The sequence below is a fragment of the Mesorhizobium sp. M0659 genome, from assembly GCF_040320605.1.
Classification (GTDB): Bacteria; Pseudomonadota; Alphaproteobacteria; order Rhizobiales; family Rhizobiaceae; genus Mesorhizobium.
Map to the genome: position 1 here is coordinate 343,970 of NZ_JAMYPY010000002.1, position 111,866 is coordinate 455,835.

General features: G+C 63.0%; 113 protein-coding genes and 1 tRNA gene (2 of these 114 running past the window's edge). 49 read left to right on the top strand and 65 right to left on the bottom strand.

Annotation, left to right across the window (positions count from 1 at the left end; all coding sequences use genetic code 11):
* From NKI31_RS04770 to NKI31_RS04780, 3 genes are all read left to right on the top strand, one after another.
* On the top strand, positions 1–379 hold the 3' portion of the coding sequence (locus NKI31_RS04770; RefSeq protein WP_352650637.1) for a heparinase II/III family protein. The gene continues 1,529 nt to the left of window position 1, outside the view; only the last 379 of its 1,908 coding nucleotides appear in the window; the start codon falls outside the window, past its left edge; the stop codon is at positions 377–379.
* 203 nt (positions 380–582) lie between these two features.
* On the top strand, positions 583–1,575 hold the full coding sequence (locus NKI31_RS04775) for a sterol desaturase family protein (protein WP_023691685.1): 993 nt from the start codon (positions 583–585) through the stop codon (positions 1,573–1,575).
* Positions 1,572–2,726 (top strand): GNAT family N-acetyltransferase, encoded by a 1,155-nt coding sequence (locus NKI31_RS04780; protein ID WP_023820701.1) that lies wholly within the window; start codon positions 1,572–1,574, stop codon positions 2,724–2,726. The genes NKI31_RS04775 and NKI31_RS04780 overlap by 4 nt, the downstream gene beginning before the upstream one ends.
* Before the next feature lie 292 nt (positions 2,727–3,018).
* On the opposite strand, the gene NKI31_RS04785 is transcribed toward NKI31_RS04780, so the two are convergent.
* Positions 3,019–3,095, bottom strand: a tRNA-Met gene (locus NKI31_RS04785).
* Positions 3,096–3,330: 235 nt separating this feature from the next.
* Between NKI31_RS04785 and NKI31_RS04790 the strand changes: the two genes are divergently transcribed.
* The gene (locus NKI31_RS04790; RefSeq protein WP_023683623.1) at positions 3,331–4,290 is read left to right on the top strand and encodes a Gfo/Idh/MocA family protein; all 960 of its coding nucleotides are present in this window, start codon (positions 3,331–3,333) and stop codon (positions 4,288–4,290) included.
* 64 nt (positions 4,291–4,354) lie between these two features.
* Here the strand turns inward: NKI31_RS04790 and mnmA are convergent, their stop codons facing one another.
* Positions 4,355–5,545 (bottom strand): tRNA 2-thiouridine(34) synthase MnmA, encoded by a 1,191-nt coding sequence (gene mnmA, locus NKI31_RS04795; RefSeq protein WP_027049863.1) that lies wholly within the window; start codon positions 5,543–5,545, stop codon positions 4,355–4,357.
* Between the two features lie 257 nt (positions 5,546–5,802).
* On the opposite strand from mnmA, the gene sciP reads away from it, so the two are divergent.
* Entirely contained in the window at positions 5,803–6,078 is a 276-nt protein-coding gene (gene sciP, locus NKI31_RS04800) for a CtrA inhibitor SciP (protein WP_013529904.1), read from the top strand.
* A 66-nt stretch (positions 6,079–6,144) separates the two neighbouring features.
* Here the strand turns inward: sciP and NKI31_RS04805 are convergent, their stop codons facing one another.
* The gene (locus NKI31_RS04805) at positions 6,145–7,074 is read right to left on the bottom strand and encodes an NADP-dependent oxidoreductase (RefSeq protein ID WP_352650640.1); all 930 of its coding nucleotides are present in this window, start codon (positions 7,072–7,074) and stop codon (positions 6,145–6,147) included.
* A gap of 92 nt (positions 7,075–7,166) precedes the next feature.
* Between NKI31_RS04805 and NKI31_RS04810 the strand changes: the two genes are divergently transcribed.
* Positions 7,167–7,568 (top strand): winged helix-turn-helix transcriptional regulator, encoded by a 402-nt coding sequence (locus NKI31_RS04810; RefSeq protein ID WP_352650642.1) that lies wholly within the window; start codon positions 7,167–7,169, stop codon positions 7,566–7,568.
* Between the two features lie 108 nt (positions 7,569–7,676).
* Here the strand turns inward: NKI31_RS04810 and NKI31_RS04815 are convergent, their stop codons facing one another.
* Entirely contained in the window at positions 7,677–8,054 is a 378-nt protein-coding gene (locus NKI31_RS04815) for a flagellar export protein FliJ (RefSeq protein WP_352650738.1), read from the bottom strand.
* A 449-nt stretch (positions 8,055–8,503) separates the two neighbouring features.
* Between NKI31_RS04815 and ctrA the strand changes: the two genes are divergently transcribed.
* Complete coding sequence (gene ctrA / locus NKI31_RS04820) at positions 8,504–9,199, top strand: response regulator transcription factor CtrA (protein WP_006203583.1); 696 nt, start codon at positions 8,504–8,506, stop codon at positions 9,197–9,199.
* Between the two features lie 85 nt (positions 9,200–9,284).
* Here the strand turns inward: ctrA and NKI31_RS04825 are convergent, their stop codons facing one another.
* Entirely contained in the window at positions 9,285–9,653 is a 369-nt protein-coding gene (locus tag NKI31_RS04825; RefSeq protein WP_023669946.1) for a response regulator transcription factor, read from the bottom strand.
* Positions 9,654–9,896: 243 nt separating this feature from the next.
* Entirely contained in the window at positions 9,897–10,526 is a 630-nt protein-coding gene (gene chpT / locus NKI31_RS04830; protein WP_023669947.1) for a histidine phosphotransferase ChpT, read from the bottom strand.
* Positions 10,527–10,918: 392 nt separating this feature from the next.
* Here chpT and NKI31_RS04835 point away from each other — a divergent pair, with 392 nt between their 5' ends.
* Entirely contained in the window at positions 10,919–11,455 is a 537-nt protein-coding gene (locus NKI31_RS04835) for a DUF1134 domain-containing protein (RefSeq protein WP_245275028.1), read from the top strand.
* A 154-nt stretch (positions 11,456–11,609) separates the two neighbouring features.
* Positions 11,610–12,770: a coiled-coil domain-containing protein gene (locus tag NKI31_RS04840; RefSeq protein ID WP_352499770.1), complete on the top strand. Its 1,161-nt coding sequence runs from the start codon at positions 11,610–11,612 to the stop codon at positions 12,768–12,770.
* Positions 12,771–12,808: 38 nt separating this feature from the next.
* Here NKI31_RS04840 and NKI31_RS04845 read toward each other — a convergent pair whose 3' ends face one another.
* The 6 genes from NKI31_RS04845 to NKI31_RS04870 form a co-directional block, all read right to left on the bottom strand.
* Complete coding sequence (locus tag NKI31_RS04845) at positions 12,809–13,603, bottom strand: TrmH family RNA methyltransferase (protein WP_023691642.1); 795 nt, start codon at positions 13,601–13,603, stop codon at positions 12,809–12,811.
* Positions 13,604–13,674: 71 nt separating this feature from the next.
* A complete protein-coding gene (locus NKI31_RS04850) occupies positions 13,675–14,013 on the bottom strand; it encodes an ArsR/SmtB family transcription factor (RefSeq protein WP_023669951.1) in 339 nt (112 codons plus the stop codon).
* A gap of 153 nt (positions 14,014–14,166) precedes the next feature.
* Positions 14,167–14,937, bottom strand: a complete 771-nt coding sequence (locus tag NKI31_RS04855) for a HugZ family pyridoxamine 5'-phosphate oxidase (RefSeq protein WP_023823373.1) — start codon at positions 14,935–14,937, stop codon at positions 14,167–14,169.
* Between the two features lie 35 nt (positions 14,938–14,972).
* A complete protein-coding gene (locus NKI31_RS04860; protein ID WP_352650645.1) occupies positions 14,973–16,139 on the bottom strand; it encodes a CaiB/BaiF CoA transferase family protein in 1,167 nt (388 codons plus the stop codon).
* 6 nt (positions 16,140–16,145) lie between these two features.
* Entirely contained in the window at positions 16,146–16,907 is a 762-nt protein-coding gene (locus tag NKI31_RS04865; protein WP_023686192.1) for a 3-hydroxyacyl-CoA dehydrogenase, read from the bottom strand.
* A 106-nt stretch (positions 16,908–17,013) separates the two neighbouring features.
* A complete protein-coding gene (locus NKI31_RS04870) occupies positions 17,014–17,550 on the bottom strand; it encodes a GNAT family N-acetyltransferase (protein ID WP_352650647.1) in 537 nt (178 codons plus the stop codon).
* 271 nt (positions 17,551–17,821) lie between these two features.
* On the opposite strand from NKI31_RS04870, the gene NKI31_RS04875 reads away from it, so the two are divergent.
* Entirely contained in the window at positions 17,822–18,808 is a 987-nt protein-coding gene (locus NKI31_RS04875) for a glutathione S-transferase family protein (protein WP_023699707.1), read from the top strand.
* A gap of 16 nt (positions 18,809–18,824) precedes the next feature.
* Here the strand turns inward: NKI31_RS04875 and NKI31_RS04880 are convergent, their stop codons facing one another.
* A complete protein-coding gene (locus NKI31_RS04880) occupies positions 18,825–19,325 on the bottom strand; it encodes an NUDIX domain-containing protein (RefSeq protein WP_031195394.1) in 501 nt (166 codons plus the stop codon).
* Positions 19,326–19,396: 71 nt separating this feature from the next.
* Between NKI31_RS04880 and NKI31_RS04885 the strand changes: the two genes are divergently transcribed.
* On the top strand, positions 19,397–20,323 hold the full coding sequence (locus tag NKI31_RS04885) for a metallophosphoesterase family protein (RefSeq protein WP_023683636.1): 927 nt from the start codon (positions 19,397–19,399) through the stop codon (positions 20,321–20,323).
* On the opposite strand, the gene NKI31_RS04890 is transcribed toward NKI31_RS04885, so the two are convergent.
* The 4 genes from NKI31_RS04890 to leuA all read right to left on the bottom strand — a co-directional run bounded on the left by NKI31_RS04890 (position 20,324) and on the right by leuA (position 25,635).
* Positions 20,324–20,941, bottom strand: a complete 618-nt coding sequence (locus NKI31_RS04890; protein WP_023683637.1) for a hypothetical protein — start codon at positions 20,939–20,941, stop codon at positions 20,324–20,326.
* Positions 20,942–21,025: 84 nt separating this feature from the next.
* Positions 21,026–21,829, bottom strand: a complete 804-nt coding sequence (locus tag NKI31_RS04895) for an alpha/beta fold hydrolase (RefSeq protein ID WP_023686188.1) — start codon at positions 21,827–21,829, stop codon at positions 21,026–21,028.
* A gap of 103 nt (positions 21,830–21,932) precedes the next feature.
* A complete protein-coding gene (locus tag NKI31_RS04900; protein WP_023669961.1) occupies positions 21,933–23,702 on the bottom strand; it encodes a tetratricopeptide repeat protein in 1,770 nt (589 codons plus the stop codon).
* A 193-nt stretch (positions 23,703–23,895) separates the two neighbouring features.
* A complete protein-coding gene (gene leuA, locus NKI31_RS04905) occupies positions 23,896–25,635 on the bottom strand; it encodes a 2-isopropylmalate synthase (protein WP_027049872.1) in 1,740 nt (579 codons plus the stop codon).
* Positions 25,636–26,051: 416 nt separating this feature from the next.
* Between leuA and NKI31_RS04910 the strand changes: the two genes are divergently transcribed.
* From NKI31_RS04910 to NKI31_RS04920, 3 genes are read left to right on the top strand one after another with little or no spacing between them, the layout of a single operon-like run.
* The gene (locus NKI31_RS04910) at positions 26,052–27,218 is read left to right on the top strand and encodes an ATP-grasp domain-containing protein (protein WP_352650650.1); all 1,167 of its coding nucleotides are present in this window, start codon (positions 26,052–26,054) and stop codon (positions 27,216–27,218) included.
* Between the two features lie 5 nt (positions 27,219–27,223).
* On the top strand, positions 27,224–28,000 hold the full coding sequence (locus NKI31_RS04915) for an esterase family protein (protein ID WP_352650741.1): 777 nt from the start codon (positions 27,224–27,226) through the stop codon (positions 27,998–28,000).
* Complete coding sequence (locus tag NKI31_RS04920) at positions 28,000–28,314, top strand: nuclear transport factor 2 family protein (protein WP_352650652.1); 315 nt, start codon at positions 28,000–28,002, stop codon at positions 28,312–28,314. The genes NKI31_RS04915 and NKI31_RS04920 overlap by 1 nt, the downstream gene beginning before the upstream one ends.
* Positions 28,315–28,324: 10 nt before the next feature.
* Here the strand turns inward: NKI31_RS04920 and NKI31_RS04925 are convergent, their stop codons facing one another.
* Positions 28,325–29,860, bottom strand: coding sequence for an MFS transporter (locus NKI31_RS04925; RefSeq protein ID WP_352650654.1), 1,536 nt, complete (start codon positions 29,858–29,860; stop codon positions 28,325–28,327).
* A gap of 146 nt (positions 29,861–30,006) precedes the next feature.
* Between NKI31_RS04925 and NKI31_RS04930 the strand changes: the two genes are divergently transcribed.
* A complete protein-coding gene (locus NKI31_RS04930; protein WP_023695836.1) occupies positions 30,007–30,903 on the top strand; it encodes a LysR family transcriptional regulator in 897 nt (298 codons plus the stop codon).
* A gap of 56 nt (positions 30,904–30,959) precedes the next feature.
* On the opposite strand, the gene NKI31_RS04935 is transcribed toward NKI31_RS04930, so the two are convergent.
* The 5 genes from NKI31_RS04935 to NKI31_RS04955 form a co-directional block, all read right to left on the bottom strand.
* The gene (locus NKI31_RS04935) at positions 30,960–31,712 is read right to left on the bottom strand and encodes an SDR family NAD(P)-dependent oxidoreductase (RefSeq protein ID WP_023669968.1); all 753 of its coding nucleotides are present in this window, start codon (positions 31,710–31,712) and stop codon (positions 30,960–30,962) included.
* 45 nt (positions 31,713–31,757) lie between these two features.
* Positions 31,758–32,846: an AbrB family transcriptional regulator gene (locus tag NKI31_RS04940; RefSeq protein WP_023751272.1), complete on the bottom strand. Its 1,089-nt coding sequence runs from the start codon at positions 32,844–32,846 to the stop codon at positions 31,758–31,760.
* A gap of 80 nt (positions 32,847–32,926) precedes the next feature.
* Entirely contained in the window at positions 32,927–33,235 is a 309-nt protein-coding gene (locus tag NKI31_RS04945; protein ID WP_023686181.1) for a putative quinol monooxygenase, read from the bottom strand.
* Positions 33,236–33,313: 78 nt separating this feature from the next.
* Positions 33,314–34,093, bottom strand: coding sequence for an SDR family NAD(P)-dependent oxidoreductase (locus NKI31_RS04950; RefSeq protein ID WP_023686180.1), 780 nt, complete (start codon positions 34,091–34,093; stop codon positions 33,314–33,316).
* Between the two features lie 73 nt (positions 34,094–34,166).
* The gene (locus tag NKI31_RS04955) at positions 34,167–34,595 is read right to left on the bottom strand and encodes a DsrE family protein (protein WP_023686179.1); all 429 of its coding nucleotides are present in this window, start codon (positions 34,593–34,595) and stop codon (positions 34,167–34,169) included.
* Between the two features lie 100 nt (positions 34,596–34,695).
* Between NKI31_RS04955 and NKI31_RS04960 the strand changes: the two genes are divergently transcribed.
* The 3 genes from NKI31_RS04960 to NKI31_RS04970 all read left to right on the top strand — a co-directional run bounded on the left by NKI31_RS04960 (position 34,696) and on the right by NKI31_RS04970 (position 36,481).
* Positions 34,696–35,787 carry a hypothetical protein gene (locus NKI31_RS04960; RefSeq protein WP_352650658.1) on the top strand — a complete coding sequence of 364 codons (1,092 nt, stop codon included), beginning with the start codon at positions 34,696–34,698 and terminating at the stop codon, positions 35,785–35,787.
* A 65-nt stretch (positions 35,788–35,852) separates the two neighbouring features.
* Entirely contained in the window at positions 35,853–36,098 is a 246-nt protein-coding gene (locus NKI31_RS04965) for an antitoxin (RefSeq protein ID WP_023724992.1), read from the top strand.
* Positions 36,095–36,481 (top strand): type II toxin-antitoxin system VapC family toxin, encoded by a 387-nt coding sequence (locus NKI31_RS04970; RefSeq protein ID WP_023724991.1) that lies wholly within the window; start codon positions 36,095–36,097, stop codon positions 36,479–36,481. The genes NKI31_RS04965 and NKI31_RS04970 overlap by 4 nt, the downstream gene beginning before the upstream one ends.
* A 6-nt stretch (positions 36,482–36,487) precedes the next feature.
* Here NKI31_RS04970 and NKI31_RS04975 read toward each other — a convergent pair whose 3' ends face one another.
* Both NKI31_RS04975 and NKI31_RS04980 read right to left on the bottom strand, forming a co-directional pair.
* Entirely contained in the window at positions 36,488–37,435 is a 948-nt protein-coding gene (locus tag NKI31_RS04975) for a cation diffusion facilitator family transporter (RefSeq protein WP_023683651.1), read from the bottom strand.
* Positions 37,436–37,440: 5 nt separating this feature from the next.
* Positions 37,441–39,630 carry an anthranilate synthase gene (locus NKI31_RS04980; protein WP_352650660.1) on the bottom strand — a complete coding sequence of 730 codons (2,190 nt, stop codon included), beginning with the start codon at positions 39,628–39,630 and terminating at the stop codon, positions 37,441–37,443.
* A 321-nt stretch (positions 39,631–39,951) separates the two neighbouring features.
* Between NKI31_RS04980 and NKI31_RS04985 the strand changes: the two genes are divergently transcribed.
* A complete protein-coding gene (locus NKI31_RS04985) occupies positions 39,952–40,722 on the top strand; it encodes an isocitrate lyase/PEP mutase family protein (RefSeq protein WP_352650662.1) in 771 nt (256 codons plus the stop codon).
* A 1-nt stretch (position 40,723) separates the two neighbouring features.
* On the opposite strand, the gene NKI31_RS04990 is transcribed toward NKI31_RS04985, so the two are convergent.
* From NKI31_RS04990 to NKI31_RS05005, 4 genes are all read right to left on the bottom strand, one after another.
* Positions 40,724–41,779: a succinylglutamate desuccinylase/aspartoacylase family protein gene (locus NKI31_RS04990; protein ID WP_352594743.1), complete on the bottom strand. Its 1,056-nt coding sequence runs from the start codon at positions 41,777–41,779 to the stop codon at positions 40,724–40,726.
* Between the two features lie 91 nt (positions 41,780–41,870).
* A complete protein-coding gene (locus NKI31_RS04995; protein WP_023831445.1) occupies positions 41,871–43,049 on the bottom strand; it encodes an MFS transporter in 1,179 nt (392 codons plus the stop codon).
* 115 nt (positions 43,050–43,164) lie between these two features.
* Positions 43,165–44,556, bottom strand: a complete 1,392-nt coding sequence (locus NKI31_RS05000) for an FAD-containing oxidoreductase (RefSeq protein ID WP_352650665.1) — start codon at positions 44,554–44,556, stop codon at positions 43,165–43,167.
* A complete protein-coding gene (locus NKI31_RS05005; RefSeq protein WP_352650667.1) occupies positions 44,553–45,014 on the bottom strand; it encodes a DUF4126 domain-containing protein in 462 nt (153 codons plus the stop codon). Before NKI31_RS05005 ends, NKI31_RS05000 begins: the two co-directional genes overlap by 4 nt.
* A gap of 154 nt (positions 45,015–45,168) precedes the next feature.
* Between NKI31_RS05005 and NKI31_RS05010 the strand changes: the two genes are divergently transcribed.
* Positions 45,169–45,726, top strand: a complete 558-nt coding sequence (locus tag NKI31_RS05010) for a sugar O-acetyltransferase (RefSeq protein WP_352650669.1) — start codon at positions 45,169–45,171, stop codon at positions 45,724–45,726.
* A 14-nt stretch (positions 45,727–45,740) separates the two neighbouring features.
* Here the strand turns inward: NKI31_RS05010 and NKI31_RS05015 are convergent, their stop codons facing one another.
* On the bottom strand, positions 45,741–46,736 hold the full coding sequence (locus tag NKI31_RS05015) for a helix-turn-helix domain-containing protein (protein ID WP_352650671.1): 996 nt from the start codon (positions 46,734–46,736) through the stop codon (positions 45,741–45,743).
* Positions 46,737–46,864: 128 nt separating this feature from the next.
* On the opposite strand from NKI31_RS05015, the gene NKI31_RS05020 reads away from it, so the two are divergent.
* On the top strand, positions 46,865–47,500 hold the full coding sequence (locus NKI31_RS05020; RefSeq protein WP_023683661.1) for a cysteine hydrolase family protein: 636 nt from the start codon (positions 46,865–46,867) through the stop codon (positions 47,498–47,500).
* A gap of 73 nt (positions 47,501–47,573) precedes the next feature.
* Here NKI31_RS05020 and NKI31_RS05025 read toward each other — a convergent pair whose 3' ends face one another.
* From NKI31_RS05025 to NKI31_RS05065, 9 genes are all read right to left on the bottom strand, one after another.
* A complete protein-coding gene (locus NKI31_RS05025; RefSeq protein ID WP_023683662.1) occupies positions 47,574–49,253 on the bottom strand; it encodes a formate--tetrahydrofolate ligase in 1,680 nt (559 codons plus the stop codon).
* 312 nt (positions 49,254–49,565) lie between these two features.
* Positions 49,566–50,690 (bottom strand): DUF2333 family protein, encoded by a 1,125-nt coding sequence (locus NKI31_RS05030; protein ID WP_023705931.1) that lies wholly within the window; start codon positions 50,688–50,690, stop codon positions 49,566–49,568.
* Between the two features lie 16 nt (positions 50,691–50,706).
* A complete protein-coding gene (locus NKI31_RS05035; protein WP_023683664.1) occupies positions 50,707–52,011 on the bottom strand; it encodes a DUF6638 family protein in 1,305 nt (434 codons plus the stop codon).
* Positions 52,012–52,344: 333 nt separating this feature from the next.
* Complete coding sequence (locus NKI31_RS05040) at positions 52,345–54,255, bottom strand: ATP-binding protein (protein ID WP_023695821.1); 1,911 nt, start codon at positions 54,253–54,255, stop codon at positions 52,345–52,347.
* Positions 54,256–54,279: 24 nt separating this feature from the next.
* Positions 54,280–55,425 carry a hypothetical protein gene (locus NKI31_RS05045; protein ID WP_023751264.1) on the bottom strand — a complete coding sequence of 382 codons (1,146 nt, stop codon included), beginning with the start codon at positions 55,423–55,425 and terminating at the stop codon, positions 54,280–54,282.
* A 27-nt stretch (positions 55,426–55,452) separates the two neighbouring features.
* The gene (locus NKI31_RS05050; RefSeq protein ID WP_023669990.1) at positions 55,453–56,541 is read right to left on the bottom strand and encodes a hypothetical protein; all 1,089 of its coding nucleotides are present in this window, start codon (positions 56,539–56,541) and stop codon (positions 55,453–55,455) included.
* A 299-nt stretch (positions 56,542–56,840) separates the two neighbouring features.
* Positions 56,841–57,224 (bottom strand): c-type cytochrome, encoded by a 384-nt coding sequence (locus NKI31_RS05055; RefSeq protein WP_023737794.1) that lies wholly within the window; start codon positions 57,222–57,224, stop codon positions 56,841–56,843.
* 85 nt (positions 57,225–57,309) lie between these two features.
* Complete coding sequence (locus NKI31_RS05060) at positions 57,310–58,467, bottom strand: glycosyltransferase (RefSeq protein ID WP_352650675.1); 1,158 nt, start codon at positions 58,465–58,467, stop codon at positions 57,310–57,312.
* A 14-nt stretch (positions 58,468–58,481) separates the two neighbouring features.
* Complete coding sequence (locus NKI31_RS05065; protein WP_023669993.1) at positions 58,482–59,093, bottom strand: thymidine kinase; 612 nt, start codon at positions 59,091–59,093, stop codon at positions 58,482–58,484.
* A gap of 237 nt (positions 59,094–59,330) precedes the next feature.
* On the opposite strand from NKI31_RS05065, the gene NKI31_RS05070 reads away from it, so the two are divergent.
* The 3 genes from NKI31_RS05070 (at position 59,331) to choV (ending at position 62,436) form a co-directional block, all read left to right on the top strand.
* Positions 59,331–60,266 carry a choline ABC transporter substrate-binding protein gene (locus tag NKI31_RS05070; RefSeq protein ID WP_352650676.1) on the top strand — a complete coding sequence of 312 codons (936 nt, stop codon included), beginning with the start codon at positions 59,331–59,333 and terminating at the stop codon, positions 60,264–60,266.
* A gap of 137 nt (positions 60,267–60,403) precedes the next feature.
* Entirely contained in the window at positions 60,404–61,258 is an 855-nt protein-coding gene (gene choW, locus NKI31_RS05075; protein ID WP_023669995.1) for a choline ABC transporter permease subunit, read from the top strand.
* Entirely contained in the window at positions 61,255–62,436 is a 1,182-nt protein-coding gene (gene choV, locus NKI31_RS05080; RefSeq protein WP_023669996.1) for a choline ABC transporter ATP-binding protein, read from the top strand. Before choW ends, choV begins: the two co-directional genes overlap by 4 nt.
* A gap of 97 nt (positions 62,437–62,533) precedes the next feature.
* Here choV and NKI31_RS05085 read toward each other — a convergent pair whose 3' ends face one another.
* Entirely contained in the window at positions 62,534–64,564 is a 2,031-nt protein-coding gene (locus tag NKI31_RS05085) for a transcriptional regulator (RefSeq protein WP_352650678.1), read from the bottom strand.
* A 202-nt stretch (positions 64,565–64,766) separates the two neighbouring features.
* Between NKI31_RS05085 and NKI31_RS05090 the strand changes: the two genes are divergently transcribed.
* Both NKI31_RS05090 and NKI31_RS05095 read left to right on the top strand, forming a co-directional pair.
* The gene (locus NKI31_RS05090) at positions 64,767–65,852 is read left to right on the top strand and encodes a PLP-dependent cysteine synthase family protein (protein ID WP_352650680.1); all 1,086 of its coding nucleotides are present in this window, start codon (positions 64,767–64,769) and stop codon (positions 65,850–65,852) included.
* A gap of 19 nt (positions 65,853–65,871) precedes the next feature.
* Positions 65,872–67,347, top strand: coding sequence for a pyridoxal phosphate-dependent decarboxylase family protein (locus tag NKI31_RS05095; protein ID WP_352650682.1), 1,476 nt, complete (start codon positions 65,872–65,874; stop codon positions 67,345–67,347).
* 18 nt (positions 67,348–67,365) lie between these two features.
* Here NKI31_RS05095 and NKI31_RS05100 read toward each other — a convergent pair whose 3' ends face one another.
* The 3 genes from NKI31_RS05100 to NKI31_RS05110 form a co-directional block, all read right to left on the bottom strand.
* Positions 67,366–67,770, bottom strand: coding sequence for a YciI family protein (locus NKI31_RS05100; RefSeq protein ID WP_352650683.1), 405 nt, complete (start codon positions 67,768–67,770; stop codon positions 67,366–67,368).
* A gap of 93 nt (positions 67,771–67,863) precedes the next feature.
* A complete protein-coding gene (locus tag NKI31_RS05105) occupies positions 67,864–69,273 on the bottom strand; it encodes an ATP-binding protein (RefSeq protein WP_023817412.1) in 1,410 nt (469 codons plus the stop codon).
* The gene (locus tag NKI31_RS05110) at positions 69,270–69,986 is read right to left on the bottom strand and encodes a response regulator (RefSeq protein ID WP_023670002.1); all 717 of its coding nucleotides are present in this window, start codon (positions 69,984–69,986) and stop codon (positions 69,270–69,272) included. Before NKI31_RS05110 ends, NKI31_RS05105 begins: the two co-directional genes overlap by 4 nt.
* Positions 69,987–70,244: 258 nt before the next feature.
* Between NKI31_RS05110 and NKI31_RS05115 the strand changes: the two genes are divergently transcribed.
* The 4 genes from NKI31_RS05115 (at position 70,245) to clpS (ending at position 71,757) form a co-directional block, all read left to right on the top strand.
* Positions 70,245–70,547: a hypothetical protein gene (locus NKI31_RS05115; RefSeq protein ID WP_023817415.1), complete on the top strand. Its 303-nt coding sequence runs from the start codon at positions 70,245–70,247 to the stop codon at positions 70,545–70,547.
* 39 nt (positions 70,548–70,586) lie between these two features.
* Positions 70,587–70,817 carry a hypothetical protein gene (locus tag NKI31_RS05120; protein WP_023670004.1) on the top strand — a complete coding sequence of 77 codons (231 nt, stop codon included), beginning with the start codon at positions 70,587–70,589 and terminating at the stop codon, positions 70,815–70,817.
* Between the two features lie 154 nt (positions 70,818–70,971).
* Positions 70,972–71,421, top strand: a complete 450-nt coding sequence (locus NKI31_RS05125; RefSeq protein ID WP_352650686.1) for a hypothetical protein — start codon at positions 70,972–70,974, stop codon at positions 71,419–71,421.
* Positions 71,422–71,451: 30 nt separating this feature from the next.
* The gene (clpS, locus tag NKI31_RS05130) at positions 71,452–71,757 is read left to right on the top strand and encodes an ATP-dependent Clp protease adapter ClpS (RefSeq protein WP_023670006.1); all 306 of its coding nucleotides are present in this window, start codon (positions 71,452–71,454) and stop codon (positions 71,755–71,757) included.
* 42 nt (positions 71,758–71,799) lie between these two features.
* Here the strand turns inward: clpS and NKI31_RS05135 are convergent, their stop codons facing one another.
* Genes NKI31_RS05135 through NKI31_RS05150 form a run of 4 tightly spaced genes read right to left on the bottom strand, consistent with a single transcriptional unit; the run spans position 71,800 to position 78,629 of the window.
* The gene (locus tag NKI31_RS05135; RefSeq protein WP_023806015.1) at positions 71,800–73,884 is read right to left on the bottom strand and encodes a membrane protein; all 2,085 of its coding nucleotides are present in this window, start codon (positions 73,882–73,884) and stop codon (positions 71,800–71,802) included.
* Between the two features lie 4 nt (positions 73,885–73,888).
* Positions 73,889–76,714, bottom strand: coding sequence for a DUF4159 domain-containing protein (locus NKI31_RS05140; protein WP_352650688.1), 2,826 nt, complete (start codon positions 76,712–76,714; stop codon positions 73,889–73,891).
* Positions 76,711–77,625, bottom strand: a complete 915-nt coding sequence (locus NKI31_RS05145) for a DUF58 domain-containing protein (protein ID WP_352650690.1) — start codon at positions 77,623–77,625, stop codon at positions 76,711–76,713. Before NKI31_RS05145 ends, NKI31_RS05140 begins: the two co-directional genes overlap by 4 nt.
* The gene (locus tag NKI31_RS05150) at positions 77,625–78,629 is read right to left on the bottom strand and encodes an AAA family ATPase (protein ID WP_352459844.1); all 1,005 of its coding nucleotides are present in this window, start codon (positions 78,627–78,629) and stop codon (positions 77,625–77,627) included. Before NKI31_RS05150 ends, NKI31_RS05145 begins: the two co-directional genes overlap by 1 nt.
* A 144-nt stretch (positions 78,630–78,773) precedes the next feature.
* On the opposite strand from NKI31_RS05150, the gene NKI31_RS05155 reads away from it, so the two are divergent.
* From NKI31_RS05155 to NKI31_RS05165, 3 genes are read left to right on the top strand one after another with little or no spacing between them, the layout of a single operon-like run.
* Positions 78,774–79,403, top strand: coding sequence for a DUF1285 domain-containing protein (locus NKI31_RS05155; RefSeq protein ID WP_352650743.1), 630 nt, complete (start codon positions 78,774–78,776; stop codon positions 79,401–79,403).
* The gene (locus NKI31_RS05160) at positions 79,403–80,035 is read left to right on the top strand and encodes a CoA pyrophosphatase (protein WP_023683684.1); all 633 of its coding nucleotides are present in this window, start codon (positions 79,403–79,405) and stop codon (positions 80,033–80,035) included. Before NKI31_RS05155 ends, NKI31_RS05160 begins: the two co-directional genes overlap by 1 nt.
* Positions 80,032–81,303, top strand: coding sequence for a CCA tRNA nucleotidyltransferase (locus NKI31_RS05165; protein ID WP_352459845.1), 1,272 nt, complete (start codon positions 80,032–80,034; stop codon positions 81,301–81,303). Before NKI31_RS05160 ends, NKI31_RS05165 begins: the two co-directional genes overlap by 4 nt.
* Before the next feature lie 6 nt (positions 81,304–81,309).
* Here NKI31_RS05165 and NKI31_RS05170 read toward each other — a convergent pair whose 3' ends face one another.
* The 3 genes from NKI31_RS05170 to hemF all read right to left on the bottom strand — a co-directional run bounded on the left by NKI31_RS05170 (position 81,310) and on the right by hemF (position 83,157).
* Positions 81,310–81,495: a DUF1059 domain-containing protein gene (locus NKI31_RS05170; protein WP_023670013.1), complete on the bottom strand. Its 186-nt coding sequence runs from the start codon at positions 81,493–81,495 to the stop codon at positions 81,310–81,312.
* A 231-nt stretch (positions 81,496–81,726) separates the two neighbouring features.
* Entirely contained in the window at positions 81,727–81,987 is a 261-nt protein-coding gene (locus NKI31_RS05175) for a DUF1344 domain-containing protein (RefSeq protein ID WP_023683686.1), read from the bottom strand.
* Between the two features lie 255 nt (positions 81,988–82,242).
* Positions 82,243–83,157, bottom strand: a complete 915-nt coding sequence (gene hemF, locus NKI31_RS05180; protein ID WP_352650692.1) for an oxygen-dependent coproporphyrinogen oxidase — start codon at positions 83,155–83,157, stop codon at positions 82,243–82,245.
* A 275-nt stretch (positions 83,158–83,432) separates the two neighbouring features.
* On the opposite strand from hemF, the gene NKI31_RS05185 reads away from it, so the two are divergent.
* The gene (locus NKI31_RS05185; protein ID WP_023683688.1) at positions 83,433–83,690 is read left to right on the top strand and encodes a hypothetical protein; all 258 of its coding nucleotides are present in this window, start codon (positions 83,433–83,435) and stop codon (positions 83,688–83,690) included.
* On the opposite strand, the gene soxR is transcribed toward NKI31_RS05185, so the two are convergent.
* The gene (soxR, locus tag NKI31_RS05190; protein ID WP_352650694.1) at positions 83,687–84,133 is read right to left on the bottom strand and encodes a redox-sensitive transcriptional activator SoxR; all 447 of its coding nucleotides are present in this window, start codon (positions 84,131–84,133) and stop codon (positions 83,687–83,689) included. The two genes, NKI31_RS05185 and soxR, sit on opposite strands and share 4 nt — an antisense overlap.
* Before the next feature lie 146 nt (positions 84,134–84,279).
* Positions 84,280–84,738, bottom strand: coding sequence for a tRNA (cytidine(34)-2'-O)-methyltransferase (locus tag NKI31_RS05195; protein ID WP_352650696.1), 459 nt, complete (start codon positions 84,736–84,738; stop codon positions 84,280–84,282).
* A gap of 444 nt (positions 84,739–85,182) precedes the next feature.
* Between NKI31_RS05195 and NKI31_RS05200 the strand changes: the two genes are divergently transcribed.
* From NKI31_RS05200 to NKI31_RS05220, 5 genes are read left to right on the top strand one after another with little or no spacing between them, the layout of a single operon-like run.
* Positions 85,183–85,590 carry a hypothetical protein gene (locus NKI31_RS05200; protein ID WP_352650698.1) on the top strand — a complete coding sequence of 136 codons (408 nt, stop codon included), beginning with the start codon at positions 85,183–85,185 and terminating at the stop codon, positions 85,588–85,590.
* Between the two features lie 27 nt (positions 85,591–85,617).
* Complete coding sequence (locus tag NKI31_RS05205) at positions 85,618–87,513, top strand: ABC transporter ATP-binding protein (RefSeq protein ID WP_023713950.1); 1,896 nt, start codon at positions 85,618–85,620, stop codon at positions 87,511–87,513.
* Positions 87,514–87,523: 10 nt separating this feature from the next.
* Complete coding sequence (locus tag NKI31_RS05210) at positions 87,524–89,407, top strand: ABC transporter ATP-binding protein (protein ID WP_023683693.1); 1,884 nt, start codon at positions 87,524–87,526, stop codon at positions 89,405–89,407.
* Positions 89,408–89,410: 3 nt separating this feature from the next.
* Positions 89,411–89,887: a GNAT family N-acetyltransferase gene (locus NKI31_RS05215; RefSeq protein WP_023683694.1), complete on the top strand. Its 477-nt coding sequence runs from the start codon at positions 89,411–89,413 to the stop codon at positions 89,885–89,887.
* A 1-nt stretch (position 89,888) separates the two neighbouring features.
* On the top strand, positions 89,889–90,197 hold the full coding sequence (locus NKI31_RS05220; RefSeq protein WP_023683695.1) for a DUF6665 family protein: 309 nt from the start codon (positions 89,889–89,891) through the stop codon (positions 90,195–90,197).
* A gap of 20 nt (positions 90,198–90,217) precedes the next feature.
* On the opposite strand, the gene NKI31_RS05225 is transcribed toward NKI31_RS05220, so the two are convergent.
* The 3 genes from NKI31_RS05225 to NKI31_RS05235 are packed head-to-tail and all read right to left on the bottom strand — an operon-like array spanning position 90,218 to position 91,266.
* Positions 90,218–90,562, bottom strand: a complete 345-nt coding sequence (locus NKI31_RS05225; RefSeq protein WP_023683696.1) for a cupin domain-containing protein — start codon at positions 90,560–90,562, stop codon at positions 90,218–90,220.
* Between the two features lie 5 nt (positions 90,563–90,567).
* The gene (locus tag NKI31_RS05230; protein WP_023670025.1) at positions 90,568–90,990 is read right to left on the bottom strand and encodes a type II toxin-antitoxin system VapC family toxin; all 423 of its coding nucleotides are present in this window, start codon (positions 90,988–90,990) and stop codon (positions 90,568–90,570) included.
* Positions 90,991–91,266 (bottom strand): type II toxin-antitoxin system Phd/YefM family antitoxin, encoded by a 276-nt coding sequence (locus tag NKI31_RS05235; RefSeq protein ID WP_023701566.1) that lies wholly within the window; start codon positions 91,264–91,266, stop codon positions 90,991–90,993.
* A 259-nt stretch (positions 91,267–91,525) separates the two neighbouring features.
* Here NKI31_RS05235 and petA point away from each other — a divergent pair, with 259 nt between their 5' ends.
* The 5 genes from petA to NKI31_RS05260 all read left to right on the top strand — a co-directional run bounded on the left by petA (position 91,526) and on the right by NKI31_RS05260 (position 96,229).
* Positions 91,526–92,086: a ubiquinol-cytochrome c reductase iron-sulfur subunit gene (petA, locus tag NKI31_RS05240; RefSeq protein ID WP_023670027.1), complete on the top strand. Its 561-nt coding sequence runs from the start codon at positions 91,526–91,528 to the stop codon at positions 92,084–92,086.
* Between the two features lie 16 nt (positions 92,087–92,102).
* The gene (locus NKI31_RS05245) at positions 92,103–93,446 is read left to right on the top strand and encodes a cytochrome b (protein ID WP_023683697.1); all 1,344 of its coding nucleotides are present in this window, start codon (positions 92,103–92,105) and stop codon (positions 93,444–93,446) included.
* 23 nt (positions 93,447–93,469) lie between these two features.
* Positions 93,470–94,342: a cytochrome c1 gene (locus NKI31_RS05250; RefSeq protein WP_023670029.1), complete on the top strand. Its 873-nt coding sequence runs from the start codon at positions 93,470–93,472 to the stop codon at positions 94,340–94,342.
* 186 nt (positions 94,343–94,528) lie between these two features.
* Entirely contained in the window at positions 94,529–95,674 is a 1,146-nt protein-coding gene (locus tag NKI31_RS05255; RefSeq protein ID WP_023670030.1) for an alpha-hydroxy acid oxidase, read from the top strand.
* A gap of 9 nt (positions 95,675–95,683) precedes the next feature.
* Positions 95,684–96,229, top strand: coding sequence for an adenine phosphoribosyltransferase (locus NKI31_RS05260; RefSeq protein ID WP_013529989.1), 546 nt, complete (start codon positions 95,684–95,686; stop codon positions 96,227–96,229).
* 111 nt (positions 96,230–96,340) lie between these two features.
* Here the strand turns inward: NKI31_RS05260 and NKI31_RS05265 are convergent, their stop codons facing one another.
* The 7 genes from NKI31_RS05265 to NKI31_RS05295 all read right to left on the bottom strand — a co-directional run bounded on the left by NKI31_RS05265 (position 96,341) and on the right by NKI31_RS05295 (position 102,629).
* Positions 96,341–96,805: a MaoC family dehydratase gene (locus tag NKI31_RS05265; protein ID WP_023683698.1), complete on the bottom strand. Its 465-nt coding sequence runs from the start codon at positions 96,803–96,805 to the stop codon at positions 96,341–96,343.
* Positions 96,802–97,263 carry a MaoC family dehydratase gene (locus tag NKI31_RS05270; RefSeq protein ID WP_023683699.1) on the bottom strand — a complete coding sequence of 154 codons (462 nt, stop codon included), beginning with the start codon at positions 97,261–97,263 and terminating at the stop codon, positions 96,802–96,804. Before NKI31_RS05270 ends, NKI31_RS05265 begins: the two co-directional genes overlap by 4 nt.
* Positions 97,264–97,341: 78 nt before the next feature.
* Positions 97,342–98,316 carry a magnesium/cobalt transporter CorA gene (gene corA, locus NKI31_RS05275; RefSeq protein ID WP_023695808.1) on the bottom strand — a complete coding sequence of 325 codons (975 nt, stop codon included), beginning with the start codon at positions 98,314–98,316 and terminating at the stop codon, positions 97,342–97,344.
* Positions 98,317–98,527: 211 nt separating this feature from the next.
* Positions 98,528–99,631 carry a redox-regulated ATPase YchF gene (gene ychF, locus NKI31_RS05280; RefSeq protein ID WP_023701570.1) on the bottom strand — a complete coding sequence of 368 codons (1,104 nt, stop codon included), beginning with the start codon at positions 99,629–99,631 and terminating at the stop codon, positions 98,528–98,530.
* 95 nt (positions 99,632–99,726) lie between these two features.
* Positions 99,727–100,467, bottom strand: a complete 741-nt coding sequence (pth, locus tag NKI31_RS05285; protein ID WP_352650703.1) for an aminoacyl-tRNA hydrolase — start codon at positions 100,465–100,467, stop codon at positions 99,727–99,729.
* 21 nt (positions 100,468–100,488) lie between these two features.
* Positions 100,489–101,133 carry a 50S ribosomal protein L25/general stress protein Ctc gene (locus NKI31_RS05290; RefSeq protein WP_023686131.1) on the bottom strand — a complete coding sequence of 215 codons (645 nt, stop codon included), beginning with the start codon at positions 101,131–101,133 and terminating at the stop codon, positions 100,489–100,491.
* Between the two features lie 263 nt (positions 101,134–101,396).
* Positions 101,397–102,629 (bottom strand): ROK family transcriptional regulator, encoded by a 1,233-nt coding sequence (locus tag NKI31_RS05295; protein ID WP_352650705.1) that lies wholly within the window; start codon positions 102,627–102,629, stop codon positions 101,397–101,399.
* 242 nt (positions 102,630–102,871) lie between these two features.
* Here NKI31_RS05295 and NKI31_RS05300 point away from each other — a divergent pair, with 242 nt between their 5' ends.
* The 4 genes from NKI31_RS05300 (at position 102,872) to NKI31_RS05315 (ending at position 108,308) form a co-directional block, all read left to right on the top strand.
* Positions 102,872–105,433, top strand: a complete 2,562-nt coding sequence (locus tag NKI31_RS05300; RefSeq protein ID WP_352650707.1) for an ATP-binding cassette domain-containing protein — start codon at positions 102,872–102,874, stop codon at positions 105,431–105,433.
* Positions 105,430–106,419, top strand: a complete 990-nt coding sequence (locus tag NKI31_RS05305; protein WP_352650709.1) for an ABC transporter permease — start codon at positions 105,430–105,432, stop codon at positions 106,417–106,419. The genes NKI31_RS05300 and NKI31_RS05305 overlap by 4 nt, the downstream gene beginning before the upstream one ends.
* 46 nt (positions 106,420–106,465) lie before the next feature.
* Positions 106,466–107,467: a rhamnose ABC transporter substrate-binding protein gene (locus NKI31_RS05310; RefSeq protein ID WP_023695802.1), complete on the top strand. Its 1,002-nt coding sequence runs from the start codon at positions 106,466–106,468 to the stop codon at positions 107,465–107,467.
* Between the two features lie 79 nt (positions 107,468–107,546).
* Positions 107,547–108,308, top strand: coding sequence for a glutamine amidotransferase (locus tag NKI31_RS05315; RefSeq protein ID WP_023695801.1), 762 nt, complete (start codon positions 107,547–107,549; stop codon positions 108,306–108,308).
* A gap of 22 nt (positions 108,309–108,330) precedes the next feature.
* Here the strand turns inward: NKI31_RS05315 and NKI31_RS05320 are convergent, their stop codons facing one another.
* On the bottom strand, positions 108,331–108,762 hold the full coding sequence (locus tag NKI31_RS05320; protein ID WP_023670043.1) for a MarR family winged helix-turn-helix transcriptional regulator: 432 nt from the start codon (positions 108,760–108,762) through the stop codon (positions 108,331–108,333).
* Between the two features lie 150 nt (positions 108,763–108,912).
* Here NKI31_RS05320 and NKI31_RS05325 point away from each other — a divergent pair, with 150 nt between their 5' ends.
* The gene (locus tag NKI31_RS05325) at positions 108,913–109,755 is read left to right on the top strand and encodes an alpha/beta fold hydrolase (protein ID WP_155924133.1); all 843 of its coding nucleotides are present in this window, start codon (positions 108,913–108,915) and stop codon (positions 109,753–109,755) included.
* Between the two features lie 98 nt (positions 109,756–109,853).
* Here NKI31_RS05325 and NKI31_RS05330 read toward each other — a convergent pair whose 3' ends face one another.
* Complete coding sequence (locus NKI31_RS05330) at positions 109,854–110,768, bottom strand: alpha/beta fold hydrolase (RefSeq protein ID WP_023683711.1); 915 nt, start codon at positions 110,766–110,768, stop codon at positions 109,854–109,856.
* A gap of 141 nt (positions 110,769–110,909) precedes the next feature.
* Positions 110,910–111,866 carry the 3' portion of an MFS transporter gene (locus NKI31_RS05335; RefSeq protein ID WP_023683712.1) on the bottom strand. The gene runs 288 nt beyond the window's last position, so the window shows 957 of its 1,245 coding nt (coding positions 289–1,245); its start codon lies off the right edge, out of view; the stop codon is at positions 110,910–110,912.

The following is a 111,866-nucleotide window of genomic DNA, read 5'->3' on the forward strand; positions in this document are numbered from 1 at the left end:
ACATGACGGGTACAAAGGCCGCTTCGGCGTTGTGCATCAACGCGCCGTGACACGCGATGGCGACGGCATCCTCGTGACCGACCAACTGCTCGGCGGCAGCCGCGTCGCTGAGATCGTCTTCCAACTCGCCGCCGACCTCCACGCCAACAGGGATGGAAACATTGTCACGGTATTGCGCGGCGCTGAACCTTTGATGACTATCCACTTTCCAGACGCAGCGATCCACATCCGTTCCGGCGGCGACACACCGGGCCAGGGCGGCTGGGTTTCGCCGCGTTTTGGTGCAAGGCAGCCAGCCGAACGCCTCGCATGGCGTGGCCAAGTAGGCGAAAAGGGAGTAGTCATCCGGCTCGCGCCAAGTCCGCCGCAGACCCGATAACGGGCAGGTTGCAGGCGCAGCGTTCGACATTAATTACGTTCAGATATTTAGCGGTTTTGACACCGTTGATCTGCTAATTTGGCCATGATTGTTCTGCCAGTCGCATCCCGATACACAGTTGCGGGCAGCATATGATGGGCCTGGCAATATGTGCTTCGCGACGAGCCGGATCACCATTTCACCACCTAGGAGCCACTGCATCGATGTTTTCGGAATTCGCCAGAGTGATCGTGGAAAAACTCTCACACATCAATCTGCTGACACTCGGTCTCCTGTTGCTCACGGCGCTGGGGAGCGCGGTGGTCGCCTACTGGCGAACGGTCGAACAGAAATCCTTCCGGGACTTTTTCGACTTCGCCTTTCCCGCGGAAGTCATCATGCACCCATCGGCGCGAGCGGACGCATTGTTCTGGATCACGAAAAGGCTGGTGATGCCCTTCCTGCTCATTCCCGCCGGTGTCACCTTCGTTGCCGCCACGGGATATGCAACAAACCAGGCAGTCGGCTGGCTCTTCAGCATCTCGCAACCGCTGATACCCGGCCCCGCCGGCCCAGTGACGATCATCCTCTTCACCGCAACCATGCTCGTTGCTTACGATATCTCCTACTACCTATATCACGTTGCCCAGCACCGTTTTCCGTTCCTGTGGGAATTGCACAAGGTGCATCATTCGGCCGAAGTGATGGTTGGGATCACCAAGGACCGGGTTCACCCCCTGGACGATCTGATGAACCGGATCTGGGACGGCGTCATACCGGGGATCAGTTTCGGCTTGTGGAGCCTGATTGCGCTTAATCCGGTCGAGATCGCCATATTTGGCATCAACGTCTATGTCATTCGCAACATTCTCATGATGGACTTTGTTCGCCACACGCATCTGAAGATTTCCTTCGGCCGGTTGAACGGCGTCATCTTGTGTCCGCACTGGCACCAGGTGCATCACAGCGTCGACCCTCGCCACTACGACAAGAATTTCGGGCTGCTTTTTTCATTCTGGGATCGCATATTCGGAACGCAGTTCATCCCGGATCCGGACGAAGACCTCAAGTTTGGACTGATAGATCGCGACGTACGCGACTATCAGTCGCTTTTTGGACTTTACGTGCTGCCGCTCAAGAAAATGGCAAACCATATCGTGCGACTGTTTCAAAAGCGCATCGATGTCGCGCGGCCGCAGGACCGTCTCCAACCATGAACAAAATGGCTTCGATTGACGCTGTTGGTGCGGAGCGACTGGAAATCGTCAGTTCGACGGATCGCCTGGCCGCCATCGAAGCCGAATGGGTAGACCTATGGCATCGTACCGATGCACTGATCTTTCAGAGCCATGCCTGGGTTTCGGCATGGTGGAGCACCGTGCGTGACCGCGCCCGGCGCTCGCTGCGGATCGGCCTGGTATGGAGCGATGACAGGCTGGTCGCTGTCATTCCCCTGGCGATCGGCAGACGAAAAGGACTTCGGCTCCTCGAATGGGCCGCCAATAGCTATACGGACTATGGTGATATTCTTGTCGCGCCGGAATGCTCCCTATCGGCCCTCCAGGACCTCTGGAACCGGATCTGTTCGGCGGGTGGCTTCGATCTTGCTTTTATCAATCGTCTGTCGCCGGATGCGGGAGCCCGCAGGATTTTTACACCGGGCTCTTCCAGCGGCGTCAAGCTTCGCGCCAATCACCGGGAGGAAGTCAGTTATCGCGTCGCTGGACAGTGGGCCAGCGGAGCAGCGTGGCTGGCGGACCAGCCGAAAAAGATGCGCCAGAACTATCGGCGCGGCATCAAGATACTGGAGGAAACAGGCGAAGCGAAATTCCGCCTCCTGTCGGCCGACGAGCCGCTGCAGCCATTGCTGGAGCGACTGTCGGCGCTGAAGCGCAGATGGCTGGAAAAGCACACGCGTGAATCCGACCTTTTCGAAGAGGGCGAGCCGGTTCTTGCCGCCCTGGTGGACGCGCTGTCACGCGCCGGTGTGCTGCGCATTTTCGTACTTGAATGCAATGGTGCGATGGTCGCGGTTTCCATCAACATCGTCCAGCACAACGTCATGATGGCATTCGTTACGACCTACGACCCTGATTTTAGCCGAGCGTCGCCGGGTGCGGTCCTGATTACGGAGTATATACAGTGGTCGTTTGATCACGGCTTGGGATTGGTCGATTTCCTCTGTGGCGGAGAGGCCTTCAAACATAGGTTTGCAACACAGGCCGTTACCCTCCAATCCGTTCTTGGGGCACGCACTGTGCAGGGCGCGCTCGCTTCTCTCGCTGATCGTATCTGTCAGACGATCCGCGTACGCACACGCGGATTGGCGTCGGCGAATCCAGAGCGCCCGCCCGATGAGACTGCTTAATTTAGCTGGATAACTCGGGCAGAAGCCGCCGAGCGACACGGGCGCGCCATTCGAAAATCCGCGTCGATTGCGCCTCGGAATCGAGACCGAATGGGTCCGCAGGTCGAGATTTCAGCCAATTCTCGAAATCAAGTCTCTCGAGGCGCAGTTTGTTGTCTGCGAAGCGTCGCAACACGTTCGTTGGCGTCACAATGGCAGCAGGCTAGGTCCTAAAATCATTGAAGATTTTTTCGGACAGGGCGCCTACCATAGGTCCGCGTCTTTGCTATGATTTCAATAGCTTAAGGTAGGCTGGTAGCGGGAGAGGGACTTGAACCCCCGACCCCAGGATTATGATTCCCGTGCTCTAACCAACTGAGCTACCCCGCCAGGGCGGCGAAAGGCCCGAAATCGCCTTAAATCGAAAGGCATTTCGAGGCGTTCGCCAAGGTCGCGCGGATATAAGGTTGGGAGGGCGAGCCTGTCAAGCATCGATGCGCGAGGGGCGCCGGCATATTGTCGCCGGTAAAAGCTTTGCCGGGCTGGCATCTCCGGTAAGCCACCGGGGTTGAGTTCGACGGGGCACGCCGCTATGTCTCGGCCAAGAAATTAGAGTTTGAAGCTGATGAAGCCGCGCATTGCAGTCCTCGGTTGCGGATACTGGGGCAGCAACCACATCCGCACCCTCAAGGCGCTCGGCGCGCTGCATGCGGTTTCCGATGCCAATCGGGCGCGGGCCGAAGGCTTTGCCAGCGAGCAGGACTGCCTGGCGATCGAGCCCGACCAGCTGTTCGTGCGTGACGATATCGACGCCATCGTCATGGCGCTGCCGCCGCAATTCCATGCCGATCTTGCCGTGCGCGCCGCTGAGGCCGGCAAGGACGTGCTGGTGGAAAAGCCGATTGCGTTGACCGTGCCCGACGCCGAGCGCGCCGTGCAGGCGGCCAAGGACAATGGCCGCGTGTTCATGGTCGGCCATGTCTTGCGCTTCCATCCCGCCTTCGAGACGCTGAAGGCGCTGATCGACAATGGCGAGCTCGGCGAGGTCCGCTACATCCACTCGCACCGGCTCGGCCTCGGCAAATTCCACACCGAGAACGACGCACTGTGGGATCTGGCGCCGCACGATCTGTCGATGATCCTGGCCATCACCGGCACCGAGCCGATCGAGGTCAGGGGCGAGGGGGCGGCACTCCTCGACAATCTCAGCGATTTCGCGCATCTGCACATGCGTTTTCCCAACGGGCTGCGCAGCCATCTCTTCACCTCGCGGCTCAATCCCTATCGCGAGCGGCGGCTGACCGTGGTCGGCACCAAGGCAATGGCGGTGTTCGACGATGTCGAGCCATGGGAGCGCAAGCTGGCCGTCTACCGCCACGCGGTGTGGCAGGACAGCGGCCAGTGGGCCTTCACCACCAACGAGCCGTCCTATGTCGCGGTCGGCCAGGGCATGCCGCTGACACGCGAGCTCGAGCACTTTATCCAGTGTATCGAGACGCGGGCCGAGCCGCGCACCAGCGGCGAGGAAGCCATCAGGGTGCTGCGCATCCTGACGGCGGGCACGGTCACGCACACAAAGTCCTGAGACCGTTTCGAAACTCTGCTCTTAAGGCAGATCGAAACTAAAACTGTCTCCGAGAGGGTAGTGTTTACTCAGCGGGAATCTGCGCCGGCCTGGCTGCGAGCCGGCTGAGCATGGCTTCGGCCTCGGCGCCGCGCTCGGAGCGCTCGATGAAGCCGCCGCCGAAAACGCGGGCTTCGTTGCCGTCGTCGGAATAGAGCACGCAGGCCTGTCCCGGCGCGATGCCGGACTCGCCGTCGACCAGTTCGACAAAGGTGCTGCCGGCGCGGTGATGCAGCACGGCCGGGCGCGGCGGCCGCGTCGAGCGGACCTTGGCGAACAGCTCCATGCCGGCGGCCGGAATGTCGGACAGCGCGCGATCGCCCAGCCAGTTCATGTTGCGCAGATAGATCTTGTGGGTCTCCAGCGCCTCGCGCGGGCCGACGATGACACGGGCCCGGTCGGCGTCGAGATGGACGACGTAAAGCGGCTCGCCCGAGGCGATGCCGATGCCGCGGCGCTGGCCGATCGTATAGCGCAGGATGCCGTCATGGCGACCGAGCACGCGGCCGTCGATATGGACGATGTCGCCTGGGTTGGCGGCAGCTGGCTTCAGCTTGGCGATGATGTCGGAATATTTGCCCTGCGGCACGAAGCAGATGTCCTGACTGTCCTGCTTGGCGGCAACGGTCAGCCCCATTTCTTCGGCGATGGCCCGCACCGCAGGCTTGGACAGCCCACCCAGCGGAAAGCGCAGATAGTCGATCTGCGCCTGCGTGGTGGCAAACAGGAAATAGCTCTGGTCGCGGTCGGCATCGACGGGCCGGAATAGCGCGCGGTGGGCGCCATTGGCCCCGGAGCGGATATAATGGCCGGTGGCGAGCGCATCGGCGCCAAGGTCCTTGGCGGTGGCCAAAAGGTCGGCGAACTTCACCGTCTGATTGCAAGAGACGCACGGAATGGGCGTTTCGCCGGCAACGTAGCTCTCGGCAAACGGGTCGATGACCGCCTTGCGGAAGCGCTCCTCATAGTCGAGCACGTAATGCGGAATGCCCAATGTCTCGGAAACGCGGCGGGCATCGTCAATGTCCTGGCCGGCGCAGCACGACCCGGCCCGGTGCGTTGCGGCGCCATGATCGTAGAGCTGCAGCGTGACGCCGACGACATCATAGCCTTCGCGCTTCAGCAGACCGGCGACGACGGACGAGTCGACACCGCCCGACATGGCGACGACGACGCGGGTGTTTTGCGGGCTGGCGGGAAGGTCGAGGCTGTTCATGGTTCTTTCGTTCTGCGCGGCGCTTCAATGGCAGTGGCGCGAATATAGGTCAACCACACCAGCGGCGCCAGCTTTGCGGCGGTGCCGATTTTGCGGGAAAATTGCGCGTCTGCCCGCCGTTGCCTCAAATGCCGACGAAAAGACTAACGCGGCGTTCATGATCCTTACCTACTCATTAGGGTTCGCTTAGGCAATTTTTAAAGCTGTGGCGGTAATGTGGTGGGGATTGGGTCTTTGAGTTTTTAGTAGAGAGTACGATGACCGATCTTGTTAGACCGCGAGTCAAATATGTTATTGGGCCTGACGGCAGCCCTCTTACGATTGCCGATCTTCCGCCGACGAATACACGTCGCTGGGTTATCCGGCGCAAGGCGGAAGTGGTTGCTGCGGTCCGCGGCGGGCTTTTGAGCCTCGACGAGGCATGCCAGCGCTACAAGCTGACCACCGAGGAATTCCTGTCCTGGCAAGCGTCGATCGACGAATACGGCCTTGCCGGGCTGCGCACGACGCGCATCCAGCAATACCGGCACTAGAGCCAGGACCACAATAGAAAAGGGCGCGGTAACCGCGCCCTTTTGCCTGTCGGTAATGCCTGCTGCTCAGACCGTCAGCACCACCTTGCCGATCGGCCTGGTGGCGAGAAAAGCGTGCGCGGCGCCCGCCTGTTCGAGCGGAAAGCTCTTTGCCACATGGACCGCAAGCTTTCCCGCATCGACCAGCTTGCCAAGTTCGACGAGGCCTTCACGGTCGGGCACGACGGACATGCGCTCGACGCGGATCCCACGCGCAGCAGCCTTGGCTCGGGTGGTGTCGTGGACATTGAGCAGCGACACCAGGACCCCACCGTCCTTCAGGACTGTCAGCGATTGGTCGGCATGGTCGCCGCCCATCGGCTCCAGCACCAGGTCGATGTCGCTGACCTCGGCGGCGAAATCTCCCTTGGTGTAGTCGACCACTTCATCGGCGCCGAGCGAGCGGACGAAATCGAGTTTCTTCGGGCTGGCGGTGGCGATGACATAAGCGCCGTGCGCCTTGGCGATCTGCACCGCCAGATGCCCGACGCCGCCGGCCGCAGCATGGATCAACACGCGCTGGCCGCGCTTCAGGCCGCCATGGCGGACAAGGCCTTGCCAGGCGGTCAGACCGGCCAGCGGCAGCGCGCCGGCATGATTGTGGTCAATGCCTTGCGGCTTCGGTGCGATTTCATCGGCCGGGGCCACAGCGAGCTCCGCATAGGCCGCGGCCTGCTTGGGAAAACGCGGCATGCCGAACACGGCGTCACCGACCCTGAGGCCGCCATCGACGCCTGGGCCTACCGCCTCGACCGTACCTGAAATATCCCAGCCCAAAGTGAAGGGCGGTTCGCCCAGCAATGGATAGTAGCCGGCGCGCACCGAGCCATCGACCGGATTGATGCCGGCAGCATGCACGCGCACGAGCACTTCGCCGGACTTGGGCGAGGGCGCGGGGCGATCGGCGATGACGAGGACGTCGGGCCCGCCGACGGAATTCTGGATAACGGCACGCATGGGAGGCTCCTGCTGGGGTTTTCTGAGCCACTATCATTTGGATAGTAACATTCCCTTGTCCAGTATGTACCTTTTCCATATATAGGCACCTCATGGATAGTGATAATGATTGCGGCTCCTGCTATGACGCCTTCCAGCGGACGTGTCCTTCGCACGCCGTGCTCGAGATGCTGGCCAGCAAATGGGTCTATCTGACGGTTTGTGCGCTGCGCCGTGGCCGGATGCGCAATGGGGAACTGGCGCGTAAGCTCGAAGGCATCACACCCAAAATGCTGACGCAGACCCTGCGCGTCCTCGAGCGCGACGGGCTGGTGCGGCGCGAAATCTTTCCAGTGATCCCGCCGCGGGTCGAATATGAATTGACCGAACTTGGCCAGAACCTGGCGGGGCTGCTCACCCAGATACGCTCCTGGTCGGAAGAGCATGTGCCTGACATCAAGCAAGCGCGGGCGAGGGCGGCGGCGAACCAGGACGGGGATTTGACACGGGCCTGAAGCTGCGGCCGCCTTGCGGCCAGGTCAGCAGCGCCGGAGCCTTTTGGCGCGCTACACGCAAAGCAAAGCGCGGCGTCAGGCGGCGCCGGTCGGGTTACAACCCTGCCGTCAGCCGATCATGACGCTGCGACCGCCGAGTTCCGCGTCGCGGATCTTGGTGTCGCGCGATTCCAGCATCTCGGCCTTGGAAAGCTCCGCTTCAGCTTCGCCGAGTAATGATTCGGCAGCGCTTCGCTGCTGGGCGAGGTCGCTTTGAGAGTTTCTGAGGTTATCACGGCGCAGACGCGCCGCCTTGGCGAAGGTCGGATAGGCAAAATGATTGATGTCGGTGATGCCGGCCTTCTTCTCCTCGGCGGTGATCTGAAGCTCCAGTTCAACGGCCATGCGCTCGAACTCGGCGATCATCATGTCGAGCTGCAGCAGCTGCCGCCGCTTCTCATTCACCTGAAATTGCTTCAGCCGAACGAGGTTTTCACGTGACTTCATGATTCGGTACTCCCGGAAACGCACACCTGCACATATCGTCCAATCCGCCCGCCAGGGCCTGGCGTCACCCGTATCCACCGGCATTCCCCGAACTATGGGAAACAAATCCCTAAAGTTTTTTGCCGGCGGTAACCATTCGTTTACGCGCATTGTTAATCATAAGGGCGAGGACTTAAGGCCGGGTAAAAATTCCGGCTCCCGATACGGAAGCCGGTCAGCGAGTCCCTTGAGTCACTTAGTCCGACTTATTAATGTGTTGCATTAGCGATTTGGTTCTGTGATTCATCATTAGATTCAAGAGGGTGTAGAAAGGGGTTAAAAAATCTGGTACCGTCCTTGGTGCGGAATTAGGTTTTGTTAACCATTCGATGGCAGCCTCTGTTCAGGCAATCACTGCTCCGGTCCCGGATGGGTCGTGACATGGTCCGGCGGCAGAAAAGGGGAATGAAATGCGCGTTCTGCTGATAGAAGACGACAGTGCAACCGCTCAGAGCATCGAGCTGATGCTCAAATCTGAAAGTTTTAATGTTTACACGACCGACCTCGGCGAAGAAGGTGTCGATCTCGGTAAACTTTATGATTACGATATCATTCTTCTCGACCTCAACCTTCCCGATATGTCCGGCTACGAAGTCTTGCGGACACTTCGCCTGTCCAAGGTGAAGACGCCGATCCTGATCCTGTCCGGCATGGCCGGCATAGAGGACAAGGTGCGCGGCCTGGGCTTCGGCGCCGACGACTATATGACCAAGCCGTTCCACAAGGACGAGCTGGTCGCCCGCATTCATGCCATCGTGCGCCGTTCCAAGGGCCATGCCCAGTCGGTCATCACCACCGGCGACCTGGTGGTCAATCTCGACGCCAAGACCGTCGAAGTCGGCGGCCAGCGCGTGCATCTGACCGGCAAGGAATACCAGATGCTGGAGTTGCTCTCGCTGCGCAAGGGCACCACGCTGACCAAGGAAATGTTCCTCAACCACCTTTATGGCGGCATGGACGAACCGGAACTGAAGATCATCGACGTCTTCATTTGCAAGCTGCGCAAGAAGCTCGACGCAGCATCCGGTGGCCAGAACTACATCGAGACGGTCTGGGGTCGCGGCTATGTGCTGCGCGAGCCGGAAGACATCCGCGTCAGCGCCTGAGCGAACACCATCCGAATGAACCATTGCAAAAAACCCGGCTCAGGCCGGGTTTTTTGCTGTCCTTTTTGGCCGAAAACGAGCCGAATCAGGCGGCAACCTTCAAGGTACGAAAACGTTCGAGCAGTTGCGGCCGGTTGAACGGCTTCAACAGATAACCCTGGGCACCGGCGCGCTTTGCCTTCATGATCGAGGCAACATCGACCTCGACCAGTGAGATCAGAATCTGCGGTTTGATCGTGCTCTCCATGGCGCGAACCTGGCGAATGACGTCGACCGCTTGCATGTCCGGCAGGGCGCCGTCGACGACAATCACATCAGGCATCTCGGCAGCGCACATCTCGACAGCATCAAGTCCAGTTGCCGCTTCGATCACCACCATGTCGGAGCCGCCAAGAATCCGTTTTGCAACCTTTCTGATGACGCTCGAATCGTCGACAAACATGCAGCGCTTCATTTCCGGGTCCTCTTTGCCATGGGGCGAACCGGCGGCATCCGGGTATCGGGATGCACACTAGGCCGATCTGGTAAAGAAGCAGAAAAGCCGTTAGGTAAAGTTTTTACAAACATGTCGTTTGCAGCCCCATTCGGCAGGGGCGTTGCCGGCGGTGAAACTTGCCTGTTCTGAATTGCCGCAAATATCAGCGGGAAAAGATACTTGATTGTTCTTGATGCTCGGCGTCCTGCCGAACGGCTTCGCTCAAGCCGCGGACAGCACGATCTCTTCGGCGGTCGCATGAATCGAGATCGTCATGTTGGCCTCACGCGCCAGCAGCAGCGTGTAGTAGGGCTGGACGGTATGGGCGTCGATAGGCTCCTCGGGCTTGTTGCCGGAATGGAGCTCGAGGAATTTCGGCGGCACGCGCAGCATCGGGCCGCTTGCGGCAAGCGCAAAGCGCGGCTCGGTGTCGAGGTTTTCCAGCGTGACCACCAATCTGCCACCGCGCGGGATGGCAGCATTGGCGACGAGCAGCAAATTGAGCAGCAGCTTGACCTTGTTCTTGGGCAGCAGGGCGCGAACCCCGTTCCAGATCAATTCCGGCTTCTCGTTCTTCAGGAAGGCGATGGCGACGGACTCGGCATCGCCGGTGTCGATCATCATGCCGGCCGAACCGGCGGCGCCGAAGGCGATGCGGGCGAATTGCAGGCGGGCCGAAGCGTTTCTGGCGCTCTGCCGGATCAGTTTCATGGCGTCTTCGTCGGCGCCGCCCTCGTCCAGGAGTTCAAGGCCGTTGTTGATGGCGCCGACCGGCGAAATGATGTCGTGGCAGACTCGGCTGCACAACAAGGCTGCGAGATCGGGTGCGGAGAGAGAGAAAAGCTCAGCCATCGGCGAAAAATCCCTGCTAAAATTCACTTCCTGGTGGCCGCGCGGCCGACAGCCACGCTCACCACCCGAATCACGCTCTCTCCCCCCAGGCATTCTGAATACACAGCGCCCGAGCGTGCAGCAACAATCCACAATTCTCGTGAGAAAAAACGGCATCTTTGCACAGGATGGGAGCCCGCGCAGACAGTCAGAAACAGCCTTCGAACCGCCATGTTCATGTGGGAGGTTAATGGTTGAAAAAGGATTACGGCATAGTTTGCCCGTAACAGTCATCCTTAACGGCCGCCTAAAGAGCCGGACGGGGTGCGAGGCGTCGGCGAAAGTGCTCCCTGACGGAGATTGGAAGCATGGTTTCCCGATTCTACGACCGGACGTTTGTCCGCGTCTTCTTCATGGCGATTGCCCTCATGGGCGCTCTCGCTTTCTCAGCCTCTGCGTCGCGGGCACAGGAATACACCGCTCAGGAGATCGTCGATTCCGGTCACAAGTTCTTCGGCGCGACGTCGGGCGGTCTCGCAACCGTCGTCGAGAAGATTTTTGCCTCCTACGGCCTGCCCAATGGCTATCTGCTCGGCGAAGAGGGATCCGGCGCGCTGATCGGGGGCCTGACCTATGGCGAAGGTACGCTCTACACCAAGAATGCCGGCGACCATAAGGTGTTCTGGCAAGGGCCTTCGCTCGGTTGGGATTTCGGCGGCGAGGGATCGCGGGTGATGATGCTCGTCTATAACCTCGACGACGTCAGCAATCTCTACAATCGGTTCGGCGGCGTTGCCGGTTCGGCCTATGTCGTGGCCGGCGTCGGCTTCAACGTGCTGCAGAACAACAGGGTGCTGCTGGTGCCGATCCGCACCGGCGTCGGCGCGCGACTTGGCGTCAATCTCGGCTATCTGAAGCTGACGCAGAGGCCGACCTGGAATCCTTTCTGAGCGATTCCGACCACACTTCGACCCGATCAACAGATTCTGACCCGATGCAGCTGCGGCAAACCCTTGCCGCAGCGCTGGATTTGCGTCATGCGAACATGGCAAAGTCCAGAGTGGCGGTTGCCGGATAGCGGCCCGCCCGTAACGGGTAGTCACCTTGGTTCAGTCGATCCTGTTCTTCGCCCTCGGCTTTCTGTGCGCAGGCTTTCTGGCGCTGCTGGTCGCGCCGGCCATCTGGCGGCGGGCGGTTGTGCTGACACGCAAGCGTGTCGAGGCGTCGGTGCCGCGAACGCTGGCCGAGATCCAGGCCGACAAGGACAGCTTGCGGGCCGAGTTCGCCATGACGACGCGCCGGCTCGAAATCAGCATCAAGACGCTGCGTGAGCAGGCGAATGAGCAACTCGTCGAAATCAATCGCGGCCGCGAGGCGCTGAAGGGCCTGGCGGTCGAGCGCAAGGACAAAAAGCAGGCGCTTTCGGAGCTCGGGGAAAAAAACGAATTGCTCCTGCATCGCGAGCAGCAGATACAACAGCTGTCTGACAGGCTTGCACAAACAGAGCGCATGATGGAAAAGCGCGCGCTCGAGCTGGAAAAGCTCGAACATATGTACGACGACGCGTCCTTCTCCTCCAGCAATCGTCAGATCGAACTGGTGGCGCGCGAATCCGAGCTGGAAAAACTCGCCAACGACATTTCAGTGCTGCGCGGCCAGCGCAAGGAGGCCGACAGGCGCCATCAGGAAGTCGTCACCGAGGCCAAGGCCACGCGCGATGCCTTGAAGGCCGAAAAGAAAAGAACCGCCGACCTCGACAGAAAGCTCGAGCGTCTGCTCGCCACGCTTGCCGATCGCGAGGACAAGCTCGATCGCCGCGAAAAGGAACTGGCCCGGCTTCGCGAACGGGTGAAGGGCGAGGCTGCGGGAGGCGCCGCGGCTGCTGGCCTGGTTGGTGCGCAAGACAGTGCCCGCGCCAGGAACGAGGACATCGACAAGACGCTCGCCAAGCTCGAAGGCGACCGAGAGCGGCTCGAAGCCAGGCTGACGACGCTGGCCCGCGAAAACAAGCGGATGAAGGCGGAGCTTGGCGGTTCTGGATCCGCGAAGCCCCGGAATGGCCCCGGCAATGGCAATGATGCCGGTTCTGCCTTGCGCGAACAGATGAACAATCTGGCGGCTGAGGTCGTCCATTTGACGGCCAAGCTCGAAGGACCGGATTCACCGATCGCCAAGGCGCTGGCGGCGCCGCAGGAAACGCGGTCAGGAACCACCAGCCTCGCCGATCGCGTCCGGGCGTTGCAGAAGGCGGACTCGCCGAGCTGAGTTTCGAGCCTCGGCTTGGAATTGCCCGACTACCCCTATCAGCGCGAAAAATGATGCAGCGCGATGGCTGAGGCGGCCGCAACATTCAGGCTGTCGAACCCTTCCGACATCGCGATCCGCACCGTCCGCAGGCGAGTGAGCAGCCTCTCCGGGAGGCCCTCGCCTTCGGTGCCGAGATAGAGCGCCAGTCGTTTCGGTCGCGCGGCATCGCGAATGTCAGCCTCACCACGCGGCGACAAAGCGACCTGGCCGAAGTCCAACTCGCCGAGCTTCGCGATGAAAGCTTCAGTGTCGCCGAACGACGCAAAGGGCACCTTCAACGCGGCGCCGACGGAGACGCGGATCGCCTTGCGATACAGTGGGTCGCAACAGGTGGCGTCGACGAAGACGGCATCGGCGCCGAAGGCGGCGGCATTGCGGAAGATCGATCCGATATTGTCATGGTTGGCGATGCCGATGAGAACGACGATCAACGCTTCGGCAGGCAAGGTGTCGAGCAAGGCCTCGGCGGGCTGTGGCGTGCCCTTGCTGCAGATCGCCAATATACCGCGATGCATGTGGAAGCCGGCGATCCTGTCCATGACGGCGCTTGCCGCAACGTAGACCGGCAGGTCGGCAGGGGCCTTGCGCAGTATGTCGTGGAGCCCGGCCAGGCGGTTTTCGAGAACCAGGACCGACTCCGCAGCAAAGCGTCCGGCTGACAGCAGGACGTCCAGCACCACCTTGCCTTCGGCAACGAACCGGCCATGGCGGCCGGTGAGATCGCGCTCGCGGATGTCGAGATAGGCGGCGACCCGCGGATCGCGCGCGTCGTCGATCTGGATCGGATCCATCAATACCTCGGCCGGCGAAAAATCGTCAGCGAGGTAAGGAGCGATCGGAGCCGCCAGTCAAGCCCTGCAGGTCAAGTCCCGGCGCGGCGCAGACGCGTTGCCATCTGGGACAAGTCGCCTATCCCGAAAATGCCGTCCAGCATGCGCAACAGTTCGCGCACCGCTTCGGACTTGCAGGAATAGTAGATCATCTGCCGGTCGCGGCGGGTCTCGACAAGATCGAGCGCCCTGAGCTTGGCCAGATGTTGCGACAAAGCGGACTGGCTGAGCATCACCTTTTCGGCGATGGCGCCGACCGACATTTCACCGTCGGCCAGATAGCTCATGATCAAGAGCCGCTTTTCGTTGCCCATAAGGGTCAGAAATGTCGCCGCCGATTCGGCATTGGCGATTAGTTTGGTCGAGACCATCGATGCCCCATGTTTTCCTGCTCATCCAAACGCTATGGGGGCAAATAGCGTTGGCTGCTATAATTCAGCTATGGATCACGCTGCTGATTCAGCGTCGCCTGAATCGTAGATCATTTCGCCCAAATCTCAAGACGTGCTTTTGATTCATGACGATTATCCTTGCGTAGCTGGCGCACGACCGGCTTTGGCCATGTCGACCAGAACCGGCCGCAGGTCGCGCGCGGTCTTCAATGGCTGTGGAAAATAGACCCTGCAAACGGTGTCGCCCGATGCCAGGTCGATGCCATCGGCATCGAAGCCGGTCATGGTCCAACCATCACCTTCAACCCTGGCGAAATGATGGGCATAGACGGCGATGGCGTCGAGATGGTCGGCATTCATGTGGTCGAGAGCGGATTGTTCGCTGGCGGCCAGCTCGTCGACGATCAACCCCTCGGTGATGAGATCGGCACGGTCGAGCAGGTAGGCCTTACCGAAGCCGCCATTCAGGCTGGCGCGCTCCGGCTCGAGGCGAAAGATCGAGAAATCGCCGAGCCCGGCATAGAGCTTTGCCTTGGGATTGCGGTTGAGATAGCGCCGCTCGGCGCGGGCATGCGCGCTCGACCCGCGTTCCAGCGGCTGCGCCCGGCAGACCAGCGTTATCCTGGGATGCGCCAGCGGATCGCCCTTGCCGGGTTCGCCGACAAGCAGCGAGCAGCGCGGCTCGGCAAGGATGGCGCCGGTATGGGCTGACAGCGCCGAGACAAGGATCAGAGGCGTGCCATCGATGTCGGTGGCGACTCCGACCCTGGAGGCCAGCGGTGCGCCGGTCGAAGGCTCGATCACCGCGAGGGCGCCGAAACGGGCGCTGCGGATCAGCGTTGCGGCCAGCCTGATCGCCTCGGCGTCCGTCGCGCGAATGACGTCCTTCTTCGGCTGGTCCAAAATGCCCACCAGGTAAGTTGATTTTCTAAATCCAGTTACTGGCCAATCATGCCGGCTTTGACAAGCGCTTTGATCTCGGCTGTCGAAAAGCCGAAGCGCGCCAGCACGGTCTGAGGTCGCTGATCGTCATCTTCAGGCATGCCGGCAAGCGCCGGCTGCGAGGTCGAGAAGCGTGGCGCGGGTGCGGGCCGCTCGAGCGCACCGGCTTTCACAAATGCGTGACGCGCCCGGTTGTGCGGATGATCCCTGGCTTCGGCCAGCGACAGAACCGGCGCCACGCAGGCATCGCTTGCGGCAAACAGCGCGTCCCAGCCGTCGCGTGTCTTCTGCCGGAACCGGTCGGCAATGGCCGCGCGCATGTCCGGCCACAACGCCTTGTCGTATTGGCCGCGGACAAAATCCTCGCCGAGCGGCAGCAGCCTTGCGAATGCGGCGAAGAAGCACGGCTCAAGGCAGCCGACCGCAACGTGGCGTGCGTCCGCCGTCTCATAGGTGTCGTAGAAGGGCGCACCGGAATCGAGCAGGTTGGCGCCGCGCCGGTCGCTCCACAGACCTGCCGACATGAAGGCGTGTATGGGGGCCGCCAGCATCGAAGCGCCCTCGACCATCGCCGCGTCGATCACCTGGCCTTTGCCGGAGCGCGAGCGCTCGAACAGCGCTGCAAGCACCCCGGCGATCAGCATCATGGCGCCGCCGCCATTGTCGGCGATCAGATTCAGCGGCGGCACCGGCCGACCTTCCTCCCGGCCGATGGCATGCAACACACCCGAATAGGCGAGGTAGGTGATGTCGTGGCCGGCACGGCCTGCGAGCGGCCCGTCCTGGCCGAAGCCGGTCATGCGGCCGTAAATCAGCGCCGGATTGCGCGCCAATGCAGCATCCGGGCCGAGACCAAGCCGCTCCATCACACCGGGGCGAAAGCCTTCGACAAACAGATCGGCCTTTTCGGCAAGGCGCAGCAGCAGTTCCGTTCCTTTGGCCTGCTTGAGGTCGACGCGCAGGATGGAGCGGCCGTGACGGTCGAGATTGTACGCATCGGAGAGCGGCAGCAGGGGTTGGTCCGAACCGGTGCGCTCGATGCGCAGCACCTCGGCGCCCATCTCCGACAGCATCAGCCCGGCCAGAGGCACCGGGCCGAGCCCAGCCATCTCGATGACTTTCAGGCCGGCCAGCGGACCGGTCTTCACTGCGCCGGCCGCCATGGCCGTCTATTTCGGCGCCATGCGGATTGCCCCATCGAGGCGGATGGTTTCGCCGTTCAGCATCTGGTTTTCGACGATATGCAGGGCGAGCGCGGCATATTCGGACGGCTCGCCGAGGCGGGACGGGAAGGGCACGGCCGCGCCGAGCGAATCCTGCACCTCCTGCGGCATGCCGGCCATCATTGGCGTCTTGAAGATGCCGGGCGCGATGGTGCAGACGCGAATGCCGGAGCGCGCCAGGTCGCGGGCAACCGGCAGCGTCATGCCGACGACGCCGCCCTTGGATGCGGCATAGGCGGCCTGGCCGATCTGGCCATCATAAGCGGCCACCGACGCGGTGTTGACGATGACGCCGCGCTCGCCGCCCTGCAGCGGTTCGAGTTGGGCGGCACGGTCGGCGACGAGGCGGATCATGTTGAAGGTGCCGATCAAATTGATCTCGATCACCTTGCGGTACTGGTCGAGCGGATGTGGACCATCCTTGCCGATCGTCTTCACGCCGATGGCAATGCCCGCGCAATTGACCAGGATGCGCGCTGGCCCAAGTCTCTTTTCCACCTCGGCGACCGCGGCCGCACCGCTGTCGGCGCTGCTCACATCGCACTGGATGGCGGCGCCGCCAATGTCGCCCGCCACCTTCGATGCCCGGTCGATGCCGATATCGAAAATGGCGACGCGCGCGCCCTTGTCGGCCAGCGCGCGGGCGGTTGCCTCGCCGAGGCCGGAGCCGCCGCCGGTTACGATCGCAATCTGGCCGTTCGGGTTCATGCTGCATGCTCCGTGCTGCTCCGGGTCATGCTACGGAGGTCGCCGCCATGGTGCAACCTGACCAATGGGGATCCATCGCGACCGGTGCCGCGACCGATCCTGGAGCTCAGGCCATCACTGGTGCCTGCTCCGCGATCCTGGCAAGGCTGGCATGGCCGACCTCGCCGGAGAGCCGCGCCACGGCACCGGGCACGATCTCGTGCGACAGCAGCCGGTCGAGGTCGACCGGGCGCGGCATGGAGATCTGGCCGCGGGGGATCTTTCTGAAGCCGAGCGGGCCGTAATAAGGCTCGTCGCCGACAAGGATCACCGCCGGCGCGCCGGCCTTGGCGGCCGCCTCCAGCGCGATCACCACGAGCCGGCGGCCGATACCGAGATTCTTGAAGGCGGGCCGCACGGCAAGCGGCCCGAGCATCAGCGCGCGTCCGGCGCCGGCGGCGATGCGGGTCATGCGCACCGAAGCAACGACGATGTCGCCATTCATGGCGACAAAGGATAGCGAGCGCTCGTGGCCGCCGGTCTCGCGAATCTTGTAGGCGGCCAGCACGAAACGGCCGGGGCCAAAGGCTTCGTCGTTGATGGCTTCGATTTCGGGATCATGCGCCGGAGTTTCCGGCAGGTATTTCACGTCGGCAAGGCTCATGGTCTTCGCGGTCCGATAAAGAGGAAAGGTTGCTGCAAGCGGCAGCGTTCGCCAGTCAGCGCTTTCTAAGCGCGGGCGCCCTTTCGTCGTCGGTCAAACCGGATCAAGCCAAGATCGAACATGCGGAGTGTCCGCTAGCATCAATTTCCGGCGGCTGCAATCGGCTGTTTTCATCCGGCGTTTCATACGAGTGACGCTCTGTTCAGCAGATGACGGCTTCGACATTGCCGCCTTGCGACTACATTGGCCAAGGCACGCAAGGAGATTTCGTATGGGATTGCTGGTCGAAGGCAAATGGCAGGACCGTCCGGCCAATGTCGATAGCAGCGGCAGGTTCATCCGCGCCGAGACACAGTGGCGTGACTGGATCACGCGCGACGGCGCGCCGGCGCAAGGTCGTACGCGCGGCTTCAAGGCCGAGCCCGGACGCTACCATCTTTATGTCTCGCTCGCCTGTCCGTGGGCGCACCGCACGCTGATCTTTCGCGCGCTGAAGAAGCTAGAAGACATCATCCCGGTTTCAGTCGTACATCATTTCCTCGGTGCTGAGGGCTGGACGTTTTTGGCCGAGGATGGCGCCACCGGCGACACGCTCTACGGCCTCGACTTCCTGCACCAAATCTACACCAAGGCCGATCCAGCCTATTCGGGCCGGGTTTCGGTGCCGGTGCTGTGGGACAAGAAGGAAGAGACCATCGTCTCCAACGAATCCGCCGAAATCATCCGCATGCTCAATTCGGCCTTCGACGAGTGGGGCGATGCCGCTCTCGATTCCTATCCGCCAGGCCTGCGCGGCGAGATCGACAAGGTCAATGCGCTGGTCTTTCCCGCCGTCAACAACGGCGTCTACCGCGCCGGCTTTGCCACCACGCAAGCGGCCTATGAAGAGGCGTTCGGCGAGCTGTTCGCGGCGCTCGACACGCTGGAGGGCCGACTGTCAAAACAGCGCTATCTCACTGGCGAGCGTGTCACCGAGGCCGATTGGCGGCTGTTCACCACGCTGGTGCGTTTCGACCCGGTCTATGTCGGCCATTTCAAATGCAATCTGCGCCGCATCGCCGACTATCCGAACCTTTCGAACTATCTGCGCGACCTCTACCAGGTGCCCGGTATCGCCGGCACGGTGAACCTGCACCACATCAAAATGCACTATTACGGCAGCCACGAGAGCATCAACCCGACGCGCATCGTGCCGGTCGGGCCTGGGCTCGACTATGGCGCGCCGCACGACCGGGCGCGGTTCAGGCAGGCGGCGTGAGCATCGGATTGACAGCCTACCAGTACGGCGATACCGGCTCGCCTTCAAAAACCTCGGCAAGCCGCCGCAGCGTCGCCGGCGTCGTGCCATGCGGCAAGCGGTCGAGCGGAAAGAAGCCTGCTTCGGCGATCTCGTGGTCCGGCAGTTTCGGCGCGGTCTGGTTGAAGGTTTCGATGAGATAGAGGCCGACATGGTCGCGGCGGCTGGAGCGGCGGTTGAAATGCATCGATTTCAGCACCGGCTGGGCTGTCAGCGCGATGTTGCCTTCCTCGGCCAGTTCGCGCACCAGCGCCTCACCGAGCGTCTCGCCGACTTCGACGCCCCCGCCCGGCAATTGCCAGCCGGGGACATAGGTGTGGCGGATGAGGAAGACAGTGTTCGAGGCGCGATCGTGGATCAGGCCGCGCACGCCCAGCGTCATCGGCCGCCGCAGCAGGAAATAGAGATGGAACAGCCTTGCCCTGAGGCCTGCCCAGCCGGTCTGGCGAAACGCCTGCTCCGGGTCCGATATAGCCATGACTAGCGAAACCGTGGATGGGCAGGAAACAGTGAGTGGAAAGCGGGGAGCGCGTCGCCTATGAAGGAAGGATGTTCAGGCTCGCGCATATTTCCGATGTCCATCTGGGGCCGCTTCCCGGTGTAACCTATCGCGAACTCGCGTCCAAGCGCGTCGTCGGCTACGTCAACTGGCAGCGCAACCGCCGCCGCCATATGCACGATGCCGTCATCGACACCATCGTCGCCGACATGAAGGCGAGCACACCCGACCACCTCACCGTTACCGGCGATCTGGTCAATCTGGCGCTCGACGGCGAGATCGAGATGGCCAAGCACTGGCTTGAGACGCTGGGTTCGCCGGAGGATGTCTCGGTGGTGCCGGGCAACCACGACGCCTATGTGCCGGGCGCCTTCGACAAGGTCTGCCGCTCCTGGGCGGCGTGGATGAGCGGCGACGGCGTGACTGCGCCGATCGACCGCAACGCTTTTCCCTATCTGCGCGTACGCGGCAATGTCGCGCTGATCGGCGTTTCGACGGCGCGCGCCACGGCGCCGTTCATGGCCAACGGCTTCTTCCTCGAAGGTCAGGCGCAAAGGCTGGCGACAGTGCTCGACGCAACGAACAAACGCGGCCTGTTGCGGGTGATCATGATCCATCATCCGCCGGTGCGCGGCGCCGTCGCCCAGCAAAAGCGCCTGTTCGGCATCTCCCGCTTCCACAAGACCGTTCATAGGCATGGCGCCGAACTCGTGCTGCACGGCCATTCGCATCTGCCGTCGCTGTTCTTCATCGGCGGGCGCGGCGCCAGGATTCCGGTCGTCGGCGTCGCCGCCGCCGGGCAGTCGCCAGGCAGCAAGAACCCGGCGGCACAGTACAATCTGCTCGATATTGACGGGGAGAAGGGCAATTGGCTGATTCGCCTGACGCGGCGCGGCCTGACCGGGCCGGCCTTGCCGCCATCGGACCTGCAGGTCATTGAACTCGGCGCGCAGACACCGAGGCCTCCAGATCGTTGATCAGAAGCTGATCTTCATCGCCATCAGGCGATCCCAAAACAGCGCGGCCGCCACCGCCAGGCCAACAAGCGCGCCGGCGGCGACCAAGCCGAGACCGGAAAGGAACGTCGACCAGCCCTTGCGGGGCACGGCTGCTTGCAAGGGCGGCTCAGCTTCCGGCACGGCGGCGCGTTTCAGGTCGGCGACGGCCGGCTCGACACCGCCCTCCATCATGCGCTGGCGCTCGACGATACGCTCCGCCACATAGCGCGTGACCTGATCGGCGACCGGTTTCATATCGGTCGATTCGGCGAGCACGACGCGGCCGATGCGGGTATCCCTGAGAAAGCGGTAGGTGCGGCGGTCGCGCCCCATGGCGACATGGCTGACGGCGTCGATCCACAGGCGGGGCTGCAGGCCGGAGGAGACGACGAAGTCGAAATTGTCCATGTCGGCGGGCACGTCGGCAAAGACCGGGGCGAGCTCGGCGGCGAGCAGATCAAGCCGCATCCGGTGCGCCTCGCGCATGTCGACCACGACATCGTCGCGATCGGCGAAGGCATTTTTCACATCGCGAACGGCGTCGGACAGTTTGCGGGAGGTGTCGATGGGGGTGATGTTTTCGCCAGTGTCCTTCATCGGCGTCGCCTCGCTGATATGGTTAATTGCGAGTTAACACAGGCGGCGGCAAAATGCACTGGCGAGATGCGGGGCGCAAGTAAGTTAGCTCGCCGCGGCCTCGAATGTCGGACGCAGGCGCCTGCCGCGGCGTGCCATGTTTCGGCGCACGGCCTGGGCGACCACATCAGGCACTTCCTCGACCAGCATATGGCCGGCATCGAGCACGTGATGAATATGAAAATGCGCCGGCAGACAATCAGCCTGGGTAAAGGGCAGCACCGGATCGTCCGTTCCCCAAACCACCATCACCGGCATGTCGAGGGTGTCCAGCTGTTCGCGGGGTATGACCCCCTGCCGCTCGTTCCTGGTCATGACGGCCGATATCTCAATCAGCTTGCGCAACTGGCCGGGGCGACGGCGTAGGTCCGCCAGGACGCCAACGATGCGTTCGGGCGGCGGGCTTCGCGGTCCCGACATGGCGGCAAGGCAGGCGCGGATTTCCCGTCTGTCGGCGGCCGCGGCGTAGCGGCGCAACAGCGGTCCGTTGATCTCGGGGCCAACACCGCCCGGCGCCAGAAGCGTCAGCGAGCCTATCCTTTCAGGCTCGGCAAGCGCCATCAGGGAGGCGACCGCGCCGCCCATCGAATGACCGGCGACATGCACCCTTGCTATCCCGCGTGCGGCGATATCGGCGAGAACCGCTCGCGCCGCTGTTTTGGCCGGGCCGCTGCCAGGAAATTCGAGAGACAGTCCGTGTCCCGGAAGATCGTAGGCCAAGGTCCTGACATCGGGCCCTAGCGACGCGGTCACCTCGCGCCAGATATCATGGCAACCACCGAAGCCATGCAGCAGGACGACCGTCTTCGGCCCGGCGCCCCGCTCGGCAACATAGAGGGATGAGACCATGAAAATGTGCGATTATTGCAAGACTGGAGAGGAAATTCGAATCGAGGCTGGATTGCTCCCAGTCCAGACCGATGGCCAGTAAAGTTTTCGCGATCCGGAAAGACTAGCTGGCGTTGCCGAGGCCCGCGGCGCGCAGCGCCTCAACCAGCCGGTCGGTCAGATCGGCGGGATATTTGCGCTCGGCGAAGGCCGCGCGCGGATCGGCGGCGAATTTCGGGAATTTGGTGGTCAGCTCATCCAGAAGCTTGGCTGCCAGCTGTTCGCGGCCGGCAGCCTTGGCGCCGATCAGCCGCGCCGCCAGATAATGCGATTTCATCGCCGTCGTGCGCAGCGACTCGCTGGCTATCGCGGCCTTGTTCATGTCGCCCAGCATGAATTGCCCGGCGAAAAGCCCAAAATCCCACCATGTCGGATGGCCGCTGAACGTCTCGACGGCATGGGTCAGGATGGGTGTTCCCTCGGCATATTTGCCGGCAAAGATCAGGCCATAGCCGTAAGCGGCAGCCATGCCGAGGTCGTAGGGGTTGAGCTCATAGGCCTTGCGCATCCAGCGGATCGATTCCTCGGTGTTGCCGAGGCGCGAATTGAGGTAGCCATAGGCGCGGTGCGCATAGGGGCTGGTCGGTCCCATCTGGATGGCGCGATGGGCGAAAGACATTGCTTGTTCGACCGTCGCGCCAGGCGGATAGGCGTAATGATCGGTGGCGGCCTCAAGGGTCAGGGAGGCCAGTTCCGAATAGACCAACGACGATTTCGCACCCTGGCCGGCGAGGTTGTCCAGGCAGCGATAGGCGGCCTCGTGCGTCCTGGTGCTCTGGTCGAGATAGTATCTGTCGTTGAGGATCAGGCAGCTCGTCAGCCCGGTCTGAATGCCGTTCTGTTCGATGTAGCTGTAGAGCGGGCCGGAGGCGGGAACGGTCGAGCTGAGGATGGCGGCGATACGATCCTCGACGGTGCCAGGTGCGCTGTCGGCGGCCGTCAGACTGCGGGACAAAAGCACGCGGCCGGTCGCCACGCTCTGCAGTTCGAGCGTCACGTCACCTGCCATTGGTCCCGGCAGGACATCGAAAACGAAGCTGGTCGGGTCGGTGCTCGGATCGCGCTTGCTGTCGGCGTCGCGGCCGATGAAGTCGATCGTGTCGAAACCGGCAAGGCCGGCGCGCAGCGAAGCGGCGACGCGGCCGGCCTCGGGGCCGGTGGCCTTCACCGCGATGTAGACGAGGGGCAGGGCCTCCATCGACGGCGATGCGATGCTGCTCGTTACGCCCGCGGTCTCGACCACCGCGGTAGGATCGCTGCTGGCAAGCAATGCGCCGCTGCCCTGGCGCAGGATGAGCACGCCCAGCATGAGAATGACCAGCGTCATGGCGACCCAGAAGAACTGGAGATGGCGCGCCAGCGAAGGCCCAGGTTCTGTAACCCCCGAAGCTGTCGCGGCAGCGGGAACGGCGTCAAGAGCCGCCTGGTCGGGCGATCCGGGCAAGGCGGCTACCGCCGCCGCAAGCGGCTCCTGCCCAACCGGCAGGCGTATGGCGTTGAGCTCATAGGACGGCACGTAGCCGCCGCGCGGAATGGCAATGCGAACCGGTTCGGCTATGCCTTCATTGGCGAAATAATGCTGGAGAAGTTCGCGCAGCCGGCCTGCCTGCACCCGGACAACGGCGTCGGTCGACGAATCGAAATCGCCGTCCTTGCCGAAGACGTCCATGGCGATGGAGAAACCCTTGAGCCTGTCGGCTTCGCCGGCCTGCTCGCGCTCAACAAGATAGCGCAGCAACTTGCGCGCGCGCTCGGAACGTCCGAACGTTTCGCTGGCGAGCAGTCGCTCCAGTGTCTCGCGCACTGCGGGGGCGGCAGGCGTGGCATGCTGCAAGTGTCGATCCTCTCGAAGTCGGCACAGGTTGAGGCGCAATCATATAGAGCCTGCACTTCCATACAAGCATGCTTATGTTATGCGATCGCGTAACACACCGGATAGTTGCCGGTGTTTGACACAAAAGACCGGAATTTCCCTCGGCAAATGGGGGATTTCCGGGCGCCGCGGACATTCGGCGCCCGGGAAAATATCAGCCGGCCTTGCGGCCGATTATCCGGTTGGCGGCCGAAACAACGGCTTCCAGCGAGGCGGCGACGATGTTGGTGTTGATGCCGGCGCCGAACAGCTTGCCGCCGGGATATTCCATCTCGACATAGGAAATCGCCGAGGCGTTCGAGCCGCGCTGGAGCGAATGTTCGGAATAATCAAGCACCGACATGTCGACGCCAACATGACGCGACAGCGCATCGACGAAGCCGTCGATCGGGCCGGTGCCGGAGCCGGCGATTGTCGTCTCCTTGCCGTTGTCGAGGATCACCGCCTCGACCACGCGCCGGCCCTTTTTCTCGGTATCGGGATAGGTGTGATGGTCGAGGAACTTCAGTCGTGCGCCGGGCTGGTCGACATAGGTTTCAATAAAGCGGTCATGGATGCGTTTTGCCGGCACTTCCTTGCCTTCGGCGTCGGTGATCGCCTGGATCTCCTGGCTGAACTCGATCTGCAGGTTGCGCGGCAGATTGAGGCCGTAATCGGCCTGCAGTACATAGGCGATGCCGCCTTTGCCCGACTGCGAGTTGATGCGGATGATCGCCTCGTAGCTGCGTCCGACATCTGCCGGATCGATCGGCAGATAGGGCACTTCCCAGACCGGCGTGTTGGCCTTCTTCAAGGCCTTCATGCCCTTGTTGATGGCGTCCTGGTGCGAGCCGGAAAAGGCGGTGTAGACGAGTTCGCCGACATAGGGATGGCGCTCGGAGATCTTCAGCTGGTTGGAATATTCGTAGACGTCCTTCATCCGGTTGATGTCGGAGCAATCCAGATGGGGATCGACGCCTTGCGTGTACATGTTGAGCGCCAGCGTCACGATGTCGACATTTCCGGTGCGCTCGCCATTGCCGAACAGCGTGCCTTCGACGCGGTCCGCACCCGCCATCAGGCCGAGCTCGGTGGTGGCGATGCCGGTGCCGCGATCGTTGTGGGGGTGCAGCGAGATCAGCAGGTTCTCGCGGTCGTCCAGGTTGCGGCACATCCATTCGATCCGGTCGGCATAGATGTTGGGCGTCGACATCTCGACCGTCGACGGCAGGTTGATGATCAGTCTGTTGTCGGCTGTCGGCTTCACGATCTCGGTGACGGCGTTGCATATCTCCAGCGCGACTTCGAGCTCGGTGCCGGTAAAGCTTTCGGGCGAATATTCGAAGCGATAACCGCCGCCGGCCTTGGCCGCCATGTCGGTGATCATCTTGGCCGCGTCGGTGGCGATGCGCTTGATACCGCCGACATCCTTCTCGAAGACGACGCGACGCTGCAACTCGCTGGTCGAATTGTAGAAATGCACGATCGGGTTGGTGGCGCCCTTCAGAGATTCGAAGGTGCGGGTGATGAGTTCGGGACGGCACTGCACCAGCACCTGTAGCGAAACATCAGCCGGCACATTGCCTTCCTCGATGCACCAGCGGGCGAAATCGAAATCGGTCTGCGAGGCCGAGGGGAAACCTATCTCGATCTCCTTGAAACCCATGTCGAGCAGCAGGGCGAACATGCGCGCCTTGCGCTCATGGCCCATCGGATCGATCAGCGCCTGGTTGCCGTCACGCAAATCGACCGAACACCAGATCGGCGCCTTGTCGATGACCTTGTTGGGCCAGGTGCGGTCGGTGAGGCCGACGGTCGGATAGGGCTGGTACTTGCGGGCTGCGTCCGGCATGTGGCCGGCCGCGTGTTTTACGCTTTCGGCTTCGCCGGATCGGATCTCTTCTCGTGCGTTCATCGTCTTGTTCTCCCGGCGGCTCGCGGATCGGTCTTCAGACGGATTGGTGGCGAGCAGCGCCTTACCAGATTTTCGTTCGCTTGATGTGAAGTGCCAATTTGAACTGGCCAAGGAGCGTGCGCGTAAGCGGCGGTTCGACCGCCGGGCGCTCCTTCAGCGAACCCGGCGATCGCCGATAAGGCCGAGAAGAAGCAGGGTCGATGCCAGCGCGCGCACGGTCTCGCCGGCAAAGCCGGTCGGACGGGAAGCGACGGAGGAGACGCGCGTGTTCATGGCCGGTTTCATACAGGAGCGACCATGGACAGGCAAGTGGGGCCATTTCCAGCCTTCCCGAGCACTCTTCCCCATGCGTGGCAAATGCGCCAAACTTGCATGAGGCCGTGGTCGCAATGCTTCGCCGTCGGGAGGGGTCATTCATGAATTTCGTTTTCTTCTCGCCGCATTTTCCCGCCAACGGCGCCGATTTCTGCGACCGGCTGAAGAAGGCCGGCGCCACGGTGCTGGGCATTGGCGATGCGCCCTTCGATGCGCTGGACGGCAAGCTGAAGGCGGCCCTGTCGGAATATTACCGCATCGCCGACATGGAGGACTACGATCCGGTGTTCCGGGCGATGGGTCATTTCATCCACAAATGGGGCCGCATCGAGCGCTTCGAGTCACTCAACGAGCATTGGCTGGAGCTGGAAGCCAACATCCGCACCGACTTCAACATCTACGGCACCAAGCTCGATTTCGTGAAGAATTTGAAGCGCAAGAGCCGCATGCGTGCATTCTTCCGCAAGAGCGGCGTCGACACCATCGCCCAGCGCAAATGCTCCGACCGGGCCGGCGCCATGACCTTCATCCGCCGCGTCGGCTATCCCGTGGTGGTGAAGCCCGATTCCGGGTCCGGCGCCTCGAACACCTTCAAGATTTCCAACGCCAGGGAGCTTGACCAGTTTTTCAGAGACAAGCCCGAGGACGTGACCTTCGTCATGGAGCAGTTCATCGAGGGGCTGGTGGTGACCTTCGATGGGCTGGTCAACCGTGACGGCGAGGTGGTGCTGGCGGCCAGCCACCGCTACGACCAGAGCATCATGGAAGTGGTCAACAAGGATCGCCACATGAGCTACACCTGCTTTCCCAAGGTCCGACCGGCGATCGAAGAGGCCGGCCGCAAAATCCTCAAGGCGTTCGACGTGCGCGAGCGCTTCTTCCACATCGAGCTGTTCGAAACCAAGGACGACCGCGTCATCGCGCTTGAGGTCAACATGCGGCCGCCCGGCGCCTGGATGACCGATGCGATCAACTACACGTTCGACATCGACGTCTACGCGGCCTGGGCGGACATGGTGGTCAAGGATGCCACCGGTGGTCCTTATGAGGGCAAGTATTTCACCGCTTATGCCAGCCGCAAGCAGCACCTCCACTATTTGCACAGCCATGAGGACGTGATAGCCGCGCATCGCGACAAGATCGTCCATCATCAGCCAATTGAAGAGGTTTTCAGCCGCGCCATGGGAAATTACGCCTACCAGATGCGCTCGAAGGACGAGAGAGAGCTGCGCGCGGCCGTCGCCTACATCCACGCGGAAAAGGCTTGAACGCGATGGACATCTCCTATCACAAGCATTTCGCCCGCAATCTCGGCCGCGACATGGAATACAAGCGCTACGGCCATGCCGGCCGGCCGGTGGTGGTGTTCCCGACGTCGCAGGGGCGGTTCTACCAGTTCGAGGATTCCGGCGGGGTTGGAGCGCTGGCCGAATTCATCGATACCGGCCGCATCCAGCTGTTTGCGGTCGACGGCGTCGATTCGGAATCGTTCTTCAACAAGCATGCCGGCGCCGCCCACCGTATCGGTCGCCACGAGGCTTATTTCCGATATGTGCGCGAGGAGGCGCTGCCGGAGTTTCTGGCGACCGCCGAGCAAGCCAATGGCGGGCGCAAATTAAAGCCGCTGTTCACCGGCTGTTCGATGGGCGGTTATCATTCCTCGAACTTCGTCTTTCGCTTTCCCGAACTCGCCAGCGGCGTCATCGCGCTGTCGGGCGTCTATTCGGCGGGCGACTTCTTCGGCAAGGTGCTGGAAGGCGACATTTTCTACAATTCGCCGCTCGAGTATCTGCCCGGCATCGTAGACCCAAAACTGCTTGCCCGGCTGAAGTCGCTGAGGATGATCTTCTGCTGCGGGCAGGGCGCCTGGGAAGAGCGGATGCTGGTCGAGACCCGCAGGCTGGAACAGATCCTGCGCGACAAATCCATTCCCGCCTGGGTCGACTATTGGGGCGGCGATGTCAGTCATGACTGGCCATGGTGGCACAAGCAGCTGGTCTATTTCTTCGGCCGCTGGCTGGATGATGATCTGATGCACCGGCTCGATTGATGACCACACCCGAACCTATCCGCCGCTTTATCGAGGCCACCAATGCGGGTGATAGCGAAGCCGTTCTCCACACGTTCACAGCCGACGCGTCCCTGACCGACTGGGGGCGGTCCTTCCAAGGCCGCCAGCAGATCGCGCGCTGGAACCAGTCGGACAATATCGGCGTGAAGTCCAATCTTCGCATTGTCCGCATCGCCGAGGTCGAGGGCAGCTACCGCGTCCGCATTGCCGTGAAAGGCAATGGCTTCAACGGCCAGGGTGACATGACCTTCGTGCTGGACGGCCACCGCATAGCGAGCCTCGTCATCTCCTGACGCGGCTCAGCTACCCTTCCTGGCAAACCGGCAGAGCAATGGGCTCGTGTTCCACCGCCGAGCCACGGCGCAAGCCGAGGAAGACGACAACGGCGGTGACGATGGTGATTGCCGCCAGCACGATCAGCAGCCTGTCGAACGCGGTCTCATAGGCCTGGACCAGGACCGTGGCTCCGGCACCCGCCAAGCGGGCTGCCGCTTCGCCGATGTTGCCGGTCACCAGCAGCTGCGCGGCGGCGGTTGCATCCAGGGAAGACGCCGTTCCCTGAGCCGCCAGTTGGGCTGCCGTGAAACCCGACAGGACTGCCATGACGATCGCCAGCGCCACGCCTTCGCAAGCGACGCGGGTGGTGTTGAAGATGCCGACCGCCATGCCGGCACGCTCTTTCGGCACGACGCCGACGGCAAGTCCGTCCATCAGCCCCCAGGGCAAGGCGATGCCGACGCCGATGAGGATCAGCGGCGCCACCAGCGCTGCGACGACAGGCGGTGTCAGGCTCAGCCAGACAAGGCCGCCGGCGGCCACAAGCAGGCCGACACCGCAGATCGTTGCCGGAGCGATCCAGCGCGCTACCTGGCCGGCGAGCAGTGGCAGGATCAACAGCGGTCCCGACAGGCAGATCATCAACTGCCCCGCCTTGATCTCGCTCATCCCCTCGATGCCGATGAAGCGGATAGGCAACAGCACCAGCAGGACGACGAAGCCATAGGCGGGAGCGGCCGCCAGGAACTGGACGCCGACGAAGCGGGGAAAGCGGAACAGCGAGAGATCGAGCATCGGCCGGCGCACGCGCCGCTCGACGACGACGAAAGCGGCAAAGCAAAGGGCGGCCGCCACGAGAAGCCCGATCACCAGGGGATCGGTCCAGCCGCTCTGCGGCGCTTGCAGCACGCCGTAGGTCAGCGATGCCAGCGCGATCGTAAAGGTGCCGGCTCCCGCCCAGTCGAGGCCGGTCGCATCCGGATCGCGCGATTCCCTGATGGTGCGCAGGCCGAGCAAAGCGGCTGCAATCGCGAGCACTGCCACCAAGACGAAGATCGATCGCCAGCCGAAAGCATCTATGAGCAGGCCCGACGCGATCGGCCCAAAAGCGAGGCCGATGCCGAAACTGGTGCCGAGGAAGGAGAAGGCGCGCAGCCGCAATGGCCCATCGAATTCCTGGGCAAGAGCGGAGGCGCCGCCGGCAAAGGCGGCGGCACTGCCGAGCCCTTGCGCAGCCCTGAGCACATCGAACCAGACGATATCAGGGGCAAACATCGATCCCAGCGATGCCAGCACATAGGTGGCGAGGCCAACAAGGAAGAGCCGCTTGCGGCCATGATTGTCGGCCAGCGCGCCTGATGTCATCAAGGTGGCGGCGAAGGTCAGCATGAAGGCGTTGGTCACCCAGTTGAGCGCGATCGGGCTGCCGCCGAGGTCGGCCGCAATGCGGGAAAGCGCGACGGCCGGGCCGGTGAAGGTCAAGGGCATTGTCATGGCGGCAAGGCATACCGACAACAGGACAAGCCATGGCGCGACCGCGCCGTTTGTGGTCTTCGAGGTCATGGATTTCCTATCTGAACCAGGATCCGCCGGCCTGCCGCAAGCTTGCTGCGCCGGTCGTAACGGGAAGATAGGCTCGCGACACTTCGAGAAAAATAGTGTTAAATCTCCAGATATACCGGACTGAAACGCTCGAATGGAGAGATGCGATGGAACGCCTCAATGGGCTCCTGGCCTTTGCCCGCACGGCTGAGTTCGGCAGCTTCATCGCTGCGGGCCGCACGCTCGGCATCTCGGCATCGGCCGTCGGCAAGAGCGTCGCCAGACTCGAGCAGGATCTCGGCGTAAGGTTGCTTCAGCGCAGCACGCGCCGCATCGGCCTGACCGAAGAGGGCAAGCTGTTCAACGAGCGGGTGCGGCGCATCCTCGACGACATCGACGATGCCGAGGCGATGCTGTCGCGGAGCCGCGAAACACCGCATGGGCGGCTGCGCGTTTCGACGCCGATCGTGACCTATCATTTGCTGTTCCCGGTGCTGTCCGAGTTCATGGCGCGCTATCCCGAAATCGAACTCGACATCGACTTTAACGACCGCATCGTCGACCTCATCGACGAAGGCGTCGACATCGCGATCCGCAGCGGCGACCTGCCGGATTCGCGCCTGGTGGCGCGGCCGCTTGCACCCTTCCGGCTGCTGTTGTGTGCGGCACCCTCCTATATCGAGCAGCACGGCAACCCGAGCCGCCCGGACGATCTCGTGAACCATTACGGCATCCGCTTCCGCTTTCCCAACAGCGGCAAGCTGCAAGGCTGGCCGTTCATCGGCGGCAGCGCCGAGCCGCAGGTCCGCTCGATGCTGACCTGCAACAACACGGAGGCGCTGAAGGGCGCCACGATGGCCGGGCTCGGCATCAGCTCGATGCCCGATTTCCTGGTCCGCGAGGCGCTGCGTGACGGCCAGCTACGCACGGTGCTGGACGACCATGTCGACGGCCGCGGCCAGTTCCGGTTGTTGTGGCCGTCCAATCGTCATTTGTCGCCGAAGGTTCGCGCCTTCGTCGATTTCCTTCCCGACCGGCTTGCCGCGACGCTGAGCGGCTCTTGAATTAGTCCTTCGCGGCCGACGGCGATAACGAAGACAGCGAGGAATAGCTCTGCTTCTCAGTAGGTGGCGCGGCCGCCGGACAGGTCGAAGGTCGCGCCGGTGGTGAAGGAATTTTCGTCCGATAGCATGAAGGCGATCATCGCAGCCGCCTCTTCGACTTCGACGAACCGGCCTCGCGGCACCTTGCCCAGCATGTAGGCGACCTGGGCCTCAGTGAGCTGTTCGAGGATGCGGGTGCGGGCGGGCGATGGGGTCAGCGCGTTGACGGCGATGTCGTGGCCGGCCAGTTCCTTACCGAGCGATTTTGTCAGCGCGAGCACGCCGGCCTTGGCGGCGGAATAGGCGGCGGCATTCGGATTGCCTTCCTTGCCTGCGACCGAGGCGATGTTGACGATGCGGCCGTAGCTGCGCGCGATCATGCCGGGCACCAGGCGCTTGCAGCAGTAGAAGACGCCGTTGAGGTCGATGTCGATTATCTGGCGCCAGGCGGCAGGATCATAATCCGCCACCGTCGCTGCCGGTCCGGCGATGCCGGCATTGTTTACCAGCAGATCGACCGGACCAAGCGAGCGCTCGGTTTCGGTCGCGGCGCTGTCGACGGCCTCCATCAGCGATTGATCGCACAGCAAACCCTCGACCCGGCCGAGCGGGGCGAGTTCGGAAACGGCCTTCGCCATGGCGGTCTCGTCCACATCCCAGATGGCGACGCTGGCGCCCGATGACAGCAGTCGCCGGGCGACAGCAAGGCCGATGCCTTGCGCGCCGCCGGTCACCACGGCGACCCGGCCTGAGAGATCGACGGCATTCACACGACGTTTCATGGGCACTTTTCCTCTTCCCTGGATATTTGAATCTCAGTCCCTGACGGCTCTCGCCATCAGCCGCGCTATGCTCGGCCCGGCGATGAGCACGACCAGGAAGCGGGCCGACTGCAAGGCCATGACGAAGGATATGTCGACGTTCTGGGCGGCGGCGGCAATGATGGCGACGCTGTCCATGCCGCCGGGGCTGGTCGCGAGATAGGCGGTCAGCGGATCGATACCAAGGACGTGGCTGATCAGCCAGGCTAGCCCGCCGCAAAAGGCGATCAGCACGACGATAGAGCCGACGATCTGCGGCAGCGCCCGTGTCGCATGACGCAGGATCGCCCGGGTAAAATTCAGCCCTATCGACCAGCCGACCATCGCATAGGAGAGCGCCAGCAGCCATGGCGGCAATTGCATCGCCACGCCGAAGCCGAGATGGACGATGGTGCCGATGATGAAGGTGCCGAGGAAGAAGGGTGACGGCAGCCGGCACAACCGGCCGAGCAGGCCGCCGACCAGCGCCACGCCGAGCGTGGCGGCAAAGGCTGCCGGTTCGATCGGCGGGAACCAGACGATGGCTGGTACCTCGATGCCCGAAGTGTCGACCCACATCTTGGCGACGAGTGCTGCCGTCATCGAGACGAAGATGACGCGCAGATACTGCATGAAGGCGACGAGGCGCTGATCGGCGCCGAAGGCACCGGCCATCAGCACCATGGCAGTGGCAGCACCCGGCGACGAGCCCCAGACCGCGGTGGTGCCGGGCAGGATGCGCCAGCGGCTGATCAACCAGCCAAGCAGGCTGGACGCCGCAAGGGTCGCCAGCACCACGACAAGGACCAGCGGCCATTCCTTGTAGAACACCGAAAAAATGTCGGTGGAGATCGACGCCGCGACCAGACAGCCGACCAAGGCCTGGGCGGCGGCGAACAGCGGCCGCGGCACGCGCACCGTGGCGCCATTGGTGCCGGCAAGGATCGCCGCCAGCATCGGGCCGATCAGCAGCGCCGCCGGCAGTGCGGCGTATTCCAGCGCGCCGGCGAACAGCAGCGAGACGATCAGCAGCACCACCCACTGCCGAACCGGACGCATGCGCGCCATGCGTTCGACGGCCGGTTGGTCTGGCGAAGAGTCCATGTTTGGGTCTTAGACCTGGAAGAGAAAAATGCGAACGCTGTCTCGGACGAAATTCACGACCCCGACCCCGCGTTGGGATGTCACTCGTTCTTGATGGCGGGCAGGCCGAAACCGCCGGCCGGATGGGTCTCGACCTGGAATTCGAAGCCGGCGATGATCGGCCGGGCCTTGGCGATCGCTGCCTGGACCTCCGGCAGCTGCAGCGAAGCCTTGTGGCTTGCGGCGTCGGTCCACACTTCGGTCACCCAGATCGCGTCGGCATCGGCCGGGTCGCGGGCGATGACATAACTCAGGCAACCCGGCATGGCGCCGGTCGAGGCGAGCAGCACATCCATGATCGCGTCGCGCTGGCCGCGCGACGCCCGCATCTTTCCGATCAATCCGTACATTGCCTCTCCCCTTCTTCCAACCTCAGCAAACGTGCGCACGACATGCATGGTTGCGAGACGCAGTATGCAATTGCCGGCTCACGGCATCAACTGGCCACCGTTCACCTCGATCACCTGGCCGGTGATGTAACCACTCAGGAGATCGGAGGACAGGAAGAGATAGGCGCCGACGCAGTCTTCGGCCGTGCCGGCACGCCCTTGAGGAATGGTGGCGACCATGCCCTTCATCTGCTCGTCGGTGGAATAGCGCTCATGGAAGGGTGTCGCGATGGTGCCCGGCGCCACCGCGTTGACGCGGATGCCGAAGCCGATCAGTTCCTTGGCCATGCCGCGCGTCACATTGGAGACAAAGGCCTTGGCCGAACCGTACAGCCCGGCGCCGCCGCCAGCGCCATTGCGCGCCGCGATCGACGAGGTGTTGACGATGAAGCCGCCCTGCTTCTTCAGCCATGGCATCGCCTTGCGCGAGGCCGTCAGCACCGAGCGGGCGTTGAGGTCCATCACCGCGTCGTAGTGCGCCTCGGTCTGCTCCGCATAAGGTACGCGGCCGAGCATGCCGCCGGCATTGTTGATCAGCCCGTCGAGCCGCCCGAATGTTTCGGCGCTCTCCTCGACTACCCGCTCGACATCGGCTGCCTGTGAGAAGTCGCCCTGTGTCAGGAACACCTCACCGCCGCTGTCGCGGATGTTTTTGGCCAGCGTTTCTGCGGCCTCCCGGCTCGAATTGTAGTGCAGGGCGACCCGGCATTTCTGGGCGGCGTAGGCCAGTGCAAGGGCGGCACCGATGCCGGTCGAAGCGCCGGTGACCAGCACCGCCTTGCCGGCAAGATCGGGGATGACGAGGGTGGTCGCGGTCATGAGCACTTTCCTTCGGGCTGTTTGGCCACCCTTCGTAGGCTCTCATGGCCTTCACGTTCAAGCCCGTGGCGGCTCAGGGCCGGAGATAGGCGTAGCCCTGGCGCTGCAGTTCGGCGAGCTTGACGACGCCGCCCTTGTCGGCGGCGTGGAAGCCCTCGAGCAGGTCGGCAAGCGTGATCTCCATGCCTTGCATGGTGTTGCCGCAGGCATGCGGCTCAAGGCCCTGCTGGACAAGGCCGGCAAAGCGTCCCGAGATCGCCGCCGATATGCCTTTCGACTTGAAGCCGGCGAGGGCTGGACCATGCACGACCAACACGATGTCGACATTGCCGCCGGTGCCTTCATAGTGGTTCTTGATGTTGCCGAGCACGAAGTTGACCTTATCGAGGTCGCTGAGGTGATAGGCGACCTTCGGTCTGTCTTCAGCGGCGGCGGCCCGGCTCAGCCCGAACAGGCCGGCGGCACCGGCAAGGCTGGCCCGGAACATGTCGCGTCGACGCATGGCATCCTCTCGGCTTGGCGCTCCCCGCAAATTGCGTGGCTGCGGCCATGATACTAGCATAAATTCACGTTACGTCCTGTCGATGCGAGGAGTGGGTCACATGGCGTTCAGGAAGTGGAAGGTTGTTGCCAGCGCCGGATTTGGCGCCATGCTGCTCGGCCCACTTGCGGGTTCGGCCGTGGCCGACGATGCGCTTAAATTGCCCCAACTCAGTGCGAGTGGCGCCGATGCATGTTTCGGCCGTGTCTATGACGCAGCCCATCTCAAGGCGCATCCGAAGCAGAAGGTGGCGCGGATTTTCTTCCTCTATGGCCATGATCCGGTGAGCCATCCGAACGAGGAGCCGACGGCGAATACGGACACCTCCTACAATGGCTTTCTCACCACCACGGTGCGTGGCGCCAAGACGCCGCAATGGGCCGGCGGCTGGTGCAATCACGAGTCGGAGGACGGCAAGTCGGGCCCGATCCGCTGCGGCATGGACTGCGACCGCACCATGGCTTCGCTGAAACTCGATGACAAAGGCCGCCTGATCCTCACCGATGTTTCGTCCGATCTCTATCTCGACGCCGGATCGGAAGACGAACTGGGCGAGGCTGAATATGATCGGCAGGCGCTGGGCTCGGAGGACGACAATTTCCGCCTCGACCCGATGCCGTCGGCAACCTGCAAGGCCGAATTCGCCAAGATCGATCCGATCGATCCGGCGCTGAGTGCGCCGTTGCGCGAGCGGCTGAAGCCGGACCAGCCTTTCTGCTTCGGACGCAATTACGATGCCGCGCACCTGAGCTCTCATCCCGACCAGCTGACGCAGTCGATCCGGGTCTTCCGCGGACCGGTCGAGCTTGCCTCCTTCGCCTCAGGCGGCGATGTCACAAATTGGCCCGACGGCGCAGACATCGCGGTTTCGGTGACCACCAGGAAGAACGGGACGAAGGTCACGCAGACCTATTCCTGCCAGGGCGAAGCGGATCAATGGCGCTGCGCGGCCAGTTCGAGGATGAGCAATTTTTCCTGCGATATCGCGCAAAAGGAAATCTTCCTCAAGCGCGGCGCCAACGGCACCCTGATGCTGGCCAACCCCAATAGCAGCCTGGCGATTGTCGATCTGTGCTCGGCGGATGGCAAGACCAAGTCCGATGACAAGGTCTACCGGTTGGAGGCTATGCCACAGTCGGCCTGCACTCGTTGAGTTCGATCTTGTCTATGACGCTACCATGGTATATATCTTTGCTATATCTCATTTGAGGATAGCACATGGACAAGGCAAAGGTGTTCTGGTCAGGCCGGTCACAAGCTGTGCGCTTGCCTAAGGAGTTTCGGTTCGAGGCAGACGAGGTTTCGATCCGTCGTCATGGGCAAACTGTCATCTTGGAGCCGCTTGCGCAGGATTGGGCATGGCTCGACCAGGTCATCGGACCTGTTGACGACGATTTCGTCCAGGGAGCGCTGGAGCGTCAGGATGGTCAGGATCGACCTGCTTTGGATGACCTCTTTAAGTGACCTACCTGCTCGACACCAATGCCGTCATAGCGATCATCGCGGGCGACGAGGGCCTGCTGGCTTTGCTCAAACGGCATGCACCACAAGACTTTGCTCTCTCGGCGGTCGTTTTGCATGAGCTGTACTACGGCGCTGAAAAGAGCCAGCGAAAGGTCCAAAATCTGGCGCGCATCGAAGCTTTGCAGTTCCCGGTACTCGAATTCGACCGAGACGACGCGAGACATGCCGGTGAGATTCGTGCTGGGCTTGCGGCACTGGGAACCCCGATTGGTCCCTACGATGCGCTGATTGGCGGGCAGGCACGTGCTCGGGACCTCACACTGATAACCCGCAATATCCGGGAATTCGAGCGGATCAAAGATCTCACTATCGAAACGTGGTAACTCGCCTTACGCGAACGGCACCGCCGTCGTGCCTTTCGGCAGCTTCGCCTCGTCGTCCGGTTCGACATGGATGGTGACGCGCACCGAGGGGATTTCGGCCTTCAGCGCGTCCTCGATGCGGTCGCAGATGACGTGGCTGGCGCCGACCGTCATGTCGGCGTCGACGACCAGATGGAACTCGATGAAGGTGGCGCGGCCGGCGATGCGGGTCTTGAGGTCATGAACCTCTAGCGCGCCCTTGCAATTGGCCGAGATGATGTCGCGAATGTGCATGTGTTCGGTCGTGTCCACTGCGCGGTCCATCAGCCCGTTCATCGAAGAGCCGATGACGTGCCAGCCCTGCCACAGGATATTGAGCGCGACGATGACGGCAAGCGCCGGATCAAGGATCTGCCAACCGGTCAGGATAGCGCCGACGAGGCCGCCGAAGACGCCGACCGAGGTCACGACGTCGGTCATGATGTGCCGGCCGTCGGCGACCAGCGCCGGTGATTTTGCGCTGCGCCCGGCGCGGATCAGCGTCCAGGCCCAGAAGGCGTTGATGACGGTGGCGACACCGTTGATCGCCAGGCCCTCCCAGGGTTGTTCGAGCGGGGTCGGCGTCTGCCAGGAGCGCCAGACCTCGTTGAGGATCAAAAGCGCGGCGAGCACGATCAGCACGCCTTCCAGTACCGCCGAAAAATACTCGGCCTTGTGGTGGCCGAACGGATGGTCCTGGTCGGCCGGCTTGTAGCTGACCAGGACCGCCCAATAGGCGGCGGCCGAGGCTATGACGTTGACGATCGACTCCAGCGCATCCGAATAGAGCGCAACGGAGCCGGTGACGTACCATGCGGCAAGCTTGAGCGCGAGCACCACGCAGGCGATGACAATCGACCAGAAGGCAAGGCTGGCGATCCTTTGCCTGGCCGCTGCTTTCGCTGCGATCGCCGCCATGTTGTCCGTTGCCGCCATCGTTTCTAAGCGGCCTTTTCCTTGGCCTTGCGCGGCAGATGCGCAACGATGTTTTCGATGATGCGCATGCCGGCATTGTGGCCGAGCGTCATAATCGATTCCGGATGGAACTGGACGGCGGCGATCGGCTCCTTGCGGTGTTCGAAGGCCATGATGATGCCATCCTCGGTCTCGGCGGTGACGATGAAATCGTCGGGCAGCCGCACCGGATCGGCAAAGATCGAGTGGTAGCGGCCGACGGTCACTTCCTTGGGCAGGCCGGAGAAGATGATTCCGGGTTTGGAGACGCGGATGCGCGACGGCTTGCCGTGCATCGGCACGTGCAACTGCCTGAGTTCGCCGCCATAGGCCTCGGCCAGCGCCTGCAGGCCAAGGCAGACGCCGAAGATCGGCAGGTCGCGGGCGCGGGCGTTCTTGATGGTCGCGGCGCAGTCGAAATCCTTCGGCGTGCCCGGTCCGGGTGACAGCACGACGAGATCGGGCTTCAGCCGTTCGAAGACTTCTTCCGGCACCGGCGAACGCACGGTCGAGACATTGGCACCGGTCTGGCGGAAATAGTTGGCCAGTGTGTGGACGAAGGAGTCCTCGTGGTCGACGAGCAGGATGTTGACGCCGTCGCCGACGCGCGCGGTGGTGCGTTCGGCGCCTGCGGCATTGCCCAATTTGGCGTCGCGAATGGCGGAGAGCATGGCGGATGCCTTCAGTTCGGTTTCGGCTTCTTCTTCCTCGGGGATGCTGTCGAAGAGCAACGTGGCGCCGGCTCGCACCTCGGCGATGCTGTCCTTGATGCGGATGGTGCGGAGCGTCAGGCCGGTGTTCATGTCGCCGTTGAAATTGACCATGCCGATGGCGCCGCCATACCAGGCTCGCGGGCTCTTTTCGTTCTGCTCGATGAAGCGCATGGCCCACAGTTTCGGCGCGCCGGTGACGGTGACCGCCCAGGCATGCGACAGGAAGGCGTCGAAGGCATCCATGCCTTCGCGCAGGCGCCCTTCGATGTGATCGACGGTGTGGATCAGGCGCGAATACATTTCGATCTGGCGGCGGCCGATGACGCGCACCGAGCCCGGATCGCAGACCCTGGACTTGTCGTTGCGGTCGACGTCCGAGCACATTGTCAGCTCGGATTCATCCTTCTTGGAGTTGAGCAGCTTCAGGATCTGCTCGCTATCGGAAATGGCGTCGTCGCCGCGCTTGATGGTGCCGGATATCGGGCAGGTCTCGACGCGGCGGCCATTGACGCGCACGAACATTTCGGGCGAGGCGCCGATCAGATACTCGTTTTCGCCGAGATTGATGAAGAAGGAATAGGGCGACGGGTTGATCGACTTCAGCTTGCGCGAGATTTCGGAAGGCTGCGTCTCGCAGCGTTCGTAGAACATCTGCCCGGGCACGACCTCGAACAGGTCGCCGCGCTTGAAACTGTCCATCGCCTTGCGCACCAGATTGGCATATTCGCCCGGCTCATGGTCGCCGCGCGGCGGGATGCGGTCGGCGGTCTTGAACGGTTCGGCAATTTCGTCGCGCGGCAGCCCCTCGGTTGAAAAACCGTCGCCGGAATAATCGTAGCGGTCGGTCCAGGCCTTGGTCGAATAATGGTCGACGACCAGGATCTCGTCAGGCAGGAACAGCACGAGATCGCGCTGGCTCTGTTTGCGCTCAAGCTTGTAGTCGACTGGATCGAACTGGAAGGCGAGGTCGTAACCGAAGGCGCCGTAAAGGCCGAGATTGGCGTCTTCGTCGGTCTTGAACAGAGCGGTGATGGCGCGCAGCACAGTAAACACAGAGGGGACGCGGCTGCGCTCTTCCTCGGTGAAGACGCGGCCGGGCTTGGCGACATCGAGGCGGATCAGCTTTTTCGAGGTTTCAGCAATCGTCACCTCGGCAACGCCGGCCAGCGTCTTGCCGATCACCGGCAGCAGCACTTCGCCACGGCCATTCAGCGCCTCGATGCGCATGGCGCGGCCACGCGCGGAAATCACCAGCGGCGGATCGATGATGGCCGTATCCCAGCGTGTGTAGCGGCCCGGATATTCGTAATTCGAGGAAAACACCGCACCACGGCGCGAGTTCAAGCCATCGACATAGGCATCGATCGCACCGGCGTAAGGCTTGTCGTGGCGTTCGCGGGTGATGGTGACACCACCTGCGGTCACGAAGCTTTCCGCGCCGTTTTCCAGAGCCTTCATCGTCATTGCCGTCTCCATATGGCTTGTTGGGGCAACGGACCCGGGAATGGCTTTGAAAAAACAAATGGCCGCCCGGACATTCCGTTGCGGCCACCCTCTATTTTCACGCGCACGCGTTCGAACAGGCCGCTGTCAGCGAGCCCACCACCAAATGGTCTTGATCGAGCGCATGTTCATGGGCGAAATCCATAGCGGCGAAAAGCCGGATGCGCAACAGGTTTGAAAGGCCTGTTTGTGGCCGCCGCTTCTGCAGCCCATGGCACATCGCCAAGGCTTGGGGTCCTGCCTAGACTGTTCGTCCAACATCGGAAAGACGGGAAGACAGCAATGACCGAGCAGATCGAGCGCGCACGCACGTTCCATGCCCTTCATGTCAAGGGCAACCCGATCGTTCTCTACAATGCCTGGGATCCGGGCTCGGCCAAGATCGTCGAGAAGGCGGGCGCCAAGGCGATCGCCACCGGAAGCTGGCCGGTCGCGGCTGCTTTTGGTTATGCCGATGGCGAGAAAATTCCGCTGGAGCTGGCGCTGGACAACATCAAGCGCATCGTGGCGGCAGTCGACCTGCCGGTGACCATGGACCTCGAAGGCGGCTACGGCGTCGAGCCGGTGACTGTCGCCCAGACGGTGACACGTGCCCTGCAGGCCGGCGCCATCGGTTTCAATTTCGAGGACCAGATCGTCGGCGGCGCCGGTCTGCACGACATCGCCATACAGGTGAAGCGGATCGAGGCGGCAGCGGCGGCGGTGAAGGCTTCCGGCATTCCCGCCTTTATCAACGCCCGTACCGACATTTTCCTCAAGGCCAAGCCGGATGTGCATGACAGCGTGCTGCTCGACCAGGCCATCGAGCGGGCGCACGCTTATGAAAAGGCAGGAGCGAGCGGCTTCTTTGCGCCGGGGCTCGGCGACGAGGGTCTGATCGAGGCGCTGTGCAAGGCGACGGCATTGCCGGTCAACATCATCGCGCTGGCGCATGTGCCGCCGCGCCAGCGCCTGGCCGAGCTTGGTGTCGCCCGTGTCAGCCACGGCCCGGTGCCGTACCGGCAGATGGCCGAATGGCTCGAGGCCAAGGCGCGGCTGGCGATTTCGGGTTAGCTCAGTCCTCCAGCGTGCCTGACCTCGCGTCGGCGCTCTTCTTGTCGCCGACCAGCTTCAAGAGATCCTCGCCGGCGCGGATGATGCGGCGCGAGCGGCGGGTCAGGATGACGCCGTCCTGCGGTGCCAGCACCTCGGTGCGGCCGCCGGCCTCGCCCGGTGTGTGGACGATGGTGGCGAGGCGCGCGCCCTTCGCGACGCGGTCACCGGGCTTGACGTCGTAGAGGATGGCGCCGGCCCTGGGCGCCGGCATCATGTCGATGTTTTCGAGCGGCGCGACGAGGCCCTTGAACGGGCTGGGCGGGGGAAGGGCGGTGTCGGCGATGACGCCGCGCGCCACCAGCAGCCGGTAGAGGCCTGCGGCATCGGAATTTGCCAGCGTGCCGTCGACATCCAGCATGCCACGGTATTCTACCGTGGTGGCAACGCGGCGGTCGAGCTTCGCCACGTTGGCGGGGACGTTCTGGTAGGGCATGATCGTGGCGCCCTCGAAGGTGCCGTCGGTGTCCTCGCTCCACAACACCACGGCGTCGATACCCATGGCGGCGGCGCAATCGGCCATCGCCGGCCACAGGCTGGCGTGGACGTAGAGATAGGCAAGGCCCTCGTCATCGCAATGCAGGTCGAGCACGATGTCGTGGCCGAGCGACAGCTGCACCAGACGGGTCTTCAATCGCTGGTCGGGGGTGCCAAGCGTGGTGTCGGGCAAAAGCTTGGCGTCCGGTGCTGCGAGCAACGGAAAGCCGCGGTTGAAATTGTTGCGGGTGCCGAGATGAAAGCGGCCCTGGTGCTCGCCGAAATGATATTGCGCGCGGCCGATCGGATTGGCCCAGGGCACGACCGTGATGCTGCCCTTGATGCGGCCTTCGGCTTCGGCCTTGTTCAGCGCCGGCATCAGCGCGTCGATGGCGACGACACCAGGCAGTTCACCGGCGTGGAGTGCTGCCTGGAGATAGGCCGAAGGTGCTGCCTTGTCGGCGCCGGCGAAGCGGAACACCGGGAATTCGTAGGAAACGCCTTCGGTATCGCCGGCGATGCGTTCGATCGATTTCTGCATGGGATGCCTCCAGGATAAGAGGCAGAACACATGCACTTTTGCCGAAGGGCTGTCGATTGGTCCAGTTCGCGCCGCCATGGGCGCAATGGAATTATTCGGCGGCGGCCGGAACCGTCGTTATCGGCGCCGATCCTTCGAGCGCCTGCGAGACAACGGCTACGCTGACCGCCAGCAGGGCCAGCACCGCGCCGACCAGCGGCAAATGAGCATAGGAAACGCCGGCCGACAGAGCCACGCCGCCGATCCAGGCGCCGCTGGCATTGCCGATATTGAATGCGCCCTGGTTGAGCGTGGCGGCGAGGTTCGGCCCTTCCGAAGCCGCTTCGACGACGCGGATCTGCAGCGGCGGCACGACGACGAAGATCAGCAGTCCCCACAAGAAGACGACGCCGATGGCGACGCTGGCGATAGCGCCGAACTGCGTGAAGCCGACAAACAGAACTGCCATCAAAAGCAGCGTGCCGATGACCGTCGGCATCAATTTCCAGTCGGCCAGCCGGCCGCCGATGATGTTGCCTATGGTCATGCCGGCGCCGAACAGTAGCAGGACCCAGGTGACCGCGGAGGTCGACAGGCCGGAGACATCGGTAAGGTAGGGCTTGATGTAGGTGAAGACGGCAAACAGGCTGGCCGAGGCCAGCGAGGCGATCAGCATGGCGAGCCAGACTTGCAGCTTGCCCAGCACGCGCAGTTCACTGCGCAGGCCGCCGCCGCTCGGTTCGGCGACATTGGATGGCACCAGCCAGGCGATGGCCGCAACAGAGATCAGGCCGATGCCAACGACGGCAAAGAAGGTGGAGCGCCAGCCGAAGGCTTCGCCAAGCGCCGTGCCGGCGGGAACGCCGAGAATATTGGAGAGCGTCAATCCCGCGAACATCATCGCCATGGCGCTGGCGCGCTTGTTGCGCGGCACCAGGCTGGCGGCAACGACGGAACCAATGCCGAAAAAGGCGCCATGACCGAACGCGGTGAAGACGCGCGCGGCCATCAGAAGCCAGTAATTGGGCGCGATGGCGCAGAGCAGATTGCCGACGACGAACATCGCCGTCAGCGCGACCAGGACCGGCTTGCGCGGCAAATGCGCGGTGGCCATGGCGACGATGGGTGCGCCGAAGACGACGCCCAGCGCATAGCCGGTGACCAGCAGGCCGGCCGAGGGGATCGACACGCCGAGATCGGCCGCAACCTCCGGCAACAGGCCCATGATGACGAATTCGGTGGTGCCGATGCAGAAGGACGCAATGGCAAGCGCAAGGATCGGCAAAGGCATGGAAAATCCAGACTGAATCGGTTCAATTCAGACTGAACGAGAAGCCTTGCCGCGCGCAATGCACATTGCTGCAACGCACCAATGCAGAAAGCGCTGAGCTTGACGCGGGGCTATGTCAGGCGAGCGGCTTCAGCTCCTGGGCGATGGTTGGCAACAGCTCCGAGACGTTGGGGTGGATATGCACGGCGCGCGCCAGCGTATCGACCGGCGCCTTGGCGTACATCAGGTCGAGCACGCAGTGCACCGCCTCGTCGCCGCCGGGGCCGAGCACGGAGCAGCCGAGGATTTGCCTGGTGTCGGCATCGACCAGGATCTTCATGAAACCTTGCGTCTCGCCCTTTTCGATGGCGCGGCCGACGCGGGTCATTGGCCGCTGGCCGACCAGCGCCTTGCGCCCGGATTTCTTCACCGCCGCCTCGGTCATGCCGCAGCGGCCGAGCGGCGGATCGATGTAGAGCGCATAGGCCTCGATGCGGTCGCTGACCTTGCGCGGATCGTCGTCGAGCAGATTGGCGGCGACGATCTCATAGTCGTTGTAGGAGGTGTGGGTGAAGGCGCCCTTGCCGTTGCAGTCGCCCATTGCCCAGATGCCGGGCACGCTGGTGCGCAGCTGGTCGTCGACGGTGACGAAGCCGCGCAGATCGACCGCGACGCCGGCCTTATCGAGGCCGAGATCGTCGGTGTTGGGGGTGCGGCCGAGTGCCAGAAGCACATGCGAGCCGACCGCCGGCGGCTTGCCGGATGAGAAGGTCACGGCGATCTCCTTGCCCTGTCTGGCAAAGCGGATGTCGTCGGCGCCGACATGGACTTCTATGGCTTCGTTTTCGAGGATCGATAGGACGGCCGCCGACACGTCCTCGTCCTCGCGGCCGGTCAGGCGCGAACTCTTCTCGATGACGGTGACTTCAGAGCCGAAGCGGCGAAACATCTGCGCGAATTCAAGAGAGATGTAGCTGCCGCCGACGACGATAAGATGGCGCGGCAAAACATCGAGATCCATCATCGAGGAGTTGGTGAGGTAGTCGACGTCGTTGACGCCCGGCAGGTCGGGCACCGAGGCGCGGCCGCCGGTGTTGAGGAAGATCTTTTCGGCGGTCAGAAGGTCGCCGCCGACACGCACGGTGTTGGCGGATTCGAAGCGGGCGTGGCCGCGATAAAGCGTGCAGCCCTTCATGCCGGCGATCCACGTCTCCAGATTGCTGCGGGAGTCGTTTGTGACCTTGTCCTTGCGCGCCTTGATCCTCTTGTAGTCCACGCCGACAGGGCCTGAGAACGTCACGCCGTAGTCCGCGGCACGCCGCGCCAGATGCGCGGCATAGGCGCTGGCGACCATGGTCTTGGTCGGCATGCAGCCGGTGTTGACGCAGGTGCCGCCGACCAGCTTGCGCTCGATCAGCGCCACGCTCATGCCGGCTGACGTCAGCCGGCCGGCGAGAGGAGGGCCGGCCTGTCCGGCGCCGATGATGATGGCGTCGTATGTCTTGGCGTCTGAGGCTTGGGCAGTCATACCACCGCCGCCACGATCAGCAGGCCGCCGATGATCGCCACCGCGTCCTCGATGAGGGCGGCAGGCAAATCCTTGCCGAAGGCGGCGGCCAACCGGCCGCGCGCTTCGGCGCCGCCATAGGTGCCGATGACAGCACCGATGGCGCCGGCAATCAGGCCGCCAATGGTGGAACCGGCAGTGGCGCCGATCACCGCGCCGCTGAAGGCGCCAAGCAGGATCCGGGCGCCGAATTGCTGCGGCACCTTGCGGCTCGGCGTCGAGGGCAGCTGGTCGGTGACCAGTTCGACGATGGCGAGGATGGTGAAGATACCGACGGCGGCCCAATGGCCCATAAAACTTGCCCAGGTGCCGGCCACCGGCAGCCAGCCGAAATAGGCGCCCCAGGCGATCGCGCCCGGCGCGGTCATGGCGCGAAGACCGGCAATCACGCCGATCAGAAGTGCAAGCAAATAGAGCATGTCGATCCCCTCGAAAGCAGGCCCGGGACTGGCCTACGAGGGCAAGCTAGCATAGGTCCTGCGTTTGACGAGAGTAGGCGATGGTGCTTCTTCCATCAGTGAGCATTGTACTTTGGTAACCAGTCGAACATGACGAAGGGACGGAGTCGCTGTGATGGCCGGAAGCGAACGCACAAGGATGATTGCAGGCGAATGGTACATCTGCATCGACGACGAACTGGAGGCGCTGCGGGAGATCGCGCGCGATGCGGTGTTCGAGCATAATACGCTACGGCCCCAGCAACGCGGCAATATCGGCCCGGCGCTATTGGCGCTGCTCGGCAGCGCGGGCGCAGGCTCCCGCATCGAGGCGCCGTTCCACTGCGCCTACGGTTTCAACATCCATCTCGGCGACGGCGCCTTCCTCAATGCCGGCTGCACCATCCTCGACACCGCGCCGGTGCGTATCGGCAGGCGGACGCTTCTCGGCCCCAATGTGCAGATCTACTGCGCCGAGCACCACAAGGAGGCCGCGGGCCGTCAGGCGGGACTGGAGATTGCCCGGCCGGTCACCATTGGCAATGACGCCTGGATCGGCGGCAGCGCCATCATCCTCGGCGGCATCAGCATCGGCGATGGCGCCATAGTCGGCGCCGGCGCGGTGGTGACGCGCGACGTGCCTGACAACACCACAGTGGTCGGCAATCCGGCGCGGGTGGTCAAGCGGGGCTGACACTTCGTGGGCGGTCAGCGTGAAGCCGTGCGTGCCATGCGCTCGTCCGGACCGGCTCGCCGCGAGAATTCACGCCGGTATTGGGCCGGTGACGTCTTGAGCCGTGCGGCAAAATGTTGGCGCAGCGAGGTGGCGCTGCCGAAGCCGGCCTCGAAAGCCACCATGTCCATCGATTTCTCGGTCGCCTCCAGCAGCCGTTGCGCCAGTTCGATGCGCTGGCCGGCCAGCCACTCGCCAAAGCTGGTGCCCATCGATTTCTGGAAACGGCGGGTGAACGTGCGCCGGCTCAAGCCGGCGGCCTCGGCGACGCGGTCGAGGTTGTGGGTTTGTCCGAGCGTTGCCCGCACCGTGTCGAGCGCCAGGGTGAAGCGGTCGGTGGCTGGGGTTTTCGCCAGCGGGCGCTCGATGAACTGCGCTTGCCCACCCTGCCGGTGCGGCGACAGCACGATGTGCCTGGCCAGGCGCAGCGCTACCTCTGCGCCATAGCGGGCGCGCACAATGTGCAGGCAGCAATCGAGCCCGGCGGCGACGCCGGCCGAGGTGACGATGTCGCCGTCGTCGACATAGAGCACGTCGGCGTCGACTTCGATGTCCGGGTATAATGTCTGCAGCCGGTCGGTGGAGGCCCAATGTGTCGTCGCACGCCGGCCCGCAAGCAGCCCGGCGGCGGCAATGGCGAAGGTGCCGAGACAGAGGCCGACGATCACCGCACCGCGCCCGTGCGCGTGGGTGAGCGCTGCCAGGAGCGGCGGCGGAAGTGGGGCCTCGAGATCCTTCCAGCTCGGAATGATGACGATGTCGGCATCGTCGAATGCGGAAAGGCCATACGGCACCGCGATGGTCAGCCCGGCATCGGTGTGGATCGCTCCATCGTCGAGTGCGCAGACGCGAAAGTCGAAACGCGGCAGGCCAAGCTTGGTGCGGTCGGTGCCGAACACCACGCACGGCACGGAGAGGTGGAACGGGCTGATGCCGTCAAAGGCGAGAACGGCAATGATCGGATCGGTCATGAGAAGTATCCAGCAAGGAAGGGACAATTGTCCCAATTCTTTCGAATGATGTCAATCGGGACACTTTTGGCAACAGGGCGATCCGGCTAGTTTCGGCCCGTCCCATTCAAGCCTGAGAGGAAAACACCATGTCCGCCAACACCCCGCGCCGCGCGCTCATCGTCATCGATGTCCAGAACGACTATGACGGCGGCAACCTCGCCATCCAGTATCCGCCGTTCCGCGACAGCGTCGTCAATGTCGCGCGCGCCATGGATGCCGCCGCTGCGGCCGGCGTGAAGGTGGTGGTCGTCAAGCAGATGGCGCCCGAGACCTCGCCAGTCTTCGCCAAGGGCAGCCATGGCGGCGAACTGCATCCCGAGATCGCCCGGCGAAGCCGCGACCACTATGTCGAGAAGTCACTGCCTAGCGCCTTTGCCGGCACCGACCTCGAGGCGTGGCTGCGCGCCAATACCATCGATACGATAACGGTGATCGGCTACATGACGCATAATTGCGACCTGTCGACCATCATCCACGCTGCGCATGTCGGCTTTGCGGTCGAGTTCCTGTCCGACGCCACCGGTTCGCTGCCTTACGCCAACAGCGCCGGCTACGCCTCGGCCGAGGAGATCCACCGCGTGGTGTCCATCATCCTGCAGTCGCGCTTTGCGGCCGTGCTCAAGACCGCCGAATGGATCGATTGCCTGAAGACCGGTGCTTTGCCCGAACGCGACACGCCTTATGCGTCCAACCAGCGCGCGCTGGCGCGCAACGCTGCATAGGCAATCTGCGCCCGAAAAGCAAAAGGGCGGCCAGTGGCCGCCCTTCTTGGATCTCGCAACGATCTCGAAATTTTCAGAACAGGCCTTCGATCTGGCCGGCCTCGTTGAGGAAGATCTTTTCCGAGGACGGCGCCTTGGGCAGGCCGGGCATGGTCATGACCTCACCGCAGATGACGACGACGAAGCCGGCGCCCGCCGAAAGCCTGACCTCGCGTACCGGCACGGTGTGCCCGGTCGGCGCGCCGCGCAGGTTCGGGTCGGTCGAGAAGGAATATTGGGTCTTGGCCATGCAGACCGGCAGGTGCCCGTAGCCGGCCTGCTCCCAGGCATGCAGCTGGTCGCGCACCGACTTGTCGGCGATCGCCTCGTCGCCGCGATAGATGCGCTGGACGATGGTGTTGATCTTCTCGAACAGCGGCATTGCGTCGGGATAGAGCGGCGCGAACTGCGAGGCGCCGGATTCGGCGATCTCGACGACCTTGCGCGCCAACTCCTCAATGCCGGCAGAGCCATTGGCCCAATGCTTGCACAGGATCGCCTCGGCGCCGAGCGAGGCGACGAAATCCTTCATCGCCTGGATTTCCACCTCGGTATCGGTGGTGAAATGATTGATCGCCACGATCGCAGGCACGCCGAACTGTTTCACATTCTCGATGTGGCGGCCCAGATTGAGGCAGCCCTTCTTGACTGCCTCGATGTTTTCCTTGCCGAGGTCTTCCTTCTTGACGCCGCCATTCATCTTCATGGCGCGCACGGTGGCGACGATGACGGCAGCCGCCGGCTTCAAACCCGCCTTGCGGCACTTGATGTCGAAGAATTTTTCGGCTCCGAGGTCGGCGCCGAAGCCGGCTTCGGTGACGACGTAGTCGGCGAGCTTCAGCGCCGTGGTGGTGGCGACCACCGAGTTGCAGCCATGGGCGATGTTGGCGAACGGACCGCCATGGACGAAGGCCGGGTTGTTTTCCAGCGTCTGCACCAGGTTTGGCTGCATGGCGTCCTTCAGCAGCACCGCCATGGCGCCGTCGGCCTTGAGGTCGCGGGCATAGACCGGCGTCTTGTCGCGGCGGTAGGCGACGATGATGTCGCCAAGGCGCTTTTCCAGATCCTTGAGGTCGGTGGAAAGGCACAGGATAGCCATGACTTCCGAGGCGACGGTGATGTCGAAGCCGGCCTCGCGCGGATAACCGTTGGCGACGCCGCCGAGCGAGCAGATGATTTCGCGCAGCGCCCGGTCGTTCATGTCCATGACGCGGCGCCAGGCGACGCGGCGGGTGTCGATGCCGAGCTCATTGCCCCAGTAGATGTGGTTGTCGATCAGCGCTGACAGAAGGTTGTGCGCCGTGGTGATGGCGTGGAAGTCGCCGGTGAAGTGGAGGTTCATGTCCTCCATCGGCACGACCTGCGCGTAGCCGCCGCCGGCAGCACCGCCCTTGACGCCGAAATTCGGGCCGAGCGAAGCCTCGCGGATGCAGACGATCGCCTTCTTGCCGATGCGGTTCAGACCGTCACCAAGGCCGACGGTGGTGGTCGTCTTGCCTTCGCCGGCCGGCGTCGGGTTGATGGCGGTGACGAGGATCAGCTTGCCGTCCTTGTTGCCCTTCACCGATTTGATGAATTCGGCCGAAATCTTCGCCTTGTCGTGGCCGTAGGGCAAAAGGTGCTCGGTCGGGATGCCGATCTTGGCGCCGATCTCCTGGATTTGCTTTTTCTTGGCGCCGCGCGCGATCTCGATGTCGGACTTCACTTCGGCCATGACGGCTTTCCTTCGGATTGGACGGTGGAGGGGACGGGTTTGATCTCACTCGCAGGCATGTTGAACCCGGGCGCGGGCATGTTCTAACCCTGTCGCTCCCGCGGCGTCAACTTGCATGCAACTATGTTTCCTATGAAGAAAGTGTCTCCGCGGCCGGCCGACCTGTCGCCGGTTCTTCCTGGCTCCGTTGCCGCGCCGTATAGAAGCCAGAGGACGCGACGTTCCGCCGTCTCAAAACAGCCGCCCAATGCACGGAATGCGACAGAGGCGACGGCGCAAATTCGCCATCGCTCGCCGGGAAAGCTGTAGACGCTACTGAGTCAGGACGTTGCTGATCTCGACCATGTTGGAGCGCACGCGAAGCACGTAGAAACCCATCGTCGTCAGGTGCGTCGGCATGATCCAGCCATCCTCGCGGCCATTGGCGATGATGAAGGGCTGGATGCGCAGCGCCGAGACGAATTGCGCATCCATCGTGTCCCACAGATTGCCGAGATGCTTTTCCTTGATGACGTCCTCGAAGTCGGCCTGGGCGCCTTTCATCAGGCCGTAATAGGCATAGAGCTGGCCATAGGCGAACCAGAAGCGGTCATCGGCGCGGAAGTCGAACCAACCATTGTTGTGGTTTTCGGCGCGCTCCTTGAGGATCGCGGAGGTGGAACCGATGTCGGAGGAGATGCGGTCGATATACTGCTTCAGATTGTCGGCGCGGGCATCGAACGTCGCCTGGCAGATGCCGAGGCGGGCGTTGAAGGAGCGCAGCTTGGTGACGGCATCGCGATAATAGCTCGGCGTCGGCGTCTTGGGGCCGAACGGGTTGATGCCGAAATACCAGGTCTCCTCGTCGAACTGCAGATTGCCGCGCGCATCCTGCAGGTCGCCGTCGATCTGCGATGTGGTGCGAACACGGCCGAGATTGTCGGCAAGCTCGGTGGCGGTACGCCGCACCGCCTGGTTGATGCCGCGCTGGAACGAGGCCTTGTTGTCCATGAACGGCGTGTTGTCCCAGTCGATGCCGAACAGGCCGAGTTTGTAGAGGATCATCGACGAGATCCAGGCATTCTGGTTGACGTTGAAGTCCGTCAGGTCGGCCGCCACCTGGGCGATGCCCGAATTGCCGCAGGTCTTGGCGGTGTCGGTGCCGGCGCCGGCGGCGACCTGTTCGCCGGCGGAAATGTTGCGGTTCTCGAAGGTGTATTTGTCGACGTAGTTGGGATCGAACTTGTTCCACCACTGGGTGGCGTAGAAGAAATTGGCGTAGAGGCCGATCAATACCAGAAGCGCGAGGCCGACCACAGCCTTCAGGATCCAGCCGCGCTGCGTATACCAGCGCCCAGCCCAGAGGAACGGCCACAGGATCGCGCCGATGACGAGGCCGATGCCGCGGCCGATCCATTGGAAGATGCGGGTGAAGAAATTCACGATCGGATCAAGCATGGCTCTCGTTCACCCCTCAGTCAGTCAGGCCGTAAAGGCGCGTGCGAAACGCCACTTTGTCTTTCAAATATGTGGTTTTCAGAACGTCCACAACATGCGACCGCCAGGCGTCGCTGTAGCCGTCATAGTCCTTGTAGAAGCCCGGCTTGTTGAAGACGTAACGCGAGACAAAGTCCTGCGGCACGAAATCCGAGATCAGCTGGTTGGTCAGCCAGGCGTCGGGATGGTCGGGCTTGCCACGCACGACCAGGAAGCGCTGTTGCGGAAACACATCCTCGATCTTGAGATGGCCGAGCTGGGCGATCTCACGCTTGGCGGCGTTGAGAAAGGGGAAATTGCCGTCCTTGGTGATCAGATCGGCATGGCCATGGATCCAGGTCTGCAGCCAGACCTTGTCGACCTCGGTCAAATTGCGGTTCGGCTCTGTGTCGCGGATGAGAGAGCGCACCACCATCTCGGCGCGATGCTCGAGATAGCCCGAGCTTTCGACCCATGACGCGCGCGGCAATTCGATGCGGCCGGTGCTGGCCAGGAACTTGAACACCTTGTCGGCATCGTTGATCGAGAGATAGCTGACCTGCCAGGGCCGCGAACGGCGAAAGCCGGGGGCGGCCGGGTCGCCGATGACGGTGGTCATATCAGGATCGACGAAGACGTAGACGCCGCCGAAATGGCTGGTCCAGTAGGCGTTGTGGCGGAAGATCACCTGGTCGGGCACCAGCGCATTCTCACGGATATCGCCGCAGACCTTCGCCAGCTCCACCATACGGCTCAGCATGGTGTTGTCGCGCCAGGCATCGGGCTCCTGCTTCAGCCGGTCGACCAGCTTGCCGAGTTCGGCGGCCTTGCCCAGCACGTCCTCGGCCGAAAGCACCCGGAACTCGACCTGGCTGATCGACAGCAGATCCTCGATGTCGTTGACCAGGGGAACGGAATCCTCGATCTCGCCGTAGATGACATCCTTGATGGTCAGCGCATCGATGGCGCGCTGGTTCTTGGACATGAACTCGAACATCAGCTGCGAGGTGTTGGAAAAGGCGGTGTGCACCACCGGCAGATCGATCTGCGAAGGCGTCAGGATGATGAAGCGGCGGTTGACCTCATTGGGGTCGAGATAATCGTAATCGCCGCATTCCTCGGCCACTTCGGGCGAGAAGCCGGTGCGGTCGATCTGGAAGCTCTTCAGCTTGGTGGGCTTGAGGCCGAAGGCAACAAGCGCCTTGTTGTAGCGCTGGATGAGGTGCGACTCGTCGACGGTGAGCAAGCGGCCGTAGATCAGCTCATTGTCGCGGAGAAGGTCGGGTTTTTTGGCGTGGCTCATGCAGAACGTTCCGAGCGGCGTTGCCTGTTGTGGCGAAGCGCCAACGCTGACGCCTCCCTCTCCCCGTTCTTCACGGGGAGAGGGTAAGGGTGAGGGGCAGCGCTAGCATTCAAGGACATGTCTCCCCATGGCCTTTGGCGTCAATAAATCGAAGATCATTGGTCCGGATGTCCCGATCGAGGCGCTGTTCGATAGCTGCCAGTAGGGTCGGAGCGATCTCTGGTCCACGCATGCGCCGCCCCTCACCCTTGCCCTCGCCGCGTGAAGGACGGGGAGAGGGGGGCGTCAGCGTTAGCGCCAAGCCTTTCAGCACCCGCGGGCAGCGAAGGAAGTTCACGCATTCCAGAGCCCCTTCTTCTTCATCTCCTCCATCTCGCGCCCCGCCCGTTCGCGCAGGCGTGCGTCGCGCAGCAGCTTCTCCACCGCGGCGTCGTCGGATTTGTCGGAATAGCGGAACTCCGAGTCGGCGTAGCGGTTGATCTCCTGCATGACCATGTCCATCGAGAACGGCCCCCGCAGTTCCTCGATCATGGCCTTCTTTTCGTCGTAGCCCTTGTGCATGAAGACTTCCGGCTTCTCGAACCAGTCGTCGGGCAGCTCGATGTCCATGGCGCGCATCTTGATGGCGTCGGTGACGTTCTTGATGGCTCGGCCGGTGAAGCGCGGCTCGGCATCCTTGATCAGGTGCAGATAAGTGCCGATGTCGGCCATCGATTTCGGCGCGCCATTCTCCTTCATGTAGCGCTCATAGACCTTCATCAGCCCGTCTTCCTGAGGCTTCTCGTGCTCCTCATAGGCTTCGGTCACCGCGCGCTGGATCTCCTGCGCGGCGTAGAGCTTGTGGTCGCCGAGTGGGATCTTGTGGTTCTTGCCGGCAAGCAGGACGAAGATGTCGATATAGTCGTCGCGGCTCTGTGGGCCGTCGACCAGCCAGCGGGCCCCGGCGCGCTGGCGCAGCGCATCGTCGACATTTTCGGGATAGTTGGAAAACATGCCGAACGAGCAATTGCCGCGCACCACCGTGCCGGCGCCGGCAAAGGCGTCCATCAAGACGCCGGTGATTTCCTGTTGGCCGGCCGAGGCGCGGTCGTCGGAGCGGCGGGCCGCCACCTGGTCGATGTCGTCGACGGTGCCGAAACCGATGACGCGTGGGTTCAAGACATTGTTGATGAACTGGCGGCAATTCTGGCCAGATTTGCCCTGGTAGGACGAGATCTGGTCGACGCCGAAATTCTCATAGGCGAAGGGATAGCCGGCAACCTGACAATAATTGTTGACGAGGCCGGCGATCATCTGGATCAGCGTCGTCTTGCCGGTGCCCGGCGCGCCGTCGCCGATGAAGGTGAAGAGGAAGCCCCCGAGTTCGACGAACGGGTTCAACTCGCGCTCGAAATCGTAGGCCATCAGCATCTTGGCGAGCTTGACCGACTGGTATTTGGCAATGTGGTTGCCGACGACCTCTTCCGGCTTCTTGAAGGTCATCACCAGCGGCTTGGAGCGCTTGCCGGGCGCGACGTCGAAGCCGTCGAGGGTGAAATCGTCGGCGTCGATGCGGATATGGGCGTTCTCGAACGGGCCGATGCCGTCGAAGCGGCCTTTACGGGCCAAGAGCCCGTCAATGGCAACACGGGCGAAAGCACGCGCCCGGGTCGTCAGGTCGCCATCGTCCTTCGACCCGGTGATCGCCTTGTCCAACCCAGCCACGATCGACTTCACCGCGTCCTGCGGCGTGTCGAACAGGAAGTCGGGTTCGGGGATATCGTTGGGCGCCTCGCCATCGCTGTCGATCAGCTGGAACAGATAGGAGGCAAGGCTGAAGGCCGAAACGTAAGCAGAGGCTGACAGAAGCTTCTTGAAGGTCGCGGCTTCATCGCCTTCGAGCGGTGCGCGGGTGTTCTTGGCCTGCAGGCTTTCAAGGTCGGAGCCTTCGGCGAAGACATCGGAAATGGCGAGCGCAATCGCCAGGCCGCGGCGGGCGCGAAACAAAAGCGTGTGCTGCGGGATGCTCATCAACTGGTCGTCGGGATGGATCGCGGCGACGGTCTTGGTAAGCTCGACCTCGCGGGTACGGCGCACCGAGCCGACCGAGACTGTCGAGACAAAGCGGCGATTGGTGCCGGCAAGCGCGGTGCCGGATTCGCGTGAAGGATCCTCCAGCACGACGACGCGAGTGATGAAGCTTTGCGCGGTTGCGCGGTGCTTTTCGATAGCCGCTTCCGGAATGGTGGTCAGGCCGGTGTCCATGAAGGATGCTCCGCGATGTGACGGTCAGACATCTGAAATCACCTGCCCATTTGACAGGATGTGAACCTTGTAGCCGGAAAAGATCTTTTGAGCTTCGCCGGCGGCGTAGAGTGCTTGATAGGCTTCGTGCGAGATCAGGGCGTGGTTCTCGTAGCTCGACACACCCTGGCGCGCGGCTTCGAGATCGTCGGTGTTGATAAAGAATTCCTGCGTGGTCTTCTCGCTCGAAAACAGGCCCTTGCGGCCGGGTTTCTCGCCCTTGGAGTAGACCTCCTGGATGGTCCAGGTGAGCAGCCAGGCATTTTCCGGTTTGCGCACCTTGGCCAGCACCTCGGTCACGGTCGAATTGTTGTCCGTAATGCCTGCGGAATAAAAGGGGCCGAGCACGACGCGGCGCAGCTGCTTAGGGTGCAGCGGCTCGAAATCCTTGTCGAGATTGACCGCAATCGTTGCGGGCGAAAGCGTGTAGGCGGAATTCTTCTCGGTGAAATCGTCGAAGCGATGGGCGAGTTCGGGGTTGAGCAGGCCGTCCACCGGCAGCGGGATGTCGACCCGTTCATTGAGCTTGCCGCTGCTGTCAACGAGCTGCCGGATCATGCTTTCGGAGGAATCCTCCACCGTCACCATGTAGACCAGCGGCAGGTTGGCGCTGCCGTCGAAGCTCGCCCAGTGCACGAGGTAATAGGGGCGCCCGGTCTTTGGATTGACCGAGACCTTGGCCGTCTGCGCCAGCGAGAACGGGCCAAAAGTCTGTTCGCTCTTGACGTCCTCGAGATAGAGCCGCTCGGCCATCGACTTCTGCAGCGCTTCGGGGAATTCCTTGTGGCGCAGGATGAAGTCGGCCATTTCCTCGCGCAATTCGCCGGCCAGCGGAATGTTGGCCAGCCGCGCCTCGGCCTGGCGGCGGTCGTTTTCCAGTTCGAGCAGGTTCTGGAAGACGGGATAGCCGCTGTCGGCGCGCGAAATGCGGAACGTGTCCATGAAGCCGAGCCGGTTGCGCCAGCAGGAAAACGATTTGTCCAGCCGGGCAATGTATTCGGCGACAATCTTGGCGACGATGCCGTGCCGGTAAAGCGGCGAGCGGTCGTCGCGCATGAACACTTCGAGGCCGCTGAGTGCCGCCGTGATGGCGGAAAAATAGCGCGCCGCCGCTTCGTTTTCGGGAGTCATGCCGGTGTGCCCGCGTGCAGCCGCTCCTTACGACTGCACGTAGTTGGCCGAATTGTGCTTCTTCATCACGTCGTCGAAACGGCGGGCGAAGGCGTCGTCGGCGAGCTTCTTGCGGCGCTGGATGTCGGAGCTGGCGACCATGTTCTTCTCGTGCATTTCGAGGAGATCGCCGATGTGCTTTTGCGAGGCGGCGCCAATGCCGGCCATGGTCTCTTCGGCGGTGTTGTCAACCTGGCTGCCCAGCGTGTTGATCTTGTGGGCGACATCCTGCTGGGCGGCGGTCTTCAAGGAATCTTCCAGTGCCTTGTAGAGCACGATGCGCTGCTCGGTATCGATGGTCAGCTTGTTGATCAGCGTCGACTGCGCTGCGATCTGATTGTTGAGCGAATCGACGAAGGTCTGGAACATCGAGGTGTAGCGTTCCAGCGTCTGGCTCTCGGCCAGAAGCTCCTGCTCCTTGGCTTGCTTTTCATTGTATTCGGTCGCCAGTTTCGAGCGCTCGCCCTCAAGCTGCGTGCGCTCCTTCTGACTGGTAGAAGCGGCGATCTTGTTTTCGATGTCGAGCAGCAGCGGATTGACCTCCTCGATGCGCTTCTGCACCGCCTCGAGGTTGGTCATGGTGACCTTGCGGCGCTCGATCACCTGCGACAGGCTGTTTTCCGAGGTCTTGTAGCGCTGGTCGAGGACCTCTTTCTGCGCTTTCAGGATGCCGACGATGGTGTCGGACTTGACCAGAAGCTCCTGCAGATTGCCGGCCAGCGACATGTTGCGGACGCGGTCGGTGCGCATGCGCTGCTTGCGTTGCGCCGAGAAGACGCCGACGAAGCTTTCCCAGCCGGTGTAGTTCTTCATGCTCTCGAATTCGGTGCCGAAGACGTTGGTGGCGTCTTCCAGCCCGATGATCAGGTCGGCAATGTTGCCTTCCATCACCTTCTGCTGCTTCAGCACGTCCTCGATGCGGGCATTCTCGATGTCGAAATTGGCGTCGCCGATCTTCTTGTCGGCGGTGGCCAGCGTATCAAGCACCGTGCCCGACTGCTCGATCTTGGAGCGCATGTCCTGCACGACCTGCCTGGTCTTGGCAATTTCGGCATCGAAATTCTGCAATGTCGCCATAGGGGCCTCCCGCTTCGGCTTCCGGTCGCTGGCTGCGAACAGCGGCGAATATATGTGGGGTATCAGGGGATTGAAAGACGCAAGACAAGACCCGCCCCGAAAACAAAAACATACGCGGTCGTCTTGAAAGGCAATGAAGGCGGGGTCATGGCGTGATTAACCAGCCGGCCAAGTATTGTTCAACCGTCATTGAACTTTGGCGTCTGCGAAGCAGTCGATCTCGGACAGTGTAGGTGTCCGAATTCGATAGAGGGCCCAATGAGTTGCAAGCGCGAGATCACGCTACGCATCGCGCCCGTTCAAGGCTTCGGATCGGCCTTCAGATAGGCGATGACGTTGGCGATGTCCTCGTCGCTGCTCAGGCCGGAGAAGCCCATCCTGTTGCCGGGTACTTTCAGCTTGGGAGCGCCAAGATAGGCTTTGAGGTTGGCTTCGTCCCAGACGAGGCCGGCCGCGCCGGCGTCCTTCATGGCCTGCGAATAGTTGAAATTCTGGGCGGTGCCGGCGGTGCGGCCGACGATACCGAGGAGATGCGGGCCGACCTTGTCGCGGTCGCTTGCCGCCTCGTGGCAGGCCATGCAGCGGTAGAACACTTTCTTGCCAAGTGCTGCATCGCCGTCGGCCTGCGCGGCGAGGATACCGGCCAAGTAAATGACAAGGGCTGATGAAATGGCTCGAAGCATGGCGGTTCCCGGCTGGCTCTGGCTGAGGGCAAAATAGGCTGCAGGCCTTAACAAACGCAGTATGGCGGCTGGATAGCGGACCGGCTCAATCCGTGCGCGGGATCGCCGCAACCGCCTGCTTGACCTGCTTTTCAATCGCCGCCGACGAATGGTTATCGCGCACGAAAGCGCGGCCGATCTCCGCCATCTCGGCGGCCGCTTGCGGGCGTGTCGCGAGATCGATGATTTTCGATGCCAACTTGCCGGCATCGTCGCTGGACAGGAAATGCCTGCCCGCCTGCAGCCCAAGCCCTTCGACGGCCTTTTCGGTGGCGGCGACGACAAGGCCCGCCGCCATCGCCTCCAGCACCTTGATGCGGGTTCCGCCGCCGAAGCGCAGCGGGATCGGCGCATAGCCGGCACGCCCAAGCAATTCCGGCAGATGCGGTGGGTTCTCGATCAACCGCAGACCATGCCTGGTGCATAGACCGCGCACGACATCGCGCGGGTTTCTGCCGGCGACGGTGATCGACCAGGGCCGGCCGGAGGCGGCGAGGCACGGCGCCATCGCGCGGCCGATCTGCTTGACGGCGTCGATGTTGGGGAAATAGCCGAGATGCCCGATGAAGCACAGGCTGAGCTCACTGAAGCGCTCGGCAGAAATTGGCAGAATGGGGTTGGCGACGAGCCTGACGTCGTTGACGGGGCCGAGAGCGGACAGAAGCGCTTCGTCGGCCCGCGAACAAACCCAGACCTGGTCGGCCAGGGCAGCCGCACACCTGTCGGCTTCGCGCGCCTCTGCCTTCCTTCGCCTGTTTTGGCGCCAGTCTCGAATTTGCTGCCACAGCGTCAGGCCGGCGATCCGGTCGGACACCGTCCGGGAATCAATGTTGTGCTGGTCAAGGACGGTGCGCGCGCGATGCTTCGGCGCCAGCGTCAGCAGCTGCGAAAGCACGATCTCCTCGATTACCACGAGATCGGGCGCGAATTCCCTCCAGATGGCGTCGGCCTCGGCCAGCTCGTCGTCCGGCATCATATGCACGGTCGGGTGCGGGCCGCGCCTGCCCCAGGGCGCCCTGCCGCGCGCTGCCTCAATGATCCGGTGACGGATGTTCGGCGGTGTGGAGGGCGCCGGGGCGCCAGTCAGGCTTACCGTCAGGACCTCGCCCATCGATGCCAAAGCGCGTGCATTGGCGGCGTTCCGGATCTCTCCGCCGGAGACCGGCGGAAACGGGCAATCAACTGTGAACTGCAGAATTTTCATGTTGTCCCGGCCGTTCAGCCTCTGGTGAAGCCAATGAAATCGTCGGGCGCGGCGCGGCCCATTTCCTCTTCCCAGTGGCGGCGGCAGAGCGAGACATAGACGTCCTTGCCGATCGCCACCTGTTCGCCTTGTCTGGCCACCTTGCCGTCAGCGCCGAGACGCACGACCATCGTCGCCTTGCGGCCGCAGCGGCAGATGGTGCGCACTTCGCGCAGATCGTCGGCGATGGCCAGAAGCGCTCGCGAACCGGAAAACAGATTGCCCTGGAAGTCGGTGCGCAGGCCGTAGCACATCACCGGGATGTTCAGCCGGTCGGCGATACGGGCGAGCTGCCAGACCTGCTCTTCCTCGAGAAATTGCGCCTCGTCGACAAAGATGCAATGCACCGTCGTATGTTCGTGATGCTCGGCGACGCGAGCGTAGAGATCGTCGCCGTCGCGGAACATCTCGGCCTCCGTCTCCAGGCCGATGCGCGACGAGATCAGCCCGGTATCGCCCTTTCTGTAGTGGCCGGCGACGAACAGCATCGTCGTCATACCGCGTTCGCGATAATTGTAGGACGCCTGCAGCAGCATTGTCGTTTTGCCGGCATTCATCGTCGCATAGTGGAAGTAGAGCTTGGCCATGCCGTCCTTTTAAGCCGAGTTGGCGCGGCGCGGGGAGAGGGCACCGCTGCATTTCATGGGAAAAGCCATCTGCAATTGAAAAAGCGGCGGGCGTGTCGCTGTTTGGCCAGTCCGCGCCGTTGATCGTGATTGTCTTAGCGCTTGAAACCACACCAGAATGGTGTTTGGCTGACGAAACAAGGCGGGCAGAGAAACCGTAACTACGCTTCGCCAAAGAATCACAATGGGAGACTGCCAATGTCGCGTATGAACACCTTCGTCGCCGGCCTCGGCCTGGCGACTTTTCTGTCCACGAGCGCTGCACTTGCCGGCGATCCGGAGAGCTGCAAGGCGGTGCGCCTTTCCGATGTCGGCTGGACCGACATCCAGGCAACCACCGGCGTCGCTTCGGTGCTGCTCACCGCGCTCGGTTACGAGCCGCAGACGATCCAGCTGTCGGTGCCGGTGACCATGGCGTCGCTGAAAAACAAGGATCTCGACGTCTTCCTCGGCAACTGGATGCCGTCGATGACCAACGAGATCAAGGACTACACCGCCGATGGGTCGGTCGAGACGATCGGCACCAACCTGACCGGCGCCGGCTACGGCATCGTCGTACCGACCTATGTCGCGGAGGCCGGCGTCAAGTCGCTGACCGACATCGGCAAGTTCAAGGACAAGTTCAACGGCAAAATCTATGGCATCGAGGCGGGCAATGACGGCAACCGCATCATCCTCGACATGATCAAGAACCCGAAGGACAATCTCGAAGGCTTCGAGCTGGTCGAGTCCTCGGAAGCCGGCATGCTGACGCAGGCCGAGCAGTCGATCAAGAACAATGAGTGGATCGCGTTCCTCGGCTGGACGCCGCATCCGGTGATGGGCGCCATGAAGCTCACCTATCTCGACGGCATGGGCGACAGCGGCTTCGGCGCCGCCACCGTCTACACCAATGTGCGCAAGGGCTACACCACCGAATGCCCGAATGCCGGCAAGTTCATCGCCAACCTGAAGTTCAACCTGGACATGGAAGGCGAGATGATGGACGCGATCCTGAAGGGGGGCGACGCCAACACGGTCGCAGCCGACTGGCTGAAGAAGCACCCTGACGCGATTGCGCCGTGGATTGCCGGCGTCACCACCTTCGATGGCGGCGATGCGGCAGCGGCGGTCAAGACCGCGCTCGGAAGCTGAGCCGACTGAATTCGGCAAAGCCGAACCAGGAAGGGCAGCCAATCTAGAAAGGGCTGCCCTTTTTCATATCCTGTGAGAAGATGACCTAACGACAGCGGAGGCCGGAAGCAGGCGGTCTCTCGCATGAGAGGGGCGATATGGATCCGATTTCGAAATTCATGGTCGATCACAAAATACCGATCGGCGCCTGGGGAAAGGCGTTCTTCGGTTTCCTCACCGACAATTTCGACACTGTGTTCAGGGCTTTTTCGAACGGCCTCAATTTCCTGCTCGACGGGCTGGTTGGCATCCTTTTGATGGTGCCGCCGGTGCTGCTGGCGCTGATCATCGCCATCATCGCCTGGCTGCTGCAGCGCTCGCGCCCGTTGGCCATAGGCGTCTTTCTCGGCCTGATCTTCATCATCAACCAGAACCTCTGGAAGCAGACGGTGCAGACGCTGGTGCTGGTCGTGGCGGCCGCCGCCATGGCGATGGCCATCGGCGTGCCGCTCGGCATCTGGGCCGCGCACAAGCCGAAGGTCTACCGCATCATGCTGCCGGTGCTCGACTTGATGCAGACGCTGCCGACCTTCGTCTACCTGATCCCGGTCCTGACCCTGTTCGGTCTCGGCAACGCGCCCGGCCTCATCGTCACCATCATCTTCGTCATCCCGACTGCGGTCCGGCTCACCCATCTCGGCGTCGTCTCGGTGCCGAAGTCGATCATCGAGGCAGGCGAGGCGTTCGGCGCCACCAAACAGCAATTGCTTTGGAAGGTCGAGCTGCCCTCGGCCTTGCCGACCATCATGGCCGGGCTGACGCAATCGATCATGCTGTCGCTTTCGATGGTGGTGTTTGCAGCACTGATCGGCGCCGGCGGCCTCGGCACTGAAATCAACCGCGCGCTCGGCTCGCGCCGCATCGATCTCGGGCTCGAGGCGGGCCTGGCGATTGTCGTACTCGCCATCGTGCTCGACCGAATGACGCGTATCGGCGTTGGAGGCAAGAAATGACCGTCGCCGTCGATTTCAAAAATGTCGATATCGTCTTCGGGTCCGACCAGGCCGGTTCGCTGGCGCTGATCGATGGCGGCGCCACGCGCGCCGAAATCCTCGAAAAGACCGGCAATGTGCTGGGTTGCGCCGGCGCCAGCCTGACCGTCCATGAGGGCGAAATCTCGGTGCTGATGGGCCTGTCCGGCTCGGGCAAGTCGACGCTGTTGCGGGCAGTCAACCGGCTGAATGTGGTGTCGCGCGGCCAGGTGCTGGTCAAGGACGGCGACAATATCGTCGATGTCGTGACCTGCGATCAGGCGACGCTGCGGCGGCTGCGCCAGAAGCAGGTGGCGATGGTGTTCCAGCAGTTCGGCCTGCTGCCTTGGCGTACGGTGGAGGAGAATGTCGGCCTCGGCCTCGAACTCGCCGGCGTGCCGGAGCAAGAGCGCAAGGAGCGCGTGCAACGCCAGCTGAAACTGGTCAATCTCGACCAGTGGTCGAAGAAATACGCGCATGAGCTGTCCGGCGGCATGCAGCAGCGCGTCGGCCTGGCCCGTGCCTTCGCCACCGAGGCGCCGATCCTGCTGATGGACGAGCCGTTCTCGGCGCTCGATCCGCTGATCCGCACCAAGCTGCAGGACGAATTGCTGCAGCTGCAGGCGGAGCTGAAGAAGACCATCATCTTCGTCAGCCATGATCTGGAAGAGGCGCTGAAGATCGGCACCCACATCACCATCATGGAGGGCGGTCGCATCGTGCAGACCGGGGCGCCGGAAGACATCGTGCTCAAGCCCGCCAATGACTATGTCCGTGACTTCATCGCCAATGTGAATCCGTTGTCGGTGCTGACCGCCTGGAACGTCATGCGCGACAGCCGCGACCTCGAGCACGGCGATAATGGCTGGGTGTGGCTCGACCGGCGCAAGACGACGCGCTTCAAGATCGACGAGCACGGGCTGGTGGCGGCGGCGGAACGCGACGGCAAACCGGCGGTATGGGTTTCATGCGCCGATGTCGAGGCGCAGCCGGAGGAGACGGCGCAAGTGTTCTGGGCCAACCCCGGGACCTCGCTGAAGACGGTGATGCTGGCCATGCACCGCTCGCAGACGGCACCCGTGGCGCTGTTCGACGACCAGTCGCGCTTTGTCGGCGCGATCGGGATACGCGATGTGCTGAGCGCGGTGTTGCGGCGCTAGATCATGATGAGATTTGGTTGAAATCTCATCATGATCTAACCCTTTGTTGGAGCATGATCTTTTCCAAAAACCGGTACCCACTTTTTGGGATCATGCTCTAAGCCAGACCGATGCGCGTGGCGCCGAGCTTGAACAGGGCTGTGGCATCCCGGTCGAAGCGGAAGGTGTGGATGAAGTCGTCCGCACGGTAGTCCGGAAGCGTCTTGCGGATGGCGGCGGCGAAAGTTTTCGCCTCGTCCAGTCGCCCCGCCAGCGCCAGGCAGTGAGCGGCGATCGACAGGATGATGACATGGGCGTTGGGGCGGGCAGCCGCTTTCAGCGCCCATTCGGCTGCCTCGTCGAACTGGCCGAGGCGGACATGCGCCATGGCGCGTGCGCCCAGCATGCCGAACAGCATCGGGTCGAACGGCGACAGATGGCGCGAATGATCCGACGATCCGATCGCCGCGTGCGGGTCGCCCGACTGCGAATGCACGAAGGACAGCGCATAGTGGCCAAGCGCGAAGTTCGGGCTGAGGTCGACGGCTCTTTGCAGTTCGAGCACGGACGCGTCACCCTCGCCGCGCAGCCACAGCGCCCGGCCCATCGCCCAGTGCGCGGCGGGATTATGATCGTCGACCAAAACGCTCTGGCCGGCCGCCTCAAAGGCAAGCGCGCTGTCCTGGTCGCGGTCGCCCCAGCGCTGGAAGGCGCTCTGCCAATGGGTGAAGGACAGGCCGGCATAGGCGCGGGTAAAGGTCGGATCCTGCTGCAGTGCGATGCCGAAGAAATGCCTGGCCTGCTCGTTTTCGCTGCGGGTGAAGCGATACATATGCCAGAGTCCTCGATGGTAGGCCTCCCAGGCATTGAGCGAATTGGGCGCCTTCAGCATGGCGCGGTTGCGCTCGACCATCTCTATCTCGGATGAGATAGAGGCCACGATGCTGTTGCCGATATCGTCGAGGACAATGAAGATGTCCTCGGCCTTGCGCTCGAAGGTCTCGGCCCAGACGATCCTGGCCGTGCGAACCTCGACAAGCTCGACAGTGACGATCAGGCGACCCGTTGCGCTGCGCACCGTGCCGGTGGCGACATAGTCGACATTCAGCCTTCGGCCGGCATCTTCCGGCGCGATGTTCCTTTCCGCCAGGGCAAAGACCGAGCCCCGGGCGATGACAAAGAAGTCCCTGAGCTTGGCGAGGCGGGTAATGATGTCGTGGGTCAAGCCATCGGCCAGCCCGCCACGAACGCCGCTACCGGCGTCTTCGGCAAATGGCATCACGGCCAGCGAAGCCTTGTGCGGCGTCGCGGCTTCTGAACCGGCAAGCATGACTGACGCCTGGTTCGGCCCGGGCGGAGCTGCCGGTTGTGCCGGCAAAATCGCGCAGGGCCGTTCGCTGCGGATGGACAGCCACGCCTCGCGCACCGGGCCGAAATCCAGATCTTCCGACTGGAACAACTGCGCCGCAGCGGCAAGATGGTCTTCGCAGGCGCCGAACTGGCCGCGCCGCGCCAGCCTCACCAGGAGTGCGACATGGGCGCTGCTGTCGAACGGGGTCAGTTCCAGCCATTTTTCGAGATGGGCGGAGACGGCTTCGAAATCGGCCGGCAGCGTCTTGACCAAATGTTCCAGTATAGCAGCTTGGCAGGAACCGAAACGGCGGCGCTGCGCGGTCAGCCAGCTGTTGAAGAGAGGGCTGCGGTCGATCTCCAGCCCTTCGAGGAAGTCGCCGACGAACAGGTCGGAGAGCAACTGCAGTCGCGTCGGCTCGAGCGTTTCGATGCCTGCGGCAGCCGCCGCCGCGACATCCAGAACGTCGACTGAGATGCCGTCGAGGTCGAGCGCGATCGTATCGCCCGATGTTTCGATCCTGCGGCGGCCCGGTTCGTCGAGCGCGGCCCGCAGCTTGCTCAGGCACCAGCGAAGCTCACCCCTGGGATCATTTGGAACATCCCACAGCAACTCGCAGAGCTTGCCACGTCCGACCGGATGGGGCGCCAGCGCCAGATAGGCCAGCAGCGCGCGCAGCTTGCGCGATGCCTGCAAGACCACCGGGACGCCGTCGCGCGCAATCGTCGGCGGCCCAAACAGGCGCACGACAACACCTTGATGGCTGCTCGCCAGGCTCGATTCCACGCCAGATACCACGCCTGCTCCCACGCTGACCTGCCGGCCCCTGCTTTACCACCGAGCACGACAAAGTGCACCCGGCTCGCAAAATTTGTGCGCCGAATGTGGTGTTTGCCACACTGCCGCACGTCAAGGACCTGTAGTGCGGCAAGGTGTCGAAATCTCGCCGCCCAAACCGCCGGTGTGTAACCGGCCCGTGAGCAAGAACCAGGAGTCTACCATGTTGCATCAGCAGAAAATCAGAACCACGGCCGGCCGCGGCCGCCTGTTCGACAGCATCCTCGACACCATCGGCGACACGCCGGTCATCCGCGTCAATAATCTCGGACCGGCGCACGCCACCATCTACGTCAAGGCCGAGTTCTTCAATCCGGCGGCGTCGGTGAAGGACCGGCTGGCGCTCAACATCATCGAGGAAGGTGAACGCACCGGCGCGCTCAAGCCGGGACAGACCATCGTCGAGGCGACCAGCGGCAACACGGGCATCGGTCTTGCCATGGTCTGTGCGCAGAAGGGCTACAAGCTGGTGGTGACGATGGCCGACAGTTTCTCGGTCGAGCGCCGCAAGCTGATGCGGGTGCTGGGCGCCAAGGTGGTGCTGACGCCGCGCGCCGAGAAAGGCTTCGGCATGTACAAGAAGGCGGTGGAACTGGCCGAAGCCAATGGCTGGTTCCTGGCCCGCCAGTTCGAGACCAAGGCCAACGCCGACATCCATGAAGCAACCACGGGACGCGAGATCGTCAACGATTTCGCCGGCTCGCGGCTCGACTATTTCGTCACCGGCTACGGCACCGGCGGCACCGTCGCCGGCGTGGCGCGGGTGCTGCGCCGCGAGCGGCCTGAGACTCGGATCGTGCTCACCGAACCGGTTAATGCGCAGCTTGTCGGCAGCGGCAAGCCGCAGATGCGTGGCGCCGGCGGAGCGCCGGCCGCCAGCCATCCGGCTTTCGAACCGCACCCGATCCAGGGCTGGACGCCGGATTTCATTCCCAGCGTCCTGCAGGAGGCCATCGATGGCAACTTCTATGACGAGGTGATGCCGATCGCCGGGCCGGAGGGCATGAAATGGGCCAAGGCGCTGGCGCAGCAGGAAGGCATCTTCACCGGCATCTCCGGCGGTTCGGCTTTTGCCGTGGCGCGCCAGATCGCCGGCACGGCGCCGGCCGGATCGGTGATCCTGTGCATGCTTCCCGATACCGGTGAACGCTACATGACCACGCCTTTGTTCGACGCCATCGAGGCCGAGATGAATGCGGAAGAGCTCGCTCTGTCGCGCTCCACGCCCGGCTGCCAGTTCCCGGCATGATGACGCGGGAGCAATCTGCATGGACGCGATGCCTGGACACTCGGCTGCCAGTACCGAGGAAACGCTTGACCCCTCGGACTGGGCCGGTGTGCAAAGCCTGTCGCATCGGATCGTTGACGATGCCGTCGCTTACCTGCGCGATGTCAGGCAACGGCCGGTGTGGCAGGAGATGCCTGGCGATGTGAGGGACTTCTTCACCGCGTCTCTGCCGCAATCGCCAACGCTGCTTGTCGAGATCTATGGCGATGTCGTGGACAAGGTGATGCCCTATCCGATGGGCAACATCCATCCGCGCTTCTGGTCCTGGTATATGGGGTCGAGCAATTTTACCGGCGCGATCGGCGATTTCCTGGCGGCAATCCAGGGCTCCAATCTCGGAGGCGGCAATCATGCCGCCGCCCTGATGGACGGCCAGGTGGTCGACTGGTGCAAGCAGATGACCGGCATGCCGGCTTCGGCCAGCGGCACGCTGGTCAGCGGCGGTTCGATGGCCAACATCATCGGGCTGACCGTGGCGCGCAACACCAAGGCCGGCATCGACGTGCGCGAGCACGGCGTTGCCGCCATCGAAAAGCCGTTGCGTTTCTATGGCTCGGACCAGGTCCATTCCTGTCACCGCAAGGGGATGGAAGCGCTCGGCCTCGGCAACAAGGCGCTGCGGCGCATTGCCAGCGACGCCGGACTTCGCATCGACATCGAAGCTTTGCGGGCGGCGATATCGGAAGATCGCGCGGCCGGGTTCAAGCCGGCCTGCATCATCGGCAATGCCGGCACTGTCAACACCGGCGCCATCGACGATCTGCAGGCGCTGGCCAAGCTGGCGCATGAGGAGGACCTCTGGTTCCATGTCGACGGCTGCATCGGCGCGCTGATCGCGATCGCGCCCGAGAATGCGTATCGCGTCGCCGGCATCGAATGGGCCGATTCCATCGCGCTCGATCCGCACAAATGGCTGCATGCGCCGTTCGAGGCAGGCTGCGCGTTGGTCAGGGATGCCTCGGCGCATCGCAAGACCTTCGCGGTGACGCCGGAATATCTGGAATCGACACCGCGCGGGTTGGCCTCCGGCCAATGGCTGCACGACTATGGCCTGCAGACGACACGTGGCTTCAAGGCACTCAAAGTGTGGATGGCGTTGCGAGAACACGGCGTCGAAAAATTCGGCCGCCTGATCGACCAGAACATTGCGCAGGGGCAGTATCTCTCAGGGCTGATCGCGGCCGAACTAGCGCTCGAACTGACGGCGCCGACCAGCATCAACATCGTCTGCTTCCGCTATCGCGCGGATGGTCTCGATGGCGAGCGCGCGAAAGCGCTCAACACCGAGATCATGCTGAGGCTGCAGGAAGACGGAACCGCCGCCATTTCCGATACCACGGTGCAAGGCCGGCATTGCCTCAGGGTGGCGATCAACAACCACCGGACCCGGCGCGAGGATCTCGACCTTCTCGTCGCCGAAACGGTCCGCCTGGGCAACGAGATCGCTTCTGCCTGACCGGCCATGGGGTAGTTCTCAGCCGCTGGCGGCCTCCTTTAAATCGCCCTCCGTAGCGGGAAACGTCACGCCGGGAAGGTAAAATGTGATCGGCCGGATTTCGTAGACTGCCGAGGGATTCACGCTGCGCAAGTCGCGCGCAGCCGCAATCGCCGCCTCCTGCGTGGCGCAGTCGAGGACATAAAGACCCAGCAATTGTTCCTTGGTCTCGGCAAACGGCCCGTCGATGACGATGCCTTCGCCCGGACCGCGCAGCGTGACGGCGTCGGCGGTCGCGCCCAGTCTTGCCGCCGGCCCAAGCTTGCCTTCGCGGGTCAGCCTGGCGTTGACTTCGAGCAGGTCGTGCATCAGCGCCGCATCCTGCTGCGGCGTCAGGGACTGGATGGTCTGTTCGACGTGATAGGCCAGGATGGCGTAAAACATGCGGCGATCTCCTCCTGCTCGAGCGGCCGCACTATTGCAAGGTTGGGTTGGCTGATCCAGCCCGGAAGCCCATCGAGACGCTAGTCTGCTGCCTTATGCCGCCAGCGGCAGGCTGAGCTCCGTCAGCAGGCCGCCGCGGGGATGGTTGGACAGGTTGACATCGCCGCCGGCGGCACGCGCAATGTTGCGGGCAATGGTCAGGCCGAGGCCGAGGCCGCCGGTCTGGCGGTTGCGCGATTGCTCCAGCCGCACGAAGGAACCGAACACCTGGTCGAGCTGCGCCTGCGGTATGCCCGGCCCCTCGTCGCGGATAACCAGCGTGACCGTGCCGTCCGACTGCCGCAGGCTGACATGGGCTTTCTTGCCGTAGGTCACGGCATTCTGGACCAGATTGTTGACGCAGCGCTTGAGCGCCACCGGCCGCGCCATGCAGATCATGCCACGCGGCCTGGCGCCGTCATGGTCGAACGTGACGTCCTCGAAACTGTCGGCGATCGATTCCACTAGCGACCAGAAATCGATCCGCTCGCGCTTCTCCTCGGTGACTTCGAAGGTGGCGAAGTCGATGACGGAGCTGGCGATGCTCTCGATGTCGGCGAGGTCGTGGGCGAGCGCCTCGCGCGCCGTCGATCTGCGCAACAGTTCGAGGCGCAGCCGCATGCGGGTCAGCGGCGTGCGCAGATCGTGGGCGAGCGCGGCGGCCAGATGTTCGCGGTCCTCGACATAGTCGCGCAGCCGGACCTGCATGGCGTTCACGGCTTTGGCCGCGGCGCGGATTTCGCGGCTGCCGGTCTCGGCGATCGGCGGGCTCTTCAGATCCGTGCCGATCCGGTTGACCGCCGTTTCCATCATCCGATAGGGCGCCGTCAGCCGGCGTAGCGACCAGATCGACATGATCACCACCAGGGCCGCGATCAGCGAATAGAGCGGCAGGCTGTCGAAACTCAATATCGGTCCGACCGGCGTGTTGGGCTCGGTGAAATTCAGCCATTGGCCGTCGGCGAAGCGGACAGATGCCGTCAGCTTGTCGCTCTGGGCGAAGCTGGCCGCCAGCGATAACAGGTCACGCTCCACCGCGCCGACATCCTTGGTCACGGCCACACCGCCAGGCGCGTTGGCTGCCTGGGTTGCCGGATCGCGCCGGACGCGGGCGTCGGTGATGCCGAATTTCGACAGCCGCCCGACCAGGATGTCCTCGAGTTCGGCCAGTTCGTCGTCGCCGGCGATCGACGAGGTGACCGCGGGCGTGTCCGACACGGTCAGCGCATAGGTGGCGTTGAACAGACCGGAGGCCGTCAGCTTGCGCTGCTCCGGCGTGTCGTCATGCATCAGCTGCACCAGCGAATAGGCGCGATCGTTCAGCCGGTAGAGATCGACCTCGTCATTGGCGACGGCACGGTCGCGCGAGACGATATAGAGCGTGGCGACCTGGCTGATCAGCAGGCCGGCAATGACAATGAGCAAGACCCAGACCGGCAGGGTTTGCGGCAGGAAACGTCTCATTCGGAGGTGGTCTCGGGCAGGAACTGGTAGCCGCCGCTGCGCACGGTCAGGATCAGTTTCGGCGTCTTGGGGTCGTCTTCCATCTTGCGCCTGAGACGGCTGACCAGGATGTCGATGCTGCGATCGAAGGAATAGTCGCTGTCCCCGCCGGAAAGCTCGATGAGCTGGTCGCGGGTGAGCACTCGCTGCGCGCTTTTGACGAAGGTCTGCAACAGGTTGAACTCCGCCATCGTCAGCTCGACCCTGACATCGCCCGGCGCCATCAGCCGGCGGCGCGAGCAGTCCATCGTCCAGCCGGCGAAATGATAGATCTGCTTGGTGGTGGCGCGCTTCGGCTCGGCAGCACCATTGCGCCTCAAAACGGCGCGGATACGGGCCAGCAGCTCGCGCGGATCGAAGGGTTTGGGCACATAGTCGTCGGCGCCCATCTCCAGGCCGACGACGCGGTCGGTGGTCTCGGTCACCGCCGTCAGCATGATGATCGGCGTCGAGTAGCTGGCGCGCAGGTCGCGGCAGAGCTCCAGCCCGCTCTTTCCCGGCAGCATCACATCGAGCACGATCAGGTCTACCTGCGTGCGGCGCAGTATGTCTTCCATCTCGACGCCGTCGGCGGCAACCGTGGTGCGCAGGCCGCGCTTCTGGAAGAATTCCTGAAGCAGGTCGCGAATGCCCTTGTCGTCGTCGACGATCAGTATGTGCGCATCGGATTTCACGGCGATCCTGTCATTGCTGGCGGCCGGTCGGCGGCTGCCTTCTGAGTCTGCTTCTGTGACGTCACCCACACGATAGAATTCTGGCCACATGTTGGCCAGCGGCGATGATCGCCCGCAAAGCCGATTTGCCAGAAACAATCCAGAAACAAAATTCTATAGTCCGGAAAAACTCCCGAAAAAAATCAAGGGCATAAAGGGTGCCGTGGCGGTCAGGACATCGGCTGCGACGCGAAGACTCCGGAGTAACGGACATTACCGATGCACAGGTTCACGACCAGCTTGATGGGTGCGCTGCTCAGCATTTCGCTCGTCACAGCCGCGGTCGGAGCCACAACCGCAAAGGTGACGCCGATCACAAGGAGCGAGCGCTGCATCGATCTCAATCGCCAGGTAGACGAAGCCCTCGAAACCCATGCCGCGGCAACGCAGGTCACCGCGGCGAAAGCACTGCAAAGAAAGGGAAACCGGTTCTGCGCCAACAAGAAACAGGCACAGGGTATCCGGATGCTCGCGAACGCTTTGAAGCTGCTTGGAGTGACACCGATCGACCCGGTTCAGTGACACTCGAAACTCGACCCGCACAAAGAAGGAAATGAAGCCATGAAAAAGTCCATCCTCTCCGCCACCGGTCTCGCCGTCGCTCTCGCTTTCGCGATGCCGGCTCTGGGCAATGCCGCTGCCACCACGACCGCTGCTCCGGCTGCTTCCACCACCACCGCTCCGGCGACCACGACCGCCAAGCCCCCGGTGAAGAAGGTCGTCGCCAAGAAGCCGGTCAAGAAGCACAAGAAGGCAAAGAAGGTCGTCAAGACGGACGCCCCGAAGGCCTGATCCAGACAGCCAACAGGTTTGTCTGTAACAAGGCCGCTCCAGCACCCCCCGGCTGGAGCGGCCTTGTCGTGTGAGAGCATGATTACCCGTTAATGGGTGCCGGCCACCCAGGACTTTAACCCGTTTGCAATGCCGGTCCGGTAGGATAGCCCGCATGAAGAAGCGGCTTTCATCCATTCTGCGCTCGATGGCCATCGGCGGCCTTGTGGCCTCGGCCATGGTCAGGGTGCTGATCCAGTTCACCGCCAGCCCGGTGCCCGATCCGGTGAGCGGGCGCACGGAGCCGTCGCTGTTTGCACCGGCAATCTCCAGCAGCTGGCAATACATCACACCATGGCAAAGCCTGCTGCTGACCGTGATCACCGGCGCGGCGCTGGCCTGCTTCTTCGGCTGGCTCGCGGTCGCCTGGGTCGAATACAAGGCGGCCGGATCAAGGCCCGATGCGGCATCCAGCGCACGGCAATTCCAGCTCGTCGCGTCGCCGACCGCCAGGGCCGTTGAACCGCAGCGTACAGTTCCTAAATTTGTGAACGGCAGCACTTCCGGGAAGCCGGTTTGGCGCGCCGATCAAAATGGACGACGGCTTTCCCCCATGACAAAGTGAGAGCGACCCCTCGCGCGATACCGGTTCCCGATGCCTGAAATCAGTTCCAAACCCCGCACCAAGACCAAGCCGCGGACCGAGCGGCCGAAGCTCTACAAGGTCATCCTCATCAATGACGATTTTACGCCGCGCGAATTCGTGGTGACGGTGCTGAAGGGCGAGTTCAAGCTCAGCGAAGACCAGGCTAACCGGGTGATGATCACCGCGCACCGGCTCGGCGTTTGCGTCGTTGCCGTCTTCACCAGGGATGTCGCCGAGACCAAGGCGACACGGGCCGTCGACGCGGCCAAGGCCAAGGGGTACCCGCTGCTGTTTACGACGGAGCCGGAGGAGTAGGTTGAGCGTCTTTCTCCCCGTATAGTGACGGAGAAGGGATCCTTACCGTCCCTCTCTGTACCACATCGCGCCCATGGCCAGCAGCAGCAGGCAAAGGCCGAGGAAGCCGCCGAACAGGGGTACGCGCGAGACGGCTTTGAGCACGCTGTCGTCGGTGCTGCGCAGGCCGATCCAGTCTGCGCCCGAGGCCGCACCGGAGGCGCGGACCGGGACGATGGAGGGCAGGGCGACGCTGCCGGTGAGCTGGCCAAGGGTGGAGGAGGCCGCCAGCCGGCGCACGCTGCCGCCGGTGGCCTCAGTCGGAGCCTTCAAGCGGTCCTCGGTAGAGACGACGTCGGAGAATTCCGGCGCGTTGACCGGGCCGACATGGGCGAGTGCGGTCAGGTCACCATTGCCGATCTGGTAGAGGCCGATCTCCTTGGTCTCGATGCTGCCCAGGAAAACGCCGGGTTCGGACTTCTCCAGCTTGACGATCAGCGCCTTGCCCGAAGGGGTGATCACCTGCGCCGGGCCGGGATCGTCGCTCATCGTCTGGCGGCGGATTTCCAGCATCATGCCGCGGCCGTCGGCGGTCAGCCGCTCTTCCTCGAGTTCAGGTTCCTTCATCAGCCAGTGGGCGATGCGGCGGTAAAGCTGGACATGCGGCCCGCCACCCTCGAAGCCGCGCGCCCATAGCCAGCCCTGATCGGACAGAAGCATGCCGACGCGGCCTTCGCCCTTATGATCGAGCAGAAGCAGCGGGCGGTTGTCGGCGCCCTTCATCACCACTTCGCCTTCGGGGTTCTGCACGCCGATGGTGCGGAACCAGCGGCTCCAGCGCGGCGGCTCGGTCGCCGAGCCGTCGAGGCCGCGCGTCACCGGATGGCGCTGGCCGAGATCGGTGAGGCGCGGATAGAAGGCCTTGTCGATGACTTCGCCGGTCGGCATTGCCGGCAGCGACGACATTAGCGGGGTGCGGGCAATCGAGGAGTCGCCGGCATATTCCGGCCCGGCGGCGATCAGCAGCGCGCCGCCCTTTTCGACGTATTCGGAGATGTAGTCGTAATAGAGGATCGGCAGCACGTCGCGGTGCTGGTAACGGTCGAATATGATGAGATCGAAATCCTTGATCTTCTCGACGAACAACTCGCGGGTCGGGAAGGCGATCAGCGACAGTTCGTTGATCGGCGTGCCGTCCTGCTTTTCCGGCGGCCGCAGAATGGTGAAATGGACGAGATCGACCGAGGCGTCGGATTTCAGCAGATTGCGCCAGGTGCGCTCGCCGGCATGCGGTTCGCCGGAAACCAAAAGCACGCGCAAGTTCTCGCGGATGCCGTCGATCAGCGCGATGGCGCGGTTGTTGGCGTCGGTCAGTTCGCCCGGCTCGCGGTCAATGGAGAGTTCGACGATGTTGCGGCCGGCGCCGGGGATGGTCACCTGCAGCGGCATCGCCTGGCCGATGGTCGCCTCTTCGACCGCGACCTGCTCGCCATTGACCGAGACGCGGACATCGACCGGGCCGGTTTCGCCGTCGGTGGCGATGACGCGGTAGGTCATGTCGAGCGGCTTGCCGACGAGGCCGAAGCGCGGCGCGTTCTCGAAGCGGATGCGGCGGTCCTTCTCGTGCTCGTTGCCGGTGATCAGCGCGTGCAGCGGCGCATTGAAGTCGGGGGCGGCCGGTGCGTCATGCACCTCGCCATCGGTGATCATGATGGCGCCACCGATGCGCGAGGGCGGCACGTCGCGGAAGGCGCCTTCAAGCGCTGCAAAAAGCTTGGTCTCGGTGCGCTCGTCGGCGGCTTCCGACTTGCCGGCCTCGACGACGCGGACGTCGAACTGCTTGAAGCGGCCAAGGCGCTGCTGCAAACCGGCAAGCGCTTCGTCGGTCTGTTTGGTCCGGTCGCCGATATCCTGGCTCTGGCTGCGGTCGACGATGACGGCAACGACGCTCTTCAGCGCCTCGCGCTCCTCATCGAGGAAGACCGGATTGAGGAGTGCTGCGCCCAGCGCAATCAGCGCCGCGAAGCGGAAGATCGCGCCGCGCTGGCGAAACCACAAGCCGACAGCCGCCAGCACCAGCAGCGGTGCGAGCACCAAAGCCAGCAAGGGCCAGGACAGCAGCGGTTCGAAGGAAACCGACCAGTTCATAGGCTTACTGCCCCAGCCGTTCGAGCAGGATCGGCACGTGCACCTGGTCGGATTTGTAGTTGCCGGTCAGCATGTACATCATGATGTTGACGCCGGCGCGCAGCGCATAGATGCGCTGCATCGGATCCGATGGCACGGTCGGCAAAAGCGGGTCACCATTCTCGTCGACGGCCCAGGCGCCGGCAAAATCATTGGCGGTGATCAGGATCGGCGAGACGCCGTCGCCGACGCGTACCGGCCGATTCTCGGCATTGCTGGCCTCGAGCGAGGCTTCCACCCAGAGCGGGCTGCCGGAGAAGCGGCCGGGAAATTCGGGCAGGATGAAGAAGGATTTGGTCAGCACATGGTCGGCGGGCACCGGCTCCAGCGGCGGCACGTTGAGATTGCCGAGAATGTCGCGCAACCGTTCCGTCGCCGGGCTCGCCGAATCCGCACCGATGCCGTTGGCGAACTGGTCGCGCGTGTCGAACAGCACCGTGCCGCCCTGCTGCATATAGGCGTCGATGCGGGCGATCGCGGCTTGGCTCGGCATCGGCGCGGAAGGATCGATCGGCCAGTAGATCAGCGGATAGAAGGAAAGCTCGTCCTTCGAGATATCGACGCCCGCGGGCGCGCCCGGCTCGAGCGCGGTCTTCTCGATCAGGAAGCGGGTCAGGCCTTCGAGCCCGGCGCGGCTGATCGAATCGTCACCGGGCACACCGGTCAGCACATAGGCGATGCGGGTCTTGGCAATATCCTCGATAGCCGCGGCATCGCCGGGCTTGGCATCGTCGGCGCGGGCGAGGTCGGCATGGCCAAACAGCATGCCGAGGCCAAGCAGCAGCGCAGCCGTCGTTGCCGCAGCCGAGCGGGCGCGGCGCGGCCGGCGCGAGATCAGCCCGCCCATCCAGAACACCGCCAGCGTGTCGAGCAGCATAAGCACAAGTGCCGCTGTGACCAGCGATCCCTTGAGGTCGCGCGATTCATCGAAAGCGTACTGGATATTGGTCACCGGCACTGTGAATTGCGGGCGCACCAGCGGCGCGAAGGCGGTGGCCGGGTCGAGCAGATTGTGGGCGAAAACGCCGGTTTCCGAGCCATAGAGGCCGGGCGGGTTCTCGAACGTCACCGGCAGCGAGCCGGCGCCGGGGACCAGCGGTCGTGCGTCCGGCGTCGGCGGCACCAAAGTGCCGTCGGCGGCTATCATGCGATAAGGCGCCAGCGACGTAGCAGCGGCTTCAGCGTTGGCGACCGCCGCACCCTGGTTGCGCGACAGCTGCACAATGCGCCGCAGCATCTCGACGAAGCTGCCGGAGATCGGCAGCGTCGACCACGTCGCTTCCGGGGTGATGTGGAACAGAACCAGCGTGCCCTTGCCCTTCTTCAACCCGGTCACCAGCGGGGTGCCATCGGCAAGGGTTGCCCAGGTGCGTTCGACGATGTCCGGGGTCGGTTCGGCCAACACCTGCCGGCTCACCGTGACCTCGGCCGGCGGTGCGAGGTCGGCGAACGGGCCGTTCTTCGGGAATTCGGTCACCGCTTGTGGCGTCGTCCATGACAGCGCGCCGCCAAGCGAGCGCTCGCCGGTGCGCAGCCTGACCGGCAACAGATCATCGTCATTGCCGGCGGCGGCCAGCCGCGAACCGGCAAAGCGCACCAGCGTGCCGCCATTGTCGACCCAGTCGACCAGCCGCTGATGGACCTGTGGCGGAATGGTACCGATATCGGCCATGACGATCATCGCCGGCTTCTGGTCGAGAAGCTGCGGGATGGCGTCGGCGAGATCGACGCTCGACGGTTCGACCAGATCGGCGAAAGGCTGCAGCGCGCGCCTGATGTAATAGAGCGGCGACAGAAGCGGCTGCGCTTGGTCGGCCTCGGCCTGCGATAAAAGTCCGACGCGGCGGCGCTTGGAGCTTTCGTCGAGCACGCGCACCGCACCTGCCTGGCGTTCGCCGTCGAGCGCGATCGAGGCGAAGTCGTTGCGCAGTTCGAACGGCACCGCCATCGTGCCGGTGGCGGTGGTCTCACCCGGCGCGAAGGTCAGCGTCGCGTCGGCGATGCGGCGGCCCTTGTCGTCGAAGGCGCCGGCGGTGACTTGTGCCGGCGCCGGGTCGCCGGGCGCGCGGATGGCGGTCAGGGCGAAGCCGTCGACCTCGTTCTCGGCGCCGGTGAGCCCAGTCAGCGCCAGCCGGTCGGAATCGGCCCAGACGACACGGGCGGCGTTTTTCGACAGCAGTGTGTTGAAGGCGGCCTCGTCGCCCTTTGCCGCAAGGCCGTCGGCGAGAACGGCAACGCTGGCGCCGGGCAAGGTTTCCAGCACGCCGGCGACGCGGGCATAGACAGCGGGTCGGTCGGTCGGAATCGGCCTCGGCTTGGCGGCGCGCAGGCGGTCAAGGGCAGCCGCCGCATCGAAGGGGCCGATCTCGGCGTTCGGCTTTTCGGCGGTGAAGGCGATGACGACCGGTACGCCGTTCGAACCGGCATCGGCGATCAGCCGCTGGGCGGTGGCGACGCGCTTGCCCCAGTCGGCGGCACTCGCCCAGTCATTGTCGATGACGAGCGCCAGGGCGGCGCCCTCGGCCGGCAATTTTTCGCGCGGATTGAAAACGGGTTCGGCTAATGCCGCGACGACAAGGGCTGCCATCAACAGCCGCAGCAGCGTCAGCCACCACGGGCTCTGCTGCGGCGTTTCCTCGCGCTTCAGCACGCGAGCGAGGATCTTCAGCGGCGGAAAGATTTCGGACTGCGGCTTGGGCGGTGTGAGCCTGAGCAGCCACCAGATCACCGGCAGCGCCAGCAGGCCCCACAACACCATGGGAGCGCCAAAGGAGAGCGGCAGCCAGCTCATGCGCCGGCCTTTCCCACGAATGCGCCATCGACGGTCATCGCCATGTGGATGCGCACCAACGCCTCGGAAGCGAGGCGGTCGGTGTGGTTGACGGTGTAGCTCCAGCCGAGGCGCTTGCACCAGCTGGCCAACTCCTGGCGGCGGGCGGTGTAGAGCAGGCGATATTCGTCGCCGAGCATTTCGGCGCGGCCGGCGGTCAGCTTGTCGCCGGTCTCGGGATCGGTGAATTCGGTGCGGCCGGCATAGGGAAAGGTCTCCTCCGCCGGGTCGGCAACCTCGATCAGATGCGCACGCACGCCATGCCGCGCCAGCACATCGAGCCATTCCATGGTCTCCTCGACCGGGTCGAGGAAATCGCTGACGACGACGATGTCGCAGAAGCGGCGGATGGCGGACAGGTCAGGCTTTGCCGGCGGGTCGGCGGCGTGCATCAATTGCGCCGCGATGCGCTCGGCTCCGTTGCGGGCGGTGAACGGATCGGTCAGGCCGGGCCAGGCGATGCGCTCGCCGCTGCGAGATAGCAATTCGGCCATGGCCAGTGCCAGCACCAGCGCGCGCGATTCCTTGGAAACGCTGGCGCCAGTCGATTTGTAGAGCATGGAGGGCGATGGGTCGGCCCAAAGCCACACCGTGTGGGCTGCTTCCCATTCGCGGTCGCGCACATAGGTGTGGTCGTCCCGGGCCGAACGGCGCCAGTCGATGCGCGAGGAATCGCCTTCGACATAGGGGCGGAACTGCCAGAAATTCTCGCCGATGCCGCGCTTGCGGCGGCCATGCCAGCCGGCAATTACCGTATTGACGATACGGCGTGCCTCGACCAGCAGGTCCGGCACCAGCGAAGCCCGCAAGCGGCCCCTGGCGAGCGCGTCGCGCGTCGCTGCCGGTGCCTGGACTTCGCCGATACGCGCCATCAGATTCCTTTGGCCAGTTTCGCTACCACGTCGCGCACGGTCGTGCCCTCGGCGCGGGCGGCAAAGGTCAGCGCCATGCGGTGCTGCAGCACCGGTTCGGCCAGCGCGCGGATGTCGTCCACCGACGGCGCCAGCCGCCCGTCATAAAGCGCGCGCGCACGGGCGCACAGCGTCAGCGCCTGGCTGGCGCGCGGGCCGGGACCCCAGGCGACATGCTTGTCGGCCTCGGCATTGCCCTGGCCGGGACGCGCCGAACGCACCAGTTTGAGGATGGCGTCGACGACGCTTTCGGGCACCGGCATACGGCGGATCAGCGTCTGGATTTCCCTCAGCCGCGCCGGCTGCAGCACGTTTTGCGCCTTGGCGTCCTCGATGCCGGTGGTCTCCAGCAGAATGCGCCGCTCAGCCTCGATTTCGGGATAAAGGATGTCGACCTGCATCAGGAAGCGGTCGAGCTGCGCTTCGGGCAGGGGATAGGTGCCTTCCTGCTCCAGCGGGTTTTGCGTCGCCAGTACATGGAAGGGTGCGGGCAGGTCGTGGCGAATGCCGGCGATGGTGACGTGATATTCCTGCATTGCCTGCAGCAGCGCCGACTGGGTGCGCGGCGAGGCGCGGTTGATCTCGTCGGCCATCAGCAATTGCGCGAAGATCGGGCCGGAGATGAAGCGGAAGGAGCGCTTTCCCGCCTCGTCCTGCTCCATCACTTCGGAGCCGAGAATGTCGGACGGCATCAGGTCGGGCGTGAACTGGATGCGGCGCGAATCGAGGCCGAGCACGACACCGAGCGTTTCGACCAGTTTGGTCTTGGCAAGGCCGGGCACGCCGACCAGCAGCGCATGGCCGCCGGCAAGCAGCGCCACCAGCGTGCGCTCGACCACCACTTCCTGGCCGAAAATGACACGGCCGACGCCGTCGCGCACCCTGGAAATATCGGCCAGCGCCGTCTCGGCCTGGGCGATCATGTCCTTTTCGCTGATTGGGCTTTCCTTGACCATTACGCTCATGCCGCATCGATCCTTGTGCTGGAAGTACCGGCTTGCACTGTAGTGCCTTAGAATGCCGCGATTCGGCTTCGCCTGGCGCCTACGAATGAATTTAAATCACAGACTTAGGCTGACAAGCGGAACAACAGTGACTATTTCGTGACCATGACGGAACGCTCCGAACATCGCGGGCACAGCCTTACTGCCGCAACCGAGGCGCGCGGTCTCGAAGCGTTGATCTCGCGTGCGGCTCGCGCCGGCAAGGGCGCGGCGCCGGTGGAGCGCTGGAATCCCGACTTTTGCGGCGATCTAGACATGGAGATCAAACAAGACGGAACGTGGTTCTATCTCGGCACGCCGATCGGCCGCATGCCGTTGGTGCAGCTGTTTTCCAGCGTGCTGCGCAAGGACGAGGATGGCAGGACCTATCTGGTGACGCCGGTCGAACGGGTCGGCATCCGCGTCGTGGACGCGCCTTTCATCGCGGTTGAAATGGATGTTTCCGGCGCCGGCGCCGAGCAGACCATCACTTTCCGCACCAATGTCGGCGATGTCGTCGAGGCCGGGCCTGGCCATCCGCTGCGCTTCGTCGACGAGAACGAGACCGGCGGCCTGAAACCCTATGTGCTGGTGCGCGGGCGGCTGGAAGCGCTGGTGGCGCGGCCGGTGATGTACGAACTGGTCGAGCATGGCGAGGAGATCGATATCGGCGGCAAGACGATGTTTGCCGTGCGCTCGAAAGGCGAAATCTATCCGATCATGCCGGCGGAAAAACTGAAGCGGCTGAGCGCATGATGGATCAGGTGAGGCCGCCGCCGTTTTCCACAGCGGATTTTCGCGCGCGGGTCGCGGCGCAAGCTGAAGCCCATGCCGGCGACGATTATGGCGATCATCGCTTCAACCCCGGCCATCCACGGTTGACGCAGCTCAAAGCGCTGCGCGACGCCGCGGTGCTGATCCCGGTCGTCGATCATGGACGCGATGCGACCGTGCTTTTGACCAAGCGGGCGGAAAAACTGCGCAGCCATTCCGGGCAGGTGGCTTTTCCCGGCGGCACCATTGATCCCACCGATGCGACCCCGGAAGCAGCGGCCTTGCGCGAGACCTTCGAGGAGATCGGCCTCGGCCATGACCGCATCGAGATCATCGGCCGCATGCCCGATTATGTCGCCGGCAGCGGCTATCGCATCGCGCCGGTGCTGGCGATCGTCGAGCCCGGTTTTACGCTGTCGCTCAATTCCGACGAGGTCGACGCCGCCTTCGAAGTGCCGCTTTCGTTCCTGATGGATCCGGCCAACCACACCAGGGACAGCCGCATGTGGAACGACCTGGAATGGTTCTTCTACGATATGCCCTATGGCGGCCAGCGCATCTGGGGCGTCACCGCCGGCATCATCCGCACGCTCTATGAAAGGCTCTATGCTTGAGTGATCCGATATCGCTGGCGGGCAGAGCCGACTGGCTGGGTGAAAAGCATCTGCAGCGGCTGCTTGCCGTGCTGGCGCAGGGCGGCGAGGAAGCCCGCATCGCGGGCGGCGCGGTGCGCAATGCGCTGATTGGGCAGCCGGTCGCCGATATCGACGTTGCTACCACTTGCCTGCCCGAGGAAACCGTTCGCCGCGCCGAGGCGGCGGGCTTCAAGGCGGTGCCGACCGGCATCGAGCACGGCACGATCACGGTGATTGCCGGCGGCGCGCCCTATGAGGTCACCACGCTGCGCGCCGACATCGAGACCGATGGCCGCCGCGCCAAAGTGTCGTTCGGCCGCGACTGGAAGGCCGACGCCGAACGGCGCGATTTTACCATCAACGCGCTCTATGCGGAGGCTGACGGGACGGTCGTGGACCTGGTCGGCGGCGTCGGCGATATCGAGGCACGAAGGCTGCGCTTCATTGGCGATGCCGAGCAGCGGATCCGCGAAGACTATCTGCGCATCCTGCGTTTCTTCCGCTTTTTCGCCTGGTATGGCGAGGGTCGGCCCGATGCCGAGGGATTGAAGGCCTGCGCCCGGCTCAAGGACGGTCTTGCCCATCTCTCGGCCGAACGCATCTGGTCCGAGCTGAAGAAGTTGTTATCGGCCCCAGATCCGTCGCGCGCCTTGCTGTGGATGCGCCAGGCCGGCGTGCTCACCAGCGCCCTGCCGGAAAGCGAGAAATGGGGCATCGATGCCATTCATGGGCTGACCAAGACAGAGAAGGATCTGGGCTGGGCGCCGGAGCCGCTGCTCAGGCTGGAGGCGATCGTGCCGCCCGATGCGGCGCGGATGAAGACACTGGCCGAGCGGCTGAAACTTTCGACCACTGAGGCGGAGCGCCTGCGCCACTGGGCGCTGACGGCTGCCGTCGAGCCCAAGACAAGCGAAGCGGAACTGGCCAAGAAACTCTATTCCGGCGAGCGCCAGGGTTTTCTCGATCGCCTGCGGCTGTCGCTGGCGTCGGCGCGAGCGCGGGCTCTCGAGGACAATGACGCGCTGGTTCAGGCCGGCGGGTTTTCGCGCCTGCTCGCTTTTGCGCTGAAATGGGAAAAACCGGTGTTCCCAGTCAAGGGCGGCGATCTGACGGCGCTTGGCGCGTCGCCGGGGCCAATACTCGGTGCGATCCTGAAAAACCTGGAAAAGGAATGGATCGGGTCCGGCTTTGCGCTCGATCGCGACGCGCTGCTGGAGCGCGCCGCGGAAGCCTTGAAGGCCAGATAGGACTGCTCAGGCCGCGTCGCGAACTTTCTCGATGCGCGAGCGGATCGCCTCGATCATCGTCTCGCGAATGACCGTTTCGCCATGTGTCTCGCGCATATGGTCGACGGCGCGGCGCATGACCTCGGCTTCCTCACCGGCACGGGTGTGCCACTCACAGCCGGGAACCAGCGAGCCGCAATGGAATTCCTTCATGGGGTTTTCTCCTTTTCCTCCTTGGAGCCTGTGCCTCTCATGGGCACACGAAGCTCCGCCATCTCTGTTCCGCGCCCTGTCACAGCAGTCGGTTTCGGGGGCACGCACGGGGGAGCTAGCATAACACGGTTCGACGGTTTTGGTTGCCGTGGGTGCGAAAAGGCGGAGCAGCGCTGCTCCGCCCCCTCTTGCCAGGCTAAGCCAAGGCAAGACCGTTCGGTCTTGTCCCCATCACTTCACGATCTTGACGGACTCGGCAACCTTGTTCTTGCCGCTCATGTCCCAGGAAACGCGGACCTTTTCGCCGGCCTTCAAGCCTGGATCCTTGAAGGTCTGGGGCAGCGTGAAGGTGGATCCATCGTCCAGAACAAGGCTCATGGCCGTGCCATCATAGGTCTTGACCGTGCCCGTGGTGTGCTTGACCGCGGCAAAGGCAATCGAGCCGGAAGCGAGAAGTGCAGCGGCGGTTGCCGATACAATGAGCTTTCGCATGGTAAGTACTCCTGGAAAATGCGGGCATTCGTTTGGGAAAATGCTCCGCCTTGTTCAGGGCCGTCCGGTAGCGTCGTGTCGCGACACCCCTCATTGCTCTCAAGGGAACCGCCGGCGCTTCCCGGCCCGGAAACGACAAATAGTCGTTTTATTCCAACTGCCTATTAGACGAAAAAGATAGTCGCTGCGCCACATTCCATCCCAAGATTCGGCGAATGGGACGCCATTGTGGCTCACGTTGCGCTCACCGATAGTTTACGGCCACCTGACCTCCGGCGGCAGGCTGGACAGGATCGAGGCGACATTGCCCCCGGTCTTCAGGCCGAAAATGGTGCCGCGATCGTGAAGCAAGTTGAATTCTGCGTAACGGCCGCGGCGAATGAGCTGCTCGTCGCGGTCGTCGTCGGTCCAGTTCTCGTTGAAATGGGCGCGAACCAGGTGTCCGTAGACGACAAGGAAAGAACGCCCGACATCCTGGACGAAGTTCAAATCGGCATTCCAGCCGCCTTTCTCCTCCCCCGAATGCAGCCAGTCGAAAAAGATGCCGCCGACGCCGCGCGGCTCGTGGCGGTGCGGCAGATAGAAATACTCGTCGCACCAGGCCTTGAATTTGGGGTGGTCGGCGATCGCAGCGTTCTTCTCGCAGGCGAACTGCATGGCTCGATGGAAGGCGACCGTGTCGGGGTGATCTTCCGTGCGGTTGCGGTCGAGCACCGGCGTCAGATCGGCGCCGCCGCCAAACCAGTGGCGCGACGTCACGACCATGCGGGTGTTCATGTGCACGGCCGGCACGTTGGGGTTCCAGGGATGCGCGATCAACGAAATGCCTGATGCCCAGAAGCTCGGGTCTTCCTCGGCGCCGGGCATCTGCTTCCTGAATTCGGGCGAGAATTCGCCATAGACGGTCGAAGTATGGACGCCGACCTTCTCGAAGACGCGGCCGCGCATCATCGACATGGCGCCGCCGCCGCCCTTGCCATGGTCGCGTTCCCACGGCGTCTTTTCGAAGCGGCCGGGCGACCATTCGGCCAGCGGTCCCTGCAGTTCCTGTTCGATCTGCTCGAAGGTTGTGCAAATGCGCTCGCGCAGCGTCTCGAACCAGAGCCTAGCCTTCATTTTCTTCTGTTCGATGTCGGGTGGCAGGCCTGCCGGTATTTCTGGTCGTTCCAAAATGCTGTCTCCGGTCGCGGCCGACAAAGGACCTAGTGGAGTGAATTTGACATTTGCACACAGCGTGGCGCAGGGCACGATGCAAATGTCAAATTCGAAAACTCCACCAGAAACATAAACTTGCTAGCGGTCCTTGTGATTCCAACATTCGCAACGGCGCCTGGGGATTAGGGAGGCGAATGTTGGAATCGGACCACTAGCCTTTTCCGGGCGCGATCCCTAATCTCTTAGGGGCAAGGGTCAAGTGTCATCTGGTTCGGCCCAGGAGTTCTTTCATGCGCACGCCGGCAAGACCGCCGCTGCATGGCCTGAAGAAAAGGCTCGATCGTTCACGCGCCGAGCGCGAGCGCATGCCGCGTGACGGGTTTTTGCGCGAGACCTTCGTCCTGCCGCGCCCGGATGCGCGGCTCAAGGCCAAGGAATGGTTCGAGCGTTTTCCCAAGCAGGCCTACTGGACCGAGATCGAAAGCTGGTTCGAGCGGCCGGGCGACGTCATCGAATTCACCATACGGCGGCTGCCCGCGGCGGATTAGGATTCCACAAGCAGTCGCCTTGCGCCCGGCCCTTGCGCACTCAAGCGATCTTCCCTGTTTCGCAGCGGGCATTTGTCGATCGACATGCAGCCGCAGCCGATGCAGTCGGTAAGGCCGTCGCGCAGCTTCTTTAGCTGAGTGATCTTGCGATCGAGGTCGTCGCGCCAGCCGGTCGACAACAGGTTCCAGTCCTCGCGCGTCGGGGTACGGCCTTCTGGCAGCGATTCAAGTGCGGCGCCGATCTCGGCCAGCGAAATGCCGACCTCCTGGGCGATCCGGATGATCGCCACCCGCCGCAGCACGTCGCGGCCATAGCGCCGCTGGTTGCCCGACGTGCGGTGGCTGCGGATCAGCCCGCGCGCCTCGTAGAAATGCAGCGCCGACACCGCCACGCCGCTGCGCATCGCCACCTGGCCGACCGTCAATTCCTTTACCGGAGCCATCTCGATTTTCCGCTTGACCTCAACTTAAGTTGAGCTTGTAGCCAGGAAACGTCGATAGGGCAATTGAGGAGAAGGCGATGTGCGCCTGGGTGAGAATGATGCAAGACGCAACGCCCGTTGGCGATGACGACAACGCGCTGAAGGGTCTAGCCGAGCTGCCGGATGGCTTCACCGGCGACCATGGCGACCGACAGCGCGACGTTGATGCTGCGCGTGCCCGGCTGCATCGGGATCGTCAGCCGCGCATCCGCCGCCTGATGGACAGGATCCGGCACGCCGGCGGATTCGCGGCCGAACAGCAGGATGTCGCCTTGGGCGAAGCTGAAGCCCGCATAGGGGGTCGCGGCTTTGGTGGTGAGCAGCACCAGCCGGCAGGCTTCGCCCTTGCGCCAATCCTCGAAGGCGTTCCAGTCGACATGGCGGGTCAGGGCAGCCATTTCGAGGTAGTCCATCCCGGCACGCTTGAGCGCTTTGTCGGAGAGCGGAAACCCGGCTGGTTCGATGATGTCGACGCGAAGGCCGAGGCAGGCGGCGAAGCGCAGGATAGTTCCGGTGTTGCCGGCGATGTCAGGCTGGTAGAGGGCGATGCGGAGACGGTGGTTCATTTCCGCGTCTTTCTAATAAGTGGCAGATCGGCCACAGCGGGTGGCTGGTTTTGGAAATTGCTGGACCTGCGGGTGGCCATTTTCTGCGAAGTCGATTATACCGCACGCATTGTCAACCCGAACCGATGGAGGGGTATTTCATGATGACCATGCACATCCAGCGCCCCTCCCGTGGGCTTACCTGCCTTCCGGCGGTTTCGGTACGACGATTTACCTGATTTCTTAGATCTGATCGCACCGATTCCCGCCGAACCCAATTTCGGCTCTCGAAGGGGTCCTGCGATGTTTTTCAACCGGTTAAAGGGGCCAAGCGCCCCAGCTGAGCATGTCGCGACCGAGGCCTGTCCTCGTGTCCCGACGGATGCAATCCGTGCCTCCGGCCGAATGCCGGCGCACGACATTGCTTCGCCTTTTTATGTCTATTTTCACACGGAGGACGGACCGATGTTCGATCCCTATAAGATACCTGGTTCAAGAAGCCTGCACGAACGCAAGACGGCGACCTGGGCGTTGCTGGTCGGCGAGACCTATTCGTCGGCGGTTCACGCGCAGACGCGCCGGCGTCCGCATCGCGGCATGTTGCCGGATGTCGATTTCTCGCGTGCGGTTCCCGACCACAGCCGGCCGTCGCTGGTGCGCCGGATCATCCGGCTGATCCGGCCGGGCGCGAAAAACCGGGCTGGCGGCGGCGTGCCGTCAGTTCAGTCGAAGGCTTCTGTCGGTGAAAAGCCCGCAAGTCCCTATATTGCGCGAAGCAGGACCGATGGCCCGGGTGATTCCGGGCCGTCAGTCCCCGCCGACGTACGGTCTGGGGACGCGGAGCGCCCCGGGGATTTTTCCCGCGCCGCATGAGCGGACAACAGTTTTGTGAGCATCCCTATGTTTAGCTGGTTTGAAAGAAGGCTCGATCCGTTCCCCGCAGCGGAACCGGTCGAGCCGCCGAAGACGCTGGTTGCCTTCTGCGTGCATTATACGCGCGGCGCCTGGCCATACATCATCGTCGATGCGGTGCTGGTGACGGCGATTGCCATCGCGGAAGTGTGGATGTTCGGCTTCATGGGCCACATCGTCGACTGGCTGTCCGGGCAGAACCGCGAAACCTTCCTGCAGACCGAGAGCTGGAAGCTCGCCGGCATGGCCTTCGTCGTGCTGTTCGCGCTGCCGGGTACGGTATGGCTGCATTCTTTGCTCAACCAGCAGACGCTGATGGGCAACTACCCCATGCGCATCCGATGGCAGGTGCATCGTTATCTCTTGAAGCAGTCGATGAGCTTCTACCAGGACGAGTTTGCCGGCCGCATCGCCACCAAGCTGATGCAGACGGCACTCGCCGTGCGCGAATGCGTCATCAAGGTGATCGAGGTGCTCAATTACGTCATCGTCTATTTCCTCGGCATGCTGTTCATCGTCGGCTCGGCCGACTTGCGGCTGGCGGCACCTCTCGGCGTCTGGCTGCTCGGCTATATCGGGTTGTTGCGCTATATCATCCCGAAGCTGGGCAAGGTCGGCGAGGCGCAGGCCAATGCGCGATCGACTATGACCGGCCGCGTCGTCGACAGCTACACCAACATCCAGACGGTCAAGTTGTTTTCCCATGCACGGCGCGAAGCAACGTTCGCGAGAGAAGGCATGGCAGGCTTCCTTGACACGGTCTACCGGTCGATGCGGCTGGTGACGGTGCTTTACGGCCTGCTCTATATCCTCAACGCGCTGCTCCTGTTTTCGGTGACTGCGCTGGCGCTGTGGCTGTGGCTCGGCCAGGCGGTGACGATCGGCGCCGTCGCCGTGGTCATCGGCCTCGTGCTCCGTATGTGGGGCATGTCGCAGTGGATCATGTGGGAAATGTCGAGCCTGTTCGAGAACATCGGCACGGTGCAAGACGGCATCGCCTCGATCTCGCTGCCGCGCCTGGTCGAAGACCGGCCGGGGGCGAAGGACATTGCCGTCACCAAGGGCGAGATCCGCTTCGACGACATTCGTTTCCACTATGGCAAGCAGAAGGGCGTCATCGAGAACCTGTCGCTGACGGTGAAGCCCGGCGAGAAAGTCGGCATTGTCGGGCGCTCGGGTGCGGGCAAGTCGACGCTGGTCAATCTCCTGTTGCGGTTCTACGACCTCGAGAACGGCCGGATCCTGATCGACGGCCAGGAGATCGCTTCGGTGACGCAGGATTCGCTGCGCGCGCAGATCGGCATGGTGACGCAGGACACTTCGCTGCTGCATCGTTCGGTGCGCGACAACATTCTTTACGGGCGGCCCGATGCGACGGAGGAAATGCTTGTCGAGGCAGCCGGGCGGGCCGAGGCGCTGGAGTTTATCGGCAGGCTTTCGGATCACACCGGACGTAAAGGGCTCGACGCTCATGTCGGCGACCGCGGCGTCAAATTGTCCGGCGGCCAGCGGCAACGCATCGCCATTGCTCGCGTTATGTTGAAGGACGCACCGATACTTATCCTTGACGAAGCGACGTCGGCGCTGGATTCCGAAGCCGAGGCCGCCATCCAGGAGAATCTCTACAAGCTCATGCAAGGCAAGACCGTCATCGCCATTGCGCACCGGCTGTCGACCATCGCGGCGATGGACAGGCTCGTCGTCCTCGACAAGGGCCGTGTCATCGAGGAGGGGTCGCACGAGGAACTCGTCGCCAGCGGCGGGCTCTACGCGCAGCTCTGGCAGCGCCAGTCGGGCGGGTTCCTGCTCGATGACGGTCCGGTCGATGCCGCCAATGACGCTGTTGCCAACGACATCGGCGTGAAGGGTGAAGCCGCAGAGTGATGACGTCAGCATGATGACAGCCGTCTATCGCTGGTTCGAGGACTGGGTCTATCCGTTCAGGGAGCCGGCGGACCTTCGGCCACCGCCAAGCGTCGGCGGCTTCCTCTGGCACTATGTCGGCCAGGCGAAGTTCGCCTTCTTCGCCATGCTTGTCATCGGCGGCATCGCGCCGCTGATCGAGGCCGGGCTTTTCTACTTCGTCGGGCGGCTGGTCGATATTCTCGATCAGCTTCCCGGGGAGCGCAGCTGGGACGCGCTGTGGACCGCCGCCGGGCCTGAGCTTGTCTTCATGATCGCAGTGGTGCTGGTCATCCGCACCATCGTCGTCGGCCTGTCGGCGCTGGTCAACGAACAGACGATCACGCCGGGGTTCTACAATCTGGTGCGCTGGCAGGCGCACCGGCACGTATCGCGCCAGTCCTACACCTTCTTCCAGAACGATTTCGCCGGCCGTATCGCGACAAAAGTCTGGCAGGCGGGGCAGGCGACCGGCGACCTGATGGAGAGCTTCATCGAGGTCATCTGGTTCATGCTCATCTATACGGTGACGACCTTGGCGCTGGTCGCCGGGCTGGATCTGCGCCTGGCCGTGCTGGTGGTGATCTGGATCCTCGCGTTCGCCTGGCTGGCCAAGCTCTATCTGCCCTCGATCCGCAGGCATGCCGAGGCCACGGCTGAAGCGGGCTCGATGATCAATGGGCGCATCATCGATTCCTATTCCAACGTGCAGACGCTGAAGCTGTTCTCGGCCGACGGCGACGACCGCTACATCAAGAACGGCTTCGACATCTATCTCGATGCATTACGGCCCTTCACCCGCCGGCTGACCGGCGTGCGCATGGCGCTGACGACGCTGTCGGGCATCATGATCACCGCGATTGGCTGCTTTGCCGTCTATCTCTGGGTCGAAGGGTCGATCACCGTCGGCGCCGTCGCGTTCACGCTGTCGCTGGTCTTGCGGCTCAACATGCTGCTCGGGCGCGTGATGATGCAGCTCAACGGCATATTGCGAAATCTCGGCGTCCTGGAAAACTCCAAGGCGCTGATCTCGCAGCCGCTTGGCCTTGTCGATGCGCCGGATGCGAAAGAGCTTGTCGTCGCCGGCGGCCGCATCGAGGTGAAGAATGTCGAGTTCCACTACGGCAAGGGTTTTGGCGTGCTGAATGGCATCGACCTTGTGGTCAAGCCTGGCGAGAAGGTCGGGCTGGTCGGGCCGTCCGGTGCGGGCAAGACGACGCTCGCCAACCTCATCTTGCGCCTCTACGACCTCGAGAGCGGGAAAATCCTGGTCGACGGGCAAGACGTCGCCGAGGTGACGCAGAACTCGCTGCGCGCCAATATCGGCGTGGTCAGCCAGGAGACGGCGCTGTTCCACCGCTCGCTACGCGACAACATCAAGCTCGGCATGCCGGATGCAACTGACGCCGAGGTGATCGCGGCGGCGAAGAAGGCCGAGGCGCACGAGTTCATATTGGGCCTGCGCGACAACCGGGACCGTACCGGCTACGAGGCTTTTGTCGGCGAGCGCGGCGTGAAACTGTCGGGCGGCCAGCGCCAGCGCGTCGCGATCGCCCGCGTCTTCCTCAAGGATGCGCCGATCCTGATCCTCGACGAGGCGACCTCGGCGCTCGATTCCGACATCGAGGCGGCGATCCAGGAGAATCTGGCCAGGCTGATGGAGAACAAGACGGTCATCGCCATCGCCCATCGGCTGTCGACCATCGCCGCGCTCGACCGTCTTGTGGTGCTGGACGGAGGCCGCATCATCGAACAGGGCACGCATGACGAGCTGGTGGCGCTCGACGGGCTCTATGCGCGGCTGTGGAAGCGGCAGTCCGGCGGCTTCCTCTACCACGAGGAAAGCGTGCTGGAAGAGACACGGCCGGCGGAGTAGGGCATGGCAGCGTCGCCTGATATCGGCTACGTCCTCAAGCGGCTGCGGCCAACCGCGCCGGCCTTCGATGCGCTGAAGGAGGAGAGCCGGCTGGAGGGCTACTGGATGCTGGTGCGGCTGGCGGATGGCTGGGCAGGCGGCTGCAATAAGTTCCTGAAACGAGGCGAGGCGCTGTTTGGCGCATGGCATGGCCGAGAACTCGCTGGTGTGTGCGGGTTGAACATCGATCCTTATTTCGAAGGCAGGGACCACGGCCGGGTCAGGCACCTGTTCGTCAGCGCGCGTCATCGCCGCAGCGGCATTGGCCGCATGCTGGTCGAGACCGTCATTGATAGGGCATGTCAGCATTTTGCCGTGCTGAACACCCGCGCGCCACAAGAAGCCTTTGGGTTCTATGAACGGCTTGGCTTCCAGCCGGTGGTGGGCGAAGAATTCGTCACGCACCGCATGATGCTCTCTCAAGACAGAAAAGGAGGCTGAGATGTCACTGCGTCCGCCATCCCTAGGCGCCTCGGCTGCCGAAGCCGCGTTCGACGCCCTCGGCCATGAGATACTGGCTGAAAAGGCCGCAGCGCTCGGCCGTGCCGGCCAACGGGTCGAGGAAACGCTGGCCAAGCTCCGTCAGAACAACGACGACGAGGAGCAGCGACCGCGGCTGCTCAAGGAGGCTGCCGCAGCGGTGCACGCCTATTTCATCCAGCGTGAACTCTGCGGCCTGCGCCGGCATGAGTCGGTCATCCGCGAATACGATATCCCAAGGGCCGTGCTGGTCAGGCTCGGTGCAAGCTAGAGGTCATCAGCCGGCAACAATCATTCCAGCCATTCGGTGATGAAGCTGCCGTTTTCGTGGATGTCGGTCGTTTCGAGCGGGCCTGGGCCGAGATTGGTGAATTTGTGCGGCGTATCAGGCGGCACGATCAGGATCTGGCCGGCCGTGGCCTCGATCTGCTGGTCGCCGATCGTGAACAGGCCGGTGCCTTGCCGAATGATGAAAATTTCACAATAGGGATGCGTGTGCAGGCGCGGGCCGCCGCCAATCTCTTCCTGATAGTTGAAAATCAGGCAGGAGTTGGAGTCGTAGGCGCCGCATTGCAGTTCGCCCTGCCAGCGGCCGGGCGTCCTGGTCCAGGTCTCGCGGTCGATGATGTGTGCCATAGCCTCTAACCCTTCGTCGGTATCCAGGGGTTGAAAAGCTTCACGCCGGTGCCTTCAAAATCCTTGGTGTTGCGGGTCACGACTGTCAAGTTTTTGACGAGCGCGGTAGCGGCTATGAGGGCGTCGCGCTCCGGCTTTGGATCGGGAACGTGGAGGTTTGCGCAACGCACGACAACAGCCGTGTCTATGCTCAATATCCGGTCGTCAAACTGTGGAATGAGTGTCTGATCCAACCACTCACGGTACATGGTGGCCTGGCGAGTATCCTTCCTCGACAAGAGCAATGTTCCGATTTCGAGTTCCAGGATCGAAATGACCGACATGAAAAAGCTGGCGATGTCGTGGGTCTCTGACCAGGCCAAAACGTTGCGATCGGCCTTGTCCCGACGACGCAGATTCGAAACGACATTGGTGTCAAGAATGAACATTCAGTCGAGTTCGGGAATCTTGAAAAACGGTCCTTCCAGGCGAGGTGGTTCCCAGTCGAAATCTGCTTCGGGGCGATCATCGGCAATCGCGTCCGCGAGGCTTCTCGGCTTCTTCTCTAAACGCTGATATTCCTCCATCGACATCAGCACATGGGAGGGCTTGCCGCGGTCGGTAATGATGACCGGCCCGTTCTTGGCTGCCCGTTTGGCATGCGCCGTGTCCTGGTTGAATTCACGGCTCGACATGATGGTTATCGTCTTCGTCGAGATATTCATATCAACACCTCCATCCGGAAGATGTAGACATATTGCTACATTCGGCCAAGCTCGTCAAATTTCTCTTCGTGCGGAACGCCCGCGACAATCTGCCCTTGTGGCCTCAGCCCGCTGGACAAAAACGGGCTTCACGCATAAACCGAAATCCAAATGCCGGAGGAATTCGCTAGCTTGTTCGCCATGCGCTGTCGGGCCGGCGCGATGGAGCGGGGACAAAGCTCGGCCGCCGGCTCGGAAGAGGCGAAAGGATCAGGCACCCGTGAGCGCAACCGACACCCAGGATCCCAACCGTCGTGATTTTCTCTACGTCGCCACCGGCATGGCCGCAGTGGTTGGCGCAGGCGCCGTCGCCTGGCCGTTCATCGACCAGATGCGCCCCGATGCCTCGACGCTGGCGCTGGCCTCGGTCGAGGTCGATGTCGCCTCGCTGACGCCTGGCATGTCGCTGATCGTCAAATGGCGCGGCAAGCCGGTCGTGGTGCGCAATCGCACCGAGCAGGAGATGAAGGACGGCGAGGCCGTGAACCTTGCCGATCTCAAGGATCCTATTGCCCGCAACGCCAATCTGCCCGCCGATGCGCCGGCGACTGACGCCAACCGCACCACGCCCGGCAAGGAAGCCTGGATGGTGATGGTGCAGGTCTGCACGCATCTGGGCTGCATTCCGCTTGGCCAGGAAGGCGATTTCGGCGGCTGGTTCTGCCCGTGCCACGGTTCGGTGTACGATACCGCCGGCCGCATCCGTAAAGGCCCGGCGCCGGAAAACATGGCCGTGCCGGTATTCAAGTTCATTTCCGATACCAAAATCCTTATCGGTTGAGGCAGGGGATATTTCGATGAGCGAGGGACACTCGACCTATACGCCCAAGACCGGTATCGAACGCTGGTTCGACGCCCGCATGCCGCTGCCGCGCATGATCTATGACAGCTTCATCGCTTATCCGGTGCCGCGCAACCTCAACTATGCGTGGACCTTCGGCGGCATCCTCACGATCATGCTGGTGGCGCAGATCCTGACCGGTATCGTGCTCGCCATGCACTATACCGCCGACACCAATCTCGCCTTCAATTCGGTCGAGAAGATCATGCGCGACGTCAATTCCGGTTGGCTGTTGCGCTACATGCATTCCAACGGCGCCTCGTTCTTCTTCGTCGCCGTCTACATCCACATCTTCCGCGGGCTTTATTACGGCTCCTACAAGGCGCCGCGCGAGCTGCTGTGGATCCTCGGCTGCATCATCTATCTGCTGATGATGGCGACCGGCTTCATGGGCTATGTGCTGCCCTGGGGTCAGATGAGCTTCTGGGGCGCCACCGTCATCACCGGCTTCTTCAGCGCCATTCCGCTGGTCGGAAACTGGATCCAGGAACTGCTGCTCGGCGGTTTCGCCGTCGACAACCCGACGCTCAACCGCTTCTTTGCGCTGCACTATTTGCTGCCGTTCATGATTGCCGGCGTCGTCGTGCTGCACGTCTGGGCGCTGCATGTGGTCGGCCAGTCGAACCCGACCGGCATCGAGGTGAAATCGAAGACCGACACCGTTGCCTTTACGCCTTATGCGACCATCAAGGATGCATTCGGCATGATCGTGTTCCTGTTCTTCTTCGCCTATTTCGTCTTCTACCTGCCGAACTTTCTCGGCCATCCGGACAATTACACGATCGCCAACCCGCTGAAGACGCCGGCCCACATCGTGCCGGAATGGTACTTCCTGCCGTTCTACGCGATCCTGCGCGCGATCACCTTCAACATCGGGCCGATCAACTCCAAGCTCGGTGGCGTGCTGTGCATGTTCGGCGCCATCGTCATGCTGTTCCTGGTGCCGTGGCTCGACACCTCCAAGGTGCGCTCGGCGGTCTACCGGCCCTGGTACAAGCTGTTCTTCTGGCTGTTCGTCGCAGACGCTGTCCTGCTTGGCTGGCTTGGCTCGCAGCCGGCGGAAGGCGGCGGTCTGTTGACCCTCCTGATAGGTGAGGTCTCGGGCAACTACGTTGGCTACGCTCAAGCGGCGACACTGTTCTACTTCGCCTTCTTCCTCGTCATCCTGCCGGTGCTTGGCCTGATCGAGACGCCACGCAGACTGCCGAATTCGATCACCGAGGCGGTGCTGGAGAAGAACAAGGGTGCCGGAGGGGGACATCCGGCCGGTGCGACCGCGGCGCCGGAAACCAAAGGCTGAGTGAGAATCTAAGGGGATTTGGCATGAAAAAGATTCTCACCTCGCTCGCCCTGCTAGGCGTGTTTGCCGCTGGCATCGGAGCCGTCGGCAGTGTGGCGATCGCCGCTGAAGAGGCGCACAACGCGGCGGCACCGACGCATTTCCCGATCCACGAGCCGAAGGAGATGGACTGGACTTTTGCCGGTCCGTTCGGCACCTACGACAAGGCGCAGCTGCAGCGTGGCCTGAAGGTCTACAAGGAAGTCTGCTCGGCCTGCCACTCGATGAATTTGGTGGCGTTCCGCACGCTGGAGGACCTCGGCTATTCGGAAGCGCAGATCAAGTCGCTGTCGGCCGAGTACACCATCCATGATGGACCCAACGATGCCGGCGACATGTTCGATCGGCCGGGCAAGCCGTCAGACCATTTCCCGGCGCCGTTCGCCAATGAGGAGGCGGCTGCCGCTTCCAACGGCGGCGCTGCCCCACCGGATATGTCGCTGCTGGCCAAGGCGCGCGGCGTCGAGCGCGGCTTCCCGCGCTTCGTCTTCGACATCTTCACGCAATATGCGCAGGGCGGCCCGGACTACATCCATTCGCTGCTGACCGGCTACGACGAGACGCCACCTGCCGGCATGGTGATCCCCGAAGGCACCCACTATAATCCATACTTCATGTCCGGCGTGTCGCTGAAGATGCCCAAGCCGCTCTCCGACGGCCAGGTGACCTACGATGACGGTTCGCCGCAGACGATCGACCAGTATTCGCGCGACGTCTCGGCGTTCCTGATGTGGGCGGCCGAGCCGCATATGGAAGACCGCAAGAAGACCGGCTTCCGCGTGCTGGTGTTTCTGCTTCTGTTCGGGGCGCTGATGTATCTGACCAAGCGCAAGGTGTGGGAAGGCGTGGCGCACTAAGCCGCATCTTATTCCTCGGAAATGGAAAGGGCGTCTTCGGACGCCCTTTTTGCTTGCCAAACCGGACATGGTTCGCATCTTGGCGCAGCAGCCGTCCAGTAAGAAGTCCGTTGGCACGCCGCCATGCGATTGGTATTGCACGCGCGCCCGGCGGATCGCCGGCTAAAGGGGCATTTGGGATCGATGATGCGGCTACGCGACTGTCACAACTTTTCCGATTTCCGGCGCATGGCCCAGCAGCGGTTGCCGGGGCCAATCTTCAACTACATCGATGGCGCGGCCGACGATGAGGTCACCTACCGCCGCAACACCGAGAGCTTCGAGCGCTGCGACCTCGTTCCCAACGTGCTGCGCGGGGTAAGCGAGATCGACATGTCGGTGACGGTGATGGGCCAGAAGCTGGCCATGCCCGTCTATTGCTCGCCGACCGCCTTGCAGCGGCTGTTCCATCATCAAGGCGAGCGCGCGGTGGCCAAGGCTTCGGCCAAATTCGGCACGATGTTCGGCGTGTCCTCGCTCGGCACTGTCAGTCTTGAGGAAGCGCGCAAGATCAGCAGCAGCCCGCAGGTCTACCAGTTCTATTTCCACCGGGATCGCGGCCTCAACCGGGCGATGATGCAGCGGGCGAAAGCGGTTGGAGTCGAAGTGATGATGCTGACCGTCGACAGCATCACCGGAGGCAACCGCGAGCGCGACAAGCGCACCGGCTTTGCCATCCCTTTCAAGCTCAACCTTGCCGGCATGCTGCAGTTCGCGCTGAAGCCGGGCTGGGCGATCAACTATTTCACCCATGAGGGGTTCAAGCTGCCGCAGCTCGACGAGCATGTCGACATGGGCGGCGGCACGATGTCGATCAGCCGCTACTTCACCGAGATGCTCGATCCGTCGATGACCTGGGACGATGTTGCCGAGATGGTCAGACTGTGGGGAGGTCCGTTCTGTCTCAAGGGCGTCATGTCGGTGGAGGATGCCAAGCGCGCCGTCGAGATCGGCTGCAGCGGCATTGTGCTGTCCAACCATGGCGGCCGGCAGCTGGACGGCTCGCGGGCGGCGTTCGACCAACTGGCCGAGATCGTCGATGCCGTCGGCGACAGAATAGACGTCATCATGGATGGCGGCGTGCAGCGCGGCACCCATGTGCTGAAGGCGCTGTCGCTCGGCGCCAAGGCTGTTGGCGTCGGCCGCTACTATCTGTTCCCCTTGGCGGCGGCCGGACAGCCGGGCGTCGAGCGGGCGCTGGAGCAGATGCGGATCGAGATCGAGCGCGGCATGAAGCTGATGGGCTGCAGTTCGATCGAACAATTGTCGCGCAACAACCTCCGTTTCAGGTAATCTCGACCCATGAAATCCTCGCTCGAAGACACGCTGCTCGCCGCGATCCGCACCATTCCGGACTACCCCAAGCCCGGTATCCTGTTTCGCGACATCACCACTTTGCTCGGCAATGCGCGCGCCTTCCGCCGCGCCATCGACGAGCTGGTGCATCCCTATGCCGGCCAGAAGATCGACAAGATCGCCGGCATCGAGGCGCGTGGCTTCATCCTCGGCGGTGCGGTCGCGCACCAGCTTTCGGCCGGCTTCGTGCCGATCCGCAAGAAGGGCAAGCTGCCTTACGAGACGGTACGCGTCGCCTACAGCCTGGAATACGGGCTGGACGAGATGGAGATGCACAAGGACGGCGTTGCGCCGGGCGAGAAGGTGATCCTGGTCGACGACCTGATCGCGACCGGCGGCACGGCGGAGGCGGCGGTCAAGTTGCTGAGGCAGATCGGCGCCGATATTCTTGCCGCGTGCTTCGTCATCGACCTGCCGGATCTCGGCGGACGGGCGAAGCTCGAAGCGCTGGGCGTGCCGGTGCGGACGTTGATCGGGTTTGAGGGGCATTAGTGAATAGTGAATGTCAGCGTTCAATGACAGGCGCTAGGCTTACTCACACACTCTGATATTGAATACTCACTACTCACTACTCACTACTCACTACTCACTACTCACCATTCACTACCCAGCCTTCACCAGCACCGCGCTGTCGAACTCCAGCACCTTGTCGCCCGTAGAATCGAGTCCTTCCGAGCGCAGCGCGAGCAGCCGCCAGCCGGGGCGATTGGCGAGCGGGCGGTGGGACAGGGCCGTGCGCATGAAGGTGACGGTTTCTCCGGCATAGACCGGCTTTGGCCATTTCAGGTTCCTGAAGCCGGGGGAGGGGCCGAATTCTGGTACCGGGCCGGGTCCGGTCCATTGAGAAGCGTCCATAGGATTTTTGAGATTGAGCTTCATCCAGGTGGCCGCGGTGTGCCAGCCTGAGGCGCAGAGGCGGCCGAACACGCTTTTCTTCGCCGCCTCCTCGTCGACATGAAAGACCTGTGGATCGTATTTGCAGGCGAACGCCTTGATCGCCTCGGCTTCGAATGTGTGCGAACCGAGGTTGATGGTATCGCCGATGCGGAAGAACGCGTCGAGGCTCATGCGCCGGCCTCGCGGGTCAAGAACATGACAGTGTTCTCAAGTTCGAAGACGCTTTCACCGCGCTGGTTGAACAGTTCGCTGCGCAAGGTGACGAGGCCGAGTGTTGGGCGTGACTTCGACAGGCGCCTGGCGAGCACACTGGTGCTGCCGGCCAGCGTGTCGCCGGCCAGCACCGGCTTCTTCCATTTGACCTGGTCGATGCCGGGCGCGCCTTGCGCGGTCGAGTCGAGCAGGAAGGCGTCGCACAGCATGCGCATGAAGATCGCGCAGGTGTGCCAGCCGGAGGCGGCCAAGCCGCCAAGGATGCTGGCCTTGCCGGCGGCTTCGTCGAGATGCATCGGCTGCGGGTCGAATTCGGTGGCGAATTCGATGATTTCGGCCGCACTCACCTGCTTGGCGCCGAGGTCGATCGATGCGCCCTCGGTGAAATCCTCGTAGGCCCAGCTTTTTGCGGTCATGATCCCAATCCGGTTGTACGATCACCGGGCATCCGGATGCCGTCCGGGCGGCGTTTGGTCAAGCGAATTCTATTGGGCCTACAACCAGCCGCGGCGGCGGAAATACCAGAACGGCAGGATCGCCGACAGGATCATCAGGCCGATGGCGAAGGGATAGCCGAGCTCCCATTTCAGCTCCGGGATGACGTCGAAATTCATGCCGTAGATCGAAGCCACCAGCGTCGGCGGCAGGAAGATGACGGCGGCGACCGAGAAGATCTTGATTATGGCGTTCTGCTCGATCGAGATCATGCCGAGCGTCGCGTCGAGCAGGAACGAGATCTTCTGCGACAGGAAGGTGGCGTGGTCGGCGAGCGACAGCACGTCGCGCGATACTGTCTTGATGCGGGCGCGGACGTCCTTGCTCATCTTGATCTGGGTCGCGACATGGGCAAGGAAGCCGGTGAGGCGCTGCAGCGAGATAAGGCTGTCGCGGATCGAGGAGGCAATGTCCTCCTTGCGGCCTATGGCCTTGAGCAGTTCCTGGAAGTCGCGATTGCGCTTGTTCACCTTGGTCGACCGCGCTTCGAAGATATCGCGCGAGATCGTCTCGATGTCACGGCCGGCGCGTTCGAGAATATCGGCTAGGCGATCGACGATCGCCTCCAGCAGGCCGATCAGGATGGTGTTGCCGGTGGTGCAGCCTGTCGCCACCTTCTCGGCGCGCAGGGGAAAGGTCTTGAACGCCTTCGGCTCATGATAGCGGATGGTGACCAGTCTCGGGCCGGCAAGCACAAAGGTAACCGGTGACATCAAGGGATCATCGATTTCGGTCTGCGCCGGCAAGGTGGCGGTCATGAAGTAGGCGCCGTCCTCGATGTAGAGGCGGCTCGAAATCTCGATCTCCTCCATCTCCTCGCGCGTCGGGATGGCAACGCCGAGCCAGGTCTCGATCGCTGTTTCTTCTTCCTTGGTCGGGTTGAGAAGGTCGGCCCAGACGACGTGATCGCCATTGGCCACGAGATCGTCGGCGGGGCGCAGGCGGTCATTGTCGACGACGAAGGCCTTGATCATCGCCGCTCTCCATTGGTTGAGCCCAAGAGGTTCCGTTCGATAGCGATGGGTCTTGCACGCGCGGCAGTTCCCACGGCCACGGCCAATCGGATGCAGAGGGCCTTAGACCCGGTGCCAAGGGCAGTCAAGCGAAGCGGCAGGCTGGCTCCTCCACTTGACGCAGCTGTGATCGGCCGCGGTCAGCGCGCGAGCCGCGAGATGCCTCGGCGTCTCAGGTGTTGAACTTGAACAGCAGGACGTCGCCGTCCTGGACGACATATTCCTTGCCTTCGTCGCGCGCCTTGCCGGCTTCCTTGGCCGCCACTTCGCCGCCCAGTGTGATGTAGTCGTTGTAGGCGATGGTCTGGGCGCGGATGAAGCCGCGCTCGAAATCGGTGTGGATGACGCCGGCCGCCTGCGGGGCCTTGTCGCCCTTGTGGATCGTCCAGGCGCGCGTCTCCTTCGGCCCGGCGGTGAAATAGGTGATCAGATGCAACAGATCGTAGCCGGCGCGGATGACCTTGTTGAGGCCAGGCTCGTCGAGGCCGAGCGAGGACAGGAACTCCATCTCTTCCTCGTCGGAGAGCTGGGCGACTTCGGCCTCGATCGCGGCCGAGATCACCACGGTGCCGGCGCCTTGCGCGGTCGCCATCTTTTCCACGGCTTTGGTGTGCTCGTTGCCGGTGGCGGCGTCGGCTTCGGCGACGTTGCATACATAGAGCACGGGGTGCGAGGTCAAGAGGTTCAGTCCCTGCAGGATGCGCAGGTCTTCCGCTGAAATGCCGTTGAGCAGGATGCGGGTCGGCTTGCCGGCCTGGAGGAGCTCGAGTGCGGCCTCCATCATCGGCAGCACGGTGGTTGCTTCCTTGTCCTTGCTGCCAGCGCGCTTGCGGATCTGCACGATGCGGCGCTCGAGGCTGTCGAGGTCGGCGAGCATCAGCTCGGTCTCGACCGTATCGGCGTCGGCGACAGGGTCGATCTTGCCCTCGACATGGGTGATGTCGTCATCCTCGAAACAGCGCAGCACATGCACGATGGCGTCGACCTCACGGATGTTGGCGAGGAACTGGTTGCCCAGCCCTTCGCCCTTGGAGGCGCCGCGCACCAGGCCGGCAATGTCGACGAAGGAGATGCGGGTCGGGATGATCTCCTTAGACTTGGCGATCGCGGCGATCTTCTGCAGCCGCGGATCAGGCACCGCCACCTCGCCGGTGTTCGGTTCGATGGTGCAGAACGGATAGTTGGCGGCCTGCGCCGCCGCCGTCCTGGTCAACGCGTTGAAAAGCGTCGACTTGCCGACGTTGGGCAAGCCAACGATGCCGCATTTGAAACCCATGTGTCCGGTCCTATCGGGAAACTAGAAATTTGATGAGGGCTATGGGCGATAGGGGTGAGCAACGTCAAGCCCCGCGGTCCCGATCCTATCGACGCTCAGTCCTTCTTGCCGAACAGTTTCTTCAGCATGGCGGCCATAGGGCCGCTTTCCGGCAGCTTGGCCGCCGCCTGCTGTGGCCGTGCCTGGCGGATGTGGCTTTGAGCCTTTGGACCTTCAGCCTTCGGCGCCTTGGGCGGCGGCCGGTCGTCGTCGCTGGTCGGCACCAGCTTGTCACGCAGGGCCAGAGTAATGCGGTTCATGAAGGAACTGTCGTCGCCCTTGGCCAGCAGCCCGGCATCGTCGGCGATGGTGTCGAGCAGCACATCCAGCCACTCGCGATCGGCCTTGGCGAAGTCGCCGAGCACATGGCCATGCACCATTTCCCGGACGCCGGGATGGCCGACGCCGATGCGCACGCGGCGAAAGTTCTTGCCGACATGTTGGTCGAGCGAGCGGATGCCGTTGTGGCCGCCGGCGCCGCCGCCGACCTTGACCCGCAATTTGCCGGCCGGCAGGTCGATCTCGTCATAGAAGACGGTCAGCGCCTCGGGGCCGAGCTTGTAGAAGCGCAAGGCTTCGCCGACCGCCTGTCCCGACAGGTTCATGAAGGTCTGCGGCTTGATCAGCAGAATCTTCTCGCCGGCAATCGTGCCTTCGGCGATCAGGCCCTGGAACTTCTTCGACCAGGGCGAAAACGAATGGCGGCGGGCAATTGCGTCCGCCGCCATGAAGCCGACATTGTGCCGGTTATCAGCGTATTTCGCGCCCGGATTGCCGAGGCCTGCAAAGACAAGCATCGTGAACTCCAGGCCCGAAAATTACTTCTCTTCGGCAGCAGGAGCCGCCGCTTCGGGGGCTGCCGCTTCCGCCGTCTCTTCCGTCTCCGGCTTCATCGCCGAGGAGCCGGCAATGGTCGCGATGGTGAAGTCGCGATCGGAGATCACCGGCTTGACGCCGGCCGGCAAGGTAACCGCCGAGATGTGGATCGAATCGCCAATGTCGGCGCCGGTGAGATCGACGGTGATGAATTCCGGGATCGCATTGGCCGGGCAGTGGAACTCGACTTCGTGACGCACGATGTTGAGCACGCCGCCGCGCTTGATGCCGGGCGACTTGTCTTCATTGATGAAGTGGACAGGCACGTCGACGTTGACCTCGGTGTCCTTGCCGATGCGCAGGAAGTCGACATGGACCGGGAAATCCTTGACCGGGTCGAGCTGGAAATCCTTGGGCAGAACCTGGATTTTCTTGCCGTCGACATCGATCGTGGCGATCGTGGTCAAAAACCCGCCGCCATGGATTTTGTAGAAGACGTCCTTATAGTTCAGCGCAATCGCCAGGGGAGGCTGTCTGTCGCCGTAGATAACTGCAGGCACTTTACCGTTGCGGCGAACTGCACGGGCGGACCCCTTACCGACCTGTTCGCGCGCTTCGGCCTTGAGCTCGTAAGTATCGTGGCTCATGGCATTTCCTTTCGCGTTTTATGGAGCGTTTGCGGTGGCAGTGTGCCTGGACCGTAAACGTCGAAAGCCGCCAGGCCTGGATGTCCGAATGCCAGAAACCGCATACGCGGAGCTTTGTTCGGGATCACAAGGGAAGGCAGCCTTCCGCCGCGTTGCCTCCAAGGGTGTCTACGCGGGTGGCGGCTCTATAGCGGAAGGCGGGCAGGCGTGCAAGCCATGGCGGGCAAGGGCGGCCGATGCCTGCGTTGGGCGCCGCATTGCGCTCAGGCCGGCAGGTCGGTGGGCGGATTTGATCCGTTTCCCTTGGCGCCACCGAGCGTGGACAGAGCGCTCAGCAGTTTCGTCCGGTCCTTGCCGATCATGAGCACGCCGCTGTCGGGCGCCAGCAGCGCCGAGAACGGAAGCATGGCAGCGCCGATCGAGGAGGCCTCAGGGCCGAATTGCCCCGACACGATCTCCGGCGCCACGATGCCGATTGCGCTGGCCTGGTTGAACTGGGTCTGCACCCTTGCCAGCAGTTCGAGATGGATCGGCCTGGGCAGGATCGAGTCGAGAACGATGGCCTCGATGTCGATGATGGAGGTGATGGCGATGATCGCCTCGACCAGCGCGCTCGCACAATCGTCGATCCATTCGAACAGCGGCACGCGCGCTTCGGGTGGCAACGGATCGAGTTCCCGCACACGATTGATCACCACGCCGCGCGACCTCAGGTGATTGACCAGCACATAGATCGAGGCGCGATGCAGCAGGCTCTGGTAGCGCGCAGGCTTCGCCGCCACCGAATCGAGGCTTGAGGGCGAGACCGGCAAGGGTCCGAGGGCAGCGCTGTTGCCATGCGGCCCGGTATGGACCCTGCCGCCTTGCACCAGGCCGCCGCCGACAAAAGTGTCGATCGAGATGTGCATGAAATCGCGAAAGCGGGCGCCGGCGCCCTGGACAAGTTCGGCCAGCGCCGCCGACGTGGCGTCGTTTTCCACGAACACCGGCGTCTTCGCCGGAGTGGCAAAGCATGTCGTCAGGTCGATCGCCTCCCAGCGGCTGCCGAGATCGTCGGGAAAGCCGAGTTCCTCGCTCCAGCCGCCGAGGAAATAGGGTGAGGCAATGCCGACGCCGACGATGCTGGCTTCGCCAAGCCCATCCACCAGCTTTTCGAAGGTGGCCAGCGCCATGTTGCCGGCCTTCAGCACCAAATCAGGATCGGGGAAGCGGTATTCGTGAGACTCTCTTGCGCGGATTTCACCGGCGAAGTCGACCAGAACGGCTTCAAGCGCACGCCGGCCGATCTTGATGCCGACGCTGTAGACGCGCTCCGGCGTCAGCCGGTACAGCGTGGAGGGCGAACCGCGCTGCCCGAACCTTTTTCCCACTTGCTTTACGAATCCGGAAGATTCCAGGCCGTCGACGATGGCAGCGACGGCCGCCGGCGTCAGGCTTGCCGCGCGCGCCAGATCGGACTTGGAGGCTTCCTTGAGGCGACGGATGGCGTCGAGCACGAAACGCTCATTATAGTGCCGAACTTTGACAGAATTGCTGCCTTTCCCTGACAAAACCCGCACACTCCCCAAATGTCCCGTTCTCGGCGCGAAGCCCGCAAACCACCTGCGGCCGAGCGCACCCTGCGGTGCCTATGTTGGCGGCGACAGTGCGCGTCGGAGCCATGGAAGTCAATTTTGCCGTTGCGCCTTTGCGCTATTTAATATAGCAAATTGAAAAAATAACTGGTCAGGGAGGAGACGTGCTGCACTCGGGCACACAAAGCGAAGCCGACGCTGCGGTGGTGCGGGCTGTTCCTGTTGCCCTGGTTCAGGCGACGAAGGCTTTCGGCGGCACGATTGCGCTCAAGGACGCCTCCTTCGAATTGCGCTCCGGCGAGGTGCTGGCGCTGCTTGGCGAAAACGGCGCCGGCAAGAGCACCTGCGTGAAGCTTCTGGCCGGTGTGCATTCTCCCACCAGCGGTCATGTCGAGGTTGACGGCAAATCAGCCGTCTTCCATTCGCCGCATGACGCGCAGGCGGCCGGCATTGCGGTCATGCACCAGCATCCTGGCCTGTTTCCCGATCTGTCGGTGGCGGAGAACATCTATCTCGGCCACATGCCGCGCGACCGCTTTGGCGGCATCGACAATGCCGCCATGCTGACCGGCGCCCGCAAGGTGCTGGCTACCGTCGGGCTCGACGTGCCGGCGGCAACGCGGCTGGGAACACTGCGTACCTCTGAACAACAACTGGTCGAGATCGCCCGCGCGCTGTCGCTGGATGCCCGCGTGCTGATCATGGACGAGCCCACGGCGGCGCTGTCACAGCGCGAGGTCGAGCGGCTGTTTTCCGTCGTTGCCGATCTCAGGCTGCATGGCGTGGCGATGATGTTCGTCGGCCACCGCATGGATGAAATCTTCCGCATCGCCGACCGCATCGCCGTGCTGCGTGACGGGCGCCTGATCGGCGTCAAGCCGAAGGCCGAGCTTGGCCGCGCTGCCGCCATCAGCATGATGGTCGGGCGTGAAGTCACCGACCTCTATCCCGAACGGCGCCATGCCTCAGGCGCGCTGGTGCTGGAGGCGAAGGGACTTTCGCGCGCCGGCGGGTTTGCCGGTATCGACCTCAAGCTTCACGCCGGCGAGGTGCTGGGGCTTGGCGGCCTGGTCGGCAGCGGACGCACCGAGATTGCGCGCGTGCTGTTCGGTATCGACCGGCCCGACGCCGGCGAAATCCTGATCGACGGCAAGCCCGTGCAGTTCGCCTCGGCGCGCGACGCCATGGATGCGCGCATCGCCTATGTGTCGGAAGATCGCATGGGCCAGAGCCTGGTGATGGATTTCTCCATCCTCGACAATGCGGTGCTACCTGTTCTCGACAAGGCCGCACAACGCGGTCTCTACGGCACCGACCGCGCCATCGGTCTGGTGGCGGACTGGCTGAAGCGCATGAAGCTGCGCTTTTCCGGTTATGGGCAGCCGGTGAAAGAGTTATCCGGCGGCAACCAGCAGAAGGTGGTGCTGGCCAAATGGCTGCGCACCGAGCCGCGCGTGCTCATCCTCGACGAGCCGACGCAAGGCATCGATGTCGGCACCAAGGCGGAAGTGCATGCAATGATCGCGGACCTTGCCGCGCAAGGCATGGCAATCCTTTTGATCTCGTCAGAGATGCCCGAGCTGATCGGCATGTGCGACCGCATTGTCGTGCTGCGCGAAGGCCGCCAGACTGCCGAGTTTTCGCGCGGGCAAGCCACGCAGGAAAAAGTACTGGAAGCGGCGACCAGGACCGATGAACGCGCCGGCCAGGCAGCGCAGATAGAACGCGCGGCCCGGGAGGAAAAGGCAAAAGGACCGTTCGATTTTCTGAAGCGGCGGGAATTCGGCCTGCTTGCGGCGATGCTCGCCGTCGCCATTCCGGTCACCATCATCAACCCGCGCATGGTGAGCGCGGCGAACCTCACCGCTGTGTCGATGGACGCGGCCTTGCTGATTGTCGCCGCACTGGCGCAGATGCTGGTGCTGATCACCCGCAACATCGACCTGTCGATCGCAGCTGTGATCGGCCTCTCCGCCTATATGGCGGCCAGCATGGTTCAGGCCTATCCCGGATTGGACATCGGCATCGGCCTGATCACCGCCTGCGCGGTCGGCGGCTTTGCCGGACTGCTCAACGGCCTTGTCGTTACCAGGGGAAAGATCCCGGCCATCGTCGTTACGCTGGCTTCGATGTCGATCTTCCGCGGTTTCAACTCGATCTGGGCGGCGGGCGACCAGGTCAGCGCCGACGAAGTCACGCAAGCCTGGCTCGACATGACCGGGCTGAAGATCGCAGGCGTGCCGCTGATCGTCATCATCGCTATTGTCATCCTGTGCGCCGGCTATGTGCTGCTCTATCGCACCGCAACCGGGCGCGAGCTGTTTGCCACCGGTTCCAACCCGGACGGCGCAAGGCTGATCGGCATTCCGGTCGACCGGCGCATCCTGCTGGCCTTCGGCATGGCCGGCCTGCTAGGCGGCCTGTGCGGCGCCCTGTGGGCTTCGCGCTACGCCACCATCGATGCCCGCGTCGCGCTCGGCTTCGAACTCACGGTGATCGCCTCTGCGGTGGTCGGCGGCGTCGCCATCCGCGGCGGCTCGGGCACGCTGCTCGGCATCATCCTTGGCGCGCTCACGCTCTTGGTCATCAAGAACGGGCTGACGCTGGTGCGTGTCGACCCGCTCTGGCTGCAGGGCGTCTATGGCCTGGTGATCCTGGTTGCCATCGGCATCGACACCTTCATCGTGCGGCGTGCCGAACAGGCAAGACAGGCGAGGGCGAGATGAGAAAGTTTATCCGCTCGATCGACTTCTGGGATCTGCTGCTGGCGACCGCCTGCCTCGCCGTCTTTATCTATACGGCGGTCTTCGTGCCGAATTTCGTTTCCGGCTTTAACCTTTCTCAGCTGGCGGCGAGCGCCTCGGAAAAGGCGTTGCTGATCCTGCCGATGACGCTGCTCATCATCACCCGCGAGATCGACCTGTCGATCGCCTCGGTGCTGGCGTTGACATCCGTGATTTTTGGCCTGCTTGTCCAGGCTGGCGTGCCCACGCTGGCCGCCATTCCGCTGACGCTCGTCTTCGGCGGCCTGCTCGGCGCCTTCAACGGCTATCTGGTGTCGGGCCTCGGGTTGCAGTCGCTGGTGGTGACGCTCGGCACCATGGCGCTGTATCGGGGCATTGGCTACATCCTGCTCGGCACCGGTTCGGTCAACATATTGCCGCCGGCGGTTGTCGATTTCGGCATCAGCAATCTGCCGGGCACACAAATCCCGTGGACCATCGTGCCGTTCCTGCTGCTGGCGCCGATCTTCGCGGTGGTGCTGCAGAAGACGCCGACCGGCAAGCGCATCTACGCGCTCGGCGGCAGTCCGGAAGTGGCGCGCTATTCCGGCATCGACACGCGCAAGATGGTGCTGAGGCTATTCGTCGTCTCCGGTGTCGTCGCGGCCATCGCCGGCATCGTCTACACCGCGCGCCTTTCCAATGCCCGCGCCAACAATGCGCTCGGCATGGAGCTCGACGTCATCACCATCGTGCTGCTCGGCGGCGTCAGTGTCTTTGGCGGCAAGGGGCGGCTCACCGGCGTCATGCTGGCGCTGCTCTTGATTGCCATCATCCGCAACGTGCTGGCGCTCAACCAGATCGGCGGCGACGCCCAAGGCATGATCATCGGCCTGCTCCTGATCGGCTCGCTGCTGGTCTCCAACTACTGGCGCTCCCTGGAGGAGCGGCTGTCAAGATCGCGCGTCCTGCGCGAAACCAAGGGGTGATCTCGGGCCCCTTTCTTCAAGCCCGAATTCTGACGGAGGAGACACAATGAAAGCGTTTAGAATAGCCCTGCTCGCATCCGCGGTTCTGCTTGCGCCGGCCTCGCTGGCATACAGCCAGGAATGCGCCAAGGAACCTGTAACGGTCGGCTTCCTGCCCAAGCTCGACACCGATCCCTACTTCAAGGTGGCTTTCGGCGGCGCCGAGGAGGCTGCGAAGGAAATTGGCGGCACCGCCACCCAGGTCGCCCCGTCGCAGGCGACGGCCGAGGCACAGATCGAATTCATCAACAGCCTTGTGTCGCAGAAGGTCGGGGTCATCGCTATCGCCGGCAACGACGCCAATGCGGTTGCGCCTGCGCTGAAGCGCGCCGTTCAGCAAGGCGTCCGGGTGATATCGTACGATTCCGACGTCGCGGCCGATGCGCGCGCGGTGTTCGTGAACCAGGTGAAGGGCGACAGTCTGGCCGAAATGATGCTGGAAAGCGCATTCAACCTCAGCGGCGGCGAAGGCGAGTTCGCCATCCTGTCGTCGACGCCGACGGCGACCAACCAGAACGCCTGGATCGACTTCATGAAGGCGAAGATGGCGGCAGAGCCGAAATACGCCAAGATGAAACTGGTGCAGGTCGCCTATGGCGAGGAGAGCGAGCAGGTCAACCAGCAGCAGGCCTTGGCGCTGGTGCAGGCGTTTCCGGATCTCAAGGTGATCATCGTGCCGGCAGGCATAGGCCTTCCGGCGGCCGCGCGCGCACTCGAGGAAGCCGGTATGATCGGCAAGGTCAAGCTGACCGGCCTTGCGCCGGCCACTTTGATTTCGAAATACATCAAGGATGGCGCTGCCCAGGATATCTGGTGGAATGTCACCGATCTCGGCTACCTGTCCTATCAGGCGGCCCAGGCGCTAGCGCAGTGCAAGATCACCGGCAAGGAAGGTGAGAAGTTCACGGCGGGCAGGCTCGGCGAATACACGATCGGGGCCAGCGGCGAACTGATCCTTGGCCCGGCCAAGATCGTGACGCCGGAAAACCTGGCCGAGTTTAAGTTCTAAGCCTCCCAAGGCCCGGCGGGCGCCGGTTCAAGCCGGCGCCCGCTCGTTCAATTGTCAGTCGAAAAGCGTGAGGGCGACGATGAAACTCTTGCTGGCAGGCGAGACCTTCGCGGCGACGACGTCGGTCGCTGCCGGCGGCGACGTTCTGACAAGTGCGACATGGGTGAATGGCGCGACGGCCTTCAATGCCGCCCTTGCCGCAGAGGGCATAGCGGTGACGCAGATCGGTGGCGATCGCTGTGCGGCCGAATTTCCGTATGACCTCGACGCGCTGGCCGAATACCAGGCGGTGGTGATCTCCGATGTCGGCGCGCTGACCTTGCTGGTCACGCCGGAGGCCCGCGCCGGGCGCATCGGCGTCAACCGCCTCGACGTCCTCAAGGCCTATGTCGAAGGCGGCGGCGGGCTGATGCTGGCCGGCGGCTATATGGGGTTCCAAGGCATGTTCGGCACGGCGCGTTTCCACGACACCCCGGTCGAGGACGTGCTGCCCGTGCGCTGCCTGCCATTCTCGGACGGGCTGGAAGTGCCGCAAGGCCTGCAGCCGTCGATCCTTCAGGCGTCGCATCCGATCCTTGCCGGTGTCGCGGGTCCGTTGCCGCCGATCCTCGGCATGAACAAACTCGATTTTAGGCGCGACGGCTCGTCCCAGCTTCTGGCGACCTGCCATTATCGCGGCACGGACTGGCCGCTGCTTGCGGTTCGTGAGCATGGCCGTGGCCGCACCGTCGCGTGGGCGACCGACATCGGCCCACACTGGCTGTCGCAGGACTTTTTGGGATGGCCGCTCTACGGCAAGCTGATGGGCAACGTCGTGCGCTGGCTGGCCGGCAAGGATTAAGCCTGGCGTGTTTGTAGGGCAGCTAGTCCGGCTTGCTGCTCAACGCTTCGCGCAGCGCTTGGATCCGCCGATTCAAGGCATCGAGATCAGCCATCGTCATGCCCGAGCGTTCGATCAGGGTTTCGTTGAGGCAGTTGCACTGGACGAGCAGCGCGCGGCCGGCAGGCGTCAGGTCGACCTGCACTTGGCGCTCGTCCGTCTGGCTGCGCTGGCGGGTGACGAGACCGGCCTGTTCCATGCGCTTCACCAGCGGCGTGATGGTGCTCGATTCCAAAGCGAGCCTGTGCGCAATCGAGCCGACCGACATCCCGCCGGCTTCGGCAAGTGCGTTCAGCACGAGATATTGCGGATAGGTGATGCCCATCTCGTCCAGCATGGGCTTGTAGGTGCGATTGATTGCCATGCTGGTGGCGTAAAGCGTGAAGCAGAGCTGGTTGTCCAACGGGAGAGGCACGAGGCATTCCTTTGCCGACTGAGCACATCAATATGTACCACGAAAAATGATATCGCGATACATATTTTCTGTAGACAAGGATTTGGACCTGCGCTAGTCGTATGGTTATCGCGATATTGATTATCGCGGAAGCAATCAATGGAGAGCGAGATGACCAAGCCCGGCAGCAGCACGATCACCACCAAGGACGGCACCGAAATTTTCTACAAGGATTGGGGAACGGGACAACCCATCGTCTTCCATCACGGCTGGCCGCTGAGCAGCGACGACTGGGACGCCCAGATGCTGTTCTTCCTGTCCAAGGGCTATCGCGTCATTGCCCATGACCGGCGCGGCCATGGCCGCTCCACCCAGACCGATACCGGCAACGAGATGGACACCTACGCCGCTGATGTCGCGGAGCTTGCGGCGCATCTCGACCTCAAGGACGCGATCCATGTCGGCCATTCCACCGGTGGCGGCGAAGTGGCCCGCTATGTCGCGAAGTACGGTTCCGGTGGCCGTGTCGCCAAGGCCGCACTGCTCGGCGCGGTGCCGCCGATCATGCTGAAGACGGCGGCCAATCCGGGTGGCCTGCCGATCGAGGTGTTCGATGGTTTCCGCTCCGCCCAGGCAGCCAACCGCGCCCAGTTTTTCCACGATATTGCGGCCGGCCCGTTCTACGGCTTCAACCGCCCCGGCGCCCAGGTGTCGCAGGCTGTCGTCGAGAATTGGTGGCGCCAGGGCATGATGGGCGGCACCAAGGCGCATTACGATTGCATCAAGGCGTTCTCGGAAACCGACTTCACCGACGATCTGAAGGCCATCGACGTGCCGGTGCTGGTGATGCATGGCGACGACGACCAGATCGTTCCGATCGCCGACTCCGCGCTGCTGGCTGTCAAGCTGCTCAAAAAGGGCGAGCTCAAGGTCTACAAGGGCTTCCCGCACGGCATGGCGACGACCCATGCCGATGTCATCAATGTCGACCTGCTGGCGTTCTTCAAGGCCTAGAATCGTTCAGTTGAATAGACATCGTCCAGTTGGATAGGCAAGGCACCCGCCGCCGGGCGGGTGCATTTGCTTTCGTCGAAATGTCAGCGGGACAGTGCCTATTTATCGAGAAAACCAGTGATCAGTTTGACGGTGTCGTCGGGGTTTTCCTCCATGATCCAGTGTCCGGAAGCGGGCACGATGCCGCCCGTGACATCGGTCGCAACAAGCCGCAGGAGATCGGCCTGCGTAGTGCCAGCGGATTTTTCACCGCCGACAGCCAGTACCGGCATGGTCAGTTTGCCGCCGGCGGCGAGCATCGCCTGGTTGTCGATCGCGTCCTGGTCAAACGCCTTGAACTGCTCGAAAGCGTCATGCATCGCATGCGGGCGGGCATAGAGTCTGGCGTAGTGCTTGCGCGTGGCCTCGTCGATCTTCTTGGGGTCTGCCGACAGTTCGTTGTAGAAGCGATCGAGATAGATGCGCTCGCGCCCTGCGACCAGCCGCTCCATATCCGGGCCGCGGAAGTTGAAGTGCCAAAGCAGCGGGCTTTGCTTGATCTTTTCCCAATCGCCGATGCCGGGCAGCGGCGCATCGATGATGACCCATTTGGTGATGCGCTTGGGATATTGCGCGGCAAGCGCATAGCCGACCATGTTGCCGATGTCGTGGGTGACGAGATCTGCCTTGTCGATCTTCAGGGCATCCAACACGCCGGCGATGTCGACGGCCTGGTTCTTCTTGGCGTAGCCCGCTTCCGGGTGGGCCGACAGACCCATGCCGCGCAGGTCCGGCACGATGACGGTGTGGTCCTTTGCGAGGGCGATGGCCGCGGCGCCCCACATGTCTCCGGTATCGGCAAAGCCGTGCAGCATCACGACGGCGGGACCCTTGCCGCCAACGCGCACATAGAGTTTGGTGCCGTTGGTTTCGACGGACTGCGTCTTGAAACCCGGCGGAAAAGGAACGATGCGTGCCGTCGCCGGCAAGGTAACAAGAAGCACACCCAATACGGCCAATACGGTCTTGCGCATGTCATCCCCCAGAGACGTCGAAGGCCCCAAGCCTTCGTTGATGACTATCTCTAGCAGGCTTTTCAACCAGCGCATGGTGAAAGAATCACAGAGGGCGCAGCAATGCCGCGCCCTGCGCCAAATCCGCAAAATCGACCGGTTTTATCTGGCCGCCGCTTGCGCCTTCCTGGCTTCCTTCATGTTGGGCAGGAACACCGTCAGCAGGCCGAGCAGCGGCAGATACGAGCAGATCTGGAAGACGAAATCGATGCCCTTCAAGTCGGCGACGACGCCGAGCACGGCGGCTGCAATGCCGCCCATGCCGAAGGCGAAGCCGAAGAAGATCCCGGCGATGGTGCCGACACGTCCCGGCACCAACTCCTGCGCAAACACGACGATGTTGGAGAAGGCCGAGGACAGGATCAGGCCGATCAGCACCGTCAGCACCATCGTCCATTCGAAATTGGCGTAGGGCAGCGCCAGCGTGAACGGCAGCACGCCGACGATCGAGAACCAGATCATCGCCTTCTGGCCGTAGCGGTCGCCGAACGGTCCGCCGAGCAGGATGCCCAGCGCCGAGGCGCCGAGGAACAGGAACAGCATGACCTGGCTCATCTGCACCGACACGCCGAACTTATGGATGGAATAGAAGGTGTAGTAGCTGGAGAGCGAGGCGATGTAGGCATTCTTGGTCAGCACCAGCAGCGTCAGGACGATGAGCGCACCCATCACTTTCTTGCGCGGGAAGGGCGAGACGAAGCTTGCCGCCTTGCGATTGCCCTGCGCGGCGCGCATCCGGCTGTACCAGCCGCCGACCCGCGACAAAACGATGATGCCGATCAGAGAACCGACGGCGAACCATGAAATGCTGGTCTGGCCGAAGGGCACGACGATGAAGGCAGCGAGCAACGGCCCCATCGACTGGCCGAAATTGCCGCCGACCTGGAACAAAGATTGCGCCAGGCCAAAGCGGCCGCCGGAGGCAAAGCGGGCAATGCGCGAGGATTCCGGATGGAAGATCGCCGAGCCGATGCCGATCAGCGAGGCGCCGACCAGAAGCAGCGCATAGTGGCCGGCATAGGCGAGCACGATCAGGCCAATCAGCGAGGACGCCATTCC

Bases quoted from the DNA above. Each gene is read 5' to 3' on its own strand.
- NKI31_RS04805 (WP_352650640.1), bottom strand. From the start codon at position 7,074: ATGCGTGCCGTTATCCAGAATTCCGTCGGCGGGCCCGACGTCCTCGTC.
- NKI31_RS05115 (WP_023817415.1), top strand. From the start codon at position 70,245: ATGCACAGGTTCACGACCAGCTTGATGGGTGCGCTGCTCAGCATTTCG.
- NKI31_RS05235 (WP_023701566.1), bottom strand. From the start codon at position 91,266: ATGAATATCTCGACGAAGACGATAACCATCATGTCGAGCCGTGAATTC.
- leuA (WP_027049872.1), bottom strand. From the start codon at position 25,635: ATGAACGCACGAGAAGAGATCCGATCCGGCGAAGCCGAAAGCGTAAAA.
- NKI31_RS04960 (WP_352650658.1), top strand. From the start codon at position 34,696: ATGGCGTTCAGGAAGTGGAAGGTTGTTGCCAGCGCCGGATTTGGCGCC.
- NKI31_RS05155 (WP_352650743.1), top strand. From the start codon at position 78,774: ATGACGGAACGCTCCGAACATCGCGGGCACAGCCTTACTGCCGCAACC.
- choV (WP_023669996.1), top strand. From the start codon at position 61,255: ATGACCGTCGCCGTCGATTTCAAAAATGTCGATATCGTCTTCGGGTCC.
- chpT (WP_023669947.1), bottom strand. From the start codon at position 10,526: ATGGCTGAGCTTTTCTCTCTCTCCGCACCCGATCTCGCAGCCTTGTTG.
- NKI31_RS05265 (WP_023683698.1), bottom strand. From the start codon at position 96,805: ATGAGCCTCGACGCGTTCTTCCGCATCGGCGATACCATCAACCTCGGT.
- NKI31_RS05255 (WP_023670030.1), top strand. From the start codon at position 94,529: ATGCGGCTACGCGACTGTCACAACTTTTCCGATTTCCGGCGCATGGCC.
- NKI31_RS05175 (WP_023683686.1), bottom strand. From the start codon at position 81,987: ATGCGAAAGCTCATTGTATCGGCAACCGCCGCTGCACTTCTCGCTTCC.
- NKI31_RS05005 (WP_352650667.1), bottom strand. From the start codon at position 45,014: ATGCTCTATTTGCTTGCACTTCTGATCGGCGTGATTGCCGGTCTTCGC.
- NKI31_RS05305 (WP_352650709.1), top strand. From the start codon at position 105,430: ATGAGAAAGTTTATCCGCTCGATCGACTTCTGGGATCTGCTGCTGGCG.
- NKI31_RS05140 (WP_352650688.1), bottom strand. From the start codon at position 76,714: ATGAGCTGGCTGCCGCTCTCCTTTGGCGCTCCCATGGTGTTGTGGGGC.
- NKI31_RS04920 (WP_352650652.1), top strand. From the start codon at position 28,000: ATGACCACACCCGAACCTATCCGCCGCTTTATCGAGGCCACCAATGCG.
- NKI31_RS04915 (WP_352650741.1), top strand. From the start codon at position 27,224: ATGGACATCTCCTATCACAAGCATTTCGCCCGCAATCTCGGCCGCGAC.
- NKI31_RS04930 (WP_023695836.1), top strand. From the start codon at position 30,007: ATGGAACGCCTCAATGGGCTCCTGGCCTTTGCCCGCACGGCTGAGTTC.
- NKI31_RS05040 (WP_023695821.1), bottom strand. From the start codon at position 54,255: ATGGACACCGGCCTGACCACCATTCCGGAAGCGGCTATCGAAAAGCAC.
- corA (WP_023695808.1), bottom strand. From the start codon at position 98,316: ATGATCAAGGCCTTCGTCGTCGACAATGACCGCCTGCGCCCCGCCGAC.
- NKI31_RS04945 (WP_023686181.1), bottom strand. From the start codon at position 33,235: ATGTACGGATTGATCGGAAAGATGCGGGCGTCGCGCGGCCAGCGCGAC.
- NKI31_RS05170 (WP_023670013.1), bottom strand. From the start codon at position 81,495: ATGAAGGAATTCCATTGCGGCTCGCTGGTTCCCGGCTGTGAGTGGCAC.
- NKI31_RS05290 (WP_023686131.1), bottom strand. From the start codon at position 101,133: ATGAGCCACGATACTTACGAGCTCAAGGCCGAAGCGCGCGAACAGGTC.
- NKI31_RS04860 (WP_352650645.1), bottom strand. From the start codon at position 16,139: ATGGCGGCCGGCGCAGTGAAGACCGGTCCGCTGGCCGGCCTGAAAGTC.
- NKI31_RS05000 (WP_352650665.1), bottom strand. From the start codon at position 44,556: ATGACTGCCCAAGCCTCAGACGCCAAGACATACGACGCCATCATCATC.
- NKI31_RS04895 (WP_023686188.1), bottom strand. From the start codon at position 21,829: ATGGTCTCATCCCTCTATGTTGCCGAGCGGGGCGCCGGGCCGAAGACG.
- NKI31_RS05325 (WP_155924133.1), top strand. From the start codon at position 108,913: ATGACCAAGCCCGGCAGCAGCACGATCACCACCAAGGACGGCACCGAA.
- NKI31_RS05020 (WP_023683661.1), top strand. From the start codon at position 46,865: ATGTCCGCCAACACCCCGCGCCGCGCGCTCATCGTCATCGATGTCCAG.
- NKI31_RS05330 (WP_023683711.1), bottom strand. From the start codon at position 110,768: ATGCGCAAGACCGTATTGGCCGTATTGGGTGTGCTTCTTGTTACCTTG.
- NKI31_RS04780 (WP_023820701.1), top strand. From the start codon at position 1,572: ATGAACAAAATGGCTTCGATTGACGCTGTTGGTGCGGAGCGACTGGAA.
- NKI31_RS04975 (WP_023683651.1), bottom strand. From the start codon at position 37,435: ATGGCGGCAACGGACAACATGGCGGCGATCGCAGCGAAAGCAGCGGCC.
- NKI31_RS04775 (WP_023691685.1), top strand. From the start codon at position 583: ATGTTTTCGGAATTCGCCAGAGTGATCGTGGAAAAACTCTCACACATC.
- NKI31_RS05315 (WP_023695801.1), top strand. From the start codon at position 107,547: ATGAAACTCTTGCTGGCAGGCGAGACCTTCGCGGCGACGACGTCGGTC.
- NKI31_RS05125 (WP_352650686.1), top strand. From the start codon at position 70,972: ATGAAGAAGCGGCTTTCATCCATTCTGCGCTCGATGGCCATCGGCGGC.
- NKI31_RS05250 (WP_023670029.1), top strand. From the start codon at position 93,470: ATGAAAAAGATTCTCACCTCGCTCGCCCTGCTAGGCGTGTTTGCCGCT.
- NKI31_RS04985 (WP_352650662.1), top strand. From the start codon at position 39,952: ATGACCGAGCAGATCGAGCGCGCACGCACGTTCCATGCCCTTCATGTC.
- mnmA (WP_027049863.1), bottom strand. From the start codon at position 5,545: ATGAACAGCCTCGACCTTCCCGCCAGCCCGCAAAACACCCGCGTCGTC.
- sciP (WP_013529904.1), top strand. From the start codon at position 5,803: ATGACCGATCTTGTTAGACCGCGAGTCAAATATGTTATTGGGCCTGAC.
- NKI31_RS04940 (WP_023751272.1), bottom strand. From the start codon at position 32,846: ATGGACTCTTCGCCAGACCAACCGGCCGTCGAACGCATGGCGCGCATG.
- NKI31_RS05090 (WP_352650680.1), top strand. From the start codon at position 64,767: ATGTTGCATCAGCAGAAAATCAGAACCACGGCCGGCCGCGGCCGCCTG.
- NKI31_RS05095 (WP_352650682.1), top strand. From the start codon at position 65,872: ATGGACGCGATGCCTGGACACTCGGCTGCCAGTACCGAGGAAACGCTT.
- NKI31_RS04890 (WP_023683637.1), bottom strand. From the start codon at position 20,941: ATGAAGGACACTGGCGAAAACATCACCCCCATCGACACCTCCCGCAAA.
- ychF (WP_023701570.1), bottom strand. From the start codon at position 99,631: ATGGGTTTCAAATGCGGCATCGTTGGCTTGCCCAACGTCGGCAAGTCG.
- NKI31_RS04955 (WP_023686179.1), bottom strand. From the start codon at position 34,595: ATGCGTCGACGCGACATGTTCCGGGCCAGCCTTGCCGGTGCCGCCGGC.
- NKI31_RS05045 (WP_023751264.1), bottom strand. From the start codon at position 55,425: ATGACTCCCGAAAACGAAGCGGCGGCGCGCTATTTTTCCGCCATCACG.
- NKI31_RS05200 (WP_352650698.1), top strand. From the start codon at position 85,183: ATGTTCGATCCCTATAAGATACCTGGTTCAAGAAGCCTGCACGAACGC.
- NKI31_RS04870 (WP_352650647.1), bottom strand. From the start codon at position 17,550: ATGAGCCTTGCCGACGTGAAATACCTGCCGGAAACTCCGGCGCATGAT.
- NKI31_RS05100 (WP_352650683.1), bottom strand. From the start codon at position 67,770: ATGTTTTACGCCATCCTGGCCTATCACGTCGAACAGACCATCCAGTCC.
- ctrA (WP_006203583.1), top strand. From the start codon at position 8,504: ATGCGCGTTCTGCTGATAGAAGACGACAGTGCAACCGCTCAGAGCATC.
- NKI31_RS04845 (WP_023691642.1), bottom strand. From the start codon at position 13,603: ATGGATCCGATCCAGATCGACGACGCGCGCGATCCGCGGGTCGCCGCC.
- NKI31_RS05225 (WP_023683696.1), bottom strand. From the start codon at position 90,562: ATGGCACACATCATCGACCGCGAGACCTGGACCAGGACGCCCGGCCGC.
- NKI31_RS05135 (WP_023806015.1), bottom strand. From the start codon at position 73,884: ATGAACTGGTCGGTTTCCTTCGAACCGCTGCTGTCCTGGCCCTTGCTG.
- NKI31_RS04790 (WP_023683623.1), top strand. From the start codon at position 3,331: ATGAAGCCGCGCATTGCAGTCCTCGGTTGCGGATACTGGGGCAGCAAC.
- clpS (WP_023670006.1), top strand. From the start codon at position 71,452: ATGCCTGAAATCAGTTCCAAACCCCGCACCAAGACCAAGCCGCGGACC.
- NKI31_RS05030 (WP_023705931.1), bottom strand. From the start codon at position 50,690: ATGCTTGATCCGATCGTGAATTTCTTCACCCGCATCTTCCAATGGATC.
- NKI31_RS05210 (WP_023683693.1), top strand. From the start codon at position 87,524: ATGATGACAGCCGTCTATCGCTGGTTCGAGGACTGGGTCTATCCGTTC.
- NKI31_RS04850 (WP_023669951.1), bottom strand. From the start codon at position 14,013: ATGGTCTCGACCAAACTAATCGCCAATGCCGAATCGGCGGCGACATTT.
- NKI31_RS04965 (WP_023724992.1), top strand. From the start codon at position 35,853: ATGGACAAGGCAAAGGTGTTCTGGTCAGGCCGGTCACAAGCTGTGCGC.
- NKI31_RS05205 (WP_023713950.1), top strand. From the start codon at position 85,618: ATGTTTAGCTGGTTTGAAAGAAGGCTCGATCCGTTCCCCGCAGCGGAA.
- NKI31_RS05065 (WP_023669993.1), bottom strand. From the start codon at position 59,093: ATGGCCAAGCTCTACTTCCACTATGCGACGATGAATGCCGGCAAAACG.
- NKI31_RS04825 (WP_023669946.1), bottom strand. From the start codon at position 9,653: ATGAAGCGCTGCATGTTTGTCGACGATTCGAGCGTCATCAGAAAGGTT.
- NKI31_RS05035 (WP_023683664.1), bottom strand. From the start codon at position 52,011: ATGAGCCACGCCAAAAAACCCGACCTTCTCCGCGACAATGAGCTGATC.
- NKI31_RS05015 (WP_352650671.1), bottom strand. From the start codon at position 46,736: ATGACCGATCCGATCATTGCCGTTCTCGCCTTTGACGGCATCAGCCCG.
- NKI31_RS04925 (WP_352650654.1), bottom strand. From the start codon at position 29,860: ATGACCTCGAAGACCACAAACGGCGCGGTCGCGCCATGGCTTGTCCTG.
- NKI31_RS05270 (WP_023683699.1), bottom strand. From the start codon at position 97,263: ATGACCGCAAAAAGCTGGGCCTACGAGGATTTCACCGAGGGCGCATCG.
- NKI31_RS04990 (WP_352594743.1), bottom strand. From the start codon at position 41,779: ATGCAGAAATCGATCGAACGCATCGCCGGCGATACCGAAGGCGTTTCC.
- NKI31_RS05060 (WP_352650675.1), bottom strand. From the start codon at position 58,467: ATGAAAATTCTGCAGTTCACAGTTGATTGCCCGTTTCCGCCGGTCTCC.
- NKI31_RS04875 (WP_023699707.1), top strand. From the start codon at position 17,822: ATGGGATTGCTGGTCGAAGGCAAATGGCAGGACCGTCCGGCCAATGTC.
- NKI31_RS05070 (WP_352650676.1), top strand. From the start codon at position 59,331: ATGTCGCGTATGAACACCTTCGTCGCCGGCCTCGGCCTGGCGACTTTT.
- NKI31_RS05260 (WP_013529989.1), top strand. From the start codon at position 95,684: ATGAAATCCTCGCTCGAAGACACGCTGCTCGCCGCGATCCGCACCATT.
- NKI31_RS04835 (WP_245275028.1), top strand. From the start codon at position 10,919: ATGGCGATTGCCCTCATGGGCGCTCTCGCTTTCTCAGCCTCTGCGTCG.
- NKI31_RS04865 (WP_023686192.1), bottom strand. From the start codon at position 16,907: ATGAACCCGAACGGCCAGATTGCGATCGTAACCGGCGGCGGCTCCGGC.
- NKI31_RS04880 (WP_031195394.1), bottom strand. From the start codon at position 19,325: ATGGCTATATCGGACCCGGAGCAGGCGTTTCGCCAGACCGGCTGGGCA.
- NKI31_RS04815 (WP_352650738.1), bottom strand. From the start codon at position 8,054: ATGAAGTCACGTGAAAACCTCGTTCGGCTGAAGCAATTTCAGGTGAAT.
- NKI31_RS05010 (WP_352650669.1), top strand. From the start codon at position 45,169: ATGGCCGGAAGCGAACGCACAAGGATGATTGCAGGCGAATGGTACATC.
- NKI31_RS05310 (WP_023695802.1), top strand. From the start codon at position 106,466: ATGAAAGCGTTTAGAATAGCCCTGCTCGCATCCGCGGTTCTGCTTGCG.
- pth (WP_352650703.1), bottom strand. From the start codon at position 100,467: ATGCTTGTCTTTGCAGGCCTCGGCAATCCGGGCGCGAAATACGCTGAT.
- NKI31_RS05050 (WP_023669990.1), bottom strand. From the start codon at position 56,541: ATGGCGACATTGCAGAATTTCGATGCCGAAATTGCCAAGACCAGGCAG.
- choW (WP_023669995.1), top strand. From the start codon at position 60,404: ATGGATCCGATTTCGAAATTCATGGTCGATCACAAAATACCGATCGGC.
- NKI31_RS04995 (WP_023831445.1), bottom strand. From the start codon at position 43,049: ATGCCTTTGCCGATCCTTGCGCTTGCCATTGCGTCCTTCTGCATCGGC.
- NKI31_RS05105 (WP_023817412.1), bottom strand. From the start codon at position 69,273: ATGAGACGTTTCCTGCCGCAAACCCTGCCGGTCTGGGTCTTGCTCATT.
- NKI31_RS04810 (WP_352650642.1), top strand. From the start codon at position 7,167: ATGGATAGTGATAATGATTGCGGCTCCTGCTATGACGCCTTCCAGCGG.
- NKI31_RS04980 (WP_352650660.1), bottom strand. From the start codon at position 39,630: ATGACGATGAAGGCTCTGGAAAACGGCGCGGAAAGCTTCGTGACCGCA.
- NKI31_RS05150 (WP_352459844.1), bottom strand. From the start codon at position 78,629: ATGAGCGTAATGGTCAAGGAAAGCCCAATCAGCGAAAAGGACATGATC.
- NKI31_RS05055 (WP_023737794.1), bottom strand. From the start codon at position 57,224: ATGCTTCGAGCCATTTCATCAGCCCTTGTCATTTACTTGGCCGGTATC.
- NKI31_RS05220 (WP_023683695.1), top strand. From the start codon at position 89,889: ATGTCACTGCGTCCGCCATCCCTAGGCGCCTCGGCTGCCGAAGCCGCG.
- NKI31_RS05195 (WP_352650696.1), bottom strand. From the start codon at position 84,738: ATGAACCACCGTCTCCGCATCGCCCTCTACCAGCCTGACATCGCCGGC.
- NKI31_RS05185 (WP_023683688.1), top strand. From the start codon at position 83,433: ATGCGCACGCCGGCAAGACCGCCGCTGCATGGCCTGAAGAAAAGGCTC.
- NKI31_RS05215 (WP_023683694.1), top strand. From the start codon at position 89,411: ATGGCAGCGTCGCCTGATATCGGCTACGTCCTCAAGCGGCTGCGGCCA.
- NKI31_RS05025 (WP_023683662.1), bottom strand. From the start codon at position 49,253: ATGGCCGAAGTGAAGTCCGACATCGAGATCGCGCGCGGCGCCAAGAAA.
- NKI31_RS04950 (WP_023686180.1), bottom strand. From the start codon at position 34,093: ATGACCGCGACCACCCTCGTCATCCCCGATCTTGCCGGCAAGGCGGTG.
- NKI31_RS05120 (WP_023670004.1), top strand. From the start codon at position 70,587: ATGAAAAAGTCCATCCTCTCCGCCACCGGTCTCGCCGTCGCTCTCGCT.
- NKI31_RS04910 (WP_352650650.1), top strand. From the start codon at position 26,052: ATGAATTTCGTTTTCTTCTCGCCGCATTTTCCCGCCAACGGCGCCGAT.
- NKI31_RS05145 (WP_352650690.1), bottom strand. From the start codon at position 77,625: ATGGCGCGTATCGGCGAAGTCCAGGCACCGGCAGCGACGCGCGACGCG.
- soxR (WP_352650694.1), bottom strand. From the start codon at position 84,133: ATGGCTCCGGTAAAGGAATTGACGGTCGGCCAGGTGGCGATGCGCAGC.
- NKI31_RS05245 (WP_023683697.1), top strand. From the start codon at position 92,103: ATGAGCGAGGGACACTCGACCTATACGCCCAAGACCGGTATCGAACGC.
- NKI31_RS05160 (WP_023683684.1), top strand. From the start codon at position 79,403: ATGGATCAGGTGAGGCCGCCGCCGTTTTCCACAGCGGATTTTCGCGCG.
- NKI31_RS05230 (WP_023670025.1), bottom strand. From the start codon at position 90,990: ATGTTCATTCTTGACACCAATGTCGTTTCGAATCTGCGTCGTCGGGAC.
- NKI31_RS04885 (WP_023683636.1), top strand. From the start codon at position 19,397: ATGTTCAGGCTCGCGCATATTTCCGATGTCCATCTGGGGCCGCTTCCC.